At 55.9% G+C, this 114,117-nt stretch carries 108 protein-coding genes, 1 tRNA gene and 1 pseudogene (2 of these 110 running past the window's edge); 52 read left to right on the top strand and 58 right to left on the bottom strand.

Features of this window, described 5'->3' with window-relative positions; genetic code table 11:
• From ACFOWX_RS13010 to ACFOWX_RS13000, 3 genes are all read left to right on the top strand, one after another.
• Positions 1 to 1,109, top strand: the 3' portion of a protein-coding gene (locus tag ACFOWX_RS13010) for an acyl-CoA synthetase (RefSeq protein ID WP_381424796.1). It extends 418 nt beyond the left edge of the window; the window shows 1,109 of its 1,527 coding nt (coding positions 419-1,527); its start codon lies beyond the left edge, outside the window; the stop codon is at positions 1,107 to 1,109.
• A gap of 11 nt (positions 1,110 to 1,120) precedes the next feature.
• The gene (locus ACFOWX_RS13005) at positions 1,121 to 2,422 is read left to right on the top strand and encodes a cytochrome P450 (RefSeq protein WP_381424794.1); all 1,302 of its coding nucleotides are present in this window, start codon (positions 1,121 to 1,123) and stop codon (positions 2,420 to 2,422) included.
• A gap of 77 nt (positions 2,423 to 2,499) precedes the next feature.
• Entirely contained in the window at positions 2,500 to 3,927 is a 1,428-nt protein-coding gene (locus ACFOWX_RS13000; protein ID WP_381424792.1) for an aldehyde dehydrogenase family protein, read from the top strand.
• Between the two features lie 63 nt (positions 3,928 to 3,990).
• Here ACFOWX_RS13000 and ACFOWX_RS12995 read toward each other — a convergent pair whose 3' ends face one another.
• Both ACFOWX_RS12995 and ACFOWX_RS12990 read right to left on the bottom strand, forming a co-directional pair.
• Complete coding sequence (locus ACFOWX_RS12995; RefSeq protein WP_381424790.1) at positions 3,991 to 4,296, bottom strand: hypothetical protein; 306 nt, start codon at positions 4,294 to 4,296, stop codon at positions 3,991 to 3,993.
• Between the two features lie 99 nt (positions 4,297 to 4,395).
• Positions 4,396 to 5,160 carry a hypothetical protein gene (locus tag ACFOWX_RS12990; protein ID WP_381424788.1) on the bottom strand — a complete coding sequence of 255 codons (765 nt, stop codon included), beginning with the start codon at positions 5,158 to 5,160 and terminating at the stop codon, positions 4,396 to 4,398.
• Between the two features lie 180 nt (positions 5,161 to 5,340).
• Here ACFOWX_RS12990 and ACFOWX_RS12985 point away from each other — a divergent pair, with 180 nt between their 5' ends.
• From ACFOWX_RS12985 to ACFOWX_RS12970, 4 genes are read left to right on the top strand one after another with little or no spacing between them, the layout of a single operon-like run.
• Positions 5,341 to 6,510, top strand: coding sequence for an acetyl-CoA C-acetyltransferase (locus ACFOWX_RS12985; protein WP_381424786.1), 1,170 nt, complete (start codon positions 5,341 to 5,343; stop codon positions 6,508 to 6,510).
• Positions 6,511 to 6,533: 23 nt separating this feature from the next.
• On the top strand, positions 6,534 to 7,319 hold the full coding sequence (locus ACFOWX_RS12980) for an SDR family NAD(P)-dependent oxidoreductase (RefSeq protein WP_381424784.1): 786 nt from the start codon (positions 6,534 to 6,536) through the stop codon (positions 7,317 to 7,319).
• A gap of 16 nt (positions 7,320 to 7,335) precedes the next feature.
• A complete protein-coding gene (locus ACFOWX_RS12975) occupies positions 7,336 to 8,208 on the top strand; it encodes a crotonase/enoyl-CoA hydratase family protein (protein ID WP_381424782.1) in 873 nt (290 codons plus the stop codon).
• 59 nt (positions 8,209 to 8,267) lie between these two features.
• Complete coding sequence (locus ACFOWX_RS12970; protein WP_381424780.1) at positions 8,268 to 8,894, top strand: TetR family transcriptional regulator; 627 nt, start codon at positions 8,268 to 8,270, stop codon at positions 8,892 to 8,894.
• Positions 8,895 to 8,904: 10 nt separating this feature from the next.
• Here the strand turns inward: ACFOWX_RS12970 and ACFOWX_RS12965 are convergent, their stop codons facing one another.
• Positions 8,905 to 10,104 (bottom strand): CaiB/BaiF CoA transferase family protein, encoded by a 1,200-nt coding sequence (locus tag ACFOWX_RS12965; protein WP_381424778.1) that lies wholly within the window; start codon positions 10,102 to 10,104, stop codon positions 8,905 to 8,907.
• Between the two features lie 84 nt (positions 10,105 to 10,188).
• Between ACFOWX_RS12965 and ACFOWX_RS12960 the strand changes: the two genes are divergently transcribed.
• Together ACFOWX_RS12960 and ACFOWX_RS12955 are read left to right on the top strand one after the other, a co-directional pair.
• On the top strand, positions 10,189 to 11,679 hold the full coding sequence (locus tag ACFOWX_RS12960; protein WP_381424777.1) for a hypothetical protein: 1,491 nt from the start codon (positions 10,189 to 10,191) through the stop codon (positions 11,677 to 11,679).
• 58 nt (positions 11,680 to 11,737) lie between these two features.
• A complete protein-coding gene (locus tag ACFOWX_RS12955; protein ID WP_381424775.1) occupies positions 11,738 to 12,172 on the top strand; it encodes a hypothetical protein in 435 nt (144 codons plus the stop codon).
• 57 nt (positions 12,173 to 12,229) lie between these two features.
• On the opposite strand, the gene pal is transcribed toward ACFOWX_RS12955, so the two are convergent.
• The 10 genes from pal to ACFOWX_RS12905 all read right to left on the bottom strand — a co-directional run bounded on the left by pal (position 12,230) and on the right by ACFOWX_RS12905 (position 19,173).
• A complete protein-coding gene (gene pal / locus ACFOWX_RS12950; protein WP_381424773.1) occupies positions 12,230 to 12,754 on the bottom strand; it encodes a peptidoglycan-associated lipoprotein Pal in 525 nt (174 codons plus the stop codon).
• Between the two features lie 93 nt (positions 12,755 to 12,847).
• Complete coding sequence (gene tolB / locus ACFOWX_RS12945) at positions 12,848 to 14,236, bottom strand: Tol-Pal system beta propeller repeat protein TolB (RefSeq protein WP_381425071.1); 1,389 nt, start codon at positions 14,234 to 14,236, stop codon at positions 12,848 to 12,850.
• 31 nt (positions 14,237 to 14,267) lie between these two features.
• Entirely contained in the window at positions 14,268 to 15,164 is an 897-nt protein-coding gene (locus ACFOWX_RS12940; protein WP_381424771.1) for a hypothetical protein, read from the bottom strand.
• A gap of 3 nt (positions 15,165 to 15,167) precedes the next feature.
• Complete coding sequence (tolR, locus tag ACFOWX_RS12935; RefSeq protein WP_381424769.1) at positions 15,168 to 15,653, bottom strand: protein TolR; 486 nt, start codon at positions 15,651 to 15,653, stop codon at positions 15,168 to 15,170.
• Between the two features lie 3 nt (positions 15,654 to 15,656).
• Positions 15,657 to 16,364: a protein TolQ gene (tolQ, locus tag ACFOWX_RS12930; RefSeq protein WP_381424767.1), complete on the bottom strand. Its 708-nt coding sequence runs from the start codon at positions 16,362 to 16,364 to the stop codon at positions 15,657 to 15,659.
• 25 nt (positions 16,365 to 16,389) lie between these two features.
• Complete coding sequence (locus tag ACFOWX_RS12925; RefSeq protein WP_381424765.1) at positions 16,390 to 16,863, bottom strand: YbgC/FadM family acyl-CoA thioesterase; 474 nt, start codon at positions 16,861 to 16,863, stop codon at positions 16,390 to 16,392.
• Positions 16,864 to 16,991: 128 nt separating this feature from the next.
• A complete protein-coding gene (gene ruvB, locus ACFOWX_RS12920) occupies positions 16,992 to 18,026 on the bottom strand; it encodes a Holliday junction branch migration DNA helicase RuvB (protein ID WP_381424764.1) in 1,035 nt (344 codons plus the stop codon).
• Position 18,027: 1 nt separating this feature from the next.
• A complete protein-coding gene (locus ACFOWX_RS12915) occupies positions 18,028 to 18,321 on the bottom strand; it encodes a type II toxin-antitoxin system RelE/ParE family toxin (protein ID WP_381424762.1) in 294 nt (97 codons plus the stop codon).
• Complete coding sequence (locus tag ACFOWX_RS12910; RefSeq protein WP_381424760.1) at positions 18,314 to 18,565, bottom strand: type II toxin-antitoxin system ParD family antitoxin; 252 nt, start codon at positions 18,563 to 18,565, stop codon at positions 18,314 to 18,316. The genes ACFOWX_RS12915 and ACFOWX_RS12910 overlap by 8 nt, the downstream gene beginning before the upstream one ends.
• 62 nt (positions 18,566 to 18,627) lie before the next feature.
• Positions 18,628 to 19,173: a hypothetical protein gene (locus ACFOWX_RS12905; protein WP_381424757.1), complete on the bottom strand. Its 546-nt coding sequence runs from the start codon at positions 19,171 to 19,173 to the stop codon at positions 18,628 to 18,630.
• Positions 19,174 to 19,328: 155 nt separating this feature from the next.
• Here ACFOWX_RS12905 and ACFOWX_RS12900 point away from each other — a divergent pair, with 155 nt between their 5' ends.
• The gene (locus ACFOWX_RS12900; RefSeq protein ID WP_381425069.1) at positions 19,329 to 19,664 is read left to right on the top strand and encodes a GIY-YIG nuclease family protein; all 336 of its coding nucleotides are present in this window, start codon (positions 19,329 to 19,331) and stop codon (positions 19,662 to 19,664) included.
• Between the two features lie 41 nt (positions 19,665 to 19,705).
• Here ACFOWX_RS12900 and ruvA read toward each other — a convergent pair whose 3' ends face one another.
• A complete protein-coding gene (gene ruvA, locus ACFOWX_RS12895; RefSeq protein WP_381424755.1) occupies positions 19,706 to 20,329 on the bottom strand; it encodes a Holliday junction branch migration protein RuvA in 624 nt (207 codons plus the stop codon).
• Positions 20,330 to 20,499: 170 nt separating this feature from the next.
• On the opposite strand from ruvA, the gene ACFOWX_RS12890 reads away from it, so the two are divergent.
• The 5 genes from ACFOWX_RS12890 to ACFOWX_RS12870 all read left to right on the top strand — a co-directional run bounded on the left by ACFOWX_RS12890 (position 20,500) and on the right by ACFOWX_RS12870 (position 26,290).
• A complete protein-coding gene (locus ACFOWX_RS12890) occupies positions 20,500 to 22,686 on the top strand; it encodes an RNA degradosome polyphosphate kinase (protein WP_381424753.1) in 2,187 nt (728 codons plus the stop codon).
• Entirely contained in the window at positions 22,683 to 24,146 is a 1,464-nt protein-coding gene (locus ACFOWX_RS12885) for a Ppx/GppA phosphatase family protein (protein ID WP_381424751.1), read from the top strand. The genes ACFOWX_RS12890 and ACFOWX_RS12885 overlap by 4 nt, the downstream gene beginning before the upstream one ends.
• Positions 24,147 to 24,264: 118 nt before the next feature.
• A complete protein-coding gene (locus tag ACFOWX_RS12880) occupies positions 24,265 to 24,870 on the top strand; it encodes an OmpA family protein (protein ID WP_381424749.1) in 606 nt (201 codons plus the stop codon).
• A 124-nt stretch (positions 24,871 to 24,994) separates the two neighbouring features.
• Entirely contained in the window at positions 24,995 to 25,759 is a 765-nt protein-coding gene (locus ACFOWX_RS12875; RefSeq protein WP_381424747.1) for a hypothetical protein, read from the top strand.
• Between the two features lie 162 nt (positions 25,760 to 25,921).
• Positions 25,922 to 26,290 carry a VOC family protein gene (locus tag ACFOWX_RS12870; protein ID WP_381424745.1) on the top strand — a complete coding sequence of 123 codons (369 nt, stop codon included), beginning with the start codon at positions 25,922 to 25,924 and terminating at the stop codon, positions 26,288 to 26,290.
• Positions 26,291 to 26,376: 86 nt separating this feature from the next.
• On the opposite strand, the gene ACFOWX_RS12865 is transcribed toward ACFOWX_RS12870, so the two are convergent.
• From ACFOWX_RS12865 to ACFOWX_RS12855, 3 genes are read right to left on the bottom strand one after another with little or no spacing between them, the layout of a single operon-like run.
• Entirely contained in the window at positions 26,377 to 27,120 is a 744-nt protein-coding gene (locus ACFOWX_RS12865) for a M48 family metallopeptidase (protein ID WP_381424743.1), read from the bottom strand.
• Entirely contained in the window at positions 27,074 to 27,511 is a 438-nt protein-coding gene (locus ACFOWX_RS12860) for a YcgN family cysteine cluster protein (protein WP_381424741.1), read from the bottom strand. Before ACFOWX_RS12860 ends, ACFOWX_RS12865 begins: the two co-directional genes overlap by 47 nt.
• A gap of 1 nt (position 27,512) precedes the next feature.
• A complete protein-coding gene (locus tag ACFOWX_RS12855; RefSeq protein WP_381424739.1) occupies positions 27,513 to 28,145 on the bottom strand; it encodes an SCO family protein in 633 nt (210 codons plus the stop codon).
• Between the two features lie 88 nt (positions 28,146 to 28,233).
• Here ACFOWX_RS12855 and ACFOWX_RS12850 point away from each other — a divergent pair, with 88 nt between their 5' ends.
• Positions 28,234 to 28,914 carry an ankyrin repeat domain-containing protein gene (locus ACFOWX_RS12850; RefSeq protein WP_381424737.1) on the top strand — a complete coding sequence of 227 codons (681 nt, stop codon included), beginning with the start codon at positions 28,234 to 28,236 and terminating at the stop codon, positions 28,912 to 28,914.
• Positions 28,915 to 28,928: 14 nt separating this feature from the next.
• Positions 28,929 to 29,300, top strand: a complete 372-nt coding sequence (locus ACFOWX_RS12845) for a VOC family protein (protein ID WP_381424735.1) — start codon at positions 28,929 to 28,931, stop codon at positions 29,298 to 29,300.
• Between the two features lie 27 nt (positions 29,301 to 29,327).
• Here ACFOWX_RS12845 and msrB read toward each other — a convergent pair whose 3' ends face one another.
• From msrB to ACFOWX_RS12820, 5 genes are all read right to left on the bottom strand, one after another.
• Positions 29,328 to 29,828, bottom strand: coding sequence for a peptide-methionine (R)-S-oxide reductase MsrB (msrB, locus tag ACFOWX_RS12840; protein ID WP_381424733.1), 501 nt, complete (start codon positions 29,826 to 29,828; stop codon positions 29,328 to 29,330).
• 56 nt (positions 29,829 to 29,884) lie between these two features.
• Positions 29,885 to 31,168 carry a cytochrome P450 gene (locus tag ACFOWX_RS12835; RefSeq protein ID WP_381424731.1) on the bottom strand — a complete coding sequence of 428 codons (1,284 nt, stop codon included), beginning with the start codon at positions 31,166 to 31,168 and terminating at the stop codon, positions 29,885 to 29,887.
• An 11-nt stretch (positions 31,169 to 31,179) separates the two neighbouring features.
• Complete coding sequence (locus tag ACFOWX_RS12830; RefSeq protein ID WP_381424729.1) at positions 31,180 to 32,493, bottom strand: cytochrome P450; 1,314 nt, start codon at positions 32,491 to 32,493, stop codon at positions 31,180 to 31,182.
• 87 nt (positions 32,494 to 32,580) lie between these two features.
• Complete coding sequence (locus ACFOWX_RS12825; RefSeq protein ID WP_381424726.1) at positions 32,581 to 33,819, bottom strand: ABC transporter permease; 1,239 nt, start codon at positions 33,817 to 33,819, stop codon at positions 32,581 to 32,583.
• Complete coding sequence (locus ACFOWX_RS12820; protein ID WP_381424724.1) at positions 33,816 to 34,751, bottom strand: ABC transporter ATP-binding protein; 936 nt, start codon at positions 34,749 to 34,751, stop codon at positions 33,816 to 33,818. Before ACFOWX_RS12820 ends, ACFOWX_RS12825 begins: the two co-directional genes overlap by 4 nt.
• A 45-nt stretch (positions 34,752 to 34,796) precedes the next feature.
• Here ACFOWX_RS12820 and queG point away from each other — a divergent pair, with 45 nt between their 5' ends.
• Positions 34,797 to 35,921: a tRNA epoxyqueuosine(34) reductase QueG gene (queG, locus tag ACFOWX_RS12815; protein ID WP_381424723.1), complete on the top strand. Its 1,125-nt coding sequence runs from the start codon at positions 34,797 to 34,799 to the stop codon at positions 35,919 to 35,921.
• Here the strand turns inward: queG and ACFOWX_RS12810 are convergent.
• Both ACFOWX_RS12810 and ACFOWX_RS12805 read right to left on the bottom strand, forming a co-directional pair.
• Positions 35,918 to 36,307, bottom strand: a complete 390-nt coding sequence (locus ACFOWX_RS12810) for a hypothetical protein (protein WP_381424722.1) — start codon at positions 36,305 to 36,307, stop codon at positions 35,918 to 35,920. The two genes, queG and ACFOWX_RS12810, sit on opposite strands and share 4 nt — an antisense overlap.
• A gap of 20 nt (positions 36,308 to 36,327) precedes the next feature.
• Positions 36,328 to 36,990 (bottom strand): EI24 domain-containing protein, encoded by a 663-nt coding sequence (locus ACFOWX_RS12805; protein WP_381424720.1) that lies wholly within the window; start codon positions 36,988 to 36,990, stop codon positions 36,328 to 36,330.
• A 107-nt stretch (positions 36,991 to 37,097) separates the two neighbouring features.
• Here ACFOWX_RS12805 and ACFOWX_RS12800 point away from each other — a divergent pair, with 107 nt between their 5' ends.
• Positions 37,098 to 38,093 (top strand): adenosine kinase, encoded by a 996-nt coding sequence (locus ACFOWX_RS12800; RefSeq protein WP_381424718.1) that lies wholly within the window; start codon positions 37,098 to 37,100, stop codon positions 38,091 to 38,093.
• On the opposite strand, the gene ACFOWX_RS12795 is transcribed toward ACFOWX_RS12800, so the two are convergent.
• From ACFOWX_RS12795 to tsaD, 3 genes are read right to left on the bottom strand one after another with little or no spacing between them, the layout of a single operon-like run.
• Positions 38,090 to 39,628: a lipopolysaccharide biosynthesis protein gene (locus ACFOWX_RS12795; protein WP_381424716.1), complete on the bottom strand. Its 1,539-nt coding sequence runs from the start codon at positions 39,626 to 39,628 to the stop codon at positions 38,090 to 38,092. The two genes, ACFOWX_RS12800 and ACFOWX_RS12795, sit on opposite strands and share 4 nt — an antisense overlap.
• A 48-nt stretch (positions 39,629 to 39,676) precedes the next feature.
• Positions 39,677 to 40,669, bottom strand: a complete 993-nt coding sequence (locus tag ACFOWX_RS12790; protein ID WP_381424714.1) for an NAD(P)H-dependent glycerol-3-phosphate dehydrogenase — start codon at positions 40,667 to 40,669, stop codon at positions 39,677 to 39,679.
• The gene (gene tsaD, locus ACFOWX_RS12785; RefSeq protein WP_381424712.1) at positions 40,666 to 41,703 is read right to left on the bottom strand and encodes a tRNA (adenosine(37)-N6)-threonylcarbamoyltransferase complex transferase subunit TsaD; all 1,038 of its coding nucleotides are present in this window, start codon (positions 41,701 to 41,703) and stop codon (positions 40,666 to 40,668) included. Before tsaD ends, ACFOWX_RS12790 begins: the two co-directional genes overlap by 4 nt.
• A gap of 60 nt (positions 41,704 to 41,763) precedes the next feature.
• Here tsaD and hemC point away from each other — a divergent pair, with 60 nt between their 5' ends.
• The 4 genes from hemC to ACFOWX_RS12765 are packed head-to-tail and all read left to right on the top strand — an operon-like array spanning position 41,764 to position 45,098.
• Complete coding sequence (gene hemC / locus ACFOWX_RS12780; protein WP_381424710.1) at positions 41,764 to 42,705, top strand: hydroxymethylbilane synthase; 942 nt, start codon at positions 41,764 to 41,766, stop codon at positions 42,703 to 42,705.
• A gap of 47 nt (positions 42,706 to 42,752) precedes the next feature.
• Positions 42,753 to 43,397, top strand: a complete 645-nt coding sequence (locus ACFOWX_RS12775) for a uroporphyrinogen-III synthase (protein WP_381424708.1) — start codon at positions 42,753 to 42,755, stop codon at positions 43,395 to 43,397.
• Positions 43,398 to 43,440: 43 nt separating this feature from the next.
• Positions 43,441 to 44,349, top strand: coding sequence for a hypothetical protein (locus ACFOWX_RS12770; protein WP_381424706.1), 909 nt, complete (start codon positions 43,441 to 43,443; stop codon positions 44,347 to 44,349).
• A 47-nt stretch (positions 44,350 to 44,396) separates the two neighbouring features.
• Positions 44,397 to 45,098: an esterase/lipase family protein gene (locus tag ACFOWX_RS12765; protein WP_381424704.1), complete on the top strand. Its 702-nt coding sequence runs from the start codon at positions 44,397 to 44,399 to the stop codon at positions 45,096 to 45,098.
• Positions 45,099 to 45,127: 29 nt separating this feature from the next.
• On the opposite strand, the gene metW is transcribed toward ACFOWX_RS12765, so the two are convergent.
• From metW to metX, 4 genes are read right to left on the bottom strand one after another with little or no spacing between them, the layout of a single operon-like run.
• The gene (metW, locus tag ACFOWX_RS12760) at positions 45,128 to 45,721 is read right to left on the bottom strand and encodes a methionine biosynthesis protein MetW (RefSeq protein WP_381424702.1); all 594 of its coding nucleotides are present in this window, start codon (positions 45,719 to 45,721) and stop codon (positions 45,128 to 45,130) included.
• On the bottom strand, positions 45,718 to 46,140 hold the full coding sequence (locus ACFOWX_RS12755; protein WP_381424700.1) for a GNAT family N-acetyltransferase: 423 nt from the start codon (positions 46,138 to 46,140) through the stop codon (positions 45,718 to 45,720). The genes metW and ACFOWX_RS12755 overlap by 4 nt, the downstream gene beginning before the upstream one ends.
• Entirely contained in the window at positions 46,137 to 46,568 is a 432-nt protein-coding gene (locus ACFOWX_RS12750; protein WP_381425066.1) for a GNAT family N-acetyltransferase, read from the bottom strand. The genes ACFOWX_RS12755 and ACFOWX_RS12750 overlap by 4 nt, the downstream gene beginning before the upstream one ends.
• On the bottom strand, positions 46,568 to 47,686 hold the full coding sequence (gene metX, locus ACFOWX_RS12745; protein ID WP_381424698.1) for a homoserine O-acetyltransferase MetX: 1,119 nt from the start codon (positions 47,684 to 47,686) through the stop codon (positions 46,568 to 46,570). Before metX ends, ACFOWX_RS12750 begins: the two co-directional genes overlap by 1 nt.
• 90 nt (positions 47,687 to 47,776) lie before the next feature.
• Between metX and hisC the strand changes: the two genes are divergently transcribed.
• From hisC to ACFOWX_RS12730, 3 genes are all read left to right on the top strand, one after another.
• Positions 47,777 to 48,874, top strand: a complete 1,098-nt coding sequence (gene hisC / locus ACFOWX_RS12740; protein ID WP_381424695.1) for a histidinol-phosphate transaminase — start codon at positions 47,777 to 47,779, stop codon at positions 48,872 to 48,874.
• Positions 48,874 to 49,779 (top strand): prephenate/arogenate dehydrogenase family protein, encoded by a 906-nt coding sequence (locus ACFOWX_RS12735; RefSeq protein WP_381424694.1) that lies wholly within the window; start codon positions 48,874 to 48,876, stop codon positions 49,777 to 49,779. Before hisC ends, ACFOWX_RS12735 begins: the two co-directional genes overlap by 1 nt.
• 201 nt (positions 49,780 to 49,980) lie before the next feature.
• Positions 49,981 to 50,700, top strand: a complete 720-nt coding sequence (locus ACFOWX_RS12730; protein ID WP_381424692.1) for a glycoside hydrolase family 16 protein — start codon at positions 49,981 to 49,983, stop codon at positions 50,698 to 50,700.
• 61 nt (positions 50,701 to 50,761) lie between these two features.
• Here the strand turns inward: ACFOWX_RS12730 and ACFOWX_RS12725 are convergent, their stop codons facing one another.
• The gene (locus ACFOWX_RS12725) at positions 50,762 to 51,559 is read right to left on the bottom strand and encodes a DUF4019 domain-containing protein (protein ID WP_381424690.1); all 798 of its coding nucleotides are present in this window, start codon (positions 51,557 to 51,559) and stop codon (positions 50,762 to 50,764) included.
• Between the two features lie 111 nt (positions 51,560 to 51,670).
• Here ACFOWX_RS12725 and ACFOWX_RS12720 point away from each other — a divergent pair.
• Both ACFOWX_RS12720 and ACFOWX_RS12715 read left to right on the top strand, forming a co-directional pair.
• A pseudogene (locus ACFOWX_RS12720) lies at positions 51,671 to 51,892 on the top strand (ribbon-helix-helix domain-containing protein); the annotation flags it as partial.
• Between the two features lie 69 nt (positions 51,893 to 51,961).
• The gene (locus ACFOWX_RS12715; RefSeq protein WP_381425064.1) at positions 51,962 to 52,384 is read left to right on the top strand and encodes a GNAT family N-acetyltransferase; all 423 of its coding nucleotides are present in this window, start codon (positions 51,962 to 51,964) and stop codon (positions 52,382 to 52,384) included.
• 22 nt (positions 52,385 to 52,406) lie between these two features.
• Here the strand turns inward: ACFOWX_RS12715 and ACFOWX_RS12710 are convergent, their stop codons facing one another.
• A complete protein-coding gene (locus tag ACFOWX_RS12710; RefSeq protein ID WP_381424688.1) occupies positions 52,407 to 53,138 on the bottom strand; it encodes an energy transducer TonB in 732 nt (243 codons plus the stop codon).
• Positions 53,139 to 53,255: 117 nt separating this feature from the next.
• Positions 53,256 to 54,539 carry a UDP-N-acetylglucosamine 1-carboxyvinyltransferase gene (murA, locus tag ACFOWX_RS12705; RefSeq protein ID WP_381424686.1) on the bottom strand — a complete coding sequence of 428 codons (1,284 nt, stop codon included), beginning with the start codon at positions 54,537 to 54,539 and terminating at the stop codon, positions 53,256 to 53,258.
• A gap of 128 nt (positions 54,540 to 54,667) precedes the next feature.
• On the opposite strand from murA, the gene ACFOWX_RS12700 reads away from it, so the two are divergent.
• Positions 54,668 to 55,516, top strand: a complete 849-nt coding sequence (locus tag ACFOWX_RS12700; RefSeq protein ID WP_381424684.1) for an energy transducer TonB — start codon at positions 54,668 to 54,670, stop codon at positions 55,514 to 55,516.
• Between the two features lie 20 nt (positions 55,517 to 55,536).
• Here ACFOWX_RS12700 and ACFOWX_RS12695 read toward each other — a convergent pair whose 3' ends face one another.
• The 9 genes from ACFOWX_RS12695 to ACFOWX_RS12655 all read right to left on the bottom strand — a co-directional run bounded on the left by ACFOWX_RS12695 (position 55,537) and on the right by ACFOWX_RS12655 (position 66,213).
• Positions 55,537 to 57,507, bottom strand: a complete 1,971-nt coding sequence (locus ACFOWX_RS12695; RefSeq protein WP_381424682.1) for a polysaccharide biosynthesis protein — start codon at positions 57,505 to 57,507, stop codon at positions 55,537 to 55,539.
• A 118-nt stretch (positions 57,508 to 57,625) separates the two neighbouring features.
• Entirely contained in the window at positions 57,626 to 59,188 is a 1,563-nt protein-coding gene (locus ACFOWX_RS12690) for a peptide chain release factor 3 (protein WP_381424680.1), read from the bottom strand.
• Between the two features lie 171 nt (positions 59,189 to 59,359).
• Positions 59,360 to 61,780 carry a phenylalanine--tRNA ligase subunit beta gene (gene pheT / locus ACFOWX_RS12685; protein ID WP_381424677.1) on the bottom strand — a complete coding sequence of 807 codons (2,421 nt, stop codon included), beginning with the start codon at positions 61,778 to 61,780 and terminating at the stop codon, positions 59,360 to 59,362.
• On the bottom strand, positions 61,777 to 62,889 hold the full coding sequence (gene pheS, locus ACFOWX_RS12680; protein WP_381424675.1) for a phenylalanine--tRNA ligase subunit alpha: 1,113 nt from the start codon (positions 62,887 to 62,889) through the stop codon (positions 61,777 to 61,779). Before pheS ends, pheT begins: the two co-directional genes overlap by 4 nt.
• Positions 62,890 to 63,190: 301 nt before the next feature.
• Complete coding sequence (locus ACFOWX_RS12675; protein ID WP_381424673.1) at positions 63,191 to 63,514, bottom strand: GIY-YIG nuclease family protein; 324 nt, start codon at positions 63,512 to 63,514, stop codon at positions 63,191 to 63,193.
• Between the two features lie 150 nt (positions 63,515 to 63,664).
• The gene (gene rplT, locus ACFOWX_RS12670; RefSeq protein WP_381424671.1) at positions 63,665 to 64,030 is read right to left on the bottom strand and encodes a 50S ribosomal protein L20; all 366 of its coding nucleotides are present in this window, start codon (positions 64,028 to 64,030) and stop codon (positions 63,665 to 63,667) included.
• Positions 64,031 to 64,130: 100 nt separating this feature from the next.
• On the bottom strand, positions 64,131 to 64,331 hold the full coding sequence (gene rpmI / locus ACFOWX_RS12665; RefSeq protein WP_381424669.1) for a 50S ribosomal protein L35: 201 nt from the start codon (positions 64,329 to 64,331) through the stop codon (positions 64,131 to 64,133).
• Positions 64,332 to 64,471: 140 nt separating this feature from the next.
• Positions 64,472 to 65,278 (bottom strand): inositol monophosphatase family protein, encoded by an 807-nt coding sequence (locus tag ACFOWX_RS12660; protein ID WP_381425062.1) that lies wholly within the window; start codon positions 65,276 to 65,278, stop codon positions 64,472 to 64,474.
• Positions 65,278 to 66,213 (bottom strand): ribose-phosphate pyrophosphokinase, encoded by a 936-nt coding sequence (locus ACFOWX_RS12655; protein WP_381424667.1) that lies wholly within the window; start codon positions 66,211 to 66,213, stop codon positions 65,278 to 65,280. The genes ACFOWX_RS12660 and ACFOWX_RS12655 overlap by 1 nt, the downstream gene beginning before the upstream one ends.
• A 187-nt stretch (positions 66,214 to 66,400) precedes the next feature.
• Here ACFOWX_RS12655 and ACFOWX_RS12650 point away from each other — a divergent pair, with 187 nt between their 5' ends.
• The 7 genes from ACFOWX_RS12650 to ACFOWX_RS12620 all read left to right on the top strand — a co-directional run bounded on the left by ACFOWX_RS12650 (position 66,401) and on the right by ACFOWX_RS12620 (position 73,309).
• Complete coding sequence (locus tag ACFOWX_RS12650; protein WP_381424665.1) at positions 66,401 to 67,534, top strand: AI-2E family transporter; 1,134 nt, start codon at positions 66,401 to 66,403, stop codon at positions 67,532 to 67,534.
• On the top strand, positions 67,531 to 69,198 hold the full coding sequence (locus ACFOWX_RS12645) for an NAD+ synthase (protein WP_381424663.1): 1,668 nt from the start codon (positions 67,531 to 67,533) through the stop codon (positions 69,196 to 69,198). Before ACFOWX_RS12650 ends, ACFOWX_RS12645 begins: the two co-directional genes overlap by 4 nt.
• Before the next feature lie 26 nt (positions 69,199 to 69,224).
• Entirely contained in the window at positions 69,225 to 70,217 is a 993-nt protein-coding gene (locus ACFOWX_RS12640; protein WP_381424661.1) for a hypothetical protein, read from the top strand.
• Between the two features lie 219 nt (positions 70,218 to 70,436).
• Entirely contained in the window at positions 70,437 to 71,114 is a 678-nt protein-coding gene (locus ACFOWX_RS12635; RefSeq protein WP_381424659.1) for an energy transducer TonB, read from the top strand.
• Between the two features lie 86 nt (positions 71,115 to 71,200).
• A complete protein-coding gene (locus tag ACFOWX_RS12630) occupies positions 71,201 to 71,692 on the top strand; it encodes a hypothetical protein (protein ID WP_381424657.1) in 492 nt (163 codons plus the stop codon).
• Positions 71,693 to 71,718: 26 nt separating this feature from the next.
• Entirely contained in the window at positions 71,719 to 72,675 is a 957-nt protein-coding gene (gene ribD / locus ACFOWX_RS12625; protein ID WP_381424655.1) for a bifunctional diaminohydroxyphosphoribosylaminopyrimidine deaminase/5-amino-6-(5-phosphoribosylamino)uracil reductase RibD, read from the top strand.
• A 13-nt stretch (positions 72,676 to 72,688) separates the two neighbouring features.
• Positions 72,689 to 73,309: a riboflavin synthase gene (locus tag ACFOWX_RS12620; protein ID WP_381424652.1), complete on the top strand. Its 621-nt coding sequence runs from the start codon at positions 72,689 to 72,691 to the stop codon at positions 73,307 to 73,309.
• 40 nt (positions 73,310 to 73,349) lie between these two features.
• Here the strand turns inward: ACFOWX_RS12620 and ACFOWX_RS12615 are convergent, their stop codons facing one another.
• A complete protein-coding gene (locus ACFOWX_RS12615; RefSeq protein WP_381424650.1) occupies positions 73,350 to 74,132 on the bottom strand; it encodes a DUF1134 domain-containing protein in 783 nt (260 codons plus the stop codon).
• A gap of 225 nt (positions 74,133 to 74,357) precedes the next feature.
• Between ACFOWX_RS12615 and ACFOWX_RS12610 the strand changes: the two genes are divergently transcribed.
• Positions 74,358 to 74,449 (top strand) — tRNA-Ser (locus ACFOWX_RS12610).
• Positions 74,450 to 74,534: 85 nt separating this feature from the next.
• On the opposite strand, the gene ACFOWX_RS12605 is transcribed toward ACFOWX_RS12610, so the two are convergent.
• A complete protein-coding gene (locus tag ACFOWX_RS12605; protein ID WP_381424648.1) occupies positions 74,535 to 75,515 on the bottom strand; it encodes a polysaccharide deacetylase family protein in 981 nt (326 codons plus the stop codon).
• A gap of 267 nt (positions 75,516 to 75,782) precedes the next feature.
• Between ACFOWX_RS12605 and ACFOWX_RS12600 the strand changes: the two genes are divergently transcribed.
• The gene (locus tag ACFOWX_RS12600; RefSeq protein ID WP_381424646.1) at positions 75,783 to 78,371 is read left to right on the top strand and encodes a glycoside hydrolase family 3 protein; all 2,589 of its coding nucleotides are present in this window, start codon (positions 75,783 to 75,785) and stop codon (positions 78,369 to 78,371) included.
• Between the two features lie 92 nt (positions 78,372 to 78,463).
• Here the strand turns inward: ACFOWX_RS12600 and ACFOWX_RS12595 are convergent, their stop codons facing one another.
• Positions 78,464 to 79,981: an MFS transporter gene (locus ACFOWX_RS12595; RefSeq protein WP_381424644.1), complete on the bottom strand. Its 1,518-nt coding sequence runs from the start codon at positions 79,979 to 79,981 to the stop codon at positions 78,464 to 78,466.
• Between the two features lie 119 nt (positions 79,982 to 80,100).
• Positions 80,101 to 81,132 (bottom strand): LacI family DNA-binding transcriptional regulator, encoded by a 1,032-nt coding sequence (locus ACFOWX_RS12590; protein ID WP_381424642.1) that lies wholly within the window; start codon positions 81,130 to 81,132, stop codon positions 80,101 to 80,103.
• Positions 81,133 to 81,417: 285 nt separating this feature from the next.
• Between ACFOWX_RS12590 and ACFOWX_RS12585 the strand changes: the two genes are divergently transcribed.
• From ACFOWX_RS12585 to wecB, 5 genes are all read left to right on the top strand, one after another.
• Entirely contained in the window at positions 81,418 to 84,168 is a 2,751-nt protein-coding gene (locus tag ACFOWX_RS12585) for a TonB-dependent receptor (protein WP_381424640.1), read from the top strand.
• A gap of 108 nt (positions 84,169 to 84,276) precedes the next feature.
• Positions 84,277 to 85,776, top strand: a complete 1,500-nt coding sequence (locus tag ACFOWX_RS12580; protein ID WP_381424637.1) for a tryptophan halogenase family protein — start codon at positions 84,277 to 84,279, stop codon at positions 85,774 to 85,776.
• A gap of 73 nt (positions 85,777 to 85,849) precedes the next feature.
• The gene (locus ACFOWX_RS12575) at positions 85,850 to 87,478 is read left to right on the top strand and encodes an alpha-amylase family glycosyl hydrolase (protein ID WP_381425060.1); all 1,629 of its coding nucleotides are present in this window, start codon (positions 85,850 to 85,852) and stop codon (positions 87,476 to 87,478) included.
• The gene (locus tag ACFOWX_RS12570) at positions 87,475 to 88,992 is read left to right on the top strand and encodes a tryptophan halogenase family protein (protein ID WP_381424635.1); all 1,518 of its coding nucleotides are present in this window, start codon (positions 87,475 to 87,477) and stop codon (positions 88,990 to 88,992) included. The genes ACFOWX_RS12575 and ACFOWX_RS12570 overlap by 4 nt, the downstream gene beginning before the upstream one ends.
• A 49-nt stretch (positions 88,993 to 89,041) precedes the next feature.
• Positions 89,042 to 90,172 carry a non-hydrolyzing UDP-N-acetylglucosamine 2-epimerase gene (gene wecB, locus ACFOWX_RS12565; protein ID WP_381424633.1) on the top strand — a complete coding sequence of 377 codons (1,131 nt, stop codon included), beginning with the start codon at positions 89,042 to 89,044 and terminating at the stop codon, positions 90,170 to 90,172.
• A 23-nt stretch (positions 90,173 to 90,195) separates the two neighbouring features.
• Here the strand turns inward: wecB and ACFOWX_RS12560 are convergent, their stop codons facing one another.
• Positions 90,196 to 91,395 carry a sugar transferase gene (locus tag ACFOWX_RS12560; protein ID WP_381424631.1) on the bottom strand — a complete coding sequence of 400 codons (1,200 nt, stop codon included), beginning with the start codon at positions 91,393 to 91,395 and terminating at the stop codon, positions 90,196 to 90,198.
• A 131-nt stretch (positions 91,396 to 91,526) separates the two neighbouring features.
• Between ACFOWX_RS12560 and rfbA the strand changes: the two genes are divergently transcribed.
• Genes rfbA through rfbB form a run of 4 tightly spaced genes read left to right on the top strand, consistent with a single transcriptional unit; the run spans position 91,527 to position 94,855 of the window.
• A complete protein-coding gene (gene rfbA, locus ACFOWX_RS12555) occupies positions 91,527 to 92,405 on the top strand; it encodes a glucose-1-phosphate thymidylyltransferase RfbA (protein WP_381424628.1) in 879 nt (292 codons plus the stop codon).
• On the top strand, positions 92,405 to 92,950 hold the full coding sequence (rfbC, locus tag ACFOWX_RS12550) for a dTDP-4-dehydrorhamnose 3,5-epimerase (protein ID WP_381424626.1): 546 nt from the start codon (positions 92,405 to 92,407) through the stop codon (positions 92,948 to 92,950). The genes rfbA and rfbC overlap by 1 nt, the downstream gene beginning before the upstream one ends.
• Complete coding sequence (rfbD, locus tag ACFOWX_RS12545; protein ID WP_381424624.1) at positions 92,947 to 93,813, top strand: dTDP-4-dehydrorhamnose reductase; 867 nt, start codon at positions 92,947 to 92,949, stop codon at positions 93,811 to 93,813. Before rfbC ends, rfbD begins: the two co-directional genes overlap by 4 nt.
• Positions 93,806 to 94,855, top strand: a complete 1,050-nt coding sequence (gene rfbB, locus ACFOWX_RS12540) for a dTDP-glucose 4,6-dehydratase (protein ID WP_381424622.1) — start codon at positions 93,806 to 93,808, stop codon at positions 94,853 to 94,855. The genes rfbD and rfbB overlap by 8 nt, the downstream gene beginning before the upstream one ends.
• 9 nt (positions 94,856 to 94,864) lie before the next feature.
• Here rfbB and queA read toward each other — a convergent pair whose 3' ends face one another.
• From queA to ACFOWX_RS12510, 6 genes are all read right to left on the bottom strand, one after another.
• Positions 94,865 to 95,893 carry a tRNA preQ1(34) S-adenosylmethionine ribosyltransferase-isomerase QueA gene (gene queA, locus ACFOWX_RS12535; RefSeq protein WP_381424620.1) on the bottom strand — a complete coding sequence of 343 codons (1,029 nt, stop codon included), beginning with the start codon at positions 95,891 to 95,893 and terminating at the stop codon, positions 94,865 to 94,867.
• A gap of 52 nt (positions 95,894 to 95,945) precedes the next feature.
• Positions 95,946 to 96,602 (bottom strand): peptidylprolyl isomerase, encoded by a 657-nt coding sequence (locus ACFOWX_RS12530; protein WP_381424618.1) that lies wholly within the window; start codon positions 96,600 to 96,602, stop codon positions 95,946 to 95,948.
• A gap of 129 nt (positions 96,603 to 96,731) precedes the next feature.
• Complete coding sequence (locus tag ACFOWX_RS12525) at positions 96,732 to 98,027, bottom strand: sugar MFS transporter (RefSeq protein WP_381424615.1); 1,296 nt, start codon at positions 98,025 to 98,027, stop codon at positions 96,732 to 96,734.
• 143 nt (positions 98,028 to 98,170) lie between these two features.
• Positions 98,171 to 99,688: a tryptophan halogenase family protein gene (locus ACFOWX_RS12520; RefSeq protein WP_381424613.1), complete on the bottom strand. Its 1,518-nt coding sequence runs from the start codon at positions 99,686 to 99,688 to the stop codon at positions 98,171 to 98,173.
• Complete coding sequence (locus tag ACFOWX_RS12515) at positions 99,688 to 101,157, bottom strand: tryptophan 7-halogenase (protein ID WP_381424611.1); 1,470 nt, start codon at positions 101,155 to 101,157, stop codon at positions 99,688 to 99,690. The genes ACFOWX_RS12520 and ACFOWX_RS12515 overlap by 1 nt, the downstream gene beginning before the upstream one ends.
• 10 nt (positions 101,158 to 101,167) lie before the next feature.
• Positions 101,168 to 102,694 carry a tryptophan halogenase family protein gene (locus tag ACFOWX_RS12510; protein ID WP_381424608.1) on the bottom strand — a complete coding sequence of 509 codons (1,527 nt, stop codon included), beginning with the start codon at positions 102,692 to 102,694 and terminating at the stop codon, positions 101,168 to 101,170.
• A gap of 133 nt (positions 102,695 to 102,827) precedes the next feature.
• On the opposite strand from ACFOWX_RS12510, the gene ACFOWX_RS12505 reads away from it, so the two are divergent.
• Positions 102,828 to 103,871 (top strand): LacI family DNA-binding transcriptional regulator, encoded by a 1,044-nt coding sequence (locus ACFOWX_RS12505; RefSeq protein WP_381424605.1) that lies wholly within the window; start codon positions 102,828 to 102,830, stop codon positions 103,869 to 103,871.
• A 72-nt stretch (positions 103,872 to 103,943) separates the two neighbouring features.
• Here the strand turns inward: ACFOWX_RS12505 and ACFOWX_RS12500 are convergent, their stop codons facing one another.
• The gene (locus ACFOWX_RS12500; RefSeq protein ID WP_381424603.1) at positions 103,944 to 105,023 is read right to left on the bottom strand and encodes a glycoside hydrolase family 5 protein; all 1,080 of its coding nucleotides are present in this window, start codon (positions 105,021 to 105,023) and stop codon (positions 103,944 to 103,946) included.
• A gap of 241 nt (positions 105,024 to 105,264) precedes the next feature.
• Here ACFOWX_RS12500 and ACFOWX_RS12495 point away from each other — a divergent pair, with 241 nt between their 5' ends.
• The 4 genes from ACFOWX_RS12495 to glk all read left to right on the top strand — a co-directional run bounded on the left by ACFOWX_RS12495 (position 105,265) and on the right by glk (position 112,385).
• Complete coding sequence (locus tag ACFOWX_RS12495) at positions 105,265 to 108,453, top strand: TonB-dependent receptor (RefSeq protein ID WP_381424601.1); 3,189 nt, start codon at positions 105,265 to 105,267, stop codon at positions 108,451 to 108,453.
• Between the two features lie 150 nt (positions 108,454 to 108,603).
• Complete coding sequence (locus ACFOWX_RS12490; RefSeq protein ID WP_381424599.1) at positions 108,604 to 109,617, top strand: cupin-like domain-containing protein; 1,014 nt, start codon at positions 108,604 to 108,606, stop codon at positions 109,615 to 109,617.
• A gap of 44 nt (positions 109,618 to 109,661) precedes the next feature.
• Positions 109,662 to 111,161 carry a tryptophan halogenase family protein gene (locus ACFOWX_RS12485; protein ID WP_381424597.1) on the top strand — a complete coding sequence of 500 codons (1,500 nt, stop codon included), beginning with the start codon at positions 109,662 to 109,664 and terminating at the stop codon, positions 111,159 to 111,161.
• A gap of 237 nt (positions 111,162 to 111,398) precedes the next feature.
• Complete coding sequence (gene glk / locus ACFOWX_RS12480; protein ID WP_381424595.1) at positions 111,399 to 112,385, top strand: glucokinase; 987 nt, start codon at positions 111,399 to 111,401, stop codon at positions 112,383 to 112,385.
• A 48-nt stretch (positions 112,386 to 112,433) separates the two neighbouring features.
• On the opposite strand, the gene ACFOWX_RS12475 is transcribed toward glk, so the two are convergent.
• The 3 genes in view from ACFOWX_RS12475 to ACFOWX_RS12465 are tightly spaced (at most 37 nt apart) and all read right to left on the bottom strand, a layout consistent with a single transcriptional unit that may run on beyond the window.
• Complete coding sequence (locus tag ACFOWX_RS12475) at positions 112,434 to 113,036, bottom strand: nucleotidyltransferase family protein (RefSeq protein WP_381424593.1); 603 nt, start codon at positions 113,034 to 113,036, stop codon at positions 112,434 to 112,436.
• Entirely contained in the window at positions 113,029 to 113,994 is a 966-nt protein-coding gene (locus ACFOWX_RS12470) for an XdhC family protein (RefSeq protein WP_381424591.1), read from the bottom strand. Before ACFOWX_RS12470 ends, ACFOWX_RS12475 begins: the two co-directional genes overlap by 8 nt.
• A 37-nt stretch (positions 113,995 to 114,031) precedes the next feature.
• Positions 114,032 to 114,117 carry the final stretch of a c-type cytochrome gene (locus ACFOWX_RS12465; RefSeq protein WP_381424589.1) on the bottom strand. Its footprint extends 385 nt past the window's final position, so 86 of the gene's 471 nt are visible here — the last part of the coding sequence; its start codon lies off the right edge, out of view; its stop codon occupies positions 114,032 to 114,034.

The following is a 114,117-nucleotide window of genomic DNA, read 5'->3' as shown; positions in this document are numbered from 1 at the left end:
ATACCCCGATTGCCGACGAACGCGCCGGCGTCGACATGCTCTATAGCTCCGGCACCACGGGACAGCCAAAGGGCGTGCGCGTGCCGCTGCCCGAAAATCCCGCGCTTGATGGCCCCAATATTTTGGTGCAGCTGGCGGTGGGGGCATTTGGCTTTAGCGAGGGCTGCACCTATTTGTCGCCCGCACCGCTTTACCATGCGGCCCCGCTGCGTTGGTGCATGGTCGTCCATAAACTGGGCGGGACCGTCATAGTGATGGAGAAATTTGACCCCGAAAAAGCGCTGGCTCTGGTGGAAAAATATCAGGTTGATGTCAGCCAATGGGTGCCGACGCATTTCGTCCGGATGCTGAAATTGCCGGAGGAAGTGCGCAGCAGATATGACGTATCCTCACTGAAATCGGCGGTCCATGCGGCTGCGCCTTGCCCGGTTCCGATCAAGGAAGCGATGATCGATTGGTGGGGGCCGGTGCTGAAAGAATATTATGCCGGAACAGAGGGCAATGGTTTCACCTATATCAGCAGCGAGGATTGGTTGACGCATAAAGGTTCGGTTGGCCGTGCGTTGATGGGCATCACGCGAATCTGCAACGATGACGGCGATGAAGTGCCGCCGCGCACCGAGGGCGCGGTCTTTTTCGAAGGCGGCAATCCGTTCAGCTATCATAATGACCCCGAAAAAACCGCCAAGGCGGCGAATAAACATGGCTGGACGTCGCTCGGCGATGTTGGCTGGGTCGATGAAGAGGGCTTTTTATACCTGACCGACCGGAAAAGCTTTATGATCATTTCTGGCGGCGTGAATATCTATCCGCAAGAGATTGAAAATCTGCTCGTCACCCATCCTAAAGTAGCCGATGCCGCGGTTATCGGCGCGCCCGATGAAGAAATGGGTGAGCGCGTTGTGGCCGTGGTGCAACCGCTCGATATGGCACAGGCGGGCGATGCGCTGCGCGACGAACTCAATGCCTTTATGCGCCAGTCGCTTTCGGGTGTTAAGATTCCGCGCCAGATTGATTTTCGCGATGAATTGCCGCGTCATCCCACCGGCAAGCTTTATAAACGCCTGCTGCGTGATGAATATTGGGCGGAGCAAAAAGCGAGGGCATAGGAGCGGCAATTATGACGAATGCCAACATTGTTATGGATGAATATGCCTATCCGGTGATCGATCCTGAGGCCTATGCCCAATGGGATGGGTTGCTCGATATATTTGAAAAACTGCGCCATGATATGCCAGTGGCGTGGGTCGAAAATGGCGATTTGCACGATCCGTTCTGGCTGGTCACACGCCATGAAGATGTCATGCGGATCAGCAAGGACAACCAAACATTCCTGAATAATCCGCGCGCAATAGTTTTCGGGTTGAAAGCTGGAGATAATTTGATCCGCGAAGTGACCGGCGGCAGCCCGCATCTGGTCAATTCGCTGGTGTCGCTAGATGCGCCGATCCATCCGAAATATCGCCGCCTGACGCAAGATTGGTTCATGCCCAAAAATCTGAAGCAGATGGAGGATGAAATTGCCGCGCTGGCCAAGGTCACGGTGGACCGGTTGATAAATGCGGCGGCCAGTAATGACGGCATTGCCGATTTTGTGCCGCTGGTTTCCGCGCCCTATCCGCTGCATGTGGTGATGCAGATATTGGGCGTGCCGGAGGAAGACGAGCAACGCATGCTGTTCCTGACGCAGCAAATGTTCGGCGGTCAGGATGAAGATTTGAACAAATCCGGCATGGCCAATATGACGCCCGAGCAAATTACGCAGTTGGTTATCGGCGCCGTCGCCGGTTTTGAAGCCTATTTTGCGCAGATTACCGCAGATCGCAGGGCCAATCCAACCGCCGATGTGGCCAGCGTCATAGCCAATGCGAAAGTGGACGGCGAATATCTCAGCGACCGGGATATGGCGGGTTATTACATCATCCTTGCCGCCGCCGGGCATGATACGACGTCGGCCTCCACCGCCGGCGCGATGCTGGCGCTGGCGCGTGATCCCGATCAATTTGCGCGGTTAAAGGCGGACCGCTCGCTCTTGCCCGGGATCGTGGAGGAAGCCATTCGGTGGACCACCCCTGTGCAGCATTTCATGCGCACCGCAGCCGAAGATACGGAAATTGCCGGGGTCAAAATCCAAAAGGGCGATTGGATTATGATAAATTATGTGTCGGCCAACCATGATGAGCGGATATTTGATAATCCGCGCAAATTTGATGCCAGCCGGTCACCTAACCGGCATATCGCCTTTGGAACAGGCGCACATCAATGTTTGGGGCTACATATGGCGCGGATGGAGATGAAGATATTATTTGGCGAGTTGCTCGATAGGATCGACCGGATCGAGCTTGCCGGCGAAGCAAAGCGCGCGAAATCGAGTTTCGTGGGTGGATTGAAGACCCTGCCCCTTAAAATCATCGGCCACTAGGCCTATATCCCGTTTAGGCGGGGCAGGCATGATCGCAGGTTCATAAACGAGTTACTGCAAATCCAAGGAGAGAAGAGATGGCGACACAATATCATAACCTAATAAACGGCGAAATGACCAGCAATGGCGAATGGCTTGACGTCGTTAATCCTGCCAATGAAAAAGTGATCGGTCAGGTTCCGGCCTGCGGCGCGGCGGAGCTGGACACGGCGGTGGCCGCTGCACGGGCGGCGTTCAAAACATGGTCGAAAACCCCGATCGAGGACCGCCGCGCAGTGGTTCAGAAAATCAGTGCGATTATTAAGGAAAATAGTGACGAGCTGATGCGGTTGCTGACCGCCGAACAAGGCAAGCCGCACGCGCAGGCAACTGGCGAAATTATCGGTGCGTCGATGATGGCCGGCGCCCAATCGACGCTGACGCTTGAAGATGAGATCAATGAGGATAGCGAAACGCGCCTGTCACGAACGCGGCGTGTGCCTGTTGGCGTGGTTGCGGGGATTGTGCCGTGGAATTTCCCGGTGATGATGGCGGTGCAGAAAATTGCCCCCGCCTTGCTTTCGGGTTGCACCATCGTGCTCAAACCCTCACCCTTCACGCCGCTGACCACTTTACGGCTGGCGGAGCTGATTAAGGACGTGGCGCCTGCGGGCGTGGTCAACATCATCACCGGCGAAGATAGCCTGGGCCCATTGATGACCGCGCATCCCGATATTGACAAGGTCACCTTCACCGGATCAACCGCGACGGGTAAGAAAATCATGGAAGGTGCATCGAAAGATTTGAAGCGTATCACGCTGGAACTGGGCGGCAATGACGCGTCTATTGTGTTGCCCGATGCCAATGTGGCCAAGGTTGCCGAACAGCTTTTCTGGTCCAGCTTCACCAACGCAGGCCAAATTTGCGTCGCGGCAAAACGCATCTATATCCATGAAGATATATATGACGAATTGTCCGCCGCCATCGCCGAATATGCCAAAAATGTAAAAGTGGGCGATGGCAGCGAGCAAGGGACAGCGGTCGGCCCGATTCAGAATAAGAAGCAGTTTGACCGTGTGTGTGAACTGATCCAAGATGCCAAGGATAATGGATATAAATTCCTAGTCGGCGGCGATGTCGATCCGTCGGGTAGCGGCTATTATGTGCCGATCACCATCCTAGATAACCCGCCCGAAGATGCCCGAATTGTGGCCGAGGAGCAATTTGGTCCGGTTATGCCGTTGATGAAATTTTCAACCGAGGAAGAGGCTATTGCCCGGGCCAATGCGTCCGAATATGGCCTTGCCGGGGCCGTATGGACCGCCGACCCCGACAAAGGCGTGGAAATCGCGGAACAGTTGGAAACAGGGACGGTATGGGTCAATGAATTCCTCCATTTGTCGCCCTTCGCTCCCTTTGGCGGGCATAAACAATCGGGCTTTGGCGCCGAATATGGCAAAGAAGGCTTGCTCGAATTCACCTATCCGCAGGTGATTACGGTGAAGAAGGATAATGTGCCCGCGTAACTGCGGTCATGGAAATATCGTGTGGGCCGCTGCTGTTAAGCGGCCCGCCGTCCCCGTTATCTGTTAATCCAACCCTTGAAGATAGTCTTGCTGGGTCAATGTCAGCGGGGGGCCCGCATGGACAGTAATACTCTTAGTAGAGGTTTTAAGACAAATATCTTCTTCCAATTTTTGCTCGCCAGCAGTGATAGTCATCAGGACGCAGGTTGGCATTTCAATCTGTGCAAAATCCGCAAATCCGCTGCGTAAATTGTCCTTCGCAACTGTCATTTTTCGGTCCAAAACGGTTTTTCCATTCAAAGCGACGCGTACGTCAGCGCCGTCAAAGCGCATGAAGGCAAATTGTATCCGCACGAGTTTGTCCGCCATTTCCGTTTTCTTTTCAGGCTCTGATTGCGGCAAGCCGCCGCAGGAAACCAATAGGATGGGCAAAATAGCGGCTTTGAGAAGAAATTGCATTGTTATAAGTTAGCGGAAAACAGGATTGTGGTAAATCTGTTGCAACTGCTGACGCTCAATTTGGTGAGAAGTCGCTGAACACCCTGTTTGGCTCATCAGATTGTCGATGCTGATGCCTGGACCGGTAACGCATCCTTGATCAACCTGCGCTGTATGCCGCAACCCGGCAAGATGGCCGAATTCATGCGGCGCTGTGCGCGCGCCCGCCTGATCGCTGATATAGGCAATTCGGCCATGTTCAAATCCCGGTGCACGGCCCAATGTTCCTGCACCGCCTCCTAACCTAGAATCGCCCGCCGCAACCATGATGAACTGCGCGCGTGTATCCGATTCTGGCTGTCCGACTGTCATATTGACATTCGTCACATATCGCACAGTGTTGCCGCCCGGATCGGTGTAGCTCTTGGAAAAATCACGTTCGATAGCCCGTTCTATCGCACGCGCCTCGGAAGCTGAGCTTACGCCTGTCGGCAATGTTCCCCCATCCACCCTAAAATTGGCTTGAACATCAATATAAATTGTTGTCAATTTTGTGCCGTCGTCACGCCGTGTAACCGACGATCCCACCGTAATCGGGCTATGTGTTGCAGCTTTCGCTTGGCCGGACACGACATCGAAAATATTTGCGAGTATATTACCTATCAGGCTGTCTTTGTGTCGTAATGCTTCGCCAACCCGCAAAGGAGAAAGCGGCAATAACGCAGAGTTCAGCGTGCTTAAGCTCGTCAATAAATTGGAAGCAGATGATCGAACCGCTGCGTTTGTAAATGACATGACAAAGACCTCTCACATTGCAAGACTGACAGCGAAGGTGCACCGGCTAAGGGCCGGTGTCACTCCACAAAACGTTTAGGGACGTGAGAAGAACAGCAGGAATGGATTGACCATAGCCGATCCGCAGTTTAATCAAGCGATTAAATTATCTGATTCCACCATGAAAGGGAGGCTTTTATAATGGCCGATGCTTATATTGTTGATGCCGTAAGAACCGCTGGCGGCCGCCGCGGCGGGCGTGTTGCGGGTATCCACCCGGTTGATTTGGGCGCGGCGACGCTTGATGCCATTGCCGCGCGTAATGATTTCGACCCTGCTGCGATTGAAGATGTTATCACCGGCTGCGTTATGCAGGGCGGGGAGCAGACAATGGATGTTGGCCGCAATGCGGTGCTGGCGTCGAAATTGCCTGACAGCATTCCAGCGGTGACTATTGACCGCCAATGCGGCTCGTCGCAGCAAGCGATGCAATTTGCGGCGCAAGGCGTGATGAGCGGAACGCAGGATATTGTTCTGGCGCACGGTATTGAAAGCATGAGCCGCGTGCCGATGGGATCCACCGCCACGCTTTATATGAAAGAAGGTTTGGGCAATTATAAATCACCCCGCCTCGAAGAAGCCTATCCCAAGGTGATGTTCAGCCAGTTTGTGGGCGCGGAAATGATCGTCAAAAAATACGGCTTCACCCGCGAAGATTTGGACGCCTATGCGCTTGAATCGCATAAGCGCGCCATTGCTGCGGTGGAATCTGGTGCATTTGAAAATGAAATTGTGCCGCTGGAAATTGAAACCCCCGATGGCAAAGAATGGCATACGGTTGACGAAGGCATCCGCTTTGACGCGACGATGGAAAGCATTGGCAGCGTCAAATTGCTGCAAGAAGGCGGCGCGATTTCGGCGGCCAATGCCAGCCAGATTTGCGACGGATCGTCGGCGGTGCTGATCGTTTCGGAAAAAGCGTTGAAAGAACATGGCCTGACCCCGCGCGCGCGGATCGTCAATTTAACGGTGACGGCGGGAGACCCAGTGATCATGTTGGAGGAACCCCTCTTTGCCACCGACCGCGCTTTGGCCCGTGCCGACATGAAGATGGACGATATCGACCTGTATGAAGTCAACGAAGCTTTCGCCCCGGTTCCGCTGGCCTGGATGAAGCATACCGGCGGCGTGCATGAAAAGCTGAATGTCCATGGCGGTGCAATTGCGCTGGGTCATCCGCTGGGCGCGTCGGGAACCAAGCTGATGGCGACATTGCTCAACGCGCTGGAAACACGCGGCGGTAAATATGGTCTGCAAACCATGTGCGAAGGCGGCGGTCAGGCGAATGTCACGATCATTGAGCGCGTATAATTTTTGAATAACAGGATACGAATATGGAATTGAATGAAACTATGGCGGCTGTCGTTACCGGCGGCGCATCCGGCCTTGGCGCGGCGACCGCGCGAGCATTGGCGGCAAAGGGCGTGAAGGTCGCTTTATTTGACATGAATGCCGAAAAAGGCGAGGCGCTCGCCGCCGAAATTGGCGGTGTGTTTTGCAAAGTAAACGTGACCAGCGACGAAGATGTGGATGCTGGATTTGAAAAGGCGCGCGCCGCCCACGGACAGGAACGGATCCTTGTGAATTGCGCGGGCATCGGCAACGCCATCAAAACCGCAAGCCGGTCAAAAGAGGACGGATCGGTGAAGCATTTCCCGATTTCGGCCTTTGACTTTGTGATTCAGGTCAATCTGGTCGGCACATTCCGCTGCATCGCCAAATCAGCGGCGGGCATGTTGACGCTCGACCCGCTGGATGACAGCGGCGCGCGCGGGGCAATTGTGAATACCGCGTCGGTCGCCGCCGAAGATGGCCAGATCGGCCAGGCTGCTTACTCCGCGTCGAAAGCCGGTGTTGTTGGCATGACCCTGCCTATCGCGCGCGATTTGAGCCGCGATGGCATTCGCGTCAACACCATATTGCCGGGCATTTTTGATACACCGCTGCTGGCGGCGGCTCCGCAAAATGTGCGCGATGCACTGGGCGCGTCGGTTCCTTTTCCGCAGCGTTTGGGTCAGCCCGATGAATATGCGAAGCTGGCTTTATGCATGATCGAAACCGATTATTTCAACGGCGAAGATGTGCGGCTTGACGGTGCAATCCGGATGTCACCGCGTTAAATTAGGGAACAAGATAATGGGTGATTTTACGCAAATTCGCTACGCCGTGACGGACAATATCGCGACTATCACCCTTTATCGCCCCGACAAAATGAACGCTTTCACCAACGTGATGATGGCGGAATTGATCGCGGCATTTGATCAAATAGATGCCGATGATGATGTCCGTGCGGTTATTGTCACGGGCGAAGGTGAGCGGGCATTTTGTGCAGGCGCGGACCTGACCCCTGATGACGGCGCCGAAGTTTTCGCCGATGGCAGCGAGGTCGAAAGCCTTTCTGATACGCGCGTTCGCGATGGCGGCGGCATGGTGACGCTGCGAATATTTGAATGCAAAAAACCCGTTATTGGCGCGATTAACGGCGCTGCTGTCGGCATCGGGGCTACCATGCAATTGCCGATGGATTTCCGCCTGGCCAGCAAAAGCGCCCGGTTCGGTTTCGTCTTTGCCCGGCGCGGTATCGTGCCAGAGGCGGCGTCCAGCTGGTTTCTGCCGCGGCTCGTGGGAATGCAGCAAGCGCTCGAATGGTGCATGACGGGCCGGGTGTTTGGCGCGGATGAAGCATTGGCTGGCGGCCTTGTGCGCAGTGTCCATGACGCGGAAGATTTAATGCCCGCTGCAATCGCGCTGGCCCGGGAAATTGCCGATAACACCGCGCCGGTTTCCATCGCGCTCACCCGCGCTATGCTGTGGCGGCTTTCGGCTAGCGATCATCCTATGGAAGCGCATAAGATCGACAGCCGGGCAATATACCGCCGCTCGCGCTCCGGCGATGCGCAGGAAGGGATCGCCAGTTTTCTGGAAAAACGAACGCCGAGCTACCCCGATGGTGTGGCATCGGATATGCCCGATTTTTATCCCTGGTGGGAAAAGGCAGAATATCGCTAAAGTGATGACAGCACCCCATTATGGCGATAGACAATGAGGCCCGAAGGGAGGGGGCGTTAATGTCGACACAGTTGAATGATAATTCCGACAATGCATCGGCCCGCGAACAATTATTGGAGGCCGCTTGCCAAATTATGCGCGACGGCGACACTGTCGATTTGTCGCTTTCCGAATTGTCGCTGCGTTCCGGGCTGAACAGCGCGCTCGTCAAATATTATTTTGGAAATAAAGACGGTTTGATGCAGGCGCTTTTGGAGCGTGATATGACCAATGTGGTCAATGCGTTACAGGCGCTGGTGGCCAAGGATATGCCGCCCGAAGAAAAACTGCGCCTGCATATTGGCGCGGTGATTGATACCTATTTCTCCTTCCCCTATCTCAACCGCCTGTTGATGCGGATGATCCGCGATAGCGCGCCAGCAGAGGCGAAACGCATTGCGGAGCTGTACCTGAAACCCATTTCCGATGCCTATAGCTCGCTGATCGCCGACGGCGTTGATGCGGGCAAATTTCGCAATGTGGACCCGCAGCTTTTCTATTTCACCGTCACCGGCGCAGCTGACCGTTTTTTCAATGCGCGGCAAGTGCTGAAACATTGCTATGACCAGCATGAGGTGAGCGAAGCGCTGCGCGACAATTACCGCGAACATACTGTCGACATCATCATGCGCGGCCTGCTCGCTTAATCGGCGAGGGTCAGGTCCCAAGGCCAAGAGCGGCCCTGATTTCATCACCATCGGCATCGGGGCGGGGCGGATCGGCATAGGTCGCAACCGGCGTGCCGTGATACTGCACGGGGTGACGCATCGAACGATATTTGCCCATATGTTCGCCCTCGCGCTCTTGAAAAAATCCGACCTGCGCCAAATGCGGATCGGTAATGACATCGTCCATACGCTGATACCGCATCGCCGGGATGTTATGTTCGTCAAGCAACGCCACCCATTCATCAGTGGCCTTGGTCGCGGCGACCTCCTCAATAATCGCATAAAGCTCACCGACATTATTCGACCGTTCCTGATAGGTCGAAAAGCGGGGATCGTCGAACACGCCGGGCCGCCCGCCGAGTTCAAAAAATTTACGCCATTGATGGTCATTATAGGGGACGATGGCGATATAGCCATCGGCGGTTGGATAGGGGCGGCGGCGCGGGTTTATCGAGCGGGTATAGGCGAGCTTCCCATTGCCAGGCAGAAAAGTTTCGCCGAACAGATTTTCGACCATATGGAACCAGGTGAAGGCTTCGAACATCGGCATTTGCACAAATTGCCCACCTTGGCCATTTTGCCGCGCGATTATCGCCGCCATCACGGCTTGCGCTGCGAATAGCCCGCTGACTTTGTCCGCGACCAGCGACGGGGCATAGCTTGGCCGCCCGCCATCGCGCATTTCAGATAAAGAGGCAAAGCCCGACGCCGCTTGGATCAAATCATCATAAGCCTGCCGCTCCCCATATTCGCCGCCCGCACCAAATCCGGCGCAATGGACATAGATAATATCGGGATTGATCGCCTTCACTTCGTCATAGCCAAAGCCCAGCCGCTCCATACCCGCCATGCGGACATTGTGGATGAAAACATCGGCATCCTCCAACAGCGCCGCCAATATCGCTTTGCCCGCATCCGTTTTGACATTCAGGTTCATCGCTTTTTTATTACGGTTCAGCGCGGCAAAAATTGGCCCTAAATCCTTGGTCGGGGAATCACCGGCATACCGCATTAGGTCACCGGGCGTATTGCCCTCGCTATTTTCAATTTTAATAACCTCTGCGCCGAGATCAGCTAGCTGCAAGGTGGCAAAGGGGCCCAGCACAACGGTCGCCATATCAACGACCTTTATCCCCTTTAACGGCCCTGTTGGTTCAACATCCCATTTCAGCTTTGGCCATTTCGCCATAATCTTCTCTCCCACCAATATTTGCGCTTGCAGCTTTCGTCTGCTGATTTAATCAGATGATTAAACTTATGGGAAGAGGATGCAATGGCTGATTTTGATGAACGGGCGCCGGTGCTGGTTGCGGTGGGGGAAGCAAGCGGCCGGTCACTGGGACTGGAATGGCCCTCGCCAACCGATTTGACCAGCGCCGCGATTAAAACAGCGTTGGATGACAGCGGTCAGGGTGCGGCATTGACCGCCGCGATTGATTGCATCGCCGCCATTCGCAGTTTTGAAGATAGCGGCGTTTCCATGGGCACCGGATCGCCCGAAAATGTGCCGCAGGCTTATGCCCATGCGGCGGGTATCGCTCCGCAGCATTTTATCTATGCCGATATTGGCGGCCAAAGCCCGCAAGCCATCGTCAGCGAAATGGCGGGCGCGGTGCGGCGCGGCGAATATCGCGCAGTGGTGATCGCCGGGGGGGAGGCCAACGGCACGGCAAAACGCGCGCGCAAACAAGGTAAGCAGCTCGACTGGCGGCAACCATCGGATATCGCTTTTGACAACCGGTTGTCGTCCTATCCGATCTTGAGCCGCGCCGAAATCCGTCATGCCGTCATCTCTATGCCGCTGGCCTATAGCCTGATCGAAACCGCGCGGCGGGTGCGGCTTGGCCTCTCACCTGCCGAATATGATGGCGAGATGGCGCAGCTATGGGCTGCCTTCTCCGCTCGGTCGCTGGGGCGGGACCATGCCCAATTTGCCAAAGACTGGACCGCCGAAGCTTTGCAGAGTGATGCGGATGGCAATTATCAGCTGACACAAATTTACCGCCGCTGGATGGTGGCGCAGGATGCGGTCGATGTGGCAGGCGCGCTGATCCTAACGACCGCCGGTATGGCGCGGCAATTGGGGATTGCCGAAGATAAGATGATATGGCTGACCGGGGCGGCAGAAGCAGCCGATGTGCCGCTCAGCGAAAGGGCCAATATCGCGGGCAGCGATGCGCTATCTTTTGCGGCGCAGGCAGCGTTGGATCAGGCGGGCGTGACCGCCGCGCAGCTTGGCCCTGTCGATATTTACAGCTGTTTTCCCTGCGCGGTCTTTGCCGCCATCGATGCCGTCGGAGCGCCAGAAAGGCCGCTGGGCGATTATACGTTGACCGGCGGGCTTAGCTTTTTTGGCGGTCCGGGCAATGGCTACGCACTGCACAGCTTGACTGCCATGGTCCAAGCGCTGCGGCAGAATGGGGAAAAACCAGCAATGGTGACGGCCAATGGCGGGGTGATGTCGAAACAGGCGATTGGTATCTATAGCGCGGTCCAGCCTGCCCGGCCATGGACCGGCGAGGTTGCGGGCGGCTACCAGCCTGCAACGGCTGCGCTGGATCATATGCCCAGCGGCAAAGGACGCGTGCTCAGCTATTGTCAGCCGGTGGTGAAGGACGTGCCGGGGGCCGCGACTTTATTGTTGGAAATGGAACATGGCGCGCGCGCTCTTGCGATGATGGCGGAACCGCCACCGGGCGATCTGGCCGGCGCGATTGTCCGCGTGACAGCGGGAGAAAAACGCCATCAGGCCGCGCTGGAATAGGCGCAGGATTTAGGCTATACATAACGTAGATGCTGAGGGGGGAATAAGGAGAATGACCATGACTTATCGTTTCGCGTTTATTGCCCCGCTCGCCGCCGTTGCTTTGGCCTCTTGTTCGGCGGCCAATGTTGACAGCACGCCCGCACCCCTGACCGTCAAACAAAGTGAGCGGCTGGATAAGGCGCTTGCCGGGAAAGTTGCTGGCAAGCCGCAAACCTGCCTCACCGACGGGGCGCGGCTCAATATGGAGCGGATCAGCGATGATATATTGCTCTATAGGGCGGGCCGCGGGCTGGTTTATAAAACGCAGCTGGATTATGCCTGCCGCGGGTTGGGCGATGAGGACGACATCATGGTCATCCGCACCTTTGCCGGTAACTATTGCAAGGGAGATACGTTCCAGATGGTGGACCGGTTTAGCAATATCCCGGGACCGATATGCCGTTTCGGTGCCTTTGTCCCCTATCGCAAAGCCGATACCAACGGCGGTTGACCGGAGCATTGCGGGCGCGGCAACTGGCGCCGCACACGCCCGCAAACAAATTTGGCCTTAGCGGATGATAACCGAAACGGCCCGGCGGTTTTGCGCCCATGCTTGTTCGTTCGATCCCAACGCATCTGGCCGTTCCTTGCCGTAGCTGACGGTGCGGATACGCGCGGGATTGACGCCCAATGACGCCAGATAGTTTTTCGCGGCATTGGCGCGGCGCTCGCCAAGCGCCAGGTTATAATCCCGTGTGCCGCGTTCATCGGCATGGCCTTCGATCGTCACCTGTGCCTGCGGATAACGGGCCAGCCATTGCGCCTGACTTTGCAGCGCGATTTGATCCTGGGTGTCGATATTGAAACGATCGGTGTCAAAGAAGATACGGTCGCTGGAAACCGACGCGACGAAATCTTCCTGACTGCCTGGTACAACTGCATTTTGGATCGTGCCATTATTGCCGTTATTAAATCCGCCATCATCGGTCCCTGATGCGGTGGGCGGAAGATCTTCGATATTCTTTTTACCGCAAGCGGAAACCAGCGCGCTGGATACCAGCAATAGGCCGATTAACCGGGTTTTTTGGGTCATTTTTACCATCTTAGCCTTCTCCTTAATATATACTTCCCCATTCTATACTCCGCCCCCCGATTTGGGTTGCGTAGAAGCTTATGCCGCCCTTAATCAGGGCAATACTGGCCCCCATGCCGGGTCGGACCCGTCAACCGGAGTCGGCAATTGCCGTTCATTTTGTCCGGTCAGGTCCACCTGCCATATGCCTGTTTTACCACTATTCTTTGCCGTACGAAAGAATTGGATGACCCGGCCATTCGGTGCCCATGTCGGCGCTTCGTCCTGCCAGCTATTGGTCAAAAGGCGCATACCTGAACCGTCGGGGCGCATCGTGCCAATGCGAAAATCGCCAGCGATGCGGGTAAAGGCGATTAAATCGCCGCGCGGGCTCCATTCGGGTGTAGCGAAACGGCCGCCTTCAAAACTGATTCGGCGCTGATTCGATCCGTCGGCATTCATAACATATAGCTGCTGGCTGCCCGAACGGTCGCTTTCAAACACAATTTGCCGCCCATCAGGGGAAAAGCTGCCGCCGACATCAATGCCCGGCGCATTGGTTAACCGCACCGGTTCGCCGCCATTGACGGAGATTTTATAGATATCGGTATTGCCCGCTATCGCCATTGAATAGAGGATCGTCTGCCCATCGGGGGACCAGCGCGGGGCAAAGGTCGGGTTGGAGCTTTGCGTAATCAATCGCTGCCGCCCGCTATCGACATCATAGACATAGATGCGCGGGTTACCGTCAGTATAGCTGAGATAGAGGATCGACCGGTAATTGGGCGAATAACGCGGGGTCAGCGCGGTCGATTGTCCGCTGGTGATAAATTTGTGATTGGCCCCGTCGCTATCCATAATGGCCAGCCGTTTGACCCGGTTCCCCTTTGGCCCGCTTTCCGCGATATAAGCGATGCGGCTGTCGAAAAATGGTTTTTCGCCAGTGACTTTGGAATAAAAGGCATCGGCGCATTTATGCGCGGCGCGGCGCCAATCGCCGGGGCTAACGACAAAGCCAAGCCGCGTCGTTTCGCTGCCAAAGGTGACATCATAGAGATAGCATCCGACGGTCAGATTGCCGTCGGCACCAACGCGCACAAAACCTTCGATCAGCAAAGACGCATTGCGCCCTTTCCAATAGCTATATTGCGGCGCGGTTACCTCCGCGAGCGATATTGCGCGAACGCCCGCAGGCCCGATGGGTTCGAACAGGCCGCTGGCCCGCAGATTGGATGATATAACTTCGGCAATTTGACGGCCCAAATTCGCGCTATTGCCCGCCGGCGTATTGACAGGCGATGGCGCGACAAAGCTGGGCACCGCGACGCTGCGCGCTTTTGCGGTTTCGAATTCGACCAATTCAGGCTCATCGTCGGCGGGCGGCGGGGCTGCTGCTGCAGGCGCATTATTTTGCGCCAACGCAGGCGCGGTCAGGCAGAAAATAATGGCGTATAAACCAGCAAATGTCTTTGCCGGTAGTGCGATTTTCATTCTGTCAAACATAGTCATATTTCCTGTTTCCGTCATCGGAAGGTTAAGAGGGCTTGATACGCATGGAATGGGATTTCCATACATCATGATAATCAGGATCAAGGCCGCGAAAGGGCGATGCGGCATTGATCGCTTTGGATATGCAATCTTTGACCGGCGACACTTGCGGCCGGTTGGTGTCGGTGACGCCAGACGGGCTACCGATATTGGTGCCTGTCGCTCGGCCACTGCTGTCCAGACTGACCGTGACTGGGAAAATCAGGCGGTTAATCTCCGGCGAGTTAGGCACACATTTGTTAAGAAAGGGTTTGATTTGCGATCCCAATGCGGCGGTGACCGATTGGCGCACTTCCGCGCCTGACTTGGCCGCCGGAGTGCCCGACGCTTTGCCCGCGCCCGACGCTGCGCTGGCGCTGCTGCTAGAGCTGCCGCCTATGCCCGCGATGGTTTGTTCAAATCCTTTACCAAAGCCACCAGATTTCTTCGTTGCGGTTTTTGGTGGGCTAGTTTTAGCCGCCGCCTTCGGTGTTGATTTCGGAGTAGCTTTGGGCGTTGCTTTGGGGGTAGTTTTGGGCGGTGCGGTCTTTTGAACTGGAACCGTCTTTGGCGGCGTTTTGGGCGGGGTTGGCGTTATTTTGCGAACCGGTGTCGGCGTCACTTGCGGCACCGGTGTCGGCGTGACCGTCGGCGCTTCTGGCGCTGGATCGGATAGACGAGCGGGCGCGTCTGCCAGCGAAGAAGGGGCAGGCTCTTCTTGTATCGCGTCGGGCGCGGACGACACCGGAGCGATTTCGCCGACGAGCGATACGTTAATACTCGGCTGCGGCTTCACCGCTTCTTTCGGTGCATTTTGCATGGCAAACCATATGGCAAGCGCCAGCAAGCCATGAATGAGTACCGCCGTAGCGAGACCGGTTTGTTCTATGCGGTCCATCCTCATGGGCTATTCCGTTCCAGATGAACCTGCGGTGACTGTAGCGGCGGTGTTGGTGACCAGGTTGACGCTATTCAGCCCCGCCCGGTTTAATTCCCCCATAACCATCATGATCCGGCCATAGCTGATTTCCTTATCCGCGCGCACGGTGATTTGCCGGGGATTATCGGCGCTTTGCCCGACCGCAATTTGGTCAAAGGCCGCGCCCAAATCGGCAGGTGCCACCGCGTTGCCATCGACGAAAAACGCGCCCTCGCGGTCGATGCTGACCTCAACCGGGTCCTTTTGTTGGTCCAATGCATTGGCCCTGCTGTCGGGCAAATCAACCGGCACGCCCGATACCAGCAGCGGCGCGGTGACCATGAAGATAATCAGCAGCACGAGCATCACGTCAACAAAGGGGGTGACGTTAATCTCGGCCATGGGCGCACGGTTTGCGCCGCCCCTGCGCCCGCGCCGCCCGCGTCCCCCGGATGAAGATATATTCATCGCCATGGGTTAAGCCTCCCGCTCCAGCTCGCGCGACAATGTGCCGTGGAACCCGTCGGCGAAACGGCCAAGCCGCGCCTCATGCTGATTCAGCCGGTGCGAAAAACGGTTATAGGCGATGACCGCCGGAATGGCCGCAAAAAGCCCGATCGCGGTCGCAAATAAAGCCTCGGCAATCCCCGGTGCGACAACGGCGAGCGAGCTATTTTGCTCCGCCGCAATTGCCGCAAAGCTGCGCATGATACCCCACACTGTGCCGAACAGGCCGATGAAGGGCGCAACCGAACCTGTGGTTGCCAGAAAGTTGAGCCGATTGGCCAGCTTGTCGCATTCCGCCGCAATGGTCGCATCCATGGCAGTGGCCAGCCGTTCGCGCGTGCCATCGCGGTCAATCACTTTGCCATTTGTCGAGCGCCGCCATTCGGCCACGCCCGCTGCAAACACCCGGGCAATCGGCAATTCGCTTTTGCCCCGGTCATTGTGGAATCCGTCAATATCGTTTGATTTCCAAAAATCACGTTCGAATTTTTCGGTTTGTTTGTTGATCTTGCCCATTTTCATTATGAAGGCGACGATGATCGTCCATACCCAGATACTGGCGATGATCAGGCCAATAATCACGGCCTTCACCACCAGGTCGGCGTCGAGGAATAGTTGCAGCGGATTGAAATTGGCCGCGCTTTCGGCGCTGGCGGCAGCGGCGGTTAACAATAACATATGATATATTTATCCTGTGGCTGTTTCATGGGAGGGAAGCCCCGCCCTTGTGCAAAATCTTTTCAAAGGCCGCAACCCATTGCTTTGGTTGCCGCCGTGCGCGGCCTTGCGGGCTAACAAAAGCGGCGGTGACTTTGGCGGTTACGATAATCTCTGCATCGCGGGTGATGGTTTGATGGATATCAACGCTGGCCCCGCCAATGCGCTCCACCGTACTGGTCAAGAGCAGCGCGTCGTCAAAATGCGCCGCACGCCGGAATTTCAAATCCATCGCCGTAACGGCATAAGCGCCCTCGCCCGCCTCATGCGCCGCGCGCTGATCAATCCCCGCCCGTGCCAGCATATCCGACCGCGCCCGCTCCATAAAATGCAGGTAGCGGGCATGATAGACAACCCCGGAAAAATCGGTGTCCTCAAAATAAACCCGCACGGCAAATTTATGCTCTGTGCCGTCAAAATGGCCTTGATAGGGGAGGTGAGGGCTGCGGCTCGCTGTCATTGGCCCACAGGCTTATCGGTTCGGCGCAGACGGCGAAAGGGGGAATGTGACATTATCACTCATTTCGTCGCAGTTTGTTTCGCAATGGTCGCAAAATGACCGAAGCGTTTGATCGGCCTGTGGAGGCGCTATTTTCCCTCACCGAATAGATCGGCGATGGGTTGGGCGCTCGCGGGCGGGTTGAGCCCCAGATGCTTCCACGCCCGGTCATTGAGCGCGCGGCCCCGCGCGGTGCGGGCAACAAGGCCCAGCTGGATTAGGTAGGGCTCGATCACTTCTTCGATGGTATCGCGCGGTTCGGACAGCCCTGCGGCCAGCGTTTCAACGCCGACGGGGCCGCCTTTGTAGATATCGGCGATCATCATCAAATACCGCCGGTCCATCGCATCGAGCCCCAGCGCGTCAATCTCCAGCCGAGTGAGCGCGGCATCAGCCGATTTGGCCGTCACGATGGCATCGCCAGCGACATTGGCAAAATCCCGCACCCGGCGCAGCAGCCGTCCGGCCACCCGCGGCGTGCCCCGCGCGCGCCGAGCGATTTCCTGCGCGCCATCGGGCGCAATCTCAAGCCCCAGCAGCCTTGCGGCGCGGCGCACGACGAGTTCAAGTTCATCATGCGTATAAAAATTGAGTCGCACCGGAATACCAAAGCGGTCGCGCAGCGGCGTGGTCAAAAGCCCCTGCCGCGTCGTCGCGCCCACCAAAGTAAAGGCGGGCAGGTCGATGCGGACAGAACGGGCGCTTGGCCCCTCGCCGATCATAATGTCGAGCGCGCGGTCCTCCATCGCCGGATAGAGGATCTCTTCGACCACAGGATTTAGCCTGTGGATCTCGTCGATGAACAGGACATCGCCTTCTTCCAAATTGGTGAGCAACGCGGCCAGATCGCCCGATTTGGCAATCACCGGCCCCGATGTGCTGCGGAAACCGACGCCCATTTCCTTGGCAACAATCTGCGCCAGCGTCGTTTTGCCGAGGCCAGGCGGACCAAAAAACAGCACATGATCCATCGCCTCACCCCGCGACCGCGCAGCCTCAATAAACACCCGCAAATTATCCCGCGCCGCCTCCTGCCCAATAAATTCGGACAGGCTTTTGGGACGCAAAGCGGCGTCGAGGTCGTCCGGCTGGCGCGCGGGGGTTAGGTCAGGGTTTGTTGCCATATCAATTCATCGCTCTCTTGGCATCCATAGCATGATGCACGATGCGCACAATCAGAACGGTGTCATTGGTATAGGAATAGAATATCCGATGCTTGCGATGCGTAAGGCAACGGATGTTTTTGCCTATTTCAGAAGCAGCCGCGTCCGACTTAGGGAAATCAGCGATCTGGTCAAAAGCTTGTTTTAGACCGCGTGAATAATCGTCCGCCACGTTTAATCCGAACTGCTGATACCCCCACTCATCTATCGCGGCGAGATCATTGCGGGCTTTTGGCGTCAGGACCAGTTTAGCCATGCCGGGCGTGGCGCTCGGCTATAATATCTTCGATAACATCTCTGGGGTCTTTGTCGACAACACCTGAATCAAGCCCCTCCTGAATCAGGCCGCGCAGCCATTCGGCCTCCTCTGCTGCCTCATCCTGATCACGGCGGAGCAGATGGCGGACATAATCGCTGGCAGACGAAAAGCGCCCTTCGGCAACGCGAGATTCAACCCACGCTTTCAGGGCAGGCGGGATAGAGATGTTTAGCTGTGACATAGCCTATTTATAGCATATCCTAGGGAATTGTATAGATATTGTAGGAAAACGCACCACTCTGCCTACCGCTTGATAAATTCTTCCAGGGTTTTCGGATGCAAAGGGCCGTCTAAGTCCTTGGTTTGCTGCGTGGAGGTGGCGAATACAATAACCAATATACCAGCCGCAAAAAATAATGCGGATAACCATCCAAAAATAACGGGCAATTTGCGGCCGGCTCTGATTTCATTTGCCATTTTTTCGACTTTTTTTTCCAATTCCGCATCAGTCGGGCCGGGAACTAATTCCGACACTATTTTTTTGGCGGATTCGTCGAGAAATTTTGAGGCTTGGCTAGCCCTCAATAATTGGTTGTGACCCAATGCAAAAGCGTTCAGGCAGCCAATGATGAAAAATATAGCTGCTGTTCCGGATATAGTGGGCGAGAGCTCTCCAAGCTTATTGGACAATGACAGCAGAGCGCCAGTATTCAATGTGAGTAGTGATGCGTATAACCATTTCGCAAGATCCAAATTTATTTGATGGATTGCATCCCTTCTTCTCTTGTGATCGTCAAGCACGAATTGGATCGCAATTTCATGCCTTTGGCTAAGTTTTTCGTCGCTCAAATCTAGGCCCCTTTTGATGTCAGCTGCTCAGCCCGGAAAACCCGCACTATCGGTCCTGAAACAAGTTCGGGATGACGTGGTTGGGGAGAACAAACTTCAAATAAACCGTCACCCTGAACTTGTTTCAGAGTCCATTTCTCCGCTAAGCTCTTCACATACGAGAGGAAAAGCAACCCAGCGTTTATATTCTTGCAAGCAAGCTTTATGGCTCGCTCTATATTGGTGTGACGTCCAACCTTGTTGGCCGCATCTGGCAGCACCGCAACGGCGCGACGCTGGGGCATGCTTCGAAGTATAAAATCTATCGCCTCGTCCATTTTGAAATGTTTGGCGAGATGGAGCTTGCCATTCGCCGAGAGAAACAGTTGAAGAATTGGCACCGCCCATGGAAGATCAACCTGATCAATGAACATAACCCCCACTGGGCCGACTTGGCGGTGGGGTTGGGTTTGCCGCCGCTTGGGAAGAAGAAACCGCCTGATGGACCCTGAAACAAGTTCAGAGTGACGGTTGTGGAGAGGTCGGGTGTCCCTCACTTCCCCGCCTTCTTGCCAGCCATTTTTAGGGCTAACCGCACCAGCGCGTCGAGCGTTCCGTCCTTGCCCAATTCTTCCAGCGCCGCCGATACTGCGCTTGATGCCTCGCCCGGTTTGAAGCCGAGGCCGGTGAGTGCGGCAACCGCGTCTGATGCGTGGCTCGGCACTTTGCCGCCAGCGCTTGCGGCCAGTTTCGCACCGCCACCAAGCCCAGCCAATGCGCCAACCTTGTCGCGCAATTCGTTGACGATCCGGCTGGCAAGCTTTGGTCCGACACCATTCGCCCGCGCCACCATCGCGGCATCGCCGCTGCCGATGGCGAGCGTCAGGTCATCGGCCTCCAGTGCGCTTAAAATCGCCAGCGCCACCTTGCCGCCGACGCCCTGCACCGTGGTGAGCAGGCGGAACCAGTCGCGTTCCTCCCGGCTGGCAAATCCGATCAGGCGCATGTCGGTCTCGCTGACCTGCATTTCGGTATAAACGCTGACAAATTCGCCCGTGCCGCCCAAAACGCCCAATGTCCGCGCGGATACTTGCACCAGATAGCCGACGCCTTGCACGTCAATGACCAGATGGTCGGTGCCCACCTCGTCTATTCGTCCGGTTAATTTTGCGATCATGGCACGTCCCTCTTATCCGCCAATTAGCGCGGCGACCGGTCAAGAGCAAGAAAAAGAGAACATTGATCGAACATGATGGATACGCGGATGATACTATTTAAGCAAAATTGTAATAAATATTTCGCATAGGCTATAACCAGACGGCGATTCACAAGAAAGTACATCAATCCATGGCGCGTAAAAAAAAAGGGCAGCTAACGGGGCCGGTGGGCACCGCTTTATTGGCGCCCGTAAGCATTGCGGATGCCAATGATTGTGAAAAGCGCTATTTCAACCGGGAGCTTAGCTGGCTCAAATTCAACTGGCGGGTGCTCGAAGAAGCGCAAAATCCCAGCCATCCGCTGCTCGAACGGCTCCGTTTCCTGTCAATTTCGGGCAACAATCTGGACGAATTTTTCATGGTCCGGGTTGCTGGTCTTCGCGGGCAGCAGGTGCAAGGGATTGAGGAACCGTCGATTGACGGATTGACGCCAACACAGCAATTGGCGGCGATTGACTTGGCGGCAGACGAGCTGATGGCGGCGCAGCAGGATTTGTGGCAAAAGCTGAAAAGCGAGTTGGCCGAACAAAATATTCTGGTGCTCGATGAAAATTCCATGACCGAAGATGACGTTCGCCTCGCCGGTGCCGATTTTGAGGATCAGATTTTCCCGGTATTAACGCCGCAGGCCCTGGACCCGGCGCATCCTTTTCCCTTCATCCCCAATTTGTGCCTAAGCTTGATTTTCGATCTGCGCCGTCTTTCCGATGGGGAAAAGATACGCGAGCTGATAATGATCCCCAATTCGCTCAACCGCTTCATCCGGCTGTCGGGATCGACGGTGCGCTATATCTCTATTGAGACGCTGATCCGCAAATTTAGCGACCGGTTATTTCCCGGCTATGAAGTGCTGGGCAGCGCGGCGTTTCGGATCATCCGCGATAGCGACATTGAAATGGAAGAAGAAGCCGAAGACCTGGTCCGCTATTTCCGCAGCGCGATCAAACGCCGCCGCCGGGGCCGGGTGATCCGGTTGAAGGTCGAGGTGGGAATGCCCGATGAACTGGAATTGCTGATCCGGCGGGAGCTGGGCGGGGATGATGCGCTGATTATGGAAACCAGCGGCTTTTTGGGAATCACCGAGCTGGGCGAGTTGGTCGAGGAAGATAGGCCCGATCTGAAATTCAAACCCTATGCTCCGCGCTTTCCCGAACGGATCCGCGAGCATGACGGCGACTGTTTTGCCGCGATTAAGCAAAAGGATATCGTCGTCCATCATCCCTATGAAGCATTTGATGTGGTGGTGTCCTTCCTGAATCAAGCCGCCGCCGACCCGGATGTGATTGCGATCAAACAAACGCTCTACCGCGCAGGCAAGCAGTCGGCGATTATCCGGGCGCTGTGTGATGCGGCGGAATCGGGTAAGTCGGTGACCGCTGTGGTCGAATTAAAGGCGCGCTTTGACGAGGAACAGAATCTGCACTGGGCGGCGCAGCTCGAACGGTCGGGGGTGCAGGTCGTCTATGGCTTTATCGATTGGAAAACCCACGCCAAAATTTCGATGGTGGTGCGCAAGGAAGGGCGCAAATTCACGACTTATTGCCATTTTGGGACGGGCAATTATCATCCGGTTACGGCGCGGATTTACACCGATTTAAGCTTCTTCACCGCCGATGCGAGAGCCGGGCGCGATGCCGCCAAAGTGTTCAATTATATCACCGGCTATGTCAATCCGCCGAGTCTGGAGCTACTCACCATCAGCCCGAAAGATTTGCGGCGGCATGTCATTGCGTTGATTGATGAAGAAATCACCAATGTCGCGGCGGGTAAAAAGGGGATGATCTGGGCCAAGATGAATTCGCTCGCCGATGATCAGGTCATCGATAAATTATATGAGGCGAGCCAAGCAGGCGTGAGCATTGATTTGATCGTGCGCGGTGTCTGTTGTTTGCGGCCAGGCGTATCAGGTTTGTCCGATAACATCCGGGTGCGATCGACCATTGGCCGTTTCTTGGAACATAGCCGGATATGGGCGTTCGGTAATGGACAAGCGCTGCCCAACAAACGTGCAAAAGTATATATCAGCTCCGCTGATTGGATGCAGCGCAATTTCGACCGGCGGGTCGAATATGCCATGCCAATCGAAAATGAAACGGTGCATGATCAGATTTTGGATCAGGTGATGGTCGCCAATCTGCTCGACAATGAACAGAGCTGGATGCTGCAAAGCGATGGCAGTTATCGCCGGTTGGAACCGGGCAAACGCAAATTTAACCTGCATCATTATTTTATGAATAACCCTTCCCTTTCCGGGCGAGGCGCAGCGATATTCTCCTCTGGTAAGGTTCCGAAATTGCGTCTAAACCCCCCTGCGTGAGGAACAATATTCGGCGCGCCATTATTGATATTGGGTCCAACTCGATCCGGCTCGTCGTTTATGGCGGACCGGCGCGGGCGCCCACGGTTTTATATAATGAGAAATTTTTGGCCGGGCTGGGCCGCGGGGTAATTGCCACCGGCGCGCTTGACCCCGGCGATGCTGCGTTGGCGCTTCAAGCGCTGGCCCGCTTTGCTATGCTGGTCAAATTGATGCAGGTCGAAGATTTGCAAGTGGCGGCCACCGCCGCCGTGCGTGATGCCAGCGATGGCCCCGCCTTTGTTCAGAAAATCCGCGAGCTTGGCCTGCCTGTCAAAATATTATCCGGCGAAGAAGAAGCGGCGGCGTCGGGCATGGGGGTGATTTCCGCGTTACCAATTGCCAATGGCATTGTCGTTGATTTGGGCGGGGGCAGCATGGAATTGGTCCGCGTCTCGGGCGGCGAGGTGCATGAATCCGTATCGCTCAATTTGGGCATATTGCGCGTGCCCGAATTTACCGCACGGGGCGGCAATGCGCTGCGCAAACATTTGCAGAAATTGACTGCGGATATCCCCTGGCTATGGCGGTCCAATAATTTGCCGCTTTATCTGGTAGGCGGCAGTTGGCGGGCGCTGGCGCGGGTGCATATCCATGTCAGCAAATCACCGCTGCCGATTATCGGCAATTATGTCATTCCGTGCAAAGATGTCGCGCCGCTTGTTCGGCAGATTCAGGAAATGGATGAGGCGATTTTATCCGGCCTGCCCGCAATGCCGCAAGGGCGGGTGCCGATGCTGCATGATGCGGCGCTGCTTTTGGCGGCACTGAATGATATTATCAGCCCGTCAAAAATGCGCGTCTGCGCCTTTGGCTTGCGCGAAGGATTATTGTTCCAGCAATTGGACCCCGAAGAACGCCGCCATGATCCGCTGATCGTCGGCGCGCGCGCTGCCTCGCAAATTGCCGAGCGCTTCCCAGGATTCGGCGATGCGCTTGCCGGATGGTTGGACGGCTTGTTCCCGGGCGAAGCGGTAAAGCTGCTCCGCCTGCGCCATGCGGCTTGTTTGCTTGCGGACTTGGGCTGGTCCAGCAATCCGGAATTTCGCGCACTAAGCGGTGAGGAATTGGCGCTACATGGCAATTGGGTTGGCGTCACCGCCCGTGACCGGACGATATTGGCAACCGCGCTTTACGCTACCTTTGGCGGAACCGGTGGTGACCTGTCGGCCCTATCCTCCCTGATCCCTGCGCATATATCCGAACGGGCTCGCATCTGGGGGCTGGCCATCCGTTTGGGACACCGGCTGAGCGGCGGCACGGCGGAAATTTTGGGGCGGTGTCCATTGAAAATGGCGGCGGGTGATCTTGTGCTGACGATACCGCCTGACCTCGCCGCGCTGGATAGCGAATCAATCCGCGGACGGCTGGCGAAATTGGCCGATGCCATGGGGGTAACCGCGCAGGTGCATTTGGGTTAGGCCCTGACCGCAGCTCATTGTCCCTTACTGATACAATTTACTCTTGCCCCTATGGACAGAATAAAATGCACCGTTAAGTATAGCGGTGGGTAAAGGACTCGTAGAGGGAATTATCAATATGGGAACATCAACTAAAATCCTGATAGGGGCGTTGATCACGGCTCTGCTCGGCTGGCTCACCTATGGGGCCATGTGCGCAGCATCGGGCAATTTAGGCAGCAGCAGCGCCGCAAGTGGCAGCAGCGCCGCCAGCACGGATGGCGCAGCGACTGCCGATGGCGCGGCATCCAGCGCCGGTGCAGCCGCCGCAGCGCCAGCAACAGCGCAAGCGGTCGCCGCATGTCAGGGGGATATCAATGCCTTGATGGGCAGCAAGACGATATCTTTCCAATCGGGCAGCGCCTATATCGGCGGCGACAGTCAGGCGGTGATTGCTGAGCTTGCCGATCAGATCAAAAAATGTGCCGGACTTCAAATTGAGGTGCAAGGTCATACGTCGCTGACCGGGGGCGCTGAAACAAACCAGAATATCTCGCAAGCCCGAGCGCAAAATGTTGTCGATGCCTTGGTCAAAGCGGGCGTTCCCGCCGTGCAATTGACGGCCAAAGGATATGGCTCCAGCCAACCGCTCGAAAATGCGCAGACAACGGCCGCTAATGCAAAAAATCAGCGGACCGTGCTTGTGGTGACTTCCGCCGCCCCTGTACCAACTGGAGGACAATGATGTTTCAATATATATTGCTGTTGCTACTCGTCTATTTCATCGCACTGGGCGTGGGTTGGCTCATTTGGAATAGCGGCGATACTGCCGTCTGATCGGCAAAATTAAAGGATTTGGGGAGAGTTTCATGAATGCGATAATCGAAGCTTGCGGCCAATATTGGTGGTTGCCCTTCATATTGGCGGCGATCATTGGTTTGCTGACCGCATGGTGGATTTGGGGCGGGAAAAAAGATGTCTCCGTGCCGGAGCCCCGCGTGGTCGAAGTGGAGCCGCCCGAGGCCAAAGCCGCGGATATACCAGCGGTGAAAGAAAAGGTCGCCGCTCCTGCCGCCGCCGCGCCATTGATGAGCGCGCCGAAGGCCGAGGCAGCGCCCAAGCCAAAAGCAGCAGCAAAGAAAGCTGCCCCGAAAAAAGCTGAGCCGAAAAAGGCCGAGCCGAAGGCAAAAGCGGCTCCGGTTAAAAAAGCGGCGGCGAAACCGGTAACGGCGAAGGCAGCGGCAAAAACTCCGGCCAAATCAGCGGTGAAACCCAAGGCAGAAGTAGCAGCCCAATCCGCACCAAAAGCGAAAGCCCCAGCCAAGCCCAAAGCGGCTGCAAAGCCGAAGCCAGCGGCGAAACCAAAATTGGTTATACCGGATAATTTGGAACTGCTGAAAGGTGTCGGACCCAAATTGAACGCGTTGTTGAAAAGCTTGGGCGTGACCAGTTTTGAACAGGTTGCCAATTGGACCGCCGCCGATATACGCGATGTCGATTCCAAATTGGGCAGCTTCGCCGGACGCATCGGGCGCGATAATTGGGTCGATCAGGCAAAGCTGCTGGTCAAGGGCGACATTGCCGCTTTCGAGAAAAAATATGGCTCATTAGGCAGTGAGATTGATCGCGGCTGATCCTTAGCACCCTCACCCGGGATACTATCCGAAATATGTCAAAAAAGGGCCGCCCATGTCGCGGCCCTTTTCTTATGAACCGATTGACCAGCCGATATTGTTCCTATAATGTTCCCTTGGAGATTCGATTGCAGAGCCGGTAAAAAGAAAGGGAGAAAATGTATGATTGGTTATGTCACTTTGGGTACCAATGATTTGGAACGCGGTGCCAAATTTTACGATGCTATCGCCGCCGAAATGGGCGTTGGCCGGATGATGGATTTCGATAGTTTCATCGCATGGGGCAAAATGGGCGGCGCGCCGGGCGTCGCGCTGACCAAGCCGCATGATGGCCAAGCAGCTTCCGTTGGCAATGGCGTGATGGTTGCTCTGGAGGCACAGGATAAGGATCAAGTGCAGCGCATTTACGATATTGCACTTGCCCATGGCGGCAGCTGCGAAGGGGCGCCCGGTCCACGCGGTGAAGGATTTTACGCTGGCTATTTCCGCGATCCCGACGGCAACAAACTCAACGCATTTGTAATGGGGTGATCGGTGCCGGTATTTGACCTTGCGTGGCGGCCCGTGCATCTGGGGCTGGGCGCAAAGTTAACACAGCGGCCCAGATAAAGCGGCCTTTACCGCCCCACTCTTTGCAGGCCGGTGCCGTGCATTTTTAACCAGCGGTCGGCGGCTTTGCGGTCGCCTTCGTAAATTTCGTCCATCCATGCGTAAAAGGCGGGGCTATGGTTCATATGGCGGATATGCGCGACCTCATGCGCGATGACCGAGCGCCGGACATGCGCCGGGGCCATGATAAGCCGCCAGCTGAGCGATATGGTCCCGCGCGACGAACAGCTGCCCCAGCGGCTGCGCGGATCGCCCAGTTGCAGCTTGAGCGGCGCTTCACCGGCAATGCCGCAATAATGGGCGATCTCATCGGTATAAACGCGCCGGGCGTGCTCTTTTAACCAGCGCAGCAAGCGCGCTTGGATCAGGTCCTGCGGACCGCCCAGCCGGATTTCACCGTCGCAGCGCACCGGTCGGCGCGGCCAATCGGCTTGCCAGCATATCCGGCATTCTTCCCCTTCAACCGCCACCATATGGCCCGGTAACAGCGGCGCAGCGCCGGGCGCGCTTTGCATCCGGGCGGCTATCCATTCGGCTTTGGCCGCGACAAATTCCATTGCCGCCGATGTCGGGGCATAGCTGGGCATCGTGATCCGGATTTCGCGGGCCACCGCATCGGCCCGCATCGACAATCTTTTGGCCCGGGGATTGCGCAGGATACGCACCGGGATATTTTCGCCTTCTATACAGGCGACTGGATCGCCGTCAGAGGGGCTGTTCGACAATATGGTTTTCAATCGGTCCAGCATCATTTTCGGATATAGCCCGTCCGCGCACCGACATGCCAGCTTTATGAACGCTGTCCCTGTCGCCGGTGATCAAATAATGCCATTCGGGCAAAGGCTGCCCCGCATCACGCAGCACATAAGCGCAGGTGGAGGGCAGCCAGAAATAATCGTCAATTTTGGCGCGGGTCAGGCGCAGGCAGTCGGGCACGTGGGTTTTGCGGTGTTTATAATCGCTACACTGGCTGCTATTCAGGTCGAGCAATTTGCAAGCGATGTTGGTGGGATAGACCCGGCCGGTATCCTCATCCTCCACCTTATGCAGGCAGCATTTGCCGCAGCCGTCGCATAACGCCTCCCACTGGCCGCGGTCCAATGTTTCGAGCGGCTGTTCCCAAAAAGGAACCTTGCCGCTCACGTCAGCGCACCCATTTGACCAATTCAGCCACCACCGCTTGCGGGCTGCCTTCATTGGCCTCGGTTTTGGGATTATCCACCGGTAACAGCGCGACCGGCTTCCCATCGGGCAGCATCAGATAGGGCGTTTGCGAATGGCTCATCAGATAATTTTCGGGGCTTGATCCTTCCACGCGCTCCGCCACCACGGCAAAGCTTTTGCTCACCGCGTCAATTTCCGCCTTGCTACCGGTTAGGCCGATCAAATTGGGATGAAATGCGCGAACAAATTGCGTGAGCACCGCCGGTGTATCCCGCTGCGGATCGATGGTAATGAATAACGGCTGGACCTTCTTTGCAAGCTCCGGCTCTGCTTTTTCAAACAATTTTAATCCCGCCATCAAATTTTGCACATCGGGGGTGCAGATGTCGGGGCAGCTGGTATAGCCAAAATAGACCATCCGATATTTGCCGTTAAATTCGTCATAGCTGCGCCGTTTGCCATTTTGGTCGGTCAGGGTGAATGGCCCGCCAATCGTCGCGCCGTAAATTGGTCCTTGTTCATAGGGCAGCTGTTTGGGCGGACTGTCGCAACTGGCGAGAGATAAAAGGGCCGCGCCAAGCGCGAATGAGCGGATAAGATTATTTTTGTTCATGGCATGGCCAGACATGGTCTGTTAAACCATGAATATCAAGTGATGCGTTTCGAAGATTCGAACAAAGTTTTTAACAGGGTAAATTTTGATGTTCCGTTCCTTTCTATCCTTACCGGTAAAGCCGGTCCTTGCTGCTGCTGCGGCGATGCTTGCTTTGACGGTGCCGGTTATGCCTGCTCAGGCACAATTTTCCGACAGTTACAATTTCTTAAAAGCGGTGAAGGACGCCGACGGTGCGGAGGCGACGAAAATATTGGACGAGGCCAATGGCAATCCGGCCATTATCGACGACCGGGAAGCGCGCACGGGCGAAGGCGCGTTGCATATTGTTATCAAACGCCGCGATGCCCGCTGGACCGGATTTTTGCTGCAAAGAGGTTTGAACCCCAATGTGGCCGACCGAAGCGGCAATACGCCGCTGATCCTGGCCACGCAGCTCAATTTTCCTGAGGGTGCCGATTGGTTGCTGCGTTATAAAGCGAATGTCGATCAATCCAACCGCAGCGGGGAAACCCCCCTGATTTTGGCGGTGCAGCTGCGTTATGCGGAACTGGTCCGCGCCTTGCTGGCCAAAGGGGCCAATCCCGATAAAACCGATAATGTGGCCGGCCTGTCGGCGCGTGATTATGCCAAGCGCGATAGCCGCGCGGCGGACATCGTCGCGCTCATCGAAGCAAATGACAAGAAACAGGGCAAAGCCGCCCCAGATTCCAAAGGCGATTCGGGCGATTTGGATTTTTCCGGCATAGGAGCGGGTCCCATCCAATAATGGGGAGAGAGTAAATGGCCAAGATTACGGGTTTGGGCGGCATATTTTACACTGCCGCAGACCCAGCCGCTACCCGGCAATGGTATAAGGATATATTGGGTTTAGATGGCGAATACGGACCGCTACTGCCATGGTCTGAAGAAACCGGAGACAAGCCCTACAGCCTGATCAGTCATTTCGCCGATGACAGCTACATAAAGCCGGGAACGCGCGGTTTCATTATCAATTTAAGGGTCGATGACTTAGACGGCTTTGTCGCGCAATTGGTAGGCAAAGGCGTGGATATTCTCGGCCAATCCGACGAAGGCTATGGCACATTCGCTTGGATCATGGCGCCCGACGGGGTCAAGATCGAGCTGTGGCAGCAAATGACAGCACCGGATTAACCGGACTTTTCCGCGCGTGACAACCGATCAGCCGGGAATGAACAGCATCGCGACGCCGTTCATGCAATAGCGCTTTCCGGTTGGTTTTGGACCGTCGTTGAACACATGGCCCAAATGGCCGCCGCACCGTGCGCAATGCACTTCGGTGCGCGGATAGCCGAGCAGATAGTCGGTCGATGTTCCTATTCCGCCCGGCAATGGCGCATAAAAACTGGGCCAGCCGGTGCCGCTGTCAAATTTGGTGGCGGAGGAATATAACCGTTTGCTGCAGCCTTTGCAGACAAAGGTGCCTTTGCGATGTTCGTTATCCAGCGGGCTGGATCCGGCGGGTTCGGTGGATGCTTGGCGCAGGACGCGGTAAGCCGGTGCCGACAATAGCTTGCGCCATTCGGCATCGCTTTTGGTAACGGGGAATTTGCCCTTTGCGATGGCGGGTCCTGATCGCAATAATCCGATGCCGAGCAGCGAGCCACCCACGGCAGCAACGCCGCCAAAGATTAAAAAATTGCGTTTATTCTTGTCCGTCATACCATCGATCCCAATGCCATATCTGGTATATATACGGGAAATGGCCGCAAAAGGTTTCAATAGCGCGACAGATTCACAATCATTTTTTTATAACCATGGACGAAACAGGCCGGTACGCGTTCCGGTTCCTGCTGCAGATTGATGCGCAGCCGGCGTGCGGCCATTTCCTCCAGCAATATCCGGATTTGCAATTCGGCAAGCCTTGCCCCGACGCAGCGGTGGATGCCATACCCAAAAGATAGATGCCGTCGGGCATTTTCGCGGTCGACAATAATGTCATCCGCTCGTTCAAACACGCTTTCATCGCGGTTGGCGGACAAATACCATAATGCCACCCGGTCGCCTTTTTGTATCGGCGCGCCGAACAGGTCATAATCACACAGCGCGGTCCGCCGCATATGCGCCAGCGGTGTTTGCCAGCGGATAATCTCGCTCACCGCATTGGGGATCAGCGCGGAATTTTGTTCCAGCTTCTCCCGCTCCTGCGGATATTGGTTCAGGCCATAGGCATAGCCGGACATGGTATTGCGAGTCGTATCATTGCCGCCCACAATCAGCAGGATCAAATTGCCCATAAATTCATTGGCATCCATATCTTTCATCGGCGAATGGATCATCCGGCTGATCAAATCGGGCGCTTCGCCCTTTTGTTTGCGCTCGTCCCAAAGCCGCTGAAAATAAGCGCCCATTTCATAAATTTTTTCCAGCCTCGCCTGCCGTCCCTCGGGCGTGCGGAACAGCTCGATGTTGCCGGCATAGTCCGACCAGAGCGTCAATTTTCGCCGGTCCTCCCACGGGAAATCGAATAATATGGCCAGCATTTGAGTGGTCAGCTCAATCGAGACGCTATCGACCCAGTCAAAATCAGTGCCCAAGGGCAGGCTGTCCAGCAATTCGCCGGTTCGCCGCCGGATGTCGCCGGTCATCCGCTCCATTTCCGCAGGGGTAAAGGCGGGGGCAACGACGCGGCGTTCCTCGGTATGTTTGGGCCGGTCCATGGCGATGAACATGGGCAGGATCACGCGGTCTGAGCCCTCCATATCCGGTTCATTCATGGGGGCCAGCGATATGCCGCCATATTCGAATGAAGAGGAAAAAATATCGGGCAACGCCTCGACATGCTGAATAGCTTTATGCGTGGTGACATTCCAATAGCTGCCAAAACCGCTATTGTTGATTTTGTTGATCGGCGCTTGGCGGCGCATCTCGGCAAAGACCGGTTGCCAGCGGTCCTCGGCATAAATATCGGGCGGGGTCACATCCCAGCGGTGCGGCGCTTCGTTAATTTGCCATGGGACAGGTTCAAATCCCGCTTGAACGGCTTTTGCAGGCGCAGCCATAGATTATCTCCTCAATATTTGCTCAACCCCACTTCCATTTCGCGGTAGCCATGGACGAAACAGGCATGAACCCTGCGGATTTTGCCCGTTGGATTCACTTGCATCCGCCGTTCATGCATTTCTTCCAGCAGGATTTTCAGCTGCAATTCGGCCAGCCGCGCCCCGACGCAGCGGTGGATGCCATAGCCAAAGGCCAGATGGCGGCGGGCATTTTCGCGGTCGACGATAATGTCATCTGCGCGTTCAAACACGCTTTCATCGCGGTTGGCGGAGATATACCATAATATGACCTTGTCCCCAGCTTTGATATCATTGCCAAACAGGTCATGGTCCTCCACCGCTGTGCGCCGCATATGCGCGAGCGGCGTTTGCCAGCGGATCATTTCCTGTACCGCATTGGGGATCAGATCAGGATTTTGCTGTAGCTTGCGCCGTTCATCGGGAAATGCATTGAGCCCCCATGCAAAGCCGGACATGGAATTGCGGGTGGTATCATTGCCGCCGACGATGAGCAGGATCAAATTGCCGATAAATTCCATCTGATCCATATGGCTCATGCTGTCGGAATGGATCATCATCGACAACAGGTCGGGTGTCGGCTCAGCATTGAGCTTTTGATTCCAAAGTTGTTGGAAATACGCGCCGAGTTCGAACAATATCTTGCGGCGAAATTCGTCCAGTTCCTGCGCTTTTGACAATTCAACATCGCCTGCCCAATCGGACCAGTAGGTCAGCAAGCGGCGTTGCTCCCATGGAAAATCAAAAAGCAGGGCGAGCATTCCGGTGGTCAGTTCAATCGAAACCTTATCAACCCAATCAAAGGGCCTATCCCAAGGCAGGCTGTCCAATGTTTCGCCGGTGCGGCGGCGAATATCATCCTCCATCCGCCGCATTTCAGCCGGAGTGAAAGCCGGGGCGACGGTCCGGCGCTGTCCCGTATGTTTGGGCCGGTCCATGGCGATGAACATGGGCAGTTGGAAATCGCTGTCCCATTCGGGATCGGCAATGGTGATACCGCCGCGCGATACCTCGCTGGAATAAATTTCGGGCAGCGCCTCGACATGCTGAATCGCTTTATGGCTGGTCACGTTCCAATAGGGGCCATAACCCGATTCTTCGATTTTGTTGATCGGCGCTTTGGCGCGCATTTCGGCAAAGGGGGCTTGCCATTTATCCTGACTATATAGCTCCGACCGGCTGACATCCCAGGGATTGGGCAGTTTTGCGGACACCGGCGGGTTGGTTTTATACCATTGTTCCAATGCCTCGTCGGCAGTGGGCGAGGTGGTTAAATGATTCAAATCGATGACGGGGGCCGTGGCCATGGCAATTCTCCTTCTCTCTCGGATGAGAGAGTGCCATTACTGACAATAATGTCAATCCCGTTTCGATAAGCAACCGATTTACGCGGACTATCGCCCCATCGGGATCAAGCCGAATAATTTGCGGCGCGTGCCTTCTTCCTTCACTTTACCGCCGCTGCCCGATTTCATCACATTGCGTTTAAATAAAATGACACCGATGCGCAGCAATGCGATGGTGAAAAATATCTGGCCAATGACGGCTATCGCATGATGCCATAATGTTGGCACCTGCGCCGCCCGGGCAATCATCGCAAAGGGCGAGCTGAAGGGGAATATCGCCGCTGCTTGCTCAATCGGTTTGCCCAGCTGCGTCACGGTATAGGCGGCGAAGAAAAAGATAATCAGCTGCACCATCGTCACCGGCATCGACAATGTCTGCACCTCGCGCACGGTCGCGGCCATTGCGCCTATGCCTAAAAACAAAGCGCCCAGCATCAAATAGGTCATGGTGAAATATATCACGCCGAGCGTCAGGAATATGGGCCAGCCAACCGCAGGGGCGGGGATCGCGGCCATTGGAACGCCCGATGCAAAGAGGGAAAACAGCCCCAGTCCGGCTCCAATCCAGATGGTCAGGCCGATCAGCGACATGACCAGCATGGCGAACAGCTTTCCGATAAACACCGATTCAATCGGGATAGACGCAGCCAATATCTCAATGATCTTATTCGATTTTTCTTCAACCAGATTGCTCAGCACCATACCAGTGAGCAACACGGTCAGGAAATACATGATGACTTGCGCCAATTGGCCGGTCACTTGCTGACTTTTCTTCGCGCCGCTGGCACTTTTTTCGATAATTTCAATCTGCGGCTTGGGCATTTGTGTCGATTTGCCGGTGACCGCATAGCTGACTAGACTGGCTATTTCATCGTCATGCCGGTCCGCTTCGGTTTTGGTCGCGGTGATGATAGGTTTTTCCAGTGTTCCCGACACCACAGCGACCAGATTATTTTTTGTATCGGACAGATATTCGCGCGGGCTTTTCGCGCCAGCACCATCAGGCGCGCCGATCGCTTTCAACTCGGGATACCATCCGTCGCCGAGCTGCTGCGACAGGTCATCTCGCACCGTAACCAGCTTGGCGGCTTCGTCCGCTTGCATCAGCACGCCGACGATGGGCTTGTCGGAATCGCGCGCGATTTGCCCGCCCAGGCTACCCGCCGCGACCGCGACGATCACCGGGAATAACGGGCCCAACAGGAACAGGATGAAGGCTTTGGAAAATATAATCGCCGTCAAATCGCGGCGGCCGATGACAAATGCGGCGCGGATAATCTCTTTCATAGCAATTCCTCCGCTAGCGGTTGATCCATTTCGGCGGCCACCGATTCTCCGGCAATCGCAACAAAGGCGTCATGCAGTCCGGGCCGTTCAATCGACAAGGACCGCACGCCCGCTTTACCCTCCACTAACGCCGTTAGCAGTGGTTCCACGCCTGTTTCCGGCAAGGTGAAATGCCACCAATTGCCCTCTGCGATACAATCAGCGGGCAGGGCGCTCCGCCAGGGGCCGTCAAGGCTTTCGGTTTCCAAATGCACTTGCGGCCGAAGCCGGTCACGCGCGGCAGAGACCAGCCCGTCAAAGCTGATCTTACCCTTGGCAATGATCGCGATACTCTCGCATAGCCGTTCGGCATGGGCGATGACATGGGTTGAAAAAATCACCGTCACGCCTTTTTCCGCCTGAGCCCGGATCATCCGTTCCAGCTTCGCTTGATTAAGCGCGTCGAGGCCGGAAAAAGGTTCATCCAGCACGATCAGCTTGGGGTCATGAACGATGGTGCCGATCAACTGCACGGTTTGCGCCATGCCTTTGGAAAGCTGTTTAATTTGCCGGTCGGCGGCATAGCCGAGCCCTGCCTCCTCCAGCATCGCCCGGCCTTTGTCCCGCGCGTCTTTTAACGCCATGCCGCGCAATGCGCCCATGAAAGCAATAGTGTCCACCGCCCGCATCGATTGGTATAAACCGCGCTCTTCGGGCAGATAGCCGACAATGCGCGATTGGCTGATCGGTTTGGAGGAACCCAGCAATGTCCGCGTTCCGGCATCGGGGTCGATTATCCCCAATAAAGTGCGCAGCATCGTCGTTTTGCCAGCGCCATTAGGGCCCAAGATACCGAATATGCTGCCTTCGGGAATGTTGAGGTCAACGCCGTCTACCGCGCGAAAACCGTCAAATTCTTTCACAAGGCCGCGCGCCTCGATTGCAATTGCCATATATTTTGCCCCAAAGAGAGTGTGGCCTTTACATAGAGTCGGTGCGTGAACAGAGACAAGATAAATTTGGTTAACGCGGTGAAAGATCGCGCCGAGCAGGAGGGCTTTGCGGTATGCGCGATTGCGCCCGCCGCCGTGTCACCGCAAACGGCGGCGCGCTTTCGGGCCTGGCTCGACGCTGGGCGGCATGGCGAGATGATCTGGATGGAAAGCCGCAGCGATGAACGCAGCGACCCCAAAACGCTATGGAATGACGTGCGCAGCGTCATCATGCTGGGGATGAGCTATGCCCCTGGCGACGATCCGATGGCGCTGGCGGATGCGCATGATCATGCCCGCATTTCGGTCTACGCCCGGGGGCGCGATTATCATGACCGCGTGAAAGGGGCGCTCAAACGGCTGGCGGGCTGGCTCGTTCAGCAAAATGGCGGGGATGTGAAGGTCTTTGTCGATACCGCGCCCGTGATGGAAAAGGCGCTGGCCGAAGCGGCGGGGCTCGGCTGGCAGGGCAAACATACCAATATCGTCAGCCGCGATCATGGCAGCTGGCTGTTTCTGGGCGCAATATATACCAGCGCCGACCTGCCCGCGGGCACGCCGCTGGGCGATCATTGTGGGTCCTGCAATGCGTGTCAGGATATTTGCCCGACCAAAGCCTTCCCGGCTCCTTATCAGCTCGACGCCCGGCGCTGCATCTCTTATCTGACCATCGAACATAAAGGGCCCATCCCGCATGATTTGCGTGCAGGGATCGGCAATCATATTTATGGCTGTGATGATTGTCTGGCAGTGTGCCCGTGGAATAAATTTGCGCAAAGCGCCGCGACACATAAAGCCTTTCATCCGCGTGCGGAGTTGACCGCGCCGGAAATATCCGATCTGCTTACGCTCGATGATGCTGCATTTCGCGCGCTCTTTTCCGGCTCACCTGTGAAACGCACTGGCCGCGACCGGTTCATCCGCAATGTCTTAATCGCGGCGGGCAATAGCGGCAAACCGGCGCTGTCGGGTCCGGTTACCGCGCTGCTCGGTGATCCTTCCGCTGTGGTCCGCGGCGCGGCCATTTGGGCGCTGGCGCATATCGATAGGCCAGCCTTTGCCGCCGAAAAGCAGGCACGGTTATCCGCAGAACGCGATCCAGATGTCGCGGCTGAATGGAATAGTTTTTAGCGTTTTTGCAAAGCGTTGACGCAGGCGGCGCGGTCAACCTCGGCTCCGTCGCTGCGCCGCGCATCGACATGCGTGACAATCTCACCGCCATTTTTCCCATCCGGGTAGAGATAGGCATCCAAGACACAGGCCTTGCCCGAAAATTGCAGTTTGCGGCCATACACTTCCTGCACATTCAGGCGCGGTTCGCCGAACAGGCGGGTCAGGGCGTTGCTGTCCTTGCCCATCACCGCTTCCAATCCCTTTGCCGAAATGACCGGGCGCGGGGCCGAAGTGACGGGCACGTCGCGCACCGGCACGCTCGCACTGGCGACTTTCGTTTGGCCGCCGCCGCCGCAAGCAGCAACCATAGTCAGAGGCAGGAGCGCCAAAATGATTTTATGCATTTTCAATTCCAATATGCGGTTCAAACAGGCTTTTTCAAATGGGCGAGATGGACCGCCATTGCGGTTGCTACAACCGGAACGAGCAGGTTGACAAGAGGCAGCAGCATCGCCGCAGTTCCAACCGCACCCAATAAGCCGCGCGAAACCCGGTCAAACGCAATTTGCCCCTTGCCATGGCGTGCCTCCAACATATCCTGCAAATCACGGCCGAGCAGCAATGAATTGACGAATAAAAACGCAATGCCCGTGCCCACCCCGGTAATCAGTAATAATAAGTAAAGCGGCGCAGCAAGCAGATTATAGCCGATCAACCGGCCCGCAGACCGCAGCGCCATTTTCCCGCTTTCCACCGCGCCCGGCCGTTTTGCCGACAGTACATGGGCGGGATAATGCCGCGCCTCGACCGCATCCACAATGTCGTCGGAAAAAAACCACAATACCGCAATCGCGATGGCCCGCCACAATAGCCAGCCGAATAGCACAGCGAATGCCACTGCACCGATCGCGGCGAGGCCATATATGTCCCATTGCCAATGGCTAAGGAGCCGGCCGAGCGCAAACCAGAAACCAACCGCCAAAAGGATAAAAAGCCCGGCGGTGATCGCCAGTGTTTTGAGCATCAGCGCGATGATCTTGCCATCGCTCACGCTTTGCAGGGACAGGGTGAAAGCCCGAAATATCATAAGCGTCTTCTATCGGCGCGTGCGGGCGCGTCAATGGGCATAAAGGCTTGCTGACAGGGCGGCAAATCTCTAGGGCGCGGCGAAAGATTTGCAAAATAGGAAATAAAATGACCGATCCGCGCTATGATATTCTCGCCATTGGCAATGCTATTGTTGATGTCATTTCGGAAACCAATGATGAATTTATCGCCTTGGAACAATTGACCAAGGGCGGGATGCAGTTGATCGATGCCGACCGGGCAACCTCCTTATATGACGCCATGGGGCCAGCACGCGAAATTAGCGGCGGATCGGCGGCCAATACGCTGGCGGGCCTATCGATGCTCGGCCATCAATGCGCTTTTATTGGCCAGGTCGCCGACGATCAATTGGGTCAGGTTTTTGCCCATGATATTCGCGCGACCGGTATCGATTTTGATGTGCCGCCGCTGGGCAAGCAGCCACCGACCGCTCGCTGCCTGATCCTTGTGACGCCCGATGCGCAGCGCACAATGAATACATTTTTGGGCGCATCGCAATTTTTGGCGGCCCATTTGGTGGATAAGGATTTGATCGCGTCGGCGGCAATCCTCTATCTGGAGGGATATCTATGGGATCCCGAAGAACCGCGCGCGGCGATGCGCAGCGCGATTGAACATGCCAAGGCGGCAGGACGCAAAGTGGCCTTCACTCTGTCCGATGCTTTTGTCATCGACCGTCACCGCGATGATTTTTTGCAGCTGATGAATGACGGCCTGATCGACATTTTATTCGCCAATGAAGTTGAAATTCGCTCGTTGCAGCAAAATGACGATTTTGAACTATCGGTCGCTGCGACCGCTGCCAAAGTGCCATTGCTCATCTGCACACGCGGCGAACATGGCGCGATTGCAGTGCAGGATGGAACCCGTTTTGAGGTGGCCGCCGAACCTGTTGCCCGGCTGGTCGATACAACGGGCGCAGGCGATTTATTTGCATCGGGCGTGCTAGCGGGCATTGCCGAAGGGCGGCCGATGGATCAATGCCTGACCATGGGAGCGGTATGCGCAGCGGAAATCATATCGCATTACGGCGCCCGTCCAGAGGCGGATATCAAGGCACTGGTCGAACAGAAACTGGGTTAAGCCGCAGCTTCTGGCTTTTCTTCTGCGCTGTTTTTTTCCTGTTTACGGAATAAAACCCGGTCATCCTCGCCAAATCCTCTGGTCCAGATGATGAAGGCATAGACAGCCAATATCGCCGGTATACCAATGGTCAGCTCCGCCCATTCGGGAATATAGGTCGCAGCAATGCCGACAATCGTGGCTGCGGCAACGGCCCACACCAATGCCCAGCGCCAGATGCTGATCGATTCGCCCAGAAGCCGCGATAATAGCCGCGCCTTAATCAGCGACCCAATGCCCAGCGACAGCATCAACGCCATGGCAACGGCAGCGGCCTGTGCAAGGCCGCGCGATTCGGCTTTTATACCCACCCAGTCCACGGCATGGATCAAAATCAGGCTCAGCACCACTTGCAGGCCGAGGGTAAAAAGCGAAATCAGCAAGTTGCGGTGCCGCGCCATATAGACGAGCGCTGCCTCGCTCACCACGGCTGTCGCGGCGGCAACCTCTGCGGCGAGCAGGAACACGACCGCGCCCGTACCGCCGACAAATTCCGGCCCGAACAGGCCCATCACCGCTTCGCCAGGTATACCCAGCGCCAGCGCGATTGCGGTTTGCGCCGCGATGATCCAGAAACCCACTTGGCCGACTTGCCGGGCGATGGCGCCATAATTTTTCTGTTTCAAATTGGCGGTGATAACCGGGCTCAAAATCGGATCAAAACTGGTTTTGAGCTTTTGCGGCAGGCTCGCAATCTGCTGCGCCGTATAATAAATCCCGGCAATTGCTGGCGTTGCAAATAGGCCAAGGATGAATAGGTCGAGCCGCCTGCTGCCCCATTCGGCGGCATCGGCGGCGGCCAGCGGCATATTGCGCCGCGCCACCATCACCAATGTTGCAGGTTTGGGCCGCCATCCCCAGGGCAGGCCATAGCTTTTGAAAAGCGGCCAAAATGCCGTCAGCATCGCCGCCAGCATCGACAGAATATAAGAGATGATCAACCCGTCACGCAGCGAATAAAATGGCATGAGCGGCAGCGCAAATAGCCCGGCCATGATGCTGATCGTCCAGGGTTCCACCACCGCCCGCGCGCGCACGGCAGAGGCAATGTCAAACCGGTAAGCAAGCGCCGCCAGCGCAATATCGGTGGCGACAATGGCGAAAATGACGATCGGCAGGAAACGATCAAAACCGTTAATCGCGCTATTGGGAAACATGATCTGCGGCACGGCGATCAGTAAAGCTGCGCCGATGGCCGATGCAATCATACCGACCAGCATCGCGTCGGCGACAATTTGCGCGGGCGGTTTTTCCTCGCGCGATAATATTTCCGCAAGCCCCCGGCGCAGGCCCAATGTCGCGAGCTGTGCCACAAATTCAACCGCTAGGACGGCAATGGCGAAACGGCCCAATGCTTCGGGCCCATAATAGCGCGTGCCGAGTATCAAAAAGGGGATACGCGCGGCCAAACGCAGCACGAAACCCAAAATATTGGTGCGGCCGCCCTTGGCTAAGGCGGCAATATCTTGATCATTGCTGGATGCTGCTGACGTCAATATCGTCCCCCTCGAAAGCCGGTGCTTAGCCCATATTGGTTGGGCTTGTCATCTTTCGGCTTTTAATGGTCTGGAAAGTAGAGCTTTTATGACCTCATTCACGTCTGCGCTGCCATCCAATAATCGGCATACCGCCGCCACGATCGGCATATCGGCGCCCAGCGCCTGCGCGGAGGCCAGCAGCACGGGCGCGGTTGCCGCGCCTTCCGCGACAGTGCGCCGACCGTTCAACAAATCCGCCGCCGATTGCCCTTGCCCCAATCCTTTGCCGAGCGAGAAATTACGCGAATTTTCCGATGAGCAGGTCAGCACCAAATCGCCCAGCCCCGATAGGCCAGCCAATGTTTCGGGCCGTGCCCCGCGGGCGATGCCATAGCGCTGCATCTCCGCAAATCCCCGCGCGATCAGCGACGCCCGGGCGTTCAGGCCCAGCCCTGCGCCGTCAACCACGCCGCAGCCTATGGCGAGCACATTTTTAACCGCCCCGCCAATTTCTGCGCCGATCACGTCATCAGTCCAATAAGGCCGGAAATATGGGGCCGCGACGGCTTGCGCCAATTGTTCACCCAAGGCTTCATGTTCGCAGGCCAACGTCATCGCCGCCGGTTTACGTGCAGCGACTTCATGCGCAAATGTCGGACCGGACAATATCGCAACCGGGTTAACCGGACGGACCTCGCGGGCAATATCGACCATTAACGCGCCGGTCCCCGCCTCAATGCCTTTGCAGCATAAAAGCAGCGGGCTGCGGATATCGGGCATGTTGGTCAAAAAATGGCGCAAATGCTGCGCCGGCGTGACGATCAGTAATATCGCACATCGGGCCAGATCATCCATATCGTTACTGGCCATGATAGAGGCGGGCAGGGGAATAGCGGGCAAATAATCGGCATTTTCATGTGCAGCGTTGATGGCAGCGACCAGCGACGGATCCCGCGCCCATAGCAGCGCCTTGCCATGAATATCGGCCATCACCGCGGCCAGTGCGGTGCCCCATGCGCCTGCACCCACGATGCCGACGGGATAGTCATAGCTGCTCATGCCTTTACCCCGGCACCGCGCGCGGCGGGCGCATCTGGATCAAGCGGCCAGCGGGGCCGCGCCGCCACGTCGAGCGGATCGGTCAGGCCTGCGGCAAAACGCTCTGCCCCGGCCCAAGCGATCATTGCGCCATTGTCGGTGCATAGCCATAGCGGCGGCGCGCAAAAGCGCATGGCATATTGCCCCGCCACTTGCTCCAGCATCGCACGTATGGCCATGTTGGCGGCAACGCCCCCTGCCACCACCAAAGCCGTAGGGCGCTCATCCATCCGCGACAGGCTGTAATGGAGCCGGTCGGACAGGCATTCCACCACTGCTGCTTGGAACGAGGCGGCAATATCTTCGGCGCGATACTGCCCCGATTCATGGGCGCGCAGCACCGCGCTTTTCAATCCGGCAAAGGAAAAATGCGGCTCATCTGCGCCTTTTAGCGGGCGGGGCAGCGGCACGGCAGCGCCGTTGCCTGATAAAGCCGCCTTTTCCACTGCTGGTCCGCCGGGAAAGCCAAGGCCCAATATCTTTGCGGTTTTGTCAAACGCTTCGCCCACCGCGTCGTCGATGGTAGTGGCCAACCGGTCATATTGCCCCACGCCGCGCACGCGCAGCAGCTGACAATGACCGCCCGATACCAGCAGCAGCATATAAGGAAAATCCAAATCGGGATCGACCAGCCGCGGCGACAGCGCGTGTCCCTCCAAATGGTTGACCGCGATCAACGGCTTTCCGCTGGCCATCGCCAATGCTTTGGCGGTGACGAGGCCGACCATCACCCCGCCAATCAATCCGGGGCCAGCGGTTGCGGCTATGGCGTCCAAATCATCCAGACGAACCCCCGCATCTGCAAGCGCCGTTTCAATCAGCGGCATCATCAAATCCGAATGAGCGCGCGCTGCAATTTCGGGCACAACCCCGCCAAAGGCGCGGTGATGATCCTCTTGCCCGGCAAGCGCGTGCGACAATATCGTCCGGTCGCTGCGGACAATAGCGGCTGCGGTTTCGTCGCAACTGGATTCAAGGCCTAAGATTAAAGTCATAAAGATACGGTCATATTCTGCGCTTCCCCAATAGCAGGTGCGGCGCTATGGACAAGCGGCATGACCGCTTATCCGCTCTTTACCGCCCAAAAACCGCTGCGTATTGGCACGCGCCGTTCCCCGCTCGCCATGGCGCAGGCGCAAATGGCCGCGTCAGCCCTGCGTTCGCGCCATGCCCTTGCCGAGGCGGCGGTGATATTGGTGCCGATATTGGCGAGCGGTGACAAAATTCAGGATCGGCCGCTCGCGCAATTGGGCGGCAAGGCATTATGGACGAAGGAGCTGGAGCGCGCTTTGTCCGGCGGTGATATTGATGTTGCGGTTCATTCGATGAAAGATGTCGAAACCGTCCGGCCTGCCGATTACCGGATTGGCGCGATGCTGCCCCGCGCCGATGTGCGCGACCGGATGGTGGGCGCGCCGTCCATCGCCGCGTTGCCGATGGGCGCGCATGTCGGGACATCCAGCCCGCGCCGCGCCGCGCAATTGCTCGCGCAGCGCCGCGACCTGAAAATCTCATCCATTCGCGGTAACGTTGCCACCCGTTTGTCGAAAGTGGAAAGCGGCGAATTTGACGCGACGTTGCTGGCGGCGGCGGGGCTTGACCGCCTGTCCCGGCCCGATACCGGCCATGCAATCGAGGTGGACCAAATGCTGCCCGCCGCATCGCAGGGCGCGGTGGGCATCGAGGCATTGGCGGCGCGGCAGGATCTGCAAACGATGTTGTCGGCGGTCAATCATGCCCCCACTTTTGCCTGCGTGATGGCTGAACGCGCTTTCCTGGAGGCGCTGGGCGGTAATTGCCATTCCCCGGTGGCGGCGCTCGCGGTGCAGCAGGGCGCAGAAATCTGGCTACGCGGAGAGATATTGTCCGATGATGGCAACGAAAAATATGCGGGCGATATTCGTTTTGTGCAAGGCGATGTGGGCGGGCCGCATAAATTGGCCGAGCAATTGCTGCGTGCCGCCAGTGACCGGGTGAAGGCATTATTCGGGGCCTAAAACTCCTGATTATCCGGCCGCAACCCGGCGCGGATGCGACCGCCAAATTGGCGGCGGATATGGATTTTGTGCCGGTGACGCTGCCGCTATTCCATATCGAGGCTTTGCCGTGGCACGTGCCCGATCCGGCCGCATATGACGCGCTGCTGATCACCAGCGCCAACGCAATTCATTTGGGCGGTGACGGGTTGGCGGCGCTCACATCGCTGCCGGTATATGCAGTTGGCGGCAAGTCGGCGCAGCGCGCGGCGCAGGCCGGATTCACCATCGCCGCCACAGGTGACACAGATTCGGCGCAGATTGCGGCGATGGCGGCGGCCAATGGCGCGGCCCGGCTCTTATGGCTATGCGGTAAAAACCGCACGGTGGTTGACCCGCCCGCTGGCGTGCATTTGGACAGCCGCATTATCTATGACGCCGCAAGGCTGCCTCCACCGCCGGATTTTGCGCAGCAGGTGCAGGACGCGGGTGCGGTGATGTTACATTCGCCCCGCGCTGCACGCTATTTTGCGCAGATATGCGCAGAGTTAGCGCTGGATAAATCCGCAGTGACCATCGCGGCTCTATCGGCCAATATCGCGAAAAATGCAGGTTCAGGCTGGGCAAAAATAATTATCGCCGCGCGCCCCTGCGACCGGCTCTTGCTCGCCAAAATAGCAAGCGACTTTACAAGCAGCACCTCTGGCCCCTAATACAGCGGTTAAGGGACGGCAAAAGCCGCATGAAGGGTAGCGAATGGATAATTACAGGCCACAAACGGGCGCCGCATCTGGCGGGATGAAAGCGCGATATATCGCGATATTCCTGCTGGCCGCATTTATCTGCGGCGGCATATTGACCGTTTGGGCGGCGCAGCGTTTCGAGTTATTCGGCACCACCGAAAAAGCCGCCGATGCCCCCGCGACGAAGCCTGAAGTCGCCGCCGAACCGGCCTTTAGCAGCCTGCCTGCTCCCATTGCACCGGCCAAAAATGCGGCGATGGATCAACAGGTTGATAATTTGGAAGCACGGCTGTCGCGGATCAATGCCGATGCGCAGGCCGCGTCGGGCAATGCCGCGCGGGCCGAAGCCATGCTGCTCGCTTTTGCCGCCCGCCGTGCGATTGATAGCGGCGCAGCGCTTGGCTATATTGAACCGCAATTGCAAAGCCGGTTTGGCGCGACCCAGCCTAAGGAAGTGGCCGCGATTGTTCAGGCCACCCGCACGCCAGTAACGCTTGATATATTGCGCGCCGAATTGGCATCGCAGGGCGATAGCTGGCTGGCGCAGGATGGTTTGACAACATGGGGCCGGATTCAAAAGGAAATGAGCGAGCTATTCGTCTTGCGCAAGGATACAACCCCGTCGCCTGCGCCCACGCGGCGATTGGAACGGGCGCGGCAATATACCGAGATGGGCAATATGGAAGCCGCGATCAAAGAGGTTGAAAAACTACCGGGTGCACGAGAGGCGTCTGGCTGGCTGGAAAAAGCAAGGCGCTATGTCAATGTCCGCAAGGCGCTGGACTCGATTGAACGCAGCGCATTGGCGCAGCCTGCCGATTTGATTGCCCCCAAATCGGCTGCACCCGCACCGCCTGTCCCCGCTGCACCGGCGGCAGGCGAAACCGGTGAAGAAAAAGCGGACAATATACCGGCACCTTGATTGCCGTAAATCTTTCATAAATCTGTAATGTTGTTATTAGCGATTCGATGATCGCAACCGCACCCTTGACTGAACCGGCCTATAAGGCACCGGCGCTCGGCCTGCTAATGCAGGAAGGCGGCGCTTTTGCTTATATGCGCATTGCCGCGACCTTTGGCGGGGCCGTGCCGCTTTCAGCACGCGGCAGCGGGCATAAGGTTATTGTTTTTCCTGGATTTATGGCATCCGACCAATCCACCGGACGGCTACGCCGATCATTGAATGCGGCCGGTTTTGACAGCCATGGCTGGGGCCTCGGGCGCAACCGGGGTGTCACCGCTGATATGCTTGCCCGGGTCCATGACAAAATCGGTTCGCTGGCAGGCGTGGGGCCTATCAGCTTGATCGGATGGAGCCTAGGCGGTTTGGTCGCACGGGAATATGCCAAATTATATCCCGAAAATGTGCGGAAAGTGGTCACTCTCGGTAGCCCCTTTTCCGGCGATCCGCGCGCGAATAATGCGTGGCGCGCCTATGAAGCCATTGCCGGACACAGTGTGGATAATCCCCCCATTCAAACGGTTTTGCATGAAAAACCCCCGGTTCCGACAATCGCATTCTGGTCACCCGGCGACGGGATTGTCGCGCCAGAGGCCGCCTGCGGCCTGCCGGGACAATCGGACCATCAAATCCGCTTGGATTGCCGTCATATGGATTTTGTCAGCAAACCCGCCGCCATTCAGGCTATAGCCGCCGCCTTGGCCGAATGAGCAGCGCCAGAACGCGCTAGGCCCTGACCCTAATCCTTTTTCAACAGGAATACCGCATGTTCCGCCAGCAAATTGGCCATCCGGCCGCTGCGTTGCCGGTTGCCTGATAAGAACCACGCGCCGGTCACGCTCACCTCCCTATTTTGCAGGAAAGCGCGGAAATCGTCGATGCTGGTATGGTGAATATTGGGCGTTTCATACCATAGCGCGGGCATATGCGGTGTCACCGGCATCCTCCCGCCCGCGAGCAACGACGCGCGCACCCGCCAATAGGCAAAATTGGGGAAAGAGACAAAAGCCTGCCGCCCGATACGCAGCAAATGGTCAAGCACCAGATCGGGCCGCATCGTCGTCTGCAATGTCTGGCTCAATATCGCATAATCGAAACATTTGTCGGGATAATCGGCAAGGTCGCGGTCGGCATCCCCCTGCACCACCGGCAGGCCGCGTGCGACCGCTTGTGCGACATTGGCCGGATCAATTTCCAGCCCGCGGGCATCGGCATGGCGGTGATCGCGCAGCGCCGCCATCAACGCCCCATCGCCGCAGCCAACATCCAATATCCGCGCACCATCGGCAACATTGCGGGCGATAATGGCAAGATCAGGGCGTAGCTTAGTCATTTGAAAGCATCCGGAAAATCAAGTTTCATCGCCCGTTCGGGATTGTCCAATGGTTGCCAGCCTGTGCGGGCATATACCTCATGCGCATCGCGGGTGAATAATATCCAGCGGCGCAATCCCTGCAGACGGGGGTGGGCTTGCAAGGATAGAAGCATGGCATGGGCCAAGCCTTTGCTTCGATGTTCCTTGAGCACATAGACATCGGCTAGATAAGCAAAGACCGAATAATCAGAAACCACGCGTGCCATCGCCACTTGTTCACCATTAAAATAAATGCTTACGCACAGGCTGTTCTCGATAGCGGTTTCAATTTTTGCCAAAACAATGCCGGGTGACCAATAGCTGTGGGTCAAATAGGCATGGGCTGCGACCGGATCAGCCCCATCACGCAGTTCATATCCGGCGGGTAAAAGGATCATGTGATGCCCCGCAAGCGCGCGGCATAATCAGGGGCCAGCCGCTCCATGAAAATATCGGCACGGATTAGGCTGTGAAAACCGATTTTGCTGTATACTTCATGCGCATCGGCGGTGACCAAGGATATACGGCGGATACCGGTAAAGCTGGGATGTTGGATAAACCAGTTAACCATTTTTTGGCCAAGTCCCTGCCTGCGCGCAGGTTCATCAATCCATACATCGGCAATCCAGGCAAATGTTGCATAATCGGTAATCGCGCGGGCAAAGCCAATTTGTTCATCACCGGAATATGCGCCCAACGCGTGCGATCCATTAATCGCCTTTTCCACTAAACTGCGTTCTATACCCGGTGACCAATAGCTGCTGGCCAGCCAGCCATGGATTTTGTCCAATTGCAGCCGAGCCGGTGTATCATCCAATTCAACCATCATACCCCCGCCCTTAAAAAACCATCGACGATGCGGTTCATGTCCGGCGCGTCGATCAAGAATGCGTCATGGCCAAAGGGGCTGGATAGCTCGACAAAGCTAACCGGCGCGCCGGCGGCGTTGAGCGCATGGACGATGCGGCGGGATTCGGCGGTGGGATAGAGCCAGTCGCTGTCAAAACTGATCAGGCAAAAACGGGTCTGGCTGCCCCGAAATGCAGCGGACAGGTTGCCGCCATGCGCCTCGGCCAGGTCGAAATAATCCATCGCTCTGGTGATATAGAGATAGCTGTTGGCATCAAACCGGTCGACAAAACTGATCCCTTGATGGCGCAGATAGCTTTCAATCTGAAAATCGGCGTCAAAGCCAAAGCTTTTGGCGTCGCGGTCCTGCAAATTGCGGCCAAATTTTTCGGTCAATCCGGCTTCGGACATATAGGTGATATGCGCCGCCATCCGCGCCACCGACAATCCTTTGGCAGGCGGGGTGTCATCGCCATAATAATCGCCGCCGCGCCAATAGGGATCGGCCATAATGGCTTGGCGGCCAACCTCATGAAAGGCGATATTTTGCGCGCTATGCCGGGCGGCAGAGGCGATCACCACCGCGCTGCGCACCCGCTGCGGATACAGGCTGGCCCAACACAGCGCCTGCATCCCGCCCATCGACCCGCCGACCACCGCCGCCAGCGTGTCTATGCCCAAATGGTCGAGCAATATCGCCTGCGCCCGCACCATATCGGCGATGGTGATCACCGGAAAATCCATGGCATATGGCTCGCCCGTGCCGGGATCAATGCTGGCCGGACCGCTGCTGCCCATACAGCTGCCCAGCACATTGATGCACAGGACGCAGTAACGGTCTGTATCAATCGGTTTGCCGGGGCCAACCATATTCACCCACCAACCATCCTTGCCCGTAACCGGATGCGTGCTGGCGACATATTGGTCCATGGTCAGCGCGTGGCAAATCAGTATCGCGTTGCTTTTATCGGCATTCAGCTCGCCATAGCTTTCATAGGCAAAATCAAGCGGGGCAAAGGCGGCGCCATTGTCCAGCTGCACCGGCCCCATCAGCCTTACGCCCTTGTTCAATCCGAAACGTTCATCCGCGCCCATGTCCAATCCATTATCAGGCCAAGGCGGCGATACAATAGAATATTGGATTAGAATATTGGATTCCTGTGCAATCACGGCTATGCCGCCGGCATGACTATACCCAAGCCCAAAGACTATATTTCGGCGATCCATGCCTATACGCCCGGCAAGGCAAAGGCCGATGATGGCCGCGCGCTGATCAAATTATCGGCCAATGAAAACCCATTGGGATGCAGCCCTCATGCCAGCGCGGCGCTCGCGGCACAGGCCGGCGGCGTGGCCCGCTATCCCGATCCGGGAAGCGGCGCATTAAGAGCAAAGCTTGCCGAAACCTATGGGCTTGAGGCGGAACGGATCGTGTGCGGCACGGGATCGGACGAGCTGCTGAACCTGATCGCGGCGGGCTATGCCGGTTTGGGGGATGAGATTATCCATGTCCGCTATGGCTTTTCTGTTTATGAAATTGCAACGCGCAAAATTGGCGCCGAAGTTGTTATGGCACCGGACGCGAATTATGCGACCGACGTCGATGCGCTGCTCTCGTTGGTGAATGAAAAGACGCGGCTGGTCTATCTTGCCAACCCCAACAATCCCACGGGAACCTATACACCCGATAGCGAGATTGAGCGGCTGCATGCCGCATTGCCATCCGATGTCATATTGGTTTTGGATCAGGCTTATGGCGAATATCTGACCAATGATGGCCCTGCGGCTTTTGACCTTGCTCGCCGCCACGACAATGTGCTGGTCACGCGGACCTTTTCGAAAATTTACGGCTTGGCCGCCGAACGCATAGGCTGGGCCTATGGCGCGAGCGGGATGATCGACACGCTCAACCGGATACGCGGGCCGTTTAATGTGACAAGCGCGGGCCAGGCTGCCGCCATTGCGGCGCTGGCCGATCAGGATTTCGTGGTGAAGAGCCGGGAGCATAATACCAAATGGCTCGCATGGATGAATGATCAAATCGCATCGCTGGCCAATCACGGCCTGCGCGCCATTCCGTCGGCGGCGAATTTTGTGCTGGTGATATTTGACGGCGCTGTATCCGCCGAAACCGCCGACCGCGAATTGATAGAGGCAGGCTATGTCGTGCGGCGGCTTGCCGGACAAGGACTTGGTCATGCGCTGCGTATCACGATCGGGACCGAAGAGGAAAATCGCGGTGTCATGAACGCGCTGCGGGCGATATTGGAACGTGCGCGCTGATGCTGCCTTTCGCTCGGATCACCATCATCGGCCTTGGCTTGATCGGCTCGTCCGTTGCCCGCGCGATTAAGGCGAATATGCCCACGGTGCGGGTCACCGGCTATGACAGTGATACAGGTGTGCGCGAACGGGCCCGGCCGCTTGGCTTTTGCGATGACATTGCAGGTCATGCCGGGACCGCCGTCATAGATGCCGACCTCGTGCTGCTCGCCGTGCCGGTGGGCGCTATGGGCGCGGTCGCGGCAGAATTTGCCGCTGATTTGCCCGCAGATGCAGTTGTCAGCGATGTCGGCAGCTGCAAACAAAGCGTGCTGAGCGCGCTTTCCGCTGCGTTGCCGGGCGCAGTTATTATCCCGGCGCATCCCGTGGCGGGCACCGAAAAAAGCGGTCCAGAGGCCGGGTTTGCTACGCTGTTTCAAGGGCGCTGGTGCATTTTGACACCGCCCGCCGACGCGCCGAGCGCCGCGACCGAAAAGCTGCGCATTTTTTGGCAACGGCTGGGCGCGGATGTCGAGATTATGGACGCGCGGCATCATGATATGGTGCTCGCCATCACCAGCCATTTGCCGCATTTGATCGCCTATACCATTGTCGGCACCGCCGATGATTTGGGCGAGGTAACGCAAAGCGAAGTGATTAAATATAGCGCCGGGGGTTTTCGCGACTTTACCCGGATTGCCGCGTCCGATCCCGTGATGTGGCGCGATGTGTTTTTGTCGAATAAGGAAGCGGTGCTGGAAATGCTGCAACGGTTCAGCGAGGATTTGACCGCGCTGCAACGGGCAATCCGTTATGACAAGGGCGAGGATTTAGAGGCGTTGTTCACCCGCACCCGCGATATTCGCCGCTCAATCGTGGAACAGGGGCAAGATGACGATGCGCCCGATTTCGGACGGAAGCATTAGAGCGGTAGAGCGAAAGGCTACAGGCTTTCCATAAATGCGGCAGAATCCACTGCCGTCATTATATAATAACTCTTTCGCCTCGATATTTGTCACAAAACTGCAAAAATAGATTTGACAACCTTGTCATATTTCGCGATTACGGCGCACCGGTTCATTTTTTGAGGAGATTTGGCCGGTTCTTGAAAAATGAGGAGAGAGAATATGCGTATATCGAAAAAATGCGTCACTGCCGCGCTTGTCGCCATGACAACGATGTCATCAACGGCTTTCGGGCAAGCGCTGCTGGTCGATGATTTTTCGGGAACGGGCGGTCCTGATTCAACAAAATGGACCGTATCGACACAGAATAATGGTTCGCCCTTCGGCTGCACCTTTGCCACGAGCGAAGTTTGGAAAAGCGGTGGGAATTTGATTTTGAACGTCAACCCAAACACCGACAAATGCGCCGAAGTCAAAAGTGTGAAGTCCGATTTCAAATATGGCAAATATCTGGTCCGCGTGACGCCCAGCACCTTTGCCGGCGGAAATACCAGCTTTTTTCTTTATACGGGCACCACTGGCGGGGCCACCAACCATTATGAAATTGACATAGAAATCATCAACGGCGGCAAGACATTGCATACCAATTATTTCGTCAAAGGCAGCGATAATGGCGGCAAAAATGTGAAGCAGTTCAACCTTGGCGCTGGCCTAGTGCAATTGGGTTTTGAATGGCGGGCAAATACCATCCGCTGGTTTTGGGTCGGATCGGACGGGAAAGAGAATAATTACCGCACCGCCAATGTTTCCATCTCCAACAATATGAACCTGTTCATGAACCATTGGTATAGCGACAACAGCGCCTCCGGCGTCGGCTTTTTGGGCGAACATACCGGCGGCGGCGGTCAGGCCAAATATGACAAGGTTGAAGTGTACAAATAAGCGCGCGTCACTGCGTCTCTATGAGCGCCGGATCACCATGCCGGCGCTCCTTTTTTTTGCCCTATAGCTGACCATCAAAATTCAGCCAATATCCCACCACTCGCCATTTTCCGTCCTCTTGGCTTAGCGCAAGCGTCTCCACCGTGTCGGGCTTTGCCGCAAATTGCGTGCGGAATTTCACCATTTCATATCCAGACGGCGGGGCGGGGACAAATTCCTGCGACTGAAATGTCCGCGATAATGTCGCGCCCAATTTCGGCTGCACCGATTGGGCCACCTCGGCAAATTTTTCCTTCGTATTTTGCTCCCGAAATTGTTTCCCACTGGCTGCGTAAGTCGCGGCCCAATCATGGGCGTCGACCAGCGCGAGCCATTGCCGCGCCGCCAATATGGTTTCATTTTCGGTTGCGGCGGCCGGAGTGGCTACGTCCTGCGGCGCGGTTTGGGCGGCCTTATCTGCACTTGCCGGCAATGTTTCCGGCGACAGCGTGGTTAAGGCAAATGCGGCTAAAATGAATGACATGGTCAAACCTCCTATGATCGCAAGGGAAAGCATATGGCCCGGTTTCCTTGCGCCACCGGGCAGCGCCATATCTGCGGCATCGGCAGCGTTATTGGCTTCCCCTATTATCTTGTCCGCAACATTTTGGGGGGTGTTGCCCTCGGCCTTTAAGAGCTGACGCGCGGCTTCGCGGCTGCTCGATACCGCCATTTTCTGCCGCGCATTGCGCAGCCGTTCATTCACCGTATGGACCGATAATTCAAAATGCCGCGCAATGGATTTGGCATCATACCCGCGCAGTAACAGGCGCAACGTATCCTTTTCCTTATCGGTAAGTGATTGATAACCGTCCGCCATGATCGCACTCGCTCTGTTGGAAACTGGACGCAGAGTTTAGGATGCTGAACCGCTGCTATCCACCCCAAAAATTTTGTAGGCTTTTGCCAGTGGCGGCAATAGATACGCGCTATGGCCGATCATTATCACCCCCCCGTCAAACGCAGCGTGACCATAAACGGGCATCAAACTAGCATCAGCCTGGAGCCGCTATTTTGGGATATGCTGAAATCCGCCGCTGAGGCCCGCGGAATAGCGGTCAATGCATTGGTCGCGCAGATTGACGCCGAACGCATCAAAAGCGCAACCCCGCCGGGGCTGGCAAGCGCGGTGCGGGTTTGGTTGGTGGCGAAACAGGGCGCAGCGGCAGGGCCGCGTCTGCGCTGGGCCGCAAAGTCCGATTACCCTGCCTTGGGCCAGATCATGTATGATGCCGTCCACGCGTTGCCCAGCCCGTATAGTGAAGCGCAGCGCCGCGCATGGATGCCGGAGCCAAGGCAGGGCGATGAATGGAATGCGCGGCTTTGCCGCCAGCATATCGTCATTGCGGATATAGCGGGCCATACCGCCGGATTTATGAGTCTGGAGCCGCAGGATGATGCGTCACTAGGCTATGTCGATTTCGCCTATATCTTGCCGCAGTATCGCGGGCAGGGTATTTTCGCGGCGCTCTATGGCTGGATAGAAGCGCGGGCGCTCGGCGCAGGGATTACGCGGCTGACCACCCATGCCAGCCTCGCCGCGCGGCCCGCCTTTGAAAGGGAGGGATTTACGGTAACGCAGGAAGAGACGGTTACGATCGGCGCGGAGCAGCTAAGGCGCTTTGCGATGACGAAGAAGATTTAAGAGCTGCGCCTGAGAGCTGCGCCTAAAAGACTTTTCTGACAATCTTGGCATCGACATGCGCCAGAAAATAGCGCATTCCCTTTTTGTCAGAGAGCAACCCTAACTGATCTTCACCCAAGGGGTTAAACCGGGCGTTATTTTTAATTTGCTCGCAATTTGCTTGGTTCTTAAACGCAGCTGAGGGTTGAGGATAAGGGCTATGCCTATCTTCGCGAGTGCATTTGACCACTGTGCCCGTCTTATCGACCGTTAGCTTCACCAAAATTTGGACTTTTTGGTATTTTTCATCGGGCTTTAACTGATAACTCGATTCATTCATCCAAGCATTATTGCGGACCCAACTGGCCGGTGCATTTGCTGGCGTCGCCGGATAATCTACCGTATTTCCTGCATTCGTGACGCTTCCGACATTATTCGGGATGGCCCAAGCAACTGCGCTATTATAACTTCCTTCAATTGGATTACCCAGATCATCCAACGCAGGCTGTAACCGGGCACGCCTCGTGACATTGTTGCAAGCGGTTTCATCCAATATTTGAACACCGCTGGAACGGGTAATCGCGCATTGCGTGATCTTCCCCGATTTTTCGACCGACAGAGAAAAGAAGGTTTTGCCTTGCAATTCCTCACGCAAAGCAAGAATCGGATAATCATTCGTCATCACCCATCGGCCCGGATTGCTGATAGGTGTAACAGGCCGCCTTTGGTCCGGTATTTCCACGGTGCAATAGGGGGTGCATTCCGATTTGGTCATCACAGGGCGCGGCGCGGGGGCGGGCGGCGCCGGTGGCCTTGGCGGCATATCTGTTGTGTCTTGCGATATAACCGCCATCAAATATATAAAAATAGGCAGTTTATCATTCATACTATCTCAATCCGCCCCCACACGCTCCACGTCTGCGCCGACCATGGCCAGCTTTTCCTCCAGCCGCTCGTATCCTCGGTCGAGATGGTAGAGCCGCGACACTTCGGTTTCGCCCTCGGCGACTAGACCTGCCATCACCAGGCTCATCGAGGCGCGCAGGTCGGTGGCCATGACGGGGGCGCCGGTGAAGCCTTTGATGCCATGGACAATCGCGGTGCGGCCCTTGGTTTCGATATGCGCGCCCATGCGGTTTAGCTCGGGCACGTGCATATAGCGGTTTTCGAATATCGTTTCGGTCAGCACACTGGTGCCCTCTGCCATGCACAGCATCGCCATAAACTGCGCCTGCATATCGGTGGCAAAGCCGGGATAGGGCGCGGTGGTCAGCGTGATCGCGCGCATTTTGCCCTGTGCCGCAACGCGCAGGCCATTTTTGGTTTCTTCAACCAGCACGCCCGCTTCGCGCAACGCGGCGACGGTCGCGCCCATTTCTTCCTCATTCGCGCCGAGCAGTTCAACGTCACCCCCGGTCATCGCTGCGGCGCAGGCATAGCTGCCCGCTTCAATCCGGTCGCTCATCACGCGGTAGGTCGCGCCGTGCAGCCGGTCTTTGCCGTGGATGACCAAATTGCCGCGTCCGATATTCTCAATCTCCGCCCCCATCGCGACCAGCAGATTGCACAGATCGACAATCTCCGGCTCGCGCGCCGCATTTTTCAGCTCACAGGTGCCCTTGGCCAAGACGGCGGCCATGATCGCATTTTCGGTCGCGCCCACCGACACAACGGGGAAAGTAAATTTGCCGCCGGGAAGGCCGCCCGATGGCGCGGTCGCCTTCACATAACCTGCGGCGACTTCAATCTTTGCGCCAAACGCTTCCAACGCTTTCAAATGCAGGTCGATGGGCCGGTTGCCGATGGCACATCCGCCGGGCAGCGATACGGTCGCCTCGCCCGTGCGGGCCAGCAATGGCCCGAGCACCAGGATGGACGCGCGCATTTTGCGCACCAGATCATAGGGCGCGACATTGCTGGTCATCCGGGTGGCTTGCAGCGTCATCACCCGGCCGAAATCTTCGGGGCGCGCGCCCGCGATGCTGGTCGATACGCCAAACTGGTTCATCAAATGCTGAAACCCGTCAATATCCGCAAGGCGGGGCAAGTTGCGCAGCGTCACCGGCTCGTCGGTTAACAAGGCGCAGGGCAGCAGGGTAAGCGCGCTGTTTTTTGCGCCGCTGATCGGGATTTGGCCTTTAAGCGGGTTGCCGCCGCGTACGATTATCTTGTCCATCGCCTGTATTTAGCGGGATTCAGCGCCCGTGCAAGTGGCCGTAAAAACAAGCGTTCATATCGCGCTTTACCGCATCGATTCGCGGCGGTGCTTGTAACGATAAACGGCTTGGGTTATTCGCGGGCGATATGAAGATATCACCCCTGATTTTGGCGGCTGCCTTGCTCGCCATCCCCCTATCCCCCGCCGCCGCCCGCGATTGGGGCAATGTCAGCGGCTGGTATGTCAGCAGCGGCGAAAATAGCTGCGGCCTATATTCCAGCGAATTTGCAGGACCTGGAACAGAGGTCGTGATTTTGAAACGGCTGGATGGGAATATCTATCTTCAGGCGAATAATCTCAGCTGGGCATTGGGCAATGGGTGGGAGGCATCGACCCGCATCGAAATTGACGGGCAAAGCTATGGCGGGGTGATGAATGTCGCGCCGCTTTCCGCCTATCCCGGCCGGGGTATGATCATCGTTTTCAGCAGCGATTTGGAAGCCGATTTGCGCCGGGGCAAAAGGCTTTCCATCACCGTAAACGGCCTGACGCTCGCCGATATATCGCTTGGCGGCAGTTCGGCTGCGCTGGCGGTGGCGCAAAGCTGCCTTGACGAGCTGCGCAGCGGAGGCTCGGGCTCTACCGCAAGCGCCAGCACGGCGGCGGCATCGGCGGGGTTTGAAACCATTTCCGCAGCCGCTGTTACCGAAGCAAAGCCAAAGGGTAGCCCAGGCAGCTGGATTGAAATGCGCGATTATCCTAGCAGCGCCCTGCGCGACCGGCGCGAAGGCACGACATCCTTTCGCCTGACCATCGGGTCAGATGGCCGGGTCGACAATTGTGAGATAACCAGCAGCAGCGGCCATGCCGATCTGGATGCAGCGACCTGCACCGCCATGACCCGCCGCGCCCGTTTTACCCCCGCACGCGGCGCAAACGGCTTGGAAACCACCGGCAGCTATGACAGCCGGGTGGTATGGAAAGTGCCGGGGTAAGCGGGTTTAAGGGTCAGGCCCTAACTGGCTTTACGCAAACCGCCTTCATATTTTGCTTTAATCGGTGCTCGCGGGCTTTTGCGACGTTCCAACATGACCCAGTCGGCCATTTCACTATCGGGGGTATAATCGCTCACCAGCATTTTCAGGTTGTCGCGGACCATCTGAGCGTCATGCGCATTCAAGGCGCGGATCAGGCTATCCAGCCCGATTTGCAGCGCGCCTATCGGCAGAAATATCTCATTGGCTTTCATAATCCGTTTGTGGCTTGTGGGTTCGGGATTATTGCCGATCAATAATTCTTCATATAATTTTTCGCCGGGACGCAGGCCGACTGTCTCAATCTCTATTTCTCCATCCGGATTATCGGCATCACGCACGGTCGAACCAGATAGTTCAATCATTTTGCGGGCAAGGTCGATGATCTTCACCGGTTCACCCATATCGAGCACAAATACTTCCCCGCCGACGGCCATCGCGCCGGCTTGGATGACCAGCTGTGCTGCTTCGGGAATGGTCATGAAATAGCGGGTAATCTCCGCATGGGTCAGCGTTACCGGACCGCCGCGCTTAATCTGTTCGCGAAACAGCGGCACGACCGAACCGCTGCTGCCCAGGACGTTGCCAAAACGGACCATGGAAAAACGGGTATTGGGCTTTTCCGCCGCAAGCGCCTGTAACGCCATTTCGGCTAACCTTTTGCTGGCCCCCATCACGTTGGTGGGGCGCACGGCTTTATCGGTGCTGATCAAAACAAAATCTGAAACACCGGCCTGCGCAGCGGCGCGGGCGGCCGTGATGGTTCCAAAAACATTATTATGCACCCCTTGCGCCGGATTATGTTCGACCAGCGGGACATGTTTATAGGCGGCCGCGTGATAGACCGTGTCGGGCACCCATGTTGTCATAATGCTTTCCATCCGCGCGGCGTCAATTACATTGGCGAGCAATGGCCGTATTTGCGTTTCCAGCTTGGCTATCTGACGTTGATGCTCGAGCTCCCCATGAATGGCATATAGGTTATATTCATTCATATCCGCCAGCAATAAGGAGGCGGGGTTTAACCACAAAATCTGGCGGCATAGCTCGCTGCCAATCGATCCGCCCGCGCCGGTGACCAGCACGGTTTTGCCGGCAATATTTTTGGACAGCAATGTGGCATCGGGCACGACGGGATCGCGGCCCAGTAAATCCTCAATGTCTAACTCGCGCAAATCGTTCACCGTCACTCGGCCCTGCGCCAAATCATTCAGGCCAGGCAGCGTGCGGACCGCAACCGACGTGCCGCGCATCCGTTCGACGATTTCATTGCGGCGTTTACGTGACAGAGTCGGAAGGGCGAGCAACACATCGTCAATTTTCAGCGCGGCAAATAATCCGGGCAGGTCATAGCCGGCATAAATTTTATGCCCCGCCAATATGCTGCCGCTTAAGGCCGGATTGTCGTCGATAAAACCTATGATTTTTAGCTCGCTGCTACCCGACAGTGCGGCGGCCAACTGCCGCCCGGAGGTACCTGCGCCATAAATAAGTACACGGCTGCGCGCCTCTCTATTCACTATCGCATCATAAGCGCCGCCGAGCCAGAAACGGACAAAAGCACGCGATCCGCCAATGGCCAAGAACAATAATATGGGCTGGATCAAACCCACAGTGCGCGGCACCGTCGCGAAGCTATATAGCGTAAAGATAGCGGCATAGATAATGCCATAAATCATCGCGGCCATGGCCGCAGCGGCAAGCGCGGACGAACCAGAATAGCGGAAAATCGCTCGGTATAATCCGCATCGGATGAAGATGGGAATGGCGATGATCGGCGCGGCGATAATCGATGCCCATTGCACGCCGGCCGGCCATGTCCATTGCCCCAAGCGCAAATAATAAGCGACGATAACCGTCGCCATACATAGGCATATATCAAGCGATAGCGCCGCAGCTCGTTTGTTTCCGCGCGAAATACCCAATAATCTGTCGACCACATTCCGGCCCATGGAACAGCCCCTATTTACAGGCATTCCATTGTTAAACGGACATGGTAAATGAGTTGTTAACGCGCCCTACGGCCAGCAACTCCAGCATCGCGGGTAAAGTCTACGCCGCCCCCGCCGCTCACCGTTCCTTGGTGGCGCTGAATTTCAAATCGGGGTGTTTTTCCTGTTGATAGCCGACATCCCAGGCGGATTTGGCCAGAAAAACGGGCACGCCGTCGCGGTCTTTGGCCATCAGGGCGCTGTTAATATCCATGAAGGCGCGGATTTTATCGTCGCCGCCGATCAACCAGCGGGCGGTATCATAGGGCGATGGTTCGAGCACCGCCTCCACCTTATATTCCGCCTCCAACCGAGAGATGAGCACATCCAGCTGCAATTGCCCGACCACGCCGACAATCCATTGCGCGCCAATTTCGGGATAGAAAACCTGGATCACGCCTTCTTCGGACAGATCGTCGAGCGCCTTCCTCAGCTGTTTCGTTTTGGTCGGGTCTTTTAACACCACGCGGCGCAAAATTTCCGGCGCAAAATTGGGTAGGCCGGTAAAGCGCAGCTGGTTTTTCTCGCTCAATGTATCGCCAACGCGCAATGTGCCATGATTGGGAATACCGATAATATCGCCCGGCTCTGCGCTATCGGCGATCTCGCGGTCCTGCGCAAAAAATAATATCGGCGAATGGATGGCGACGGGTTTGCCATGCCCCGACGGGATCAGCTTCATCCCGCGTTTGAATGTGCCGCTGCACAGCCGCATGAAGGCGATACGGTCGCGGTGCATCGGGTCCATATTCGCTTGCACTTTGAAAATAAAGCCGGTGACATCTTTTGCGCCGGGCAAAATCTCGCCTTGATCGGATGGCTGCGGCCGGGGCGGCGGGGCGATGGCGGCGATCGCGCCAATCATTTCCTCGATGCCAAATTCTTTCAGCGCAGAGCCGAAATAGACCGGTGTTAAATCGCCATTGCGATAGGCCTCCAGGTCAAATTCGGCATAGCCCATTTGCGCAAGTTCGGCATTTTCACGGAATTTCGCAAGGCCGCGTTCAGACAGATGCGCCGTCAGGCTTTCCGCGTCTAATCCGTCATGCAGGCTATGTTTGCCTTCATATTCCTTCGATCCGCCGCTCGGCTGCGTTAACCGGCCAGAGGCAAATTCGTATATCCCTTCAAATTCGCCGCCCATGCCCACCGGCCAGCTCATTGGGCAGACGTCGAGCGCCAGTTTGTCGGCGACCTCGTCCAATATCTCAAAACATTCGCGCCCTTCGCGGTCGACCTTATTGACGAAAGTGATGATCGGCACGCTGCGCAGTCGGCATACTTCAAACAGTTTCAGCGTCTGCGGCTCAATCCCTTTGGCCGCGTCAATCACCATGATCGCGCTGTCGACGGCGGTCAGCGTGCGGTAGGTATCCTCGGAAAAATCCTCATGCCCCGGTGTGTCGAGCAGGTTGAAGATGATGCCGTCTTTTTCAAATGTCATCACCGACGATGTCACCGAAATGCCGCGCTGCTGTTCAATTTTCATCCAGTCGGACCGCGCCCGCCGCGCTTGCCCCCGCGCCTTGACTTCGCCGGCCAAATGGATCGCGCCCCCTTGCAAAAGGAGCTTTTCGGTCAGCGTCGTCTTACCCGCGTCGGGGTGGGAGATAATAGCAAAGGTGCGTCTGTTGGTGGTCATAAATACGGCCTAAATAAAAAATCGGGGCGGTTAAAATTCGTTCCGTCATCCCCGCATAGGCGGGAATCTATCTCCTGAAATCAAATTTTACGCATCCCCGTCAGAGAAAATATCCAGCAACGAGGTTGGATTCCGACCTGCGCGGGAATGACGAATTGCTATAATCCTTACTCACCCCCGCAACACCCCGCCAACCTTGGCAGCCGCCGCGATGACTTTATCCGACATGGCTTTCAGATCCTCATCGGTATAGCTTTTATCGGCGGGCTGCATCACCACCTCGAGTGCGAGCGAAACTTGTCCCTCCGGCACGCCTTGTCCGGCGAAACGGTCGAATAATGAGACGTCGACGATATTCGCCTTGTCGCATCCCCGGATGACGCGCAGCAAATCGGCGGCAGGTGTGGTCTGCGGCACCAGAAAGGCAAAATCCCGGCGCACCGATTGCAGCGCGGGCGGCGCAAAGGCCGGGCGCATGAAATTCGCGGGGCCCTTGGCTTTCTTTTGCGGGATCGCGTCCAAATAAATTTCGGCGGCCACGACTGCGCCATCAAGGTCGAATGCCTTGGCCGTTGCCGGGTGCAATGTGCCAAAGCTTGCCAGCACGTTTTTTGGTCCTTGCCGCAATGTCGCCGACTGGCCGGGGTGATAATGATCGCCAAGCCCCGTATCATCAAAGCCCATGACCATCAGATTGTCGGTGGCCACACCGGCGGAAGATAGCAGGGCGATGACCTGCGCCTTCGCATCATAGACATCGAAGCGAGCTGCCTTGCCGCCTTGCCAGCTGCGTGCCGTTTTATCGCCGGCCAGCACCAGGCCGAGCGTCAGCCGTTCGTCGCTGCTGCCGTCCTTGGCACGGAAATAACGGCGGCCAATTTCAAACAGGCGCACCGATGATGCGCCCCGGTCCATATTCCGCGCCGTCGCCGATAGCAGGCCGGGCAATAGGCTGGGCCGCATGACTTTCATGTCTTCGCTGATCGGATTGGCGAGCGTCCAATCATCGCCATGACCAGCCTTCGCGCCAAAAGCTGCCGCGTCTTTTTCGGGCAGGAAAGACCAGTTGATCGCTTCGTTCATCCCGCCTGCCGCCGCGGCCCGGCGCATTTTACGCTCCAGTTTCTGCATCGGCGTCGCGGTCGGCGTTGCTACGCCATCGGTGCGGGGCAGCGGGGTCGACGGGACATGGTCGAGGCCGATCATCCGCACGACTTCCTCCACCAAATCGGCGCTGCCCTCCACATCGCGCCGCCATGTGGGGATGGTGACATTCCATTCGGCATCGACGGCAAAGCCCAGGCTTTCCAAGATCGCTTTCTGCTTATCCGCCGCCACATCGATACCGCCCAGTGACAATGTGCGTGCAGGTTCAAACGCGATGCGCCGCGTGTCTGTAGGCGGCGTGCCCGCGCGCACGATCTCGCTTGCCTCACCGCCGCAAATGTCGAGGATCAATGCGGTGATAATTTCCAGCCCGTCGTCCAGAAAGGCCGGATCAACGCCGCGTTCAAACCGCGTGCGGGCATCGGATGTCAGCATTAATGCTTGTCCCGTTTTGGCAATGCGCTCCGGCGTGAAATAGGCCACCTCTAAAAGGACGTCGGCGGTCGCGTCGCTGCACCCGCTATGTTCGCCGCCCATGATCCCGGCAATGTCATGCACGCCGTTATCGTCGGCGATGACTGTCATGCCGCTGGTCAGGCTATATTCCTTGCCATTGAGCGCGGTAACGCTTTCGCCGTCCACCGCCTTGCGCGCGACCACCGCGCCCGATAGCTGCGCCAGATCATAGGCATGGCTGGGCCGGCCGTGGTCGAGCATGACATAATTGGTGATGTCGACGAGCGCGCTGATCGGTTTTTGGCCCGCCGATTTCAGCCGCCTTTGCATCCAATCGGGCGAGGCTTTGTTGCTGACGCCCTTGATGACACGGCCATAAAAAGCGGGACAGCCTTCGCTGTCATCGGTGCGAATTTCCACGGGGCAAGCGCCCTTTGCCGTAACCGCTGGCACATTGAGCGGTTTCAACGTGCCGAGGCCCGCCGCCGCCAGATCGCGGGCGATACCGCGCACGCCCATGCAATCCTGACGATTGGGGGTGATGCTGACATCGATCACGGGATCGTTCAATCCGGCATAATCGGCATAGCCCATGCCCAATGGCGCATCGGCGGGCAGGTCGAGGATACCGTCATGGTCCTCGCCCGCGCCCAGCTCCATCTCGCTGCACATCATGCCGTTCGATTCAACGCCGCGTATTTCGGCTACTTTCAGCAGCATGCCATTGGACGGCACCGTTGCACCCGCGGGGCCGAATACGCCCAGCATTCCGGCCCGCGCATTGGGCGCGCCGCATACGACTTGCAGGGCGCTGCCATCGCCCGGATCAACGCTCAGCACTTGCAGCTTATCCGCCTGCGGATGCGGGGCGGCGCGGATGACTCTCGCAATACGGAAATCGGCGAGCGCGTCGGCGGGATTTTCGATCCCCTCAACCTCCAGGCCAATGCGGTTCAGGCAATCGGCAACCTCGGTAATGGTGGCATCGGTTTCCAAATGCGCCTTCAACCAGCTTAATGAGAATTTCATGCGCCTGCTCCTTTGCCAACTCCGGCGCTGAGTGTTGGGACATCGAGCGCTTCAAATCCATAATGACCCAGCCAGCGATAATCGCCGTCAAAAAAGGCGCGCAAATCATCCATACCATATTTCAGCATGGCGAGCCGGTCGACGCCGGTGCCAAAGGCAAAACCTTGCCACACGTCCGGGTCCAGCCCGCAATTGGCGATCACTTTGGGATGCACCATGCCGCTGCCCAGCACCTCCATCCAGCCGCCATCTGTGTCATCGCCGCTGCCGCCGATCACGCGTTTGCCGTTCACGATGGTGTAGCCAACATCAACCTCCGCGCTGGGTTCGGTGAAGGGAAAATAGCTGGGGCGCAGGCGCAGCACGACATCGTCGCGTTCAAAAAAGGCCTTCAGGAATGTTTCCAGCGTCCATTTCAAATGCCCCATATGAATCCCCTTGTCGATCACAAGGCCCTCGATCTGATGAAACATGGGCGTATGGGTGGCGTCGCTGTCGGACCGGTAGACACGGCCCGGCGCAATGATGCGGATCGGGGGTTCCTGGCTCGTCATCGTGCGGATTTGCACCGGCGATGTATGCGTGCGCAGCAACATGTCGCGGCCTTCGGCGTCTTTGTTCGGGAAGTAAAATGTATCATGCATCGCCCGCGCCGGGTGGGTTTCCGGGATGTTCAGCGCGCTGAAATTACGCCAGTCATCCTCAATCTCCGGCCCTTCGGCAACGGCAAAGCCCATATCGGCGAAAATCTCAGCCAGCTCGTCCATGGTTTGCGACACCGGATGCACGCTGCCACGCGGAGTAGCGGGCGCGGGCAGCGACATATCGAGGCTCTCACTGGCCAATCGCTGATTGAGTGCCTCTGCCTCCAACGCATCCTTGCGCGCGGCGATGGCCTGCTCGGTATCGCGGCGATAGCCATTGTAAAGCGGCCCCAGCTCTTTCTTTTCTTCTTGGGAAAGCCCGCCAAGGCTTTTCATCAATGCGGTGATTTGACCATTTTTACCAAGCGCGGATACCCGTAATTCTTCGAGCGCTTCCAGCGTGCTGGCGCTGTTAATATCAGCGATGATCCGGTTTATACTGGCAATATCCATAATCTTCGTCATTCCCGCGAAGGCGGGAATCCATAACCCGCCGTTTAGTTTATAATTCCGGTGATGGACCCCCGCCTGCGCGGGGGTGACGTCACCTTAAGATAGACAGCCTATTTGCTGAGCGTTACAACGGTGATGGCCTCTGGTGTACCCGCTGCTGATTTGGCTGCATAGAAACCGGTCCATAATCTATCCATATCATCCATTTTCGTCATTCCCGCGTAGGCGGGAATCCATCACCCGCCGTTTAGTTTATAATTCCGGTGACGGACCCCCGCCTGCACGGGGGTGACGTCACCCTAAGATAGGCGGCCTATTTGCCTAGCGTCCACGAAGGTGGAAACCCAAAATCGACCGCTAAATCTCGCCAATCAGGATTTTCCGCCTCGATCAAGTTGATTTTCCACTGCCTATTCCACTTTTTGGTCTGCTTTTCACGGATAATCGCCGTTTCCATTGTCATATGCTGTTCATACCAAACAAGCATCTTTGTATTTTTGTCTTTTGAAAAGCCTTCAAAAACATTTTCCCGATGCTGCTGAACGCGCTGTGTCAAATTTGACGTCACGCCAGCATAAATTGTGCCATATTTCCGGCTGGCCATCATATAAACAACGGGCTGAAAATCGCGCTTCATACGAAAGATCCGGAGTTGGATTCCCGCCTTCGCGGGAATGACGCAATTGGCTGTTGGCTGGTAGCAAATGGCTGTTTATTCCATAAGCAAATGGGCGCGAACGGCAAGTGCCGCCCACGCCCATTTGCGCATTATTCGAAGAAGGTTTGCTTAAGCGGCCTTTGCCAGCGCGGCCTTCGACTGCGCAATGATGGTGCTAAACATTGCGGCTTCGTGCATCGCCATATCGGCCAAAACCTTGCGGTCGAGTTCGACGCCAGCCAGTTTCAGGCCATGCATGAACACGCCGTATGTCATGCCTTCGGCGCGAACCGCGGCATTGATGCGTTGAATCCACAATGCGCGGAAATTGCGCTTGTTAACCTTACGGTCGCGGTAGGCATATTGACCTGCTTTTTCAACAGCTTGCCGTGCGATACGGATCGTATTTTTGCGGCGGCCATAATAGCCTTTTGCCTGATCCAAAATCTTCTTATGTTTTGCGCGGGTGGTAACACCCCGTTTGACGCGTGCCATATTCTATATCCTTGATTCTTTGTGGTCGTATGGCTGAACCGAAAAACCGGTTCTCACTTTTTCTCGCCATGTTCCAGTTGGTAAAAAAGTCGCGGCGATCTTAAAGACCGTAGGGCGCCCATTTTTTGATGGTTTTGGTATCGGCGTCGGAAATGACGTCGGTACCGCGGTTCTGGCGGATATATTTGCCACTATGGTGAGTCAAACGGTGACGTTTGCCAACGGCGCCGTGCTTGATTTTGCCATTTGCAGTGATTTTGAAGCGTTTCTTCACACCGCTTTTGGTCTTGAGCTTGGGCATTTTGGTCTCCTTTTCGTTGAGTCCTTTTGGAGCCAGCATGGCAGCCCTTACTAGCCAGCTATGCTCATCGGAACGGCGCGTATAGCGGGATTCGTTCAGAATGCAAGCGGATTGCTCCACAAAAGCTTAGGATCTGGGCCCTAATGCGCGCAGGCGAGCGCGCTGACCACATCCTCCAACCGCGCCGGATCGCCCAGCGCGATGATATTATGCAGTTTGTTATCGTCACCCGCATCAAAATGCAGCGGTTCACCGGCCCAGTCGGCCACCAAGCCGCCCGCACCCTCAATGATCGGGATCAGTGCGGCAATGTCATAGGCTTTCAGCCCAGCTTCGACGACCAGGTCAATTTGCCCTGCCGCCAGCAATCCATAATTATAGCAATCGCCGCCCCAAACCATCCGTTTGTGCGAAGTCTTTGCCGCGAGTGCCATGAAATGCTCTGCGCTGTGATTGTCAAAATATTGCGGGCCCGTGGACGCCAATGTCGCTTGATCGAGAGTGCGGCAGCGGCGGGTCTGCACCGGCTTGCCATTCAGCATCGTCGCCTCGCCTATTTGCCCTACCCAGCGTTCGCCGCTGATACATTGGTCGAGTATGCCGAGCACCGGAAAGCCGTCCTGAAGCATCGCAATCAGCGTGCCGAAAATCGGGCGGCCCGCCATAAAGCTGACGGTACCGTCGATGGGGTCGAGCACCCATGTCCGCCCGCTTGTGCCCGGTTTCACGCCATATTCTTCGCCCAATATGCCGTCATCGGGGCATTCCGCATCCAATATCGCGCGCATTGCTGCTTCGGCTGCACGGTCGGCCTCGGTTACAGGCGACATATCGCCCTTGGCCTCATGCGCGAAATTGGCGCGGAAAAACGGCCGGATGGCCTGACCCGCCGCGTCGGCAAGCCGGTGTGCCAGCCCGTGTGCAAGTGCGGTGACAGCCGGGGTCATCAATCAAACAGGCTCGATACGCTGCTTTCATCGGCAATCCGCCGGATCGCTTCGCCCAGCAGAGGGGCGATGGGAAGATAGCGGATATTATGCGCGTCGCTCACTTCATCGGTGGCCATAATCGAATCGGTGATGACCAGCTCTTTCAGCACGCTGCCGGTGATGCGTTCGGCGGCATTGCCCGACAGCACGCCATGCGTGCAATAAGCGACAACATCGGTTGCGCCTTGCGCCTTTAACGCTTCGGCGGCGTTGCACAGCGTCCCGCCTGAATCGACCATATCATCATGCAGGATGCAGAATTTCCCGGCAACATCGCCGATAATATTCATCACTTCGCTCTCGCCCGCTTTTTCGCGGCGTTTGTCGACGATGGCGAGCGGCGCATTGTCGAGCCGTTTGGCGAGCGAGCGGGCGCGGGCCACGCCGCCCACATCGGGCGACACAACGGTCAGCTCTTGCCCGCCATAGCGCGACAATATATCGGCGCTCATGACCGGCGCGCCATAGAGATTGTCGGTGGGAATGTCGAAAAAGCCCTGAATTTGGCCAGCGTGCAAATCCACGCAGAGCACGCGGTCGGCGCCTGCCTGCGTGATCAGATTGGCGACCAGCTTTGCCGAAATGGGCGTGCGCGGTCCGGGCTTTCGGTCTTGGCGGGCATAGCCGAAATAGGGAACCACGGCGGTGATCCGCTTTGCCGAAGCCCGGCGCAGCGCGTCGATCATGATCAGCAATTCCATCAGGTTATCATTCGCCGGATGATTGGTCGGTTGAATGACAAACATATCTTCGCCGCGCACATTTTCGTGGATTTCGATGAATATCTCATCATCGGCAAAGCGGCGGACGCTGGCATCGGTCAGCGGCATTTCCAAATAGCCAGCAATGGCGCGGGCGAGCGGAAGGTTCGAATTACCAGCGATTAATTTCATGAATGGCGGCTCCCCGTGACGGATGGTGAACGGATGGTGACGGTGATCGTGAACGGATTCGCCTGACCCTCTAACCCCGCCGCGCGGTAATGACAACGCTGATAAATAATGCCCGGGCAAGCAGCTGGATATTATGCCGCAGAAAGCGGTAGCGCTGTAAAAGCGAGGCGTTATAACGCGGTGAATAATGACGATAGAAAAAAATCCTGCGCCGCAATTTGAAGACCGGGTTTTCCTTGGCTTTGTCATTGCGGCGAGCCTTGCGATGCTGTGGATCAGCTGGCCGTTTTTGGGCGCGATATTATGGGCGGTGATTACCGCGATCATGTTCGCGCCGGTCCATGACCGGTTGATGAAACGGATGCCGCGCCGCCGCAATTTGACGGCGATGATTTCGCTGTTGCTGGTAATCGCGATTATTATTGTGCCGTTCCTCGTGGTGGGCGGCGTGCTGATCGAAGAAGTGATCCGCACCTATAGCCAGTTGGAAAGCAGGCAGATCGATTTTGTCGCCATTTTTGATCAAATACGCAGCGCCATCCCGCCGTCTGTTGCCGCCTATCTGGATAAATATGATGTGGGCGATTTGCAGGCTTTGCAGGAAAAAGTATCGAACATTGCAACAACGGGCGTCAGCATGGCGGCGGAAAAAGCCCTCAATATCGGGCAAAGCGCTTTTGGTCTGGCGCTGTCGCTGGGCGTGATGTTGTATCTGATTTTCTTCCTGTTGCGCGACGGACGTGACCTGACCCGCAAAATTGGCCGGTCAATTCCTTTGGCCACTGACCGCAAAGCGCAGCTATTCGAAAAATTTACCACGGTGATCCGCGCCACCGTGAAAGGCAGCATAGTCGTCGCCATTGTTCAAGGGTTTTTGGGCGGCACGATTTTCTGGGCTTTGGGCATTCAATCGCCGTTATTATGGGGCGTGGTGATGACGATATTGGCGCTGGTTCCCGCCGTCGGCTCTGCGCTGATTTGGTTACCGGTTGCAATCTATCTGGCGATCACGGGTGATTATCTGTCGGCGTCGATCCTGGCTGGATTTGGCGTGCTGGTGATTGGCAGCGTCGATAATTTCCTGCGCCCGATATTGGTTGGGGCCGACACCAAAATGCCCGACTATGTCATCCTGATCACGACGCTCGGCGGGCTGAGCATGATGGGCGTTAATGGCTTGATTGTGGGTCCCGTTATCGCGGCCATGTTTATCGCGTCTTGGGAAATTTTCACAGCGAGCCGCCACGGCGAAGCGAATGAAGAGCTCGCAGGTGAGGGCGAGGAACAGGCTGAGCAAGAGGCCGAGGGGAGCGCCGCATGACCGCAAAGCTGACAATCGCGATGGTGCAGATGAATCAGCGCGTCGGCGATCTTGCCGGCAATGGCGATGCCATGCTGGCGTGGCGGGCGAAGGCGGTCGCGGCTGATCCTGCGACCGACATTGTCCTGTTTCCCGAACAGCAGCTGATCGGTTATCCGGCCGAGGATTTGGTGCTGAAACCCGAATTTCAACGCCGCGCTGCCGAAGAGCTGGAGCGGCTGGCACGCGCCACGGCGGATGGCGGCCCGGCGATGCTGGTCGGGTCAATCCTGAAAGAGGAAAGCGGGCTGTATAACATCGTCGCCTTGCTCGATGGCGGACGCATTGCGGCGGTGCGTAAAAAGCATGAGCTGCCCAATTACGGCACCTTTGATGAAAAGCGGATATTCACCAGCGGGCCTTTGCCCGATCCCGTCCTATTTCGCGGCGTGAAATTGGGCCTGCCGATATGTGAGGATGGCTGGCTGCCCACCGTGTCGAAACATCTGATGGCGGCGGGCGCGGAAATACTTATCTCGGTCAATGGCAGTCCCTATGAAATTGACAAGGATGACCGGCGGCTGGAGGAGGTTTTTGCCGCCCGCGTCGCCGAAACCGGCCTGCCGCTGCTATTCCTCAACCGCGTCGGCGGGCAGGATGAGCTGGTGTTTGATGGTTGTTCCTTTGTCCTCAACGCCGACGGTAAAGCCGCGCTGCGCCTGCCCGATTGGCAGGAAGATTTGCGCATCACTCATTGGCATGGCGGCCCGGATGGCTGGCGCTGTACTGCGGGCGATTTGGCGAAGTGGGAGGATCACCCCGCCGATATTTACAGCGCGATGGTGCTGTCCTTGCGTGATTATGTCGATACGAACCGTTTTCCGGGTGTCGTGCTCGGCATGTCGGGCGGGATAGATAGCGCGATTTGCGCGGCGATTGCCGCCGACGCGCTGGGGCCGGAACGGGTCTGGTGCGTCATGCTGCCCAGCCGGTATACCAGCCAGGAAAGCCTCGACCTTGCGGCGCAATGCGCTCAAATGATCGGATGCAAGCTGGACACTATTCCCATCGGCGCGGCGGTCGATGCCTTTGACACGATGCTGCAGGGCAGCTTCGCCGATAAAGAAGTCGATATAACCGAGGAAAATGTGCAGAGCCGGATACGCTGTGTTACGTTGATGGCGCTGTCCAATAAATTTGGCCATATGTTGATGACCACGGGCAATAAAAGCGAGATGAGCGTTGGCTATGCCACCATTTATGGCGATATGGCGGGCGGCTATAATCCGCTGAAAGATGCCTATAAGATGACGGTGTTTGCGATCAGCGAATGGCGCAACAGGCATAAACCGCGCATCGGACTTGGCCCCGATGGTCCCGTCATACCCGATCGTATTATCACGCGCCCACCATCGGCGGAGCTGCGCCCCGATCAAAAAGACAGCGACAGCTTGCCGCCTTATCCGGTGTTGGATGACATATTGCACGGCCTGATCGAACAGGAATTATCGGTCGATGACGTTGTTGCGCGGGGGCATGACCGCGCGGTGGTGCAGCGGATTGAACGCCTGCTCTACATAGCCGAATATAAACGCCGTCAAGCGCCACCGGGCACAAAACTCGGCACAAGAAATTTCGGCCGCGACCGCCGCTATCCGATTACGAATGCGTTTCGCAGCGGGTGAGGGATCGCGTATAAAAGGATCGAAAAATGATAATGAAACATTTCATTCGCTTGATAACGATTTTTACGGCGGTATTTTCAATATCAAACATTGCCGAGGCTAAATCGGGCGAGTTGCAAGCAGAATGTGCTGCATATTGGCAAGGGACTTGGCAAATGTCGGCCGAGGGCAGACCTGTTCGATTGTTCACTTTAGGAGAGGATCGTTCTGGTAACGAAATGACTGGACGATATAGCGGATATGGCAATGCGGTGAGCACCTTCGAGGAGGCAGAGTTGACCGAAAAGGTGGTAAGCTATCCTCTGTCCAAAGTTCACTGCAACGGTAATCAGATCATCATGGAATATGTATTGCCCGACGGTGAGACAAATAGTTTTACTGCACGGTATATTGATTCAGATGAAGGCTGGCTAGCGCTGAACGATTTGCCGCCTGAATATACGTCGCCCAAATATCGGTTCCGCCGGATTGCTGATAATGACCCAGTCACGTTGCAACCGGTAAAGCCACAGAGATTGGCGCATGATATTTGGGGCGTCGATACCATATCGTCCAATCAGGAAACGGCCAGAATTTTTGAAGAGGACCAGGCGATCCGAAACGAGCTAAGTACGAGAATTGAGGATAAAATTGCTAGCGATGAAGAGTTTTTTAAACGCTGGGAGAGCGGCGATGCAGAGCGATTGGCGCGCACCAAACAGCTTCTGGAAAACGGCGAACTTAAAGCAGGCGTAGACTATTATAGGGCTGCATTTATATTTCAGCACGGCAATACGCCGGAAGATTATTTGCGTGCGCACCATTTGGCAGTGATTGCAGTTTCGCTGGGCTATAAACAAGCTCTTTGGATATCGGCTGCAACATTAGACCGGTATCTTCTAAATATTGGAAAAAAACAGATTTATGGCACGCAATATCGGTCTGTAAATGATGTGAATGAGCAGATTGAATTTGATCAAGCCGTTGTAAGCGATGCAGAACGCAAGATGCTTTCAGTTCCGGTTTTAGATGACCAATAGAACACGCGTAGTTGAACACAAAAAACCGCAAACGTCTATTTTCCTTATAGCCGCAAATGTTCGATGTCAGCACGCGCGTGCGTGCGCGGTCCGAGGGATCGCTCGCTCTTGACAATCAAATGTTATAGTATATCATAACTATTGCACCGGACGATCTTGAGTCGCTCTTACCCGGGCATCTCCTACCCGTCCGGTGCACCATGGAGAGAGGAGTTATTTATGAGCTATGTCACGCAAGCACAAAGGGGCAAATCCGCAGGGTTAACGGCGGCAATTGCCATTAACGGGTCGATTATCGCGGCGATTATGCTGTCGCCGATGGTGGTTCCGCCCAAAAAGATGCAGCCGACAATCACCGCCGTGCCGGTCAATGCGCCGCAGCCGCCCGCGCCGCCCCCCGAAAAGCAGCAGACCGAAACGCAGCCGCCGATCATGCCGCCCATCTATGCGCCGAAAACGATCGTGCCCCCGCTGCGCCCGCCCATTGCGGGGCCGACCATTACCGATATAATGCAAGCGGACCCCGCGCCGTCCGCCGGATCGCTGGGTGAGGAGCCGAAAATTGCTGCCGCTGAAATACCCAAGGTGAAACCCAAAACACCCGTGCCCGTTTTCCGCGCGGCGCAGCGGGACAGCCGGTTTGCGAGCCGGTTCCAGCCCGACTATCCGCGCGGGCTTTTGCAGCGCGAAATAGAGGGCAATGCGACGGTGAAGGTCCTGATCGGCACCGACGGACGGGTGCGCGAGGCGGCGGTTGTTTCGGCGAGCCATCCCGATTTCGGGGCAGCGACAGTGAAACAGGCGCTCAGCAGCTGGCGCTTCAAACCCGCCACCCGCGATGGGCAGCCGGTGGAGGATTGGCAGACCTTAACCGTGCGGTTCGACATCACATCCTGACGCGCAATTTGGGATAAACAGGCGGCAGCGGTGGGCAGGTGATTCCCCCACTGGAAAATCTCCACCGCTATCGCTATTACAGCGCTATGAGCTTTTTCAAAGACGCATCCCCCACGGGCGGCATAGCCGACTTAATCGCCTATCTGCGCGAAAAGCGGGAATATAACTGGCTATTCTGGATCGCCGCCTGCCTACCGCCTACGATCATGGTCTATATGTTTCAAAAGGACATGGTCACAAAATCGGTGCCGCCGCCGCCGGAGGTGATCTATTTCGAAAGCTGGCCCGCCGACCGGTCGCGCGAAGAAACGATAAAAGACATCACCGCGCGTCAGGCGAAGAAAGACGCGTTTCTGGAAGAGAAGCGCAAAGGCTATGAAGCGTTGGGCCGGGCCATGGGCATGGATGTCGAAGCGATCAAGCGTGAGGCCGATCAAATCAAGGCCGATGCCCGCGCTGCTGCTGCGAAAGCCGAGGCGGAGGCAGTTCAGGCATCGGCGAAAGCTGGCGGCGCGCCGTCCAGCGCTCCTGCACCATCCCCCGCAGCATCCCCTGCACCCACAGGAGCCGCGCAATAACCGCTGCCCCGATTGATCCGCGCTATATGGCGGCGGCGATAGCCTATGCCGAGCGTACTGCCGGGCAAACGGGGCAAAGCCCGGCGGTGGGCTGTGTCATTGTCAAACATGGCAAAGTCATCGGACGCGGCCATACGCAGCCGGGCGGTCGCCCTCATGCCGAAGCGGCGGCGCTGGGCATGGCCGGCGAAGCAGCGGCGGGGGCGGATATATATGTGACGCTCGAACCCTGCGCGCATGACAGCGAGCGCGGTCCCGCCTGCGCCGCCACGGTGACGGCGGCCCGCCCGGCGCGGGTTATCATTGCCTGCGAAGACCCCGATCCCCGCACCGCAGGCAAAGGCATCGCGATGCTGAAAGCCGCTGGAATAGAGGTGCAATGCGGATTGATGGAAACCGCCGCGCGGGCTTCAATGGCGGGATTTTTTGCCCGGCAAACGCTCGCCCGTCCGTTTGTGACGGTGAAGCTTGCGACATCGCTCGATGGGCGGATCGCGCTGCCCAATGGGGAAAGCAAATGGATCACCAGCGCGGCGGCACGGGCGCATTGCCATTTGCAGCGCGCCCGCCATGACATGATCCTGGTTGGTGCGGGCACCGTGCGGGCGGATAATCCAGCGCTCACCGTGCGCCTGCCTGGATTAGAATCGCGCAGCCCCGCGCGGGTCATGCTGGGCAGCGGGGGCGCCCCCGAAGGCTGGCAGGCATTGGCATCGCCGACGGATATCGGGGAATTGCCGGGCAATATGCTATTTGTCGAAGGCGGAGCCGAAACCGCTGCGTCCTTTATCCGGGCCGATCTGGCCGACCGGCTTTTGCTTTACCGTGCGCCGATTATCTTGGGCGCGGGCAAGGCGTGTCTTGGCGATATTGGCCTGCATGACCTGATGACGGCGCATGACCGCTGGCGGCTTGTCGATACGCGAATGCTTGCCAAAGACCGGACGGAAATTTACGAGCGGGCAATCGCGCCCGACCAATGACAGGACAGCATATATGTTTACCGGCATCATCACCGATATTGGCACCATCCGCAGCATCGAGCAGCGCGGCGATATGCGCGTGGTCATTGCCTGCGGCTATGATATGAACGGCGTCGCTATTGGCGCATCGATCGCGTGCAGCGGCGTGTGCCTGACCGTGGTGGATAAGGGACAGGATAACGATGGCGGCTGGTTTGCGGTGGATGTATCGGGCGAAACCATCGCCTGCACGGCACAGGGCCAATGGGAACAGGGGCAGCGGCTGAATTTAGAACGCGCGTTAAAGGTTGGCGACGAACTGGGCGGGCATATTGTAACCGGCCATGTTGACGGCGTCGGCACCGTCACCCGCTGGGATGCAGAGGGCGGATCGCACCGGCTCGAAATCACCGTGCCGCCCATCATTGCGCCATTTGTCGCAGCAAAAGGCTCGGTCACGATTGACGGCGTATCGCTCACCGTGAATAGCGTGGATGACGGCGGCGGCGTGACGAGCATCGGCCTCAATATCATTCCGCATACATCGGCGGTCACCACCTTGGGCAGCTATATTCCCGGCCGCGCGGTCAATCTCGAAATTGACGTGCTCGCCCGCTATTTGAAACGGATGGAAGATTTGCGCAGCGCCGCTTGATATTTCGCCGCAGCAGCCGGGCCGTCCCTAGAGCCGTTCCTTAAAACGGCAACCAGCGCTGTTTCTTGCTAAATTTCATATAGCCGACATTCGCGCCCAGCCGCAGGCCCGCACCCACGCGCACGGGGATCAACACGACATCGCCGCGCCGCAAATAGCTGGCGTTGAAACCGCCGACCAAATAGGCGACGCCCTCCGCCGAGGGGAAGCGTTTATATAGGTCTTCGCTGTCGTAGAGATTATAGACGAGGATGAAAGTGCTGCCCGCATTGGCACCGGCATCAAAACCGATGGATGGGCCGGTCCAATAGGCTTTTTTCTCGCCCTCAACCTTATGATATAATGTGCCGCTGCCATATCGCAGGCCGACGATGAATGCGCCGCCGCCTTCGCGCCCGACAATATAGGCATTGGGTTGTCCCTGCTTTTTCAGGATGCTTTCGATAATCCCGCCAAGCCCTTCCGCGCCTTTGCCGAACAGGCCTTCGGCGGCTCCGATCAAATCATCCTTTTGATAGGTATTATTGGGATCCGATGGCAACGGCGATGGATCGTTTGGCAGGCTTTCCGTCCCGGGCGCAGCATCGCCGGGATAGTCGCCCTGCGGCGGGACGCCTTCGGTGGGTACACCGTCGCGGATAACCGTATCTTCTTCGGGCGGCAGCTGGCTTGGCGGGTCACCTGCATCTTGGCCGATCGCATCATTGGGATCAACGCTCTGTAATTGCGCAGAAGCCGGAGCCGCCACGATTGCGCCGCTCATCATCATCGATATGGCCAGCATCATGCTGGTCCAAAATGACGTTTTGCTTTTTCTGCTCATTATAAAACTCCCGAAACCACCGAAAACACTGCGTCAGCGCATAGTCGTAGCACAATGAACGAGCGATGACCCGAGTCGCTTTTGCGCCAGAACGAGTCGCTTTGCCTGCTTAACCGAGCTGCGCCGGACATAACCGGCAAGCATAGCGACAAATTTCAAGAAGCAAATAAAGCCATTGCAGGCGATACAGAGCCTCGCTATAGCGCCTGACTTAGCCAGCCAGACGGACACGTGGGTGAGCGGCTGAAACCACCTCCCTGCTAAGGAGGCAAGCTCCTATCGGGGCTTCGAGGGTTCGAATCCCTCCGTGTCCGCCATTATCCCAAAACTACATGAAAAAGCCGTCCCGCCTTGGCGGCGGCGCGTTTGGCAATGTTGCGTTATCGGGGCATGGCCCGCGCGTTAGCTACCATATAGCGTGTTACTCAACGCCTGCTCCCCCATGCGCCTCGCGGTCCGGGCAAAATCATGCGGCAACAGCATCGCGGTTGCACTAGGTCTGGGGCTGGTTTCAATGCGGGGCGGATTGTCCGAGAAGGTGGCTGTGTCCACTCCGGGTAGGCCGGCAAAATAGGCGCAGGCGCGTTCGAAACGCTGGTCGATTATCCGGTTAATTCTTTTGCGGTCCCGGCTGAGCAGTTCAAAGCTATGCGAGACAAAGGTGAAGGACTCTCTGCCAATGTCACGCGCGTGGCGAACGGTTTCGCAAATTTCCCGCGCCGACAGGGCGGTGACCTGCGCATGACGCTGTTTGCCCCCGGCCGCTGCGATCGAACCAATGGGCACTTCAGTCACGCCCAGATAGGCGAGCGGCAGTAATTGGTCAGGGCCCAGCGAAATAGCGCAGTCGGAATGCGCGATACCGGGACAATGGCTGCTTTCATATGCAACGCCCTGCCGCGCGAGCGCTCGCAATGTGTCGTCGTTGGCTCCATAATTGCCGGCGCGAAAGGCGATGGGACGCGGCGCGCCTGCGGCCATTAACTGTTCTATGCCATATCCGATCAAGGTAAATTGATCGGCTTCGCTGAAATCTTTCATATTGTTGCCGGTCCGGTTACCCAGCGGATTGGCCTTGCCCGCAAATTGCAGCCATTCGCAATGGATATGCAATTGCACATCATGGCCGCGCGATAATATTGGCGCGACAATGTCGGTTACAGCTTCGGTTCCCCAGACCAGAGCGGGCATGGGGTCGACAAAAAATACCGCCTTCAAGCCATGGCGGTCCAAAATATCCATTTGATGAAATATACCCGCCTCTCCGTCCGGGGTGAGCCCGCGAATGGATTGGTCAAAATTTTCTGCACGTCCAGAGGCGCCATTTTTTGCAAAATGGTCGCTGCTATATTCGGTGTCGACGGTGATATAGATGCGGGTCATCGCACGACCTTCTGATTTATGCAGATCGCTGCCCGTTTCCCCTGCTTCATAATGGCCGCCCGTTTGCCTTTTCCTGTTGGGTCCTTTTTAGGCGTTAACGCATAAAGTGCCAACATTAATATCGGGTTCACGCCGTCACGCGGTGATCATCAACAGCGCGATAACCGAACTGCGGCTTGACACTGCGGCTTGACACTGTGTCTTGACACTGCGGCTCAGGGATGACAACGACGGACATAATATTCTTTGAGAGATGGGATTTTTCGAATGATTACTAAACTGCAAGCCAGTCTTTGCGCAATTTCTTTGGCCTCGTTGGCGGGTTGTTCTGCGGCGAATGGTAAAAATATGGAGGCCGCGATACCTGCGCCGCCAGCCGCCAGCCAATCAGCTGCCAGCCAGCCAGCCGCGGTCCCCGCAGGATTTGACAATGCTGTACCGGCGACCCCCGGAGTGGCGCATCCCGAACAATGGCCTAGCTACACCTACCCGTGGAAACCGAGCGCCGAGGCCGAGGCCCGCGTCCGCGCATTGATCGCCAAAATGACGGTCGAAGAAAAAGTGGCGCAAACGGTGCAAGCAGATTTAAGCACCATCACGCCCGCCGATCTGAAAAAGTATAAATTGGGTTCGATTTTGGTCGGCGGCAACACCGGTCCGTATAATGACGATTTTGCGCCTGCGCCGATGTGGCTGAAGGCGGCGGATGAATTTTACGAAGCGTCGATCGACAAAAGCGATGGCGGCGTTGGTGTCCCTGTTATTTGGGGTATCGATGCGGTTCATGGGCATTCGAATATCATCGGTGCGACCTTGTTCCCGCATAATGTCGGTCTTGGCGCGATGCGCGATCCCGAATTGATCGAACGCATCGGCCATGTCACGGCCAAGGAAATCCGGGTGACGGGACAGGAATGGACCTTTGCCCCCACCGTCACCGTGCCGCGCGATTATCGCTGGGGCCGTTCCTATGAAGGCTATTCGTCCGATCCCGAATTGGTGACCAGCTATGTCGGCGCCATGCTGCGCGGATTGCAGGGAGCGCCCGACAATGAAAATCTGCTGGCTCAAGACCGGGTCATTGCGTCGACTAAGCATTTCTTGGCCGATGGCGGTACCAAAAATGGCGTGGATCAGGGTAATGCCGAAATTTCAGAAAAAGAACTGCGCGATATTCACGGCCTGCCCTATGGCGCCGCGATTAAAGGCGGGGTTGCCACTGTGATGATCAGCCATTCGGCATGGCAGGGACGCAAAATGACCGCCAATGACAGTTTGATCACCGGCGTTCTGAAAAACCAAATGGATTTTGACGGCTTTGTCCTTTCCGACTGGAATGCGCATGGTCAGGTGGAAGGCTGCACCAACGACCAATGCCCCAAGGCGATGACCGCAGGGCTTGATATGTATATGGCGCCCGATAGCTGGAAAGCGGTTTACGAAAATCTGGTGTCCGAGGTAAAAGCCGGGCGCATCCCGATGAGCCGCCTTGACGATGCCGTTTACCGTGTGTTGATGGTCAAGGAGCGGGTTGGTTTGTTTACCAATGGCAAGCCATCTTCGCGCAAGCTTGCTGGGCAATGGGACTTGCTGGGCGCGCCGGAACACCGGGCAGTTGCGCGTGAAGCGGTGCGCAAGTCGCTGGTGCTGCTGAAAAATAATGGCGTCTTGCCATTGAAAGCCAATGCGCGGCTGCTGGTTGCGGGCGATGCCGCCAATGATATTTCGCGCCAATCGGGTGGCTGGACATTGACATGGCAGGGCAAGGATGTGCCGGAGAAATATTTCCCAGGCGCAACGACGATCTTCAAAGGATTGCAACAGGCTGCACAAGAAGCCGGGGGCAGTGCACAGCTGTCGCCCGATGGCAGCTATAAGCAAAAACCCGATGCCGCTATCGTCGTATTTGGTGAGGAATCCTACGCCGAGTTTCAGGGCGATTTAAGCTCGCTGCAATTGGCACCGGAGCTGACCAAACCCTATGAAACCATGAAGAAGCTGAAGGCGCAGGGCATTCCTGTCATTGCCGTCATGGTGACGGGCCGTCCGCTATTTGTGAACCCGGCGCTCAATGCATCCGATGCCTTTGTGGTAACATGGCTGCCCGGATCAGAGGGCGGCGGTGTGGCCGATGTTTTGGTCGGCGACAAAATGGGCAAGGCGCGGTTTGACTTTACCGGCAAATTGCCAACCGGCTGGCCGATGAAGGCCAAATTGGAAGATGGCGAGCTATATCCCTTCGGCTATGGCCTGAATTATGCGTCACCCAAAAGCACATGGACCAATTTGAGCGAAGAGCCCGGTGTTGAAAATACCGGAGATTCGCGTGTCTGGTTCGCCAATGGCGTGCCCGCGAGCAGCTGGTCCTTAATGGTTGGCAACGCCGATTTTACGAATGAGATTCGGATCAGCACCGTGCCAAGCGATGCGGCCGAAGGGCGGATGAAAATCACATCCTCTTTCTATAAAGTACAAGAGGGTGCCCGCCGGTTCGAATTGTCGTCGGGCAGCAGTGCGATTTCGCTGCGCAGTTTCAGCCCGATCAATATTTCGAAGGAAATGAATGCTGAGCTATATTTGATGTTCACCACCAAGGTGAATAAAGCGCCGCAAAAAGCCATGCTGGGCATGAGCTGCGAAGGCGCGGATTGCAAAAATGGCTTTGTACCGGTTGACCTGCCAGTGAGCAGCGAGTTTAAAACCTATGGCCTCCCGCTCAAATGCCTGCGCGACAAAGGTGTGGATATGACCAAGATTTCGGCATCCTTTGTCCTGTCGCTGACTGGCCCGTCCGATATTGAATTGGGTGAGGTGTTTATGGGAACCGATCCGGCCAATATCCTGCCTTGCAAATAGGCGCCGCCGTTCCGCAAAATAAAAAAGGCCGTTTATTGCAAACGGCCTTTTTTGTTGGAGCAGGTGAATTTGGGCCCTAACCCTAAACCGCCTTATGCCGTCTTATCATCGGATTCGGGCGCAAGCCGCAGCATGGCAAGTCCAGCAATCGCCCAGCTGGCCGCAGCAAAAAGCATCGTCCAGATAGGATCGCCCGGAAAGAAACGGACCATGATTGATCCCATCAACGTCGCCACCAACAATTGCGGCACGACGATAAAGATATTGAATAGCCCCATATAGGTGCCAAGCTTGGTTTGCGGCAAGCTGCTCGCCAAAATCGCGTAAGGCATGGCGAGCATACTGGCCCAGGCGATCCCCTTTGCCACTTCGCATAGGATCAGGATATTGGCATCCCGCGCCAAGAAATAGCCCAGAAACCCGAGCGAACCGATGAATAGGGAAATGGCATGGGTGCGCACTTTACCCATTTTTTTGCTCATCCACGGGAGCAGGAATAACGCCGCAAATACTGCTACCGCATTTTGCAGCGTGTAGACAAAATTCCACCAGCTTGCTCCATCATTATACGCCTTCGTCGTTGCGTCTGCGCTGCCAAAATAATATTGCGAAATAACCGGTCCTGAATAAATCCACATGATGAACAGCGTCGACCAGCTGAAAAACTGGACCACGGCGAGGCGTTTCATAATCGGCGGCATTCCGGAAAAATCGCCGACGATGGTCGATAGCATATTCGCGCTGCGGCCCTGTTTGGCCATGGCAATTGCGACCGCACTGAGCAGGCCGTAGCTGGCGAGCAAGCTGCCCAGCAGGTAAATTTCTTTTTCCAGCTTCAACGGTTCGACAATGGCGATAACAGCGGCAGCAGCGACCAACCAGACTATCGCGTTAAGATAGCTTTTGGAGGCCAGCGCACTCACCGATGCGCCGCCATGCTGCGCCGCATCTGCGCCGTCAAAGCTGGCCATTTCTTCGGGGCTATATTCTTTCGTGGTCACAATCGTCCACCCCACGGCCACACATAAAGCGATCCCGCCTGCCCAAAAACTCCATTTGACCGTATCGGGAATTTGGCCAGCGGCGCCGATGTTACTGACGCCCAATTGCCCGAGCAGCCAAGGGAAAATCGCGGCAAATACGGCGCCCGCGCCAATGAAGGCGGTTTGCACGCCGTAACCCAAACTATGCTGCGACTTGGGCAGCATATCGCCAACAAAGGCGCGAAATGGTTCCATCGTGATATTCAGGCTCGCATCGAGCACCCATAACAGCAATGCTGCGAAAATCAGCGGCGCAGCAAATGTCGGGGCCAGCGGCATCAGCAAAAGCGACAAGGCCGCCAATATGGCTCCGGTTAAGAAATAGGGCCGCCGGCGTCCTAGACCGTTCCATGTCTTGTCGGAAAAATAGCCGATGATCGGCTGCACGATCAGCCCGGTGAGCGGCGCGGCCACCCATAAGACGGGCAAGTCATCGAGCGACGCGCCCAATGTTTGAAAGATGCGGCTCATATTCGAATTTTGCAAAACAAAGCCGACTTGAATGCCGAAAAAGCCAAAGCTGATGTTCCAAAGGCCGCCAAAGCCCAGACGCGGTTTTTCCGCCATTATACTCTCCCATATCAGTTGCAGTCACAACTGCCCTGTCGCTCTTATTGGCAGCTTGCATGGGACCGCACAATAACCGCAGCCATCGCGCATACGTATGCCTGAACTGAGTGTTGGCCCTAAAGCGAGGAGCCCCGGATCATCAATTTGACGGGCAAAGCGCAGGATTCAACCTCTTCGCCGTCAATTTTGCGGATCAAGGCGGTAACCAGCGCCTCGCCTGCTGCTTTCAAATCCTGCATCACCGAAGACAGCGGCGGCGCGGTCATGCTGGAGGCTGGAATATCGTCAAAACCAACGACGGCAACATCGCGCGGAATGACCTTGCCCGCGGCTTGCAGCACGCGCATCGCGCCAATGGCGATCAGATCGGATGCGGCAAAAATGGCGTCAAATTCGGCGCCATTTTCCAGGAAGGCCTGCACAGCATTCTCACCGGTCGCCTCCGAACTAAACCCTTCGGCTTGCAACATGGGATCACTATCCAGCCCCGCTTCGGCCAAAGCGTCGCGATATCCTTTCCAGCGCGCTTCAAATTCGGGCGCATGGCTCGACGCGGTGCCGATAAAGGCAATGCGCCGCCGCCCCTTCGCGATCAAATGCCGCACCGCTTCCAACCCGCCGCCATAATTATCCGACCCCAATGTTAGCCCGGGTTCATCGGTCAGCGGCAAGCCCCAGCGGACAAAGTCGGTTCCTTGATCGACCAAATTGGTTAGCCTTTCGCGATATTGTTCATAATCGCCATAGCCCAAAAGGATCAGGCCGTCGGCTTTATGGCTGTCCTGATAATCGATATGCCAATTGCCCGATAATTGCTGAAAAGAGATCAGCAGGTCATAGCCGCGCAGCGCACATTGGCGCGTGATCGATCCCAGCATCGACAGGAAAAACGGGTTAATATGGCTACCGTCGGGGGTGGGGTCTTCGAAAAAAAGCAGCGCCAATGTCTTTGATTGTTGCGAACGCAGCGACGACGCATTTTTGTCGACGCGGTAATTTAATTCCTGCGCAATTTGTTCGATCCGGTCGCGCGTCGCTTTGCTAACCGATGGGCTGCCGCGCAGGGCGCGCGATACCGTTGGCTGAGACACGCCCGCCAGATATGCAATATCAAATGATGTTGGCTTGCGTGATGGCAAGCGGCCCATTTTATGCTCCCGCTCATGCATTTTGCATGTCTCTCTTAACCAGATTTTGATTTAGGGTTTTCTGGCGGAAATGCAAGCATTCTGCGCCGCTCAACATGTTGCGTAAATGTGACATGATGCGGCGCAGCATAAACTGCGTATACGTATGCAAACTATGCATAACCGGTTTATGATGCCTAGAAGCGGCCAACTTTGGGAGGGGAGTCGCCAAAGATGGTTCACGCTCCTGCCGAAGATTTGCCACATCAGACGACACAAAAAAGTCTGAACAGCCGGGGAGTGAACATGAAAAAATCTAATTTTGGCAGCCGCAAGCTATTGACGAATGCGAGCCGCACAGCACTGGGCATGGTGATGATCCTGTCCGCACAAAATGCATTCGCACAGGATGCCGCCGACGACGCCGATCAAGCCGCGCAAACCGAAGAAGATGACGCCATCGTCGTCACCGGTTTCCGCGCCAGCCTTGAAAGCGCGGTGAATGAGAAGCGGACCAGCGATCAGATCGTTGAGTCGGTTACAGCAGAAGATATCGGTAAGCTTCCCGATGCGTCCATTGGTGAATCAATTGCGCGCTTGCCCGGCCTCGCTGCGCAACGGCTTAATGGCCGCGCAAACGTTATCGCCATTCGCGGTTTTGGACCCGACTTTTCGCAGACCTTGTTGAATGGCCGGGAACAAACTACAACCAGCGACAACCGGTCGGTGGAACTTGATCAATATCCTTCAGAAGTTGTCAGCCAAGTCGTGGTTTACAAGTCACCAACCGCGTCGTTGGTCGGCCAGGGTCTGGTCGGTACAATCGATATTCGCACCATCCGTCCGCTCGAATATGGCAAGCGCGTTCTGGCTGTCGGCGCGCGTGGTTCATACGCAGATTTAGGGGCGCTGAATGCCGGGTCGAGTGAACTTGGCTACCGGGCAAATGCCACTTATGTCGATCAATTCGCAGACGATACTGTCGGAATTTCCTTGGCGGCGTCTTATGTGGATGAGCCTTATCAGATCCAAGAATTCAATGCTTGGGGCTACGCAGGGAGCGGCACGGCGGCATCACCAAGTGTCATCGGCGGTTCAAAAAGTTTCGTCACATCGACCACGTTGAAGCGTCTTGGACTGAACGGCACGTTGCAATTCCAAGCTACAGATAACTTGATGCTCACTGTGGATGGGTTCTATTCCAATTTCAACGATGACCAATCGAAGCGTGGTATCGAATTGCCGCTTGGCTTTGGAGCCTTTGGTACTTCTACGGCTATTACTTCGCAAGAAGATGGATTTGCAACCGCGGGCACATTCAGCAATGTGCGCGGCGTTATCCGTAATGATATTTTCCAGCGGAAAGCCGATCTTTATTCTTTTGGCTTCAACGCCGATTATGAAGGTGATGATGGCTGGAAGGCCATGTTTGACTTTGGTTATTCGCGCACCGATCGTAATGAACTGAGCCTTGAAAGCTATGCGGGCACAGGATTTAACGGCGATGACACCGGCAATGGCGCATCTGCAACGATTGGTTTTGCATCTGGCCCTACGGGAACCGTGTTCAACCCGTCACTGAATTATAGTGACCCTTCCACCATTTTCCTGACCGATCCGCTCGGTTGGGGCGGCGGGACAGTGCCGCAGGCGGGCTATTTCAACAACCGTATTGTTGAAGATGAATTGTTCCAATTCCGCACCGAAGTTGAGCGTGAATTTGAAGGCAGTTTTGTCAAAAGCCTGCAATTTGGTTTGAACTATACAACACGCGAAAAGTCGCTGACGCCTGACGAAGCATTTGTGCGTTTGCCCGGTACAGCCGTAACGGCATCAATTCCTTCTCAATTCCTGTTGGAATCGACCAATTTGAGCTATTTGGGTCTTGGGCCAATCGTCAGCTATGACGCACGCGATTTAATCGATGCTGGCGTGTTGGAGCTTGAGCCACGGACAACAACTGGTCCAAACGCAGCGAATGACGTGCTCGGCAAAGGCTATACTGTAAACGAAGATTTGATGACGGCGTATTTGCAGGCAAATCTGGAGTCAGAGCTTGGTTTCGGCACCCTGACCGGTAATGTCGGCGTTCAGGCAATTAACACTGAGCAGAAATCAACCGGATTTATTTTCCCGGCAACAGGTCCTGAATTGCGCACCCTTGGTGACAACTATTGGGATATTCTGCCCAGCTTGAACCTGTCATTGCGTTTGAATAGCGATACTGTCATCCGTTTCGCAGCTGCCCGGGAAATTATGCGGGCACGGTTGGACGATACACGTTTGTCGATCGGATATGGCATTGATAGTAGCGTCCCAGGTGGCATCATTCGTGGCGGCGGCGGCAACCCATTCCTTCGCCCCTTCCGCGCCAATGCTGTTGATTTCAACGTAGAGCAATATTTTGGCCAAGGCGGGGTAATTGCTGCGCAGCTTTTCTATAAAGACATTAAGAGCTTTATTTTCAACGGTCGTTTCCCGTTTGATTTCTCTGCACTGCCAGAGCCAACGGGTGCAGCAGCCTTCCCGAATTTGCCGACGCTTGGAACACTTGATGCGCCTGTAAATACCGGCGGGGGCGACCTATATGGTGCTGAATTGTCCGTCACCATGCCGCTGAGTAATTTGACATCGGCCTTGGACGGTTTTGGTATCACTGGCGGTGCCAGCTATACCAAAACCAACATTGAAGATGCCGCTGGCAACCGCACGCAAATTCCCGGCTATTCAAAATGGGTTGTCAACGCGACTGCTTATTTCGAAAAATGGGGCTTCAATGCGCGCGGTAGTGCTCGCTACCGTTCAACCTTCTTGGGCGATTTCACCGGTTTTGGCGGTTCGCCAACCCGGCGGACTGCGCTTGCAGAAACAATCATTGATGCGCAAATTGGTTATGACTTCCAAGAAGGTAGTGCGCTTGAAGGACTGTCACTGTATCTGCAGGGTCAGAACCTGACCGATGAGCGTTTTGCGTCCATCGGCGGCAATGCCAACCAAGTTATTGACTATCAAATTTATGGTCGGCGTTTCTTAGCCGGTTTCAACTTCAAATTCTGATGGTCTGAATTCTGAACCTTTCTCCTTGCATCCTCCCGCAAGGTAGAAAGGTTCGTTTTTCGTGGCTATGATACATGGTCTATACCATGCGGCATGGAGAGATTTTCAATGCGTGACATTGTCATCGCAGGAGGCGGGACGGCGGGTTGGATGGCCGCTGCGGCCTTTGCCCGGTTTCTGGGCGGCGGGCATAATGTCACGCTTGTTGAATCGGATGCGATCGGCACTGTAGGTGTCGGCGAAGCAACCATTCCGCAAATTCAAAATTTCAATAATGCCCTTGGCATTGATGAAGCCGAATTTTTGAAAGCCACGCAGGGCAGTTACAAATTGGGCATCGAATTTGATGGCTGGTCCGCGCCGGGCAAAAAATACATCCACGCTTTTGGCCAGATTGGCCGGCAATTGGGCTTTGTCCCCTTTCACCATTATGTCCTGCGTGATCAGCAGCGCGGCGGTGCCCGCGATCTATGGTCCTATAGTCCCACTGCGATAGCGGCTGCGCAAAACCGGTTTTCGCCGGTGCAGGAACGGCCGGGGCAAATGCCATCGGGAACGGCCTGGGCCTATCATTTTGACGCTGGACTCTATGCCGCCTTTTTGCGCCGCTATGCCGAGGACAAAGGCGTGAAGCGTATCGAAGGCAAAATAGCCGAGGCACAGCAGCAAGAGGGCCGGATCAGCGCATTGCGGCTGGATGATGGCAGACAGGTGGGGGGCGATTTCTTTATCGACTGCACCGGATTTGCCGCGCTGCTGATTGGCGGCGCTATGGAGAGTGGCTTTGATGATTGGAGCGACTTGCTGCCCTGCAACCGCGCGGCAGCGGTGCAGTGCGAGGCGGCATTCGTCATCACCCCCTACACGAGGTCCAGCGCCCGCGCGGCGGGGTGGCAATGGCGTATCCCGTTGCAGCACAGGACCGGTAACGGCCATGTTTATTGCAGCGATTTTATGTCGGATGATGAGGCGGCCTCTATCTTGCTGTCCCATTTGGACGGCGCGGCCATTGGCGATCCGCGTTTGATCAAATTTACCACGGGGATGCGGCGCGATAGCTGGAAATCGAATGTCGTCGCATTGGGGCTTGCCGCTGGTTTTATGGAACCGCTGGAATCAACCAGCATCCATCTGGTCCAATCGGCGATTGAGAGGATTTTGCAATTTTTCCCCGGCGACACCGACGCCGCCGCCGACATCGAAGAATATAATCGCCGGACGCAGGCGGAATGGCTCGCCATCCGCGATTTCCTGATCCTGCATTATCACCGCAATGGGCGCAGCGAAGCATTTTGGGAAGCGGGCCGAAAAACGGATATTCCCAAAAGCTTGGCGCGGCGTTTGGCTCTGTTTGAATCAAGCGGGCGGATCATGCGCGAAGGCGATGAGCTATTCACCGAGGTTGGCTGGTTACAGGTGATGACCGGCCAAGGGGTGACGCCGCAAAGCTGGCATCCAATGGCTGGGCAGATAAGCGACGGACAGCTTACAGAATTTTTGGGGTTGGCAGCACAGCATGCCAATGCACAAGCAGACAAGATGATCCCGCATAATCAATGGATCGAACAATATTGCAAGTCCGATGCCGGACATAGGATGGTAGCATGACGAATTTCACAAAATTGCATGGGCTGGTTTTTGGCGGTCGCGCAGAAGCATTAGGAGCAGGCAATTGAACCACATCACTCACCCTGAATCCGCCGCTGTGAAACCGGCACACAGCGCCCATGCACCCTGGTGGAAAGGCGCGACCATATATCAGATTTATCCGCGCAGTTTCATGGACAGCAATGGCGACGGTATCGGCGACTTGCCGGGCATCACGTCGCGTCTGGATTATGTGGCCGATCTGGGCGTGGACGCCATATGGCTGTCACCGTTTTTCAAATCGCCGATGCATGATTTTGGATATGATGTTTCCGATTTCAGCGCGGTCGATCCGATATTCGGTAGCCTGGACGATTTTGACGCCTTGATCGAAAAAGCCCATAAATTGGGGCTGAAGGTGATTATCGATCAGGTCTATTCGCATAGCAGCGATCAGCATGCTTGGTTTACCGAAAGCCGTTCGAGCCGTGACAATGAAAAGGCCGATTGGTATGTCTGGGCCGACCCCAAGGCAGATGGCAGCCCGCCCAATAATTGGCAGTCGATATTTGGCGGTCCGGCATGGGCATGGGATGCGCGGCGGCAGCAATATTATTTCCACAATTTCCTGACGCAGCAACCTGACCTGAACTTGCATTGTCCGGCGGTGCAGGATGCGCTGCTTGATACATCGCGATTCTGGTTGGACCGCGGCGTTGATGGTTTCCGCATCGACGCGGTGCTGCATATGATGCACGATCCTGCGTTGACCGATAATCAACCGACGATGAATAATCATAAGGTCAAAACGCGCAGCCACGATTTTCAGAATAATGTCTATAATCAAGGGCACCCCGCGATATTTGATTTCCTTTCGCGCTTGCGCAGCGTGACCGATGAATATGAAGGCCGCTTCACCGTCGCCGAAGTCGGCGGCACTGCGCCCGATGAATTTATGAAAAAATGTGCCGCCGGGAATGACCGGATGCACAGCGCCTATAGTTTCGATTTCCTCTATGCCGAAAAACTAACGCCCGATTTAATCTGTTCATCGCTCGCCAAATGGGAAGAGGCGGACGGCACGGGATGGCCGACATGGGCGTTCGAAAATCACGACGCGCCGCGTGCCGTCAGCCGCTGGACCGGGCCCGAATATCGCAGCGCCTTTGCCCAGATGAAAATGGCGCTCATCACCATGCTTCGCGGCAATATCATCCTGTATCAGGGCGAAGAATTGGGCCTGACGCAAGTCGATATACCCTTTGAGCTGGTGCAAGATCCTGAGGCGCTGCGCAACTGGCCGCTTACTCTGTCCCGCGACGGAGCCCGCACCCCGATGCCATGGGAAGCGGAAAGCCATAATGCCGGTTTTGGCAGCGGCGAGACATGGTTGCCGCTGGGCGAGGACCATATTGCGATGGCGGTCGACCGCCAAAATGCCGATGCCGCTTCCATGTTGAATTTGACCCGCCGGTTGATCGCTTTGCGCAACCAGATACCGGCTTTACGGGCGGGTAATATTGCGAAATGCGATGCGCAAGGCGACTTGCTGGAGCTGGTGCGCGAACATGACGGGACGCAGATTTCCTGCCTGTTTAATATGGGCACGGGCAGCATCGACATTGCCGCGCATAATATTGACCCGCAGGATATTTTGATCGCGCCCGGTGGCAGCAGCGCAGCTTCACTGCCTGCATTTGGTTTCATCATCGGGAAGATATGACCGCCGAAAAAGCCTTTCGCTTTGTAATATTGGGCGGCGGTTCGGCCGGGTGGATCACCGCCAATCTGTTCGCCCATCATTGGCGCGGGAAAAATGTTGAAATTCAGGTGGTGGAATCGCCCGATATTGGCATTATCGGCGTCGGTGAGGGGTCCACGCCGCAGCTAAAGGCATTTTTTGACCAGCTAAATATATCCGAATCCCTGTGGATGCCGGCCTGCGACGCGACCTATAAAATCGGGATCCGCTTTGCTGGCTGGTCCCATAAAAATGGCTATGACAGCTATTTTCATCCCTTTCCTGCGCCGCTCGATATGCATAGCGAGCCGAGCTTTATCCGCAATGCGGCAATGCGGCGTGCGGGGATTGATGTGCCGGCCCATCCCGATAGCTTTTATCTCTCCCCGCATTTGGCGGCGCAGCGCAGCGGACCGCATCCGTCCGACAATTTCCCCTTTGAGCTGAGCTATGGCTATCATTTTGACGCCTATAAATTGGGCGATTTTCTGCGCGGGCACGCCGCCAGTTTGGGGGTGCGGCATATCCCGATGCGGATCGAGGATGTGATTGTCGGTGATGATGGCAATGTGGACGCATTGCTGGGCGAAGAAGGACAGCGCATCGACGGCGATTTTTTTGTCGATTGTTCGGGCTTTCGCGCGATCATCAATGAAAAAGCGCTGGGCGCCCCCTATATTCCCTTTGCCGATAACCTGTTCAACAACCGCGCCGTGGTCATGCCAACGCCGCCGGATTTGGATGCGGCGGGTTCGGCGGCGATAGCGACCGGTGCGACCGCAATGAATGCCGGTTGGCGCTGGTCCATTCCGCTGACGCAGCGGCATGGCAACGGCTATGTTTATTCGGACAAATATATTGATCCGGATGCCGCCGAAACCGAATTGCGGGCGGCGCTGGATATGCTGGATAGCGATGTCAGCGCGCGGCATTTGCAAATGCGTGTCGGCCGCCTTGCCGACAGTTGGAGCGCGAACAGCCTTGCCATGGGCCTGTCACAAGGTTTTATCGAACCATTGGAGGCAACCGCAATCCACATTGTAATTGCCACGGCGCAACAATTTATGGCGGCTTTTGACGATGGCGAATTTGGGCCGAAGAACCGCGATATTTTCAACCAGCGCATTGCCGCTCGGTATGAAGGGATACGCGATTATATCGTCGCTCACTACCGGTTGAATCAGCGCGGTGATAATGACTATTGGCGCGATAATGCGGCGAATGACCATCTGTCGGATAATCTGAAAGCGATGATGACGGCCTGGTTTACGGGTAAGGATATGGCCGCCGAAATCGCGCGGCTGAATATTGGCAATTATTATGGTAATATCAGCTGGCACTGCCTGTTTGCGGGATATGGTGTATTTCCCGATAGCCGCAAATTGCGCGCTCCGTTGCCCCATGAAGGCGCGGCGGACATGGTGAAAATTGCGCATTTCATGGCCGGTGCGGCGCGTAATTTCGGGTCCCATAAAGCGTCGCTGGACAGGCTTTGACCGCATATTAAGCTTGCGCCTTATGCTGCGGCGCGGCATTTAGCGGGCCATGATACATCCCACCAAAATATTGAGTGTATTTGGAACGCGGCCCGAAGCGATTAAAATGGCGCCGGTTGTCCTGAAACTGGCGGCTGATCCGCGTTTTGACGCCCGCGTCTGCGTCACCGGGCAGCATGCCGAAATGCTGGAGCAGGTGAACAGCTTGTTTGGGATCGTGCCCGATATTGATTTGAAAATTATGAAGGCGGGGCAGGGCCTGACTCATATTACGACGGCGGTTCTGGAGGGGTTGGAGCCCGTGCTGGCCGATATGAAGCCGGATTATGTGCTGGTTCATGGCGATACTACGACATCGACGGCGGCGGCGCTGGCCGCTTTTTATGCCGGGGCAAAAGTCGGCCATGTCGAGGCGGGGCTGCGCACGCGAAACCTGTTATCGCCCTGGCCGGAGGAAGCCAATCGTCAGATTACCGGACGGATCACCAACCTTCATTTTGCTCCCACGGCTTTGTCGCGGGCGAATTTGATTGAGGAAGCGGTTGCGCCCGATACGATCCACGTCACCGGTAACACGGTGATCGATGCATTGATGATGGTAAAGGATAAGATTGAAAATGATGCGGCGCTGAATGCCGAATTTGAAGCAGCCTTTCCCTATCTCGATCCGTCAAAACGTCTTATCCTGGTAACCGGACATCGCCGCGAAAATCATGATGGCGGCATTGCCCGGGTGTGCGAGGCGCTGGCCCAAATTGCGGCGCGCGGTGATGTGCAGATATTATATCCCGTGCATCTTAATCCCAAGGTTAAAAATGCCGTGGACAAGGTATTGACCGGCGTTGACAATGTTTTTCTGGCCGAGCCGCAAAGCTATCTGCCTTTTGTCTGGCTGCTCAACCGCTGTGCGCTGGTGGTCACCGACAGCGGCGGCCTGCAAGAAGAAGCGCCGAGTTTTGGGAAGCCGGTTCTGGTCACGCGCGACACCACCGAACGGCCCGAAGCGGTTGAGGCCGGCACGGTTAAACTAATCGGAACCGATAGCACCGCTCTGGCCTGCGAAGTGATCAAGCTGCTCGATGATGACACCGCTTATCAGGCCATGTCACGCGCCCATAATCCCTACGGCGACGGTTTCGCAGCGGGCCGGATCGCCGACATATTAGCGGCGCAGAATTAGGTCGCGTGTCATAGGCCACGGCCCTAACGCGCGGTCCGGTCCCCTTGCCCTGACCCCGTAAAGGTTTTCAAAATAATCGATAGGTCGAACGGGATGCTGCGCCGGGCCATATAATCGGCATCGGCCCGCGCAAGCCGGACCGGGTCGCTCATATCAATATCGTTAATCTGCGCCCAACCGGTAATACCGGGCAGGATATTGAGCACGCCGCGCTCTTTTCGTTCCTTGATCAGCTCGCTTTGCACCGGCAGGCACGGGCGCGGACCAACAAGGCTGATCTCGCCGCGCAATATGTTGATGACTTGCGGCAATTCGTCGAGTTTCGTCTTGCGCAAAAATGCGCCAATGCCAGTGATAGCATCGGCCGAAAGTTCATGGGTGCCCGCTTGCTTTGTGCCTGTCCGCATGGTTCGATATTTATAGCAAATAAAGCTTTTGCCATGGCGCCCCACCCGTTCTTGCGCAAATATACCAGGACCGGGACTGCCCAGCTTGACGGCGATAAACAGGATCAACATCAACCACCAAGTCACCAGCAACACCGCCAAGGCAAAGCCCCAATCGACGATTTTTTTGAAGGTCCAATAAACGATATTGCGGTCCACCGGGTTCGCAAGGCTGATCGAAACGGCTTCATTTTTTTCAACCAAGCCTGCTATCGCGGCGACGACCAAATCGCGATCAACTAGCGGTTTTGCGGCCCCCAACACCACCAATGCAATTTTCCGCAATATAGCGGGCAGTTTGTTGACTTTGGCCAGATTGCCGCCCGCGTCCTGCGAATTTACGGCCGGCAGGCATAGCGACGAGATGCGCATATCCTGTTGCTCAAAAAGCCACTGATCCGCTTCCCGTTTGCTGACTGCATAGGGGTCTTGCTGATTTCCATGGGCGGCGTGGAAACTGGTCAGATTTATAAAATGCCCCACGCCCGCGCGCTTCGCATCATTAAAAATATGCTGCAGACCGGTCAGATTGGCGGAACGAAAATCCGCCAAGCTGCCGTGCTGATCATTATTCATCACGGCCAGATGGACGCATGAGTGATAGTCGGACCCGATATGTTGCAGGTCATGATAATTGCAGCAGGCATCACCGGGGAAAAGCTGTTGCAACTTTGCCGCGTCGCGCCCAACGAGCAACAATTCATGCCCTTTTTCCCGCAAATAGGGGACAAGTGCCCGGCCAATATTCCCGCCCGCACCGGTGATGATTATTTTCATAGCGATAACCCTGTCATATAAAGCGCGGTAGCATAATCGGGCGGCGCGTCAATTTGCCTCGGTGAAGGGTTGCACATTGGCCGTTAACTTGGCAATGGCGCTGCATCGGTTTTCATGTAAAGGACTATCCATTGCGCAAAGGCATTATCCTCGCTGGCGGGTCGGGCACGCGGCTTTATCCGGCGACCAAAGCGGTTAGCAAGCAGCTGATGCCGATTTACGACAAGCCGATGATCTATTATCCGCTATCGGTGCTGATGATGGCAGGGATGCGGGATATCTTGATTATCACCACGCCGCATGACGCGGCTGCATTTCACTATCTTCTTGGCGACGGCACCGATTGGGGCATACATATCAGCTATGCGGTGCAAGCTGAACCAGCGGGGCTGGCGCAGGCATTTCATATCGGCGATGATTTTATCGGCGATAACCCCAGCGCTTTGATATTGGGCGATAATATATTCTATGGTCATGGTTTGCCCGAATTGCTGCGTGCGGCCGATGGACGCAGTCATGGCGCGACCGTTTTCGGTTATCATGTGAAAGATCCGCAGCGTTATGGCGTGGTCGATTTTGATGCCGATGGCCGCGCGGTATCCATCGAAGAAAAACCGGATAAGCCCAAATCCAACTATGCCGTAACCGGGCTATATTTTTACGATGAGCAGGTTGTGGAATTATCCAAATCGATTAAGCCATCGGCCCGCGGGGAATTGGAAATTACCGATTTGAACCGGCTCTATTTGGAGCAAGGATCGCTCCATGTCGAAATGATGGGCCGGGGCTTTGCCTGGCTCGATACCGGCACGCATGACAGCTTGCTGGAGGCATCGCAGTTCACGCAAGTTATTGAGGACCGTCAGGGCATGAAAATATGCTGCCCCGAAGAAGTGGCCTGGGAAATGGGCTTTATCGATGATGAGCAGCTGTCCCGCATTGCGCAGCCGCTGATTAAAAGCGGCTATGGCGCGTATCTCAACGGCTTGCTGCACAGGAAACATGGCTGATGCAATTGATCGATACCAGCATCGCCGATGTTAAAATCATCGAACCCAAACTGTTTGGCGATGACCGTGGTTTTTTCTACGAAAGCTGGAATGAACAGACATTTGCTGCGCTCGGCCTCGATCTGACCTTTGTGCAGGATAATCACAGCAAGTCGGCCAAAGGCGTGCTGCGCGGTCTGCATTATCAAATTGAAAAACCGCAAGGGAAATTGGTGCGCGTCACCGCAGGCAGCGTCTATGATGTTGCGGTGGATTTGCGGCGGTCATCGCCGACTTTTCTGCAATGGGAAGCGTTTACTTTGTCGGCGCAGAATAAACGCATTTTGTGGGTGCCGCCGGGATTTGGCCACGGCTTTTTGTCGATGGAGGATAGCACCGAATTTCTCTATCGCTGCACCGAATTTTACGCGCCAGAACATGAACGCTCGCTGCTATGGAATGATCCCGACCTTGCCATCCATTGGCCATTGGACGGGGTGCAGCCGTCACTATCGGCAAAAGATGCGGCGGGCGTGCCATTGGCGCAGGCGGAGCTATTTGCATGAAGGCGCTGGTGTTTGGCGGGGCAGGGCAATTGGGCCGCGCATTGCAGCGCGCAGCAGGTGATGAGTGGCAGGTGGACGCGCTGGGCCGGTCCGAATGCGATATCACCGATGCCGCGGCAACCACAGCGGCCATCGCTAATAGCGGCGCGGATGTGGTTATCAACGCCGCAGCCTATACGGCGGTGGACAAGGCAGAAAGCGAGCCAGCCCTCGCGCAGGCAATCAACAGCGATGCGCCCGGTGTTATGGCGGCTGCTTGCGCGGCATCGGGCAAACTATTTGTGCATATCTCCACCGATTTTGTGTTTGGCAGCGGCCATGACACGCCGATTGCGACAGATGCGCCGCCATCACCTTTAAGCATCTATGGCGCAACCAAGCTGGCAGGTGAACGCGCGGTTCAGGCCGCGATGCCCGGTGCGTTGATTATTCGCACATCGTGGGTCTATGCGGCGCAGGGCGCAAATTTCGTTCTGACCATGCTGCGTTTGATGAAAGAGCGCGATGCGCTGGGCGTGGTAGCGGATCAGGTGGGATCACCCACGGCGGCGCATGATTTGGCCCAGGCGGTGTTGGCGCTTGCGGCACAAAAAGCGCGCGGCATATATCATTTCACCAATGAAGGTATTTGCAGCTGGCACGAATTTGCCGTCGCGATTGCCGAACAAGGGCAGGCGGCTGGGTTGCTGACGCAGATACCGGTCATTAACGCCATCCCGACCAGCGCCTATCCCACACCCGCCGCACGTCCGGCTTATTCGGTGCTGGAAAAAGAGGCGACATGGACGGCATTAGGCGCGCCTGCGCGGCATTGGCGCGATGCGCTGCACGAAACCCTATGGGAGATTACAAATAATGGCTAATTTGCTCGTCACCGGCGGTGCCGGCTTTATTGGCGCAAATTTCGTCCGATATTGGAAGGCGCAGCATAGCGGCGATACCGTCACCGTTGTCGACGCGCTGACCTATGCCGGGAATAAGGAAAATCTCGACGGGGTGGATGCGGAGCTGATTGTTGCGGATATTTGCGACCATTCGGCGATGAGCGCGCTGGTCCGGGATCATGCCATCGACACCATTGTCCATTTTGCTGCGGAAAGCCATGTTGACCGATCAATCGATGGGCCCGATGCTTTCTTGCAAACCAATATCATCGGCACGCACAGCCTGTTAAAGGCTGCGAAGGAAAATTGGCTCGATGGGGACGGGCGGCCGCACCGTTTCCACCATGTTTCCACCGATGAGGTTTATGGCAGCCTGGGCCCCGACGACCCGGCCTTTAGCGAAACCACCGCCTATGAGCCTAATTCGCCCTATTCCGCGTCGAAAGCGGCCAGCGATCATCTGGTTCGCGCCTATCACCATACATATGGGTTGGAGACGACGACCAGCAATTGTTCCAACAATTATGGCCCCTATCAATTTCCCGAAAAGCTGATCCCGTTATTCCTGATCAACTGTTTAAATGGCAAGCCGCTGCCTATTTACGGGGACGGCATGAATGTGCGGGACTGGCTGCATGTTGAGGATCATTGCCGGGGGATAGAGGCGGTGCTGCAAAAGGGCCGGATTGGCGAGACCTATAATATCGGCGGCGGGCAGGAGCTGCCCAATATGGCGGTGATTGATGGTATTTGCGCGGCGGTTGATGCGGCCTTTGCCAAGGACGCAGGCCTTGCCGCGCGGTACCCCGATGCGCCCGCAGCCAATGGCAAGAGCAGCGATAGCCTGAAAAGCTTCGTCACCGACCGCAAAGGGCACGACCGCCGCTATGCCATTGATGAAACCAAGGCGCGAGAGGAGCTAGGCTATCACGCGAGCCGGACTTTTGAAGAAGGCTTCGCCCAAACGCTGCGCTGGTATCTTGAAAATGAAGGCTGGTGGCAGGCGCTGCTTGCGCGCTGAACGGCGGCATTAAGGCAATAGCAGGCTCGAATCGCCATAGCTGTAAAAGCGATAATTTTGCGCAATGGCTTCGGCATAGGCCGCTTGCATCCGTTCGCGGCCCATCATCGCGCTGACCAGCATGAATAACGTGCTTTTCGGCAGATGAAAATTGGTCATCAATCCCCCTGCTGCTTTGAAGCGGTAGCCGGGGGTGATGAAGATATCGGTGTCGCCTTCAAATGGCTCTATCGTGCCGTCATCTTTTGCCGCGCTTTCAATAAGCCGCAGCGATGTCGTGCCTACGGCGATAAGCCGTCCGCCCGATGCGCGCACCTGATTCAGCCGGCCTGCGGTGGCGGCATCGATGCTGCCCCACTCGCTATGCATCCTATGATCGTCGGTATCCTGCGCCTTCACCGGCAGGAAGGTGCCCGCGCCAACATGCAGGGTCAGTGTGGCGGTTTTTATCCCCGCAACATCCAGTGCCTCGGTCAGATCAGGGGTAAAATGTAGCGCGGCGGTGGGCGCGGCAACTGCGCCGTCTTTTTGCGCGAACATTGTTTGATAATCGCTTAAATCACGTTCATCGACCGGGCGTTTTCCGGCGATATAGGGGGGCAGCGGCATGGTTCCCGCGCGCGCAAGCAGCAGCTCAACCGGATCATCGCCTTCAAAATATAATGTGAAGCTGCCATCGGCATGGCGTTGTTCGGCGGCCGCGCGGACATCTTGCCCAAAGTCAATCTGATCGCCGACCTTCAACCTTTTGGCGTTGCGGATAAAAGCCTGCCAACGGCGCAGGTCAATGCGTTTATGCAGGGTCGCTCCGATCACCGCGTCGCCGCGCCGACCGGTCAGCTGCGCTGGGATGACGCGGGTATCGTTAAAGATCAGGCAATCGCCCGCCTTTAACAGTTTGGGCAGGTCGATGACCTGATGATGGCCGAAATCGCCTGCCGCCGGGACCAGCAACATCTTGGCCGCATGGCGCGGGGAAACCGGGCGCAAGGCAATATTTTCAGGAGGTAAGTGAAAGTCAAACAGATCAACGCGCATGACGCCCGTTAGCGTTTTTGGACGCTATACCATAGTAAAAATATGCAGCGACTTAATCGGTAACCGAAATCACCGCTTCATCGCCAGCTGCTGGCCCCGGAGCGGGCTTCGCGGGGAAGCTCGGCACCGCTTTATTATCGGCGGCGATGGAGGCCTGCACGATGCGGTCCGGCTGCGCAGGGGGTTCGCCGCGCGCAATTGCGTCGACATATTGCATCCCGCCGGTCACGCGGCCAAAGACGGTATATTTATTATCGAGAGCATAACGGGGCTGGAAACAGATGAAAAACTGGCTGTTGGCTGTATCAGGGTCATTGGTCCGGGCCATCGAAACCGTTCCGCGCAAATGCGGCATCGGGTTAAATTCCGCTTTCAAATCCGGCAAGTCGCTGTCGCCTTCTCCGGTGCCCGTGGGGTCACCCGTTTGCGCCATGAACCCTTCGATGACGCGGTGAAAAATAATGCCGTCGTAAAATCCCTGCCGCGTCAGTGTTTTGATCCGCTCGACATGCGCAGGGGCAATTTGCGGATATAGCTGTATCGTGACGCGCCCGCCGGTTGACAGGTCCAGATAGAGGATATTTTCCATATCGGGTCCAGCAGGAACCGCCGCTGCGCCCTGCGCCGCATTTTGTGCCATGGCTGTTTGCGCACCGAACAGAGCGGCCAGTATCAGCAGGAACCTTGCGGCGATCAGATGGATTTTCATGGACAGACATTCTCCGGTCATTAACTTGACGCTTCCCTTACCAAGAGCGGCTGTCCCTGTCATGAACGAAAAGGGCGGCGCAGCATATTGTTGCCGCGCCGCCCGTTTTTAACCATCGGTTCGCACCGGTTATGCAACCGGACGGCGACCCCGCGCATAAATGCCATAGCCTGCAATAATAGCGTAGCAGATGACGGGAACGATCAATGCGGCGGTCAGGTTGGTTCCATCCGCAACCAAGCCGTATAAAACCGGCATAATGGCCCCGCCAACAATCGCCGTTGCCAGCAGCCCGGATGCTTGTGCCGCTTTAGTTGATTTCATGCCTTCTGTTGCGAGGCTGAAGATAGTTGGGAACATGATAGAATTGAACAGACCAACAGCGGTCAGGGTCAGCGCCGAAATATTGCCTCCGGAAAATGCGGATACGGCAATCATCGTTATCGCCAATCCGGCAAATCCCATCAAAACATATCCTGGGTTGAAGATACGCAAGATGAATGCTCCGACAAAACGTCCGATCAGCGCGCCGCCCCAATAGCTGGAAAGATACCATGCCGCATCTGCGTGGCTCAGGCTCAACACCCGGGCTTGACCAAGATAGGCGACGATATTGCTGCCGATGGTTACTTCTGCGCCAACATACAGGAATATGCACAAGACCCCGAAACGCAGCCGCGCATCATTCATCAGCAGCGCCCATATGCCCTCAACTTGAACTTCTTCGGCCTCCGCATTGTCGAGTGATTTGCGAAACATCCAGAAAATAGCGGCAATCGCGATCAGGAATACTGCAACCCCGATATAGACATGGGTGATGACCTCGGCTTCGGAAACCCGAAATGCGTTCAGTTCGGTGGGAGATAAACGTGTCGGATCAACGGTGGATTTCTCTCCCAAAATATATACCGCGCCAAAGGTGACAATCAAATATGCTCCCAGCGAGTTGAACATCTGGGCAAAGGTCAGGCGGCTATGCGATGTTTCAGGCGGGCCAAGCGTGGTAACCAATGGGTTCATGGCCACTTGCAGCAAGGTTATCCCGCCGCCGATCATGAACAGCGCACCCAGAAAATTGATGTAAACCCCGCTTGATGCCGCCGGAATAAACAGCAGTGCTGCCGCTGCAATAATCAGAAATCCAACAATAAACCCGCGAATGAACCCGATTTTGCGCAGCAAGATTCCTGCGGGAATGGAAAAAAGCGCGTAGCTAGTAAAAAAAGCAAACTGCACCAAGTTGGCTTCCGTATTCGAAAGCTGGAACATTCCTTTGAACTTCGCGACCAGCGCGTCATTGATATTGGTGACGCCTGCCAGCAGGAAAAATACGGCGAAGACAAGGCATAATACCAATGTCGTTTTGCCGCCTGCGCTTTGATACTTACCCGGCGGGTTTGCCCCGCCTGCTATTGGTGCTGCCATAATAAACTCCCTCGAACAAAATTATCCGTTCCCTATATGTGTTTCTTGTCAGGATTCGGGTCCTCTCAACCGCCAATGCCTTAAGCTGACAAGGTTGTCATTGCAACATTTTCTGAATGATCGAGCGAATTTCCCGGTCATCATCATGCGCCGATCATGCGCCCGACATAATCTTCATGCTTTGGCATTGCGTTTGCGGTTTGGGCGATTGCCCCTTTAATGGCCTGTAACCGGGCCAGATTCTCTTCCGCCCCCAGCACATTTGCGATGGGATGATATTGCCGCGGCATCACCCCTTGGCCCGTGAACACTGCGAGCCAGCTGGGTTCTGTAAAAATTTCATTGTCTTCGCGGTTCACCCGGCCGCTATGTTCAAACAATTCGCGTTTATCTTTCAGGAAATCTGGCACGTCCATTGTGCGGACATGATCCCAAAAGGACATTCCGGAACGCTCGGTCGCATTATAATGCAGGATCAGGAAGTTACGGATTGTGGAAAATTCCTGATCAATCAGACGATTGAAAATCGACCGGCTGACGCTGTCATTGATGCTGTTGGGAAATAAGTTAATCAGCTTTGTAATCGCGCTTTGGATCAAATGGATGCTGGTCGATTCCAACGGCTCCAAAAAGCCAGCTGAGAGGCCAATGGCGATACAGTTATTTTTCCAGATCTGTTTGCGCTTACCCGTGGTGAAACGCAGCTGACGGACGTCGGCCAGCGGTTTGCCGTCCAGATTGGATAACAATGTATCTGCCGCTTCATCATCGCTGATATGCTGATTGGAATAGACATAGCCATTGCCGGTTCGATGTTGCAGCGGGATGTTCCATTGCCAGCCCGCCTTGCGCGTGGTCGATGTGGTATAGGGGCGCAGGGCCCGATTTGCCGGATCGCGCTCCGATGGGACTGCAACCGCGCTGTTACACGGAAGCCAGTGGGACCAGTCATCATAACCAGCCTCCAATGTCTTTTCGATCAGCAGCCCGAAAAATCCAGTGCAATCGATGAATAAATCGCCGGACAATTCGCGCCCATCCTGCAGCCTGACGGCGGCGATATTGCCGGTATCACCGCCCTGTTTGACTTCCACCACCTTACCCTCATGCCGTTTCACCCCATGTCCTTCGGCATATTGCCGCAAAAAGCGGGCATAAAGGACGGCGTCAAAATGATAGGCATAGCCCAGCGTTGCCAGCGGTGCATTGGGCGGCCCAGCGGGATGGGCAAAGCGGCCATTTACGCCCGCTTGCCAAGCGAGGCAGAAATCGGCGAGCGGTATATCTTGGCCGTCGGCCCGCGCTTTTAACCAAAAATGATGGAAGCTGATCCCTTCCATATCCATGCCATAAACGCCAAAGGGATGAAAATAGCGATCTTGCCCGTTTTTCCATCCGATAAACTCGATGCCCAGTTTGAATGTGGCTTTTGTAGCGCGCAGGAAATCGGCCTCGTTAATCCCCAGCATGGCATTATATTTCAATATTTCAGGGATCGTCGCCTCACCCACACCCACCGTTCCAATCTCTTCGGATTCGATCAGGTCGATCTGCATATCCGTGCCGCGAAACACGTTGCCAAGCGCCGCTGCCGTCATCCACCCTGCCGTGCCGCCGCCCACAATGACGATATTTTTAATGCCCTGTTCTGCGTTGCTCATTATGTCATCCTATGCGCCATTTGGTTCAGGAAATCGCCATGTGTTGGCATCGCCGCTATGGTCTGGTCGAATGCCATAACCATAGCGCCCAGCGCCCTCATTTTTTTGTCCATGTCGATACCGTCTGCCGCATGGTCATATATTGCCGGCACGATGCCTAGGCCGATCAACATCTCCAGCCAGTTATGCTTTTCAAATGGATCGTCGTCAATCAACACCAGCAGGCCCCGCCGTTCAAACTGTCTCACGCGGCGCTGCAAATTGGGCGACATGGGCTGCTGCTTCATCTGATTCCAATAGTCCCCTTGCATATTGCTGCGCACCAGCGCCAGTTGATGAAAATCACGCATATGGCCGAAAAAGGCGGCGGCTTTTCGGTTATATTCAGCCGCTTTGATCGCCATATCATCTTCGGCATTTCGGGGCAGCAAGCTTACCAAAGTTGCGAGTTGATGCGACAAGAGTTTGGCAGCGGCACCCATGACCGAACCCAGCTCCGCCGCGCCCGGCCCGATGTGAACAATATTCCCCTGCCAAGGCCGTTCCATATATCCGGGCCAGATGGCGCGATTGGCAATGATTGCGCAATCTGCTGGATCGTGCGCTCCCGGTACCGCGCCCGATATCGCCCCTCTTGCCGCTTCCTCCGCCGCGTCCGTATCCCATAGAGCAGCGGGGTAATAGACGTTGACAATGGCGCCATCCTGCAATGGCAAAATGCTCATTTGCCCATGGTCCAATGGCCGGACAATGTCATAGGGTGGATGCGGCCCACGCCCGCGAAACCGTGCTGTGACGCACCGGTCAAATCCCAAAGCCGCGCCGCAATCTATATCTTTTGGTCCCATTATCGGGCGGCAATCGATGATGAGCAGCGCGCCTTCCCCGTTGCCGCCGGATAATTGCACGCCGCTGGTCATCGCTTTATCGCGCATGATATCGGTCAATATGCTGCCATCCACCGTGATTGCCGGGCGCAGCAACGACCGGGGTGATTGGCGGTCTTCGGATGGCGGACTGAATTTCCCGGTGGCGGCCATGCGCGCTTGAAAAGCCAGCGGCAAATATAGATCGGCAAATAAGGCATCATTGCCCTGCTGCACCGACAGGCGGCGCAGTATTTGATGCACAGCCACCCCATCCGGAGCGGGCAGCGGTTCGCCCGGCGCATGATAAACAGGGCGGCCATTGGGCCCCCATCGCTCAAAGCAGCTGCCCAGCGAAAATCCGCCTTGCCCGCCCGACACCAATTCGCCTGCCGTCATCCCGCTATGCAGTAACAACACCGACTCGCTGTCCAATATAATATGGCCATAATCGGCGTTGGCGGCGGCATCGTCATCGCCGCTGGCATTGATTTGGATATCGGCAACAGCCGAAAGTTGATCGGCAAGCACTGCCGCCGCGCTCCAACCGGGGAGGCCGCCGCCGATGATATGGATATAGGGTTTGGGTTTTTGTGCCGTCATTGTGAACCGGTTATAATGCTGGGCTGATATTACCGGGGCAATGACCGCGCACAAAATCCATATGCACCGGCAGGCCGTCCACAGTGCCCGCAATCCGGCTTCGCAAATTTTCAACCTCGCGGGCAATCTGGTTGGCGTCAAACCGGTCTAGCCGGGGGTCATAGCCTTGCGGTAGGATATTTTGTCCGACAAACACGGCGAGCCAGCTTGGCGGTAAAAAAGCACCCACATCATAACGCGGGATGATACCGCTTTGGACAAACGCGGTGACTTTTTCTTTCAGCGACGCGGGCCATTCCATCGCGCGCATATCATCCCAGAATTTTTCGCCTTCGCGTTGATTGGCAACATAATGCAGCACGAGAAAATCACGGATACGGTCAAATTCCAACTGCATCATCGCATTATATTCCTCCGCATCGGCATCCATACTGGCGTCGGTCGGGAACATCTCCACCAACGCCGTGATACCTTGCTGGATTAAATGGATGCTGGTTGATTCCAAGGGTTCCAAAAATCCGCCCGCCAATCCGATGGCGACGACATTGCCATTCCACAATTTGTTGCGGCGCCCGGTTTTGAAAAATAACTGGCGCGGTTCGGTGATCGGCGCGCCTTCCAGATTGTCCAGCAAAATGGACCGCGCCTCATCATCGCTGATATAATCGCTGCAATAGACATGACCATTGCCGATCCGGTGTTGCAGGGGGATGCGCCATTGCCAACCGGCTTTGCGTGCGGTTGCCCGGGTATATGGCCCAATCGGATCGGACGGTTCGCATTGCACCGCAAACGCCCGGTTACACGGTAGATAATGGGACCAGTCCTCATATCCCGTTGCCAGCGTCTGTTCAATCAACAGCCCGCGAAAGCCAGAGCAGTCAATGAATAAATCGCCGTCAATGACCGTGCCATTTTCTAGGACCACCGAATCGATCCGCCCATTTTCCCCATTGCGGTTGGCATGGGTGATTTTACCTTCCACCCGCTTGACGCCCCGGCCTTGTGATAATTGCGATAAATAAGCAGCATAAAGGCTGGCATCAAACTGAAACGCATAGCCAAATGTGGACAGCAACGCAGCGGGATCTGGATCGGGCATTGTATAGCGGTTGGCCTCCGCCATCATCACGGGCAGGCTATATTCACATAAGCGTTTATGGTTCCCGGCCAATCGCTGCTGCGTCCATAAATGGTGGAATGCGATGCCATCATGCGGTTCGCCATAATCGCCAAAGGGATGAATATAGCTTTCGCCCGGCTTTCCCCATCCTGCAAATTCGATGCCCAATTTGAATGTAGCCTGTGTGCGGGCCATTAACTCGGCTTCGTCAATGCCCATGGCGGCATTGAAAAAACGGATATGCGGCAATGTCGCTTCGCCGACTCCAACCGTGCCGATTTCTTCGGATTCGATCAACGTGATTTGCGCACCCGATGTGCCAAATTTATGGCTTAATGCGGCCGCAGTCATCCATCCCGCGGTGCCGCCGCCCACGATAACCACATTATCTACAAAATTCCCGCCTACGGACATAATTCGCCTCCTAAGGTTGATTGCGATAGAACCAAGCATGATTTATGACAAGCTTGTCTTGACGTGACCTTCTTTGACAGGCAGCGACAAGGAGAATAGAGATGTTGAGGATATTTCGGGGGAAGGCATTGGGATGACGCAGTTGGCGACAAGAGGACAAAGACGTTCGACCATGGTCGATGTCGCGCGTGAGGCGGGCGTGTCTTTGAAAACCGTTTCGCGGGTGTTGAATAAAGAAAGCTATGTCCGCGAAGAAACCAAGACCGCCGTCCTCGATGCAGCGGCGCGGCTGGACTATAAACTGAACCAGGCCGCTCGGACGCTGCGTGCCGGAACGACTCAGATTGTTGCCTTGTTGGTGAATAACCCCAGCCGCAGCTATTTGGAAAATGTCCATTTCGGCGCGCTGGCCAAATGCCATGAACTTTCCATGCAATTGGTTCTGGACGAATGCCCCAACGGTGTGGACGATGTCCGCCGCCTAATCAAAACATTGTCGCCCGTTGGCTTGATATTGACGCCGCCTTTATGCGACGATCCCGATGTGATTGAATTGCTGGAGGCGCAAGGCTGCACCTATGTTCTGGTGGCGCCGGTTGATCCGGATAGCGCGAAATTTTCGGTCAATATGGATGATATGGCGGCGGCAAAGGAAATCACCGAATATTTGCTGAAACTCGGTCACCGCCGCATAGGTTATATTCGCGGTCACCCCGATCATGGCGCCTCGGTGAAACGATATGCAGGCTATAGCCAGGCATTGCATGCCTATGGGATGGAACCCGACCCAGCACTGATGCGCCAAGGTTATTTTGACTATGCCAGTGGCCTCGAATGCGCCGAATCGCTTTTGGATATGCCGGAGCGGCCAACCGCTATTTTCGCCAGCAATGACGATATGGCCGCAGCAATCATTGCCGCCGCCTATCGCCGCAATATTGCGGTGCCAGGGCAATTGTCAGTCGTGGGTTTTGACGACACACCCATCGCTGGGATTATTAGCCCGCATTTGACCACCATCCGGCAACCTATTTCCGATTTGGCCGCCAATGCGGTGCAACTATTGTCTGAAAATATCGCACAAAGTTTCAGCAGCGAAGAAGGCGAAAGCACGATCTTCCTTCAACATTCGCTGGTCGAGCGGGATTCAGCAGGGCCGCCTGCGCCAGATGCCTGAAAAAGACGCCTGAATACAAGGTTGGAATAACCGGCCGCCGGTTATGGCTTCTATCGCTGCCCCGCTGCCGCTTTATTCGGCGGCGGTCCGGCTATTTTTCTGAGCTTCCGGCGGTAGGCCCAGCGCGGCCACCATGGACGGTATCCAGCCATCGTCGCGGCGCACATGGAATGTATTGGTATAGGCCCAAACGCACCATCCGATATTCAAAGCCTCGGCTTGTTTGCGCACGGCATAAGTATAGCGCACCCGCTCTTTTAACGGAGCGCTGTCGATCGCGCCAAATTCTCCCAGAAATAAAGGGACGCCGGTGCGCTGCTGAAATTTGATGGTGGCATCGGCCATTTTATCGAGCCAGGCATAATCGGCGTCGCTGCCAAATTGCGCCGGTGCGGGCGGCGACGGATCGACCCAGCTCGCCCCTTGATGCGTGAAATTAAACGGTTCGTAAAAATGGAATGTCGCAATCACATTGGGGTCCTTGGGCGGATCGAATGTCTCCAGCGAAGAAATGCCGCTCCAAAAATCGCCGCCCATAATCACCTTGCGCGTGGGATTGCTTTTGCGAATGTCGGCCAATATCGTCGTCAGCATGGGTTCCACCACATCATTGGTCAGCTTCTTATGCGGTTCGTTGATGATTTCGAACAAAACCGAATCTGGCCGGTCTTTATAATGCTCGGCCACTTGCTGCCATAATGCGATGAAGCGCTCCTTGTGACCTTCGGGATCCTCGAACAGTTCGTCATAATGATGCATGTCGACGATGATATTCAGCTTATACTTGGTTGCCCAATCGACGACCTCATCCGCGCGTTTGAACATATCGGGGTCGATGGTGTAGGGCGGCTTTGTGTCGGCATAGGCTGACCAGCGAATAGGAAAGCGGACAGTGTCAAAGCCGATAGCCGCTATTTCATACAAATCCTTTTCCACCGGCATCCGCCCGCCCCACGCCGCGCCTTTTGGCTGTTCAAACATATTGCCCAAATTGGCGCAGCGTTTGATCGGTGTCGCGGGGACGGAGGTATAAGGCTTGCCGCCCGGAGGAGGCGTCTGTGCGCTGGCGAAGCCAGGCGATAACATCGCGCTGACCATCAATAAACCGACGCTTTTTTTCAGCAGCGGGCGATTCGACATTGCATTCGACATATTATATCTTGCTCCCCTCAATATATTCGGCAAAGGCCCTATAAATCTATTTATCTTACGGCGACCCGGCCTCGGCTGTAACAAAGATGTCACGTTTTGATGAAATTTGAAATAACTCCGAAAACAGTGATTGACAAGCTTGTCATAAATCAGGATTAACCGGACGGAGTTTTTTGAGCTGGGCTAACCAGCCGTGTTTTTGTCGGCATGACAAGCTTGTCATGCCAAATGGGAGGAAAGAATGTTAAATCGTTTATCAACTGAATTATATCCTGCGTCCGCATCGCGCAGCTCAAAGCGCTTGCTCGCTGGCGCATCGGTGCTCGCGCTCGGCTTGATGGTGTCTGCGCCGGCTTTTGCGCAAGATACGACGGATGAGCCCGCCGAAGAAACAGCAGCGTCGGATGACGTAATTATCGTCAGCGGCATTCGCGCCCGTATCGAATCGGCACAAAATATTAAACGCGAAGCAGATACATTTGTGGACGCGATCACCGCCGAGGACATTGGTGCGCTTCCCGACAAATCAGTTAACGAAACTTTGCAGCGCATCCCAGGTGTTACGATTACAAGGTTCCAAGGCCGTGATGACCCTGATCACTTTTCCATTGAGGGATCGAACGTTGTTATTCGCGGACTGAACTATGTGCGCGGCGAATTTAACGGCCGTGATGCGTTTAGCGTGAATACTGGCCGGGCGCTCGGGTTTAATGATATCTCGCCTGAATTGTTGGGCAGCGTATTGGTGTTCAAAAACTCGACTGCGGACATGATTGAGGGCGGTATTTCCGGCACGGTCAATTTGCGGACACGCAAGCCGCTCGATCAAAAAGGTTTCGTTGTTGCTGGTACGATTGAAGGTAGTTACGGGGACATTCGTAAAGATATTCAGCCAACCTATTCGATTTTGGCAAGCAATGTCTTTGACACACCGATCGGCCGTATCGGGGTGCTTGGCAGCTATGGTCGTTCAAAACTGAATTCGACATCTTACGGAACACAAATTTCGGATTATGTGGATCGTCCGGACCTCGCTGATGGTGAAAATGGCGTGCTATTTACACCTCGAGCAATTGGTGCGCGCTCTTCGGAGTTTCAGCGCGACCGTTCAACATATGCTGGATCGCTGCAATGGGAATCTTTGGATGAATCTGCTGTCGTAACTCTTGAATATATCCGCGCCGATGCGAAGCAAGAGTGGGGCGAGCGGGTAATTGAGGGCGATTTGGGTGCCGGCGGAAATCCGTCGAATGCCGATTTTGTTTTTGACGATCGCGGCGTCCTTACTTCGGGCACTTTGACAGGCGGCGTAAACCTGCAATCCTTCCCGCTGCGCCAACGCGAAACAAAAAACCGGACGGAAGACCTCTCGCTGAACATCGTGTTAAAGCCGACGGACCGTTTGACATTTACATTTGACGCGCAGCTTGCAAAGGCGAGCTCCGACGATTTGGATATGTCGATTTTCGGAGCGATTTCGGACAACTCAATCGTGCTGCCTGATTTCTCGGGCTTAGTAGCGCCTGGCCTTCAACAGCTTGTTGGTCAAGTTGGCGCTACGAATAACGGTATTCCTAATGTCGCGCTTGTTGGTCAAGATGGCAGCAGCGGATTGGATACGCTCAACAATCTCCAATCTTATTATTACCGTGCTGCCATGGATCATATTGAGCAGAGCGATGGCGAAGAAAAAGCCTTCCGTGCCGATGTCAAATATGATGTTAGCGACGGTGGGTTCTTGCGGGCCCTGCGGGTGGGTGGTCGTTATTCAGACCGTGAACAGACCCGTCGTTACACAACCTATAACTGGAGTAACTTGTCGGAAAGCTGGAATGGCGATGGGCAAGATTTCAATGGTGATGGAGAGCCTGACACTTTTTCATCGGGTTATCTGACCCGTTTTAGCGATACAACTGGGACAGGATTGGCGCCTGAACTATTTAACTTCCCAAATTTTCAGCGTGGATTTAACCCGGCTCCGGTTGGGGCTTACCCCACGATCGATTTGATCTCGGCCTATCGCGACGGTAGCCTGCAACAACTGCTGCTTGCGAATAATCCTCGCGCCTTCTGGACGCCGCTTGCTGAACGTGATGGGGTGATAGAAGGTACTCCTTTCCTTCCAGGAGATATTAACCAAAGCCGTGAAGAGACATGGGCGGCATATGCCCGCGCCGATTTCCAAATTGAAGATGTATTTGGCGATGGCACTTATATTAATGGTAATGTCGGTGTGCGCTATGTGAATACCGATTTCCAAACGCGGGGTTTCCTGACAGCGCCTACGTTTGAGCAAGTATATGGTTTGCAGCCCGCAGACGAGTCGAATCCAGATGCTCCACGGCCTATTTCCACTGCGGCGATAAACTGTGCCGTAACACCAACGCCAGGCACGCTTTTGCCCGGATATTGTGCGTTTGATGCCGCGCAGCTGGCGACCTTTGAAAGCTTCTTGGCAGCCAATGCCTCAGTCGCTTCTTCACCGGTTACGTTGCGCAACAGCTACGACTATTTCCTGCCGAGCATCAACGTGAACTTCCACCTTTCGGATGATTTCATCATCCGAGCGGCGGCGTCGCGTGCCATGTCACGGCCTGATTTTGGCGTGAACGCATTTTCGGCCTCGATCTTTGCAACCGACTTGAACGCCTTCCCTGCGGAGGAGCGGGCGACAACGCCGCTGTTCTCGACCAATACCGGCGGCGCACGGCAAGAAGGCATTTTGTCAACGAACTTCGACTTGGGTTTTGAATATTATCCAAAGGCTGGAACGTCTTTGACGCTCAATCTGTTTTACAAGAAACTGGATAATGTTCTGCAATCGGGTTCGGTTGTGCAACAATTCACGTCGCCGGCAACTAATGTTACCGCAGATGTATTGGTGAACCAGCAAGTGAATATCGGCAGCGGCAGCGTCAAAGGTTTTGAATTTGGCTTCAGCCACTTCTTCAATGACGAGCTGCCCGGTTTCTTCGGTGGTTTTGGTGTTGAAGGAAACTACACCTACTTGAGCCCGTCCGATTTCGAGAGCCCAGCGAATGAACCGCGTTATGCGGGTATCATTCTTCCGCTGGATCAGCTGTCGAAGCATACGTTCAACGCGGCGTTGCTGTTCGAAAAATATGGTATCTCGGCCCGTGCAGCATATAACTGGCGCAGCCGGTTCTTGCTGACCTCGCGTGACGTAATCCGTCCGTTCTCGCCGATTTATCATGCCCCTACTGGACAGTTGGATGCGTCGATTTTCTATTCGATCACTGACAATTTCAAATTGGGTGTTCAGGCGTCGAACTTGCTGGACGAAATTACAACGACCGAACAGCTGACAGCGTTTAACGATGGTACAGGAGCGCAGGCTGGTCCAACTGCTCCCCGTTCCTACTTGCGGAATGACCGCCGGTTCAGCGTGGGTCTACGTTTCAATTTCTAATCCCAAGAGCAATTGAATAACAGGAAATGGCGGCCCTTAAAACGGCCGCCATTTTTCTTTTAGGATGATCGATTTTCGGACATTGGATGACAGCTGGCCATTGACGGCCAAGGTAATGATCGCCAATCATCTGCCCTATAGGAGTTTGATTTGACTGTCCCCGTTGAACCCATTGCTGAATATCATGACGTTGACCGCCCTTTATTCGAAGACGGCATTCTAAATTCCGGGACCCCTGCTATCTTCCGCGCTCTGGTAGCTGATTGGCCAGCAACCAAAGCCGCAATTCAATCGCCAGAAAACTTATCGGCCTATTTACGTGGTCTCTATAATGGCGCGATGATTGAAACATTCTTTGCACCGGGGACGCAGGCAGGCCGTCATTTTTACGATCCCCAAATGCGGGGATTCAATTTCGAACGACGCAATGCGCCGTTACCCGCCTTGCTGGACAAAATGATCGAACTGACTGGGCAAGATGATCCTATGGCGATATATGCAGGATCGGTCCCTGCCTCGCATTTTGTTCCGCAATTTGCACAGGAAAACCGGATGCCATTATTGGATGGCAGAATTGAACCGCGACTATGGATCGGCAATCGATCACGCGTTGCCGCCCATTTTGATTCAGATTTCAATATCGCCTGTGCCATTTCAGGCAAACGGCGTTTCACCATTTTTCCGCCGGACCAAATTGGCAATCTCTATATCGGCCCGCTGGAATTTAATATGGCGGGACCACCTGCAAGCCTTGTTGATTTTGCCAATCCCGATTTTGCGAAGTATCCCCGTTTTCGTCAGGCGATGGAGGCGGCGATTATTGTTGAATTGGAGCCGGGTGATGCTCTGTTTTTGCCCCCTTTATGGTGGCATCATGTGGAGGCGGACGGATCATTTAACATGCTCGTCAACTATTGGTGGTCCAGCAGCCAATTCCCACTCCAAATGCAGGCACTGGCCCTTTCCATGCTGGCATTACGGGAACGCCCGCTGGCGGAAAAACAGGCTTGGCGCGCCTATTTCGACAATTATGTGTTTGAAGAAGGCGCCACCCGCGCAGCAGACCATATCCCGCCCCATGCACGCGGTGTATTGGGTGCCCCCAGTGCGCAGCGGACCAATTCTATATTGGGTTTCATTATGAATAGCTTAGGCAAAGCGTAACATGCGGCGATGCGAAAAATATATTAGCAGTGGGAGAATTTGACTTGGACCGGGCCATCAAGAAAATCCTCATCATAGGCGGCGGTACTGCCGGTTGGATGGCTGCATCGGCAATCGCTCGCACTTTGGGGCGCTCGGCCAAAATCACCCTCGTCGAATCCGAAGAGATCGGCACGGTGGGTGTCGGAGAGGCGACGATTCCGCCGATCCTCAATTTTATCGAGATGCTCGGCATAGACGAAAATGAATTTGTCCGCCGGACCAATGCGACATTTAAGCTGGGGATCGAATTTGTGAATTGGGGCGCCAAGGGGGAGAGATATATGCATCCCTTTGGCAAATATGGCTATGATATGCAGGGCATATCCTTTCACCATTATTGGATGAAAATGCGTCAAACGGGGGATATGCGGCCGCTTGAGGATTATGCGCTTCAGGCCGTTGCCGCGCGCGCCGGGAAATTCACCCGTCCGCTGAATATCGAACGATCGCCGCTCGCGTCCATTGCCTATGCCTTTCATTTCGATGCTGGCCTATTTGCCCGTTTCCTGCGTGAATATAGCGAGGGGTTGGGCGTTACCCGTATCGAGGCAAAGGTCGCCCATGTGCATCAACGCGCCGATGATGGATTTTTGGAATCGGTGCTGTTGGACAATGGCACTCAAATCAGCGCCGATTTGTTCATCGACTGCACCGGCTTTCGCGGGTTGCTGATCGAGCAGACGTTGCAGGCGGGCTATGAAGACTGGTCCCATTGGCTACCTTGCAACAGTGCGATTGCGGTGCCGTGTGAAAATGCGGGGCCCCCGCTGCCTTATACCCGGGCCACGGCGCATGATGCCGGATGGCAATGGCGCATCGGTTTGCAGAACCGGATTGGCAACGGTCATGTCTATTGCAATGAATATATCAGCGATGATGCGGCTTTGGCGACGTTGCTCGCCAGTCTGGATGGAAAGCCGCTTGCCGATCCGCGGCAATTGCGTTTCACCACGGGTCGGCGCAAAAAAAGCTGGGTGAAAAATTGCGTGGCGCTGGGATTATCGTCCGGCTTTATGGAGCCGCTCGAATCCACATCGATCCACATGATCCAATCCGCGCTATTGCGGCTTATGGCCTTTTTCCCCAGCAAGGATTTTGACCCCCATGTCACCGCCGAATATAATCGGCGCACGGCCGAGGAATATGAATATATCCGGGATTTCCTCATCCTCCATTATAACGCCACCAGCCGCGAAGATTCCGAATTTTGGCGATTTGGGAAAAACCGGAAAAACCCGGACAGCCTGCAACGGAAAATCGACCTGTTTCACGCCTGCGGACAGATTTCCTATAAAGAAGAGGAATTGTTCAAAGCGGCCAATTGGCTCGCGGTGCTGACGGGGCAGAATTTCGGCGGGGCGCGTTATCATCCCTTCGCCGATATGGTAGATACTGAAGAGGTGCGGCGCAGGCTTGCCGCGATGCTGCAAACCATCGACGCATCGGTTGATCATATGCCGCCGCATGAAGATTATATCGCCGAACATATTGTGGCGCAATAATGGCTTTGATCGTTACATTGATGAAATAAAATAACGGGAACTGGCCTAAAACAGGATAGAATCGCTTGCCTTTTCCTGACAACGCTGTCATCCAGATGTCATCAGCCGCTGATGTGGGGACATGCGGCGGATGAATATTGGGTAGGGAGAAAATGCTGGCCTTCATCACGAAAGCCTTTCCTGACTTGACTGTATAGCGGGTAAGTGCTTGGTTTTGAGGGACGGAACCTTTTTATTATGACCGAAGAAATCGTAGTTTCTGATATTGGTGGGACGCATGCGCGTTTTGCCATCGCAACCATCGACGATGGCCGCATCCTCTCACTCGACGATCAATTGACGTTGAAAAGCGGGGAACATCCAAGTTTGCAAACCGCGTGGCAGGCCTATGGCCGGGAGATTGGCCGCGAATTGCCGAGGAGCGGCGCAATCGCCGTTGCTGGACATGTTGGCGGTGAGGTGCTGCACCTGACCAACAATAGCTGGATGATCCGTCCAGCAATGATACCGGAAAAACTTGGCTTAGACCGCTTCACGCTGATCAATGATTTTGGTGCCGTTGGTCATGCCGTGGCGTTGCTGGGTGATGACCAGTTCCAACATATTTGCGGGCCGGACCATCGCATACCCGATACCGGGCTTGTTACCATATTGGGGCCGGGCACTGGCCTTGGCGTGGCCCATGTCCTGAAAATGGAAACGGGCTATCACGTGACAGAAACCGAAGCGGGTCATGTCGATTTTGCGCCGCATGATTTGATCGAAGACCGGCTGCTGCAAAAACTGCGCGAACATCACCGCCGTGTGTCGGTGGAACGCATTGTCGCGGGGCCGGGTTTGCAGGTTATTTACAAGGTATTTGCCGAAATGGAAGGGCAGCAGGCAAAGCAGCTTGATGACAAGGCGCTGTGGCAATTGGCGCTTTCGGGTGAAGATAGCGTGGCCGCTGCGGCCTTTGACCGTTTCTGCTTATGCCTTGGGTCGTTCGCCGGGGATATTACATTGGCCCATGGCGCGCGTTCGGTGGTGATGGCTGGCGGGCTGGGCAGCCGCATTGCGCATCGCCTGCCGTCATCTGGTTTTCGCGAGCGTTTCCGGGCCAAAGGCCGGTTTGAAAGCTTGATGGAAACAATCCCTGTTAAGCAGCTGATGCATGAACAGCCCGGGCTCTATGGCGCCGCCGGTGCCTTTATTAAGGAACATGGCAGCTTGGTTTGCGCATAATCGCGCAGTACCGAACGCTTTATCATTTGCTGATATTGAGGCCGGTTTCTAGGCCCGGTCCCTTGCTTTGGCCAAATCTTCCGGCCGGTCAATATCGGTGAGCGCTGCGCTTTCGAAACTGACCAGCTGTGCACCCGGCAATAGGGAGCGCGCTCCGCTGTCGCCGGTTAAGCGGGACAGCATGTCAAAATGGCCCGCGCCAAATAACGCAGGGGGCGAAGCCGCTTGCCCGCTATCCGATGCGACCATTGCGCCATCTGAACCATCCCAGCTTTCGGCCAAGCGCTCAATATGCTGCACCGTGATAAAGGGCATATCAGCGAGGCAGATGATCAGGCCAGCCGCGCCAGCACCCCGTGCGATGCACGCGGCCAACGCGGCCGATGTGCCTAGGCCGCTTTGGGCCTCACCATTGACCGCAATTTCAAATCCCGCTCTTTGCCATCCTGCGGTACATTCATGATCGGGGGCCGATGCAATTATGACGCGGCGCATGAAATCCAAACCGGACAAATTATCGGTGACATGATGGCCGAGCATTTTACCCCGCAAATCTGCGGTCAGCTTGTCGGCTTGCCCAAAGCGCTGCGATGCTCCGGCCGCCAAAATGGCCAGCACCAATTGGGAAAACTCCGCCCGCCCTTCACCCATGATGCCGCGCCAAGGTGAAGTCTGCCTCTTGATAGCATTGGATAATCTGCGCCAATGCCGATAACGCCAAGGTATCTGGATCGCGGGCGGAATGGAACAGGCCGATAGGGGCTTTTATGCTGCTGATTGCGGGCGATGTTATGCCGAGCGCCGACAGGGCTTGGACACGGCTGCTGTGTGCGCGGCGTCCGCCCATCGCGCCGATGTAAAAATGCGGCTGGGCTAACGCTTCCCGGATCAAATATCCTTCCCAATCATGGTCATGGAACAGGAATATCGTTGCGGTCCACGGGTCGCTTTCCAATGATTTTATATCTTGCGGCGTGCGGAGCAGAACCCTGTCCTGCACTGTATCCGATAACCGCGCGGCCAACGCGGCGTCGGGGGTTAGGACGCGCACATCCAAATCCATGCTGACCGCCAAACGGCACAGGCTCTCGGTCGCAGCACCGTGGCCGATGACCTGCAATTTGGGCGCAGGCCAATGACCGACAATGGCACCGCCTGAACCGATGGTGATCGGCCGCCAGCCCGCCAGAAATGCCGCGTCGCCGCAATCGATAGGGTCCCCGGTTATAGGCAGGCTGAGGGCAAATGGGGCTCGCTTTGCTATCGCCCCTGCGCATTGTTCGATGAATTTGGGCGCATTTATCGGTTGAAAATGGATATCCAGCCCGCCGCCGCAGGGCAGTTTTATATCCATATAGGGCGATCCTGCACCAAATCGGGTGACGCGGGGACAGCCATTTTTCAGCGCCAGTAAGGCTTCGGCAACCACCGCATTTTCAATACAGCCGCCGGACAATGATCCTGCGAAGCTTCCGTCGGCGCAAACGCCCATATGCGCCCCTGGATTGCGCATCGATGATCCTTCTACCGATAAAATAGTGACGAGGACGCAATCTTGGCGATTGGAGATCTTGTCCCATAAAAAGCCGAATATGCGCCGATTATCCAATGCTGCTTTGCCCTTAATTTGACCCCGCCAACGGCCGTTATTTTGACAGGCTGGATAGATAGGCGATAATCGCCGCCCGGTCATCGGCATCGCTCACCGCGCCAGCGACCATCGATGTTCCCG

It is taken from the genome of Sphingorhabdus arenilitoris (assembly GCF_042651485.1).
Lineage (GTDB): Bacteria > Pseudomonadota > Alphaproteobacteria > Sphingomonadales > Sphingomonadaceae > Sphingorhabdus_B > Sphingorhabdus_B arenilitoris.
The sequence above is the reverse complement of the archived record's forward strand: the minus strand, read 5'-3'. Positions and strand labels throughout refer to the sequence as shown.

Bases quoted from the DNA above. Each gene is read 5' to 3' on its own strand.
- ACFOWX_RS13005 (WP_381424794.1), top strand. From the start codon at position 1,121: ATGACGAATGCCAACATTGTTATGGATGAATATGCCTATCCGGTGATC.
- ACFOWX_RS13000 (WP_381424792.1), top strand. From the start codon at position 2,500: ATGGCGACACAATATCATAACCTAATAAACGGCGAAATGACCAGCAAT.
- ACFOWX_RS12995 (WP_381424790.1), bottom strand. From the start codon at position 4,296: ATGGCGGACAAACTCGTGCGGATACAATTTGCCTTCATGCGCTTTGAC.
- ACFOWX_RS12990 (WP_381424788.1), bottom strand. From the start codon at position 5,160: ATGTCATTTACAAACGCAGCGGTTCGATCATCTGCTTCCAATTTATTG.
- ACFOWX_RS12985 (WP_381424786.1), top strand. From the start codon at position 5,341: ATGGCCGATGCTTATATTGTTGATGCCGTAAGAACCGCTGGCGGCCGC.
- ACFOWX_RS12980 (WP_381424784.1), top strand. From the start codon at position 6,534: ATGGAATTGAATGAAACTATGGCGGCTGTCGTTACCGGCGGCGCATCC.
- ACFOWX_RS12975 (WP_381424782.1), top strand. From the start codon at position 7,336: ATGGGTGATTTTACGCAAATTCGCTACGCCGTGACGGACAATATCGCG.
- ACFOWX_RS12970 (WP_381424780.1), top strand. From the start codon at position 8,268: ATGTCGACACAGTTGAATGATAATTCCGACAATGCATCGGCCCGCGAA.
- ACFOWX_RS12965 (WP_381424778.1), bottom strand. From the start codon at position 10,104: ATGGCGAAATGGCCAAAGCTGAAATGGGATGTTGAACCAACAGGGCCG.
- ACFOWX_RS12960 (WP_381424777.1), top strand. From the start codon at position 10,189: ATGGCTGATTTTGATGAACGGGCGCCGGTGCTGGTTGCGGTGGGGGAA.
- ACFOWX_RS12955 (WP_381424775.1), top strand. From the start codon at position 11,738: ATGACTTATCGTTTCGCGTTTATTGCCCCGCTCGCCGCCGTTGCTTTG.
- pal (WP_381424773.1), bottom strand. From the start codon at position 12,754: ATGACCCAAAAAACCCGGTTAATCGGCCTATTGCTGGTATCCAGCGCG.
- tolB (WP_381425071.1), bottom strand. From the start codon at position 14,236: ATGTTTGACAGAATGAAAATCGCACTACCGGCAAAGACATTTGCTGGT.
- ACFOWX_RS12940 (WP_381424771.1), bottom strand. From the start codon at position 15,164: ATGAGGATGGACCGCATAGAACAAACCGGTCTCGCTACGGCGGTACTC.
- tolR (WP_381424769.1), bottom strand. From the start codon at position 15,653: ATGGCGATGAATATATCTTCATCCGGGGGACGCGGGCGGCGCGGGCGC.
- tolQ (WP_381424767.1), bottom strand. From the start codon at position 16,364: ATGTTATTGTTAACCGCCGCTGCCGCCAGCGCCGAAAGCGCGGCCAAT.
- ACFOWX_RS12925 (WP_381424765.1), bottom strand. From the start codon at position 16,863: ATGACAGCGAGCCGCAGCCCTCACCTCCCCTATCAAGGCCATTTTGAC.
- ruvB (WP_381424764.1), bottom strand. From the start codon at position 18,026: ATGGCAACAAACCCTGACCTAACCCCCGCGCGCCAGCCGGACGACCTC.
- ACFOWX_RS12915 (WP_381424762.1), bottom strand. From the start codon at position 18,321: ATGGCTAAACTGGTCCTGACGCCAAAAGCCCGCAATGATCTCGCCGCG.
- ACFOWX_RS12910 (WP_381424760.1), bottom strand. From the start codon at position 18,565: ATGTCACAGCTAAACATCTCTATCCCGCCTGCCCTGAAAGCGTGGGTT.
- ruvA (WP_381424755.1), bottom strand. From the start codon at position 20,329: ATGATCGCAAAATTAACCGGACGAATAGACGAGGTGGGCACCGACCAT.
- ACFOWX_RS12890 (WP_381424753.1), top strand. From the start codon at position 20,500: ATGGCGCGTAAAAAAAAAGGGCAGCTAACGGGGCCGGTGGGCACCGCT.
- ACFOWX_RS12880 (WP_381424749.1), top strand. From the start codon at position 24,265: ATGGGAACATCAACTAAAATCCTGATAGGGGCGTTGATCACGGCTCTG.
- ACFOWX_RS12875 (WP_381424747.1), top strand. From the start codon at position 24,995: ATGAATGCGATAATCGAAGCTTGCGGCCAATATTGGTGGTTGCCCTTC.
- ACFOWX_RS12870 (WP_381424745.1), top strand. From the start codon at position 25,922: ATGATTGGTTATGTCACTTTGGGTACCAATGATTTGGAACGCGGTGCC.
- ACFOWX_RS12865 (WP_381424743.1), bottom strand. From the start codon at position 27,120: ATGATGCTGGACCGATTGAAAACCATATTGTCGAACAGCCCCTCTGAC.
- ACFOWX_RS12855 (WP_381424739.1), bottom strand. From the start codon at position 28,145: ATGAACAAAAATAATCTTATCCGCTCATTCGCGCTTGGCGCGGCCCTT.
- ACFOWX_RS12850 (WP_381424737.1), top strand. From the start codon at position 28,234: ATGTTCCGTTCCTTTCTATCCTTACCGGTAAAGCCGGTCCTTGCTGCT.
- ACFOWX_RS12845 (WP_381424735.1), top strand. From the start codon at position 28,929: ATGGCCAAGATTACGGGTTTGGGCGGCATATTTTACACTGCCGCAGAC.
- msrB (WP_381424733.1), bottom strand. From the start codon at position 29,828: ATGACGGACAAGAATAAACGCAATTTTTTAATCTTTGGCGGCGTTGCT.
- ACFOWX_RS12835 (WP_381424731.1), bottom strand. From the start codon at position 31,168: ATGGCTGCGCCTGCAAAAGCCGTTCAAGCGGGATTTGAACCTGTCCCA.
- ACFOWX_RS12830 (WP_381424729.1), bottom strand. From the start codon at position 32,493: ATGGCCACGGCCCCCGTCATCGATTTGAATCATTTAACCACCTCGCCC.
- ACFOWX_RS12825 (WP_381424726.1), bottom strand. From the start codon at position 33,819: ATGAAAGAGATTATCCGCGCCGCATTTGTCATCGGCCGCCGCGATTTG.
- ACFOWX_RS12820 (WP_381424724.1), bottom strand. From the start codon at position 34,751: ATGGCAATTGCAATCGAGGCGCGCGGCCTTGTGAAAGAATTTGACGGT.
- ACFOWX_RS12810 (WP_381424722.1), bottom strand. From the start codon at position 36,307: ATGCATAAAATCATTTTGGCGCTCCTGCCTCTGACTATGGTTGCTGCT.
- ACFOWX_RS12805 (WP_381424720.1), bottom strand. From the start codon at position 36,990: ATGATATTTCGGGCTTTCACCCTGTCCCTGCAAAGCGTGAGCGATGGC.
- ACFOWX_RS12800 (WP_381424718.1), top strand. From the start codon at position 37,098: ATGACCGATCCGCGCTATGATATTCTCGCCATTGGCAATGCTATTGTT.
- ACFOWX_RS12790 (WP_381424714.1), bottom strand. From the start codon at position 40,669: ATGAGCAGCTATGACTATCCCGTCGGCATCGTGGGTGCAGGCGCATGG.
- tsaD (WP_381424712.1), bottom strand. From the start codon at position 41,703: ATGACTTTAATCTTAGGCCTTGAATCCAGTTGCGACGAAACCGCAGCC.
- hemC (WP_381424710.1), top strand. From the start codon at position 41,764: ATGACCGCTTATCCGCTCTTTACCGCCCAAAAACCGCTGCGTATTGGC.
- ACFOWX_RS12770 (WP_381424706.1), top strand. From the start codon at position 43,441: ATGGATAATTACAGGCCACAAACGGGCGCCGCATCTGGCGGGATGAAA.
- ACFOWX_RS12765 (WP_381424704.1), top strand. From the start codon at position 44,397: ATGATCGCAACCGCACCCTTGACTGAACCGGCCTATAAGGCACCGGCG.
- metW (WP_381424702.1), bottom strand. From the start codon at position 45,721: ATGACTAAGCTACGCCCTGATCTTGCCATTATCGCCCGCAATGTTGCC.
- ACFOWX_RS12755 (WP_381424700.1), bottom strand. From the start codon at position 46,140: ATGATCCTTTTACCCGCCGGATATGAACTGCGTGATGGGGCTGATCCG.
- ACFOWX_RS12750 (WP_381425066.1), bottom strand. From the start codon at position 46,568: ATGGTTGAATTGGATGATACACCGGCTCGGCTGCAATTGGACAAAATC.
- metX (WP_381424698.1), bottom strand. From the start codon at position 47,686: ATGGGCGCGGATGAACGTTTCGGATTGAACAAGGGCGTAAGGCTGATG.
- hisC (WP_381424695.1), top strand. From the start codon at position 47,777: ATGACTATACCCAAGCCCAAAGACTATATTTCGGCGATCCATGCCTAT.
- ACFOWX_RS12735 (WP_381424694.1), top strand. From the start codon at position 48,874: ATGCTGCCTTTCGCTCGGATCACCATCATCGGCCTTGGCTTGATCGGC.
- ACFOWX_RS12730 (WP_381424692.1), top strand. From the start codon at position 49,981: ATGCGTATATCGAAAAAATGCGTCACTGCCGCGCTTGTCGCCATGACA.
- ACFOWX_RS12725 (WP_381424690.1), bottom strand. From the start codon at position 51,559: ATGGCGGACGGTTATCAATCACTTACCGATAAGGAAAAGGATACGTTG.
- ACFOWX_RS12715 (WP_381425064.1), top strand. From the start codon at position 51,962: ATGTATGATGCCGTCCACGCGTTGCCCAGCCCGTATAGTGAAGCGCAG.
- ACFOWX_RS12710 (WP_381424688.1), bottom strand. From the start codon at position 53,138: ATGACCAAATCGGAATGCACCCCCTATTGCACCGTGGAAATACCGGAC.
- murA (WP_381424686.1), bottom strand. From the start codon at position 54,539: ATGGACAAGATAATCGTACGCGGCGGCAACCCGCTTAAAGGCCAAATC.
- ACFOWX_RS12700 (WP_381424684.1), top strand. From the start codon at position 54,668: ATGAAGATATCACCCCTGATTTTGGCGGCTGCCTTGCTCGCCATCCCC.
- ACFOWX_RS12695 (WP_381424682.1), bottom strand. From the start codon at position 57,507: ATGGGCCGGAATGTGGTCGACAGATTATTGGGTATTTCGCGCGGAAAC.
- ACFOWX_RS12690 (WP_381424680.1), bottom strand. From the start codon at position 59,188: ATGACCACCAACAGACGCACCTTTGCTATTATCTCCCACCCCGACGCG.
- pheT (WP_381424677.1), bottom strand. From the start codon at position 61,780: ATGAAATTCTCATTAAGCTGGTTGAAGGCGCATTTGGAAACCGATGCC.
- pheS (WP_381424675.1), bottom strand. From the start codon at position 62,889: ATGACGAAGATTATGGATATTGCCAGTATAAACCGGATCATCGCTGAT.
- ACFOWX_RS12675 (WP_381424673.1), bottom strand. From the start codon at position 63,514: ATGAAGCGCGATTTTCAGCCCGTTGTTTATATGATGGCCAGCCGGAAA.
- rplT (WP_381424671.1), bottom strand. From the start codon at position 64,030: ATGGCACGCGTCAAACGGGGTGTTACCACCCGCGCAAAACATAAGAAG.
- rpmI (WP_381424669.1), bottom strand. From the start codon at position 64,331: ATGCCCAAGCTCAAGACCAAAAGCGGTGTGAAGAAACGCTTCAAAATC.
- ACFOWX_RS12660 (WP_381425062.1), bottom strand. From the start codon at position 65,278: ATGACCCCGGCTGTCACCGCACTTGCACACGGGCTGGCACACCGGCTT.
- ACFOWX_RS12655 (WP_381424667.1), bottom strand. From the start codon at position 66,213: ATGAAATTAATCGCTGGTAATTCGAACCTTCCGCTCGCCCGCGCCATT.
- ACFOWX_RS12650 (WP_381424665.1), top strand. From the start codon at position 66,401: ATGACGATAGAAAAAAATCCTGCGCCGCAATTTGAAGACCGGGTTTTC.
- ACFOWX_RS12645 (WP_381424663.1), top strand. From the start codon at position 67,531: ATGACCGCAAAGCTGACAATCGCGATGGTGCAGATGAATCAGCGCGTC.
- ACFOWX_RS12640 (WP_381424661.1), top strand. From the start codon at position 69,225: ATGATAATGAAACATTTCATTCGCTTGATAACGATTTTTACGGCGGTA.
- ACFOWX_RS12635 (WP_381424659.1), top strand. From the start codon at position 70,437: ATGAGCTATGTCACGCAAGCACAAAGGGGCAAATCCGCAGGGTTAACG.
- ACFOWX_RS12630 (WP_381424657.1), top strand. From the start codon at position 71,201: ATGAGCTTTTTCAAAGACGCATCCCCCACGGGCGGCATAGCCGACTTA.
- ribD (WP_381424655.1), top strand. From the start codon at position 71,719: ATGGCGGCGGCGATAGCCTATGCCGAGCGTACTGCCGGGCAAACGGGG.
- ACFOWX_RS12620 (WP_381424652.1), top strand. From the start codon at position 72,689: ATGTTTACCGGCATCATCACCGATATTGGCACCATCCGCAGCATCGAG.
- ACFOWX_RS12615 (WP_381424650.1), bottom strand. From the start codon at position 74,132: ATGAGCAGAAAAAGCAAAACGTCATTTTGGACCAGCATGATGCTGGCC.
- ACFOWX_RS12605 (WP_381424648.1), bottom strand. From the start codon at position 75,515: ATGACCCGCATCTATATCACCGTCGACACCGAATATAGCAGCGACCAT.
- ACFOWX_RS12600 (WP_381424646.1), top strand. From the start codon at position 75,783: ATGATTACTAAACTGCAAGCCAGTCTTTGCGCAATTTCTTTGGCCTCG.
- ACFOWX_RS12595 (WP_381424644.1), bottom strand. From the start codon at position 79,981: ATGGCGGAAAAACCGCGTCTGGGCTTTGGCGGCCTTTGGAACATCAGC.
- ACFOWX_RS12590 (WP_381424642.1), bottom strand. From the start codon at position 81,132: ATGGGCCGCTTGCCATCACGCAAGCCAACATCATTTGATATTGCATAT.
- ACFOWX_RS12585 (WP_381424640.1), top strand. From the start codon at position 81,418: ATGAAAAAATCTAATTTTGGCAGCCGCAAGCTATTGACGAATGCGAGC.
- ACFOWX_RS12580 (WP_381424637.1), top strand. From the start codon at position 84,277: ATGCGTGACATTGTCATCGCAGGAGGCGGGACGGCGGGTTGGATGGCC.
- ACFOWX_RS12570 (WP_381424635.1), top strand. From the start codon at position 87,475: ATGACCGCCGAAAAAGCCTTTCGCTTTGTAATATTGGGCGGCGGTTCG.
- wecB (WP_381424633.1), top strand. From the start codon at position 89,042: ATGATACATCCCACCAAAATATTGAGTGTATTTGGAACGCGGCCCGAA.
- ACFOWX_RS12560 (WP_381424631.1), bottom strand. From the start codon at position 91,395: ATGAAAATAATCATCACCGGTGCGGGCGGGAATATTGGCCGGGCACTT.
- rfbC (WP_381424626.1), top strand. From the start codon at position 92,405: ATGCAATTGATCGATACCAGCATCGCCGATGTTAAAATCATCGAACCC.
- rfbD (WP_381424624.1), top strand. From the start codon at position 92,947: ATGAAGGCGCTGGTGTTTGGCGGGGCAGGGCAATTGGGCCGCGCATTG.
- rfbB (WP_381424622.1), top strand. From the start codon at position 93,806: ATGGCTAATTTGCTCGTCACCGGCGGTGCCGGCTTTATTGGCGCAAAT.
- queA (WP_381424620.1), bottom strand. From the start codon at position 95,893: ATGCGCGTTGATCTGTTTGACTTTCACTTACCTCCTGAAAATATTGCC.
- ACFOWX_RS12530 (WP_381424618.1), bottom strand. From the start codon at position 96,602: ATGAAAATCCATCTGATCGCCGCAAGGTTCCTGCTGATACTGGCCGCT.
- ACFOWX_RS12525 (WP_381424615.1), bottom strand. From the start codon at position 98,027: ATGGCAGCACCAATAGCAGGCGGGGCAAACCCGCCGGGTAAGTATCAA.
- ACFOWX_RS12520 (WP_381424613.1), bottom strand. From the start codon at position 99,688: ATGAGCAACGCAGAACAGGGCATTAAAAATATCGTCATTGTGGGCGGC.
- ACFOWX_RS12515 (WP_381424611.1), bottom strand. From the start codon at position 101,157: ATGACGGCACAAAAACCCAAACCCTATATCCATATCATCGGCGGCGGC.
- ACFOWX_RS12510 (WP_381424608.1), bottom strand. From the start codon at position 102,694: ATGTCCGTAGGCGGGAATTTTGTAGATAATGTGGTTATCGTGGGCGGC.
- ACFOWX_RS12505 (WP_381424605.1), top strand. From the start codon at position 102,828: ATGACGCAGTTGGCGACAAGAGGACAAAGACGTTCGACCATGGTCGAT.
- ACFOWX_RS12500 (WP_381424603.1), bottom strand. From the start codon at position 105,023: ATGTCGAATGCAATGTCGAATCGCCCGCTGCTGAAAAAAAGCGTCGGT.
- ACFOWX_RS12495 (WP_381424601.1), top strand. From the start codon at position 105,265: ATGTTAAATCGTTTATCAACTGAATTATATCCTGCGTCCGCATCGCGC.
- glk (WP_381424595.1), top strand. From the start codon at position 111,399: ATGACCGAAGAAATCGTAGTTTCTGATATTGGTGGGACGCATGCGCGT.
- ACFOWX_RS12475 (WP_381424593.1), bottom strand. From the start codon at position 113,036: ATGGGTGAAGGGCGGGCGGAGTTTTCCCAATTGGTGCTGGCCATTTTG.